A 100,362-nucleotide genomic window follows, 5' to 3' on the forward strand; every position below is an offset into this window, starting at 1 on the left:
ACAAGGGCCGCGATCGTCCTGGTCGATGGTGCGACCCGCTCGTCGTACTTTCGGCTACTGCCGCCGGAGTCCGCTCCGGACGCGCTTGGTCTCGTAGGCCCAGATGGCGATCTCGACCCGGTTCCTGGCACCGATCTTGGCCATCAGGCTGGCGATGTGGCTCTTCACGGTGCTGAGCGCGATGTGGAGGTCCTTGGCGACCTCGCTGTTGGTGCGCCCGCCCGCGACGGCGGCGAGGACCTGCTCCTCCCGTTCGGTGAGCGGGTCGACCGGCTGACCGGCGCGGCCGGCGGGGCCGGTGTCCGCGAAGGCCTCGATCAACCGGGCGGTGACGCTGGGGGCGATCAGGGCGTCGCCGGAGGCCGCGGCGTGGACGGCCTGGGCGAGCAGCGCGGTGCCGGCGTCCTTGAGCAGGAATCCCCTGGCGCCCGCGCGCAGGGCGGCGTAGACGTACTCGTCGAGGTCGAACGTGGTGATCACGACGACGGCGAGCGGGTCGGGGACGCCGGGTCCGGCGAGCAGGCGGGTGGCCTCGATGCCGTCGATTCCGGGCATGCGGATGTCGAAGAGGCACACGTCCGGACGCAGCCGGCGGGCCAGCTCCACGGCCTGCGTCCCGTCCGGTGCCTGGCCGACGACCTCGACGTCCGGCTGGGCGTCGAGGATCATCGAGAGTCCGGTGCGGACGATCTCCTGGTCGTCGGCGACGACGACACGGACGCTCATGCGGCCGGCCGGGTGAGCGGCAGCACCGCGGTCACGGTCCAGCCTCGGCCGGGGTTCGGGCCCGCCTCGCAGCTGCCGCCCAGCAGGCCGGCGCGTTCCGCCATGCCGATCAGCCCGTGCCCCTGGGACGAGGTGCCGCGGAGGTTGCCGGTGTCGCCGTCGTCGCTCACCCGCAGGCGGACCGACGAGTCGCCGACGGAGACGCGCACCTCGATGCGGGTGGCGTGCCGGGCGTGCCGCCGCGCGTTGGTGACCGACTCCTGGGTGAGCCGGTAGATCGCGGTCCCCACCGACTTCGGGAGGTCGTCGACGGCGCCGTCGATCCGCACATCGACCTCAGGTCCTGGCCGGCCTGGGCTCGCGAGCCGTTCGACATCGGCGACGCCGGGGCTGGGCGCCAGGTCCGCGGGGTCGTTGTGGCGCAGGGCCCGCACCATCGTGCGCATCTCGGTGAGCGCCCGCGACGCCTCCGACTCGATCAGGCCGAGCGCCTCGACCGCCGCCTCCGGCCGGGACGCCACCGTCGCGAGCCCCGCCTGGGCGCGGATCGCCATCGCCGACACGTGGTGCGCCACCGTGTCGTGCAGGTCCCGTGCCAGCCGCTCCCGTTCGAGCAGCTTGACCTGGTCGAGCTCCCGTGCCCGCGCACGTGCCCGGTACCGCACCGCGGCACCGAGGGCGCACGCCGCCCCGAGCACGGCGCTTCCGCTCACCGCCTCCCCCACGCCGAGGAAGCCCAGCGCCGCCGACAGCCCGACCTTGCCGAGCATGACCGCCAGCCCGATCACCGCCTCACGCCCGGAACCCCAGCGGAACAACGAGAACGGGAACAGCACCATGAAGACCATCACGGTCAGCTCGGGCTCGCCCCCGAGCACCAGCGAGGCGGCCGCAGCAACACCGAACACGACGGCGACGGCGACCAGCGGCCTGCTGCGGCGCAGTAACAGCAGCGGCAGCAGCCCCACCGCCAGGACCAGCGAACCGGTCCGCGAGCTCAGGTCCGGCCGCAACAACGCCTCGAGCACCGCGACCGGCAGGAGCACGGCGACGAGCGCCCAGTCCCACCACAGCCGCGCCGCCGGACGCACCGGCCGGGGCTCATCCCACACCGACCGCAGAAGGGCGAACACGACCTCATCGTACGAGAGCCGGCACCAGGACAGACCAGTTCGAAGTACGAGACGCCGTGACGTCATCAGCCGCGGCGATCGCCGACCGCCGATCGTTGGCATCGAAGTGGAACAGATCCCCGCTGGCGACCTTCACGCTGTCGGGGAACTCGTCGTGGCCGCGGGTGACCGCGGTGACGGCAGTGCCCTCGCGCAGGAGCAGGTTCAGCACTGGCGTCCCACGACGCCGTTGGCGCCGGTGATCAGCATCATGGCGGTCGTTCCGCTGCGCCCGGCGGGGTCTGGCTGATGTGGACGGTCGTGTCACGCCGCAGTGGTGAGGCGTGCTTCGGCCGGAACTGCGCGGAGGCGGCGGGTCGGGAGCATCATCGTCGGGTGGGCGACGCTCCAGGCCGCGGTCTTGCAGATCAGCTCCTTCAGGCGCGCGGCCGTCTTGCCGGTGACCGCGGCCGGCTTGGGCTGGTCGTCCGGCGTCACCCACTGCACGACGGCGTCGTGGCGGCCGAGGCTGATGCACTGGGCCGAGTAGCCGATCTTGTTCTGGGGCAGCTCGCGGCCGGTCAGGCGGGCGGTGATGGCGTCGGCGGCCAGGTGGGCGGTGGGGACGCCCGAGGCGCACGACATGCGCAGCGGGGTGCCGTTCGCGCCTGGGGCGAGCGCGGCGTCGCCGACGGCGTAGACGTCGGGGTGTGAGACCGAGCGCATGGTGTCGTCGACGACGATCTGGCCCGCGTCCGACACCCGCAGGGTCGTGGCGGCGGCGATGGGGTGGACGGCGAAACCGGTGGTCCAGACGGTCACCTGGGCCGGGATCGTGCGGCCGTCGGTGGTGAGCGCGCCGGTCGGCTCGACGGCGGCGACGTCGGTGTGGTCGTGCACGGTGATGCCGAGGCGGTCGAACGCCTTGCGCAGGTGGCTTTGCGCCTTCTCGCTCAGCCAGTCGCCCAGGCCGCCGCGGGCGGCGAGGGACACGGCGAGGTCGGGGCGGGCCTCGGCGATCTCGGTGACGGCTTCGATGCCAGTCAGGCCGCCGCCGACGACGAGGACGGTGGCGCCCGCGGCGAGCTCGGCCAGGGTCGCCCGCAGTCGCAGTGCGGCCTGCTTGCCGGCGATGTGGTGGGCGTGCTCGGCGACTCCGGGAACGCCGTGGTCGGTGACGGTGCTGCCGAGCGCGTAGACGAGCGTGTCGTAGGCGATCTCGGCGGGACCGTCGGCGTCGGCGATGCGGACGGTCTTGCGTTCGGCGTCGACGGCGGTGACCCGTGCCGTCTTCACCTGCACGCCCGTGCCCGCGAAGACTTCGGTCAGCGCGCGGGGCTTGAGGTCCTGGCCGGTCGCGAGCTGGTGCATGCGGACCCGCTCGACGAACTCGGCGTCGGCGTTGACGAGGGTGATCTCGGTGTCGGCGGGGTGCAGCCGCTTGGCGAGGCGCCCGGCGGCGTTGGCCCCGGCGTACCCGGCCCCGAGAACGACGATGCGGTGCTTCATGGTTTCGCTCCTGTCCGGTTCGGTGTGTGCTCCCTGAACCGGACAGCGCCGCGAAACCTGACAGCAGCCGCGTGTGACCTGCGTCACCAGTCGCCGGAGAGTGCCTCCCGGTGGTCGGACAGGGCCCACCGGCGGCTCGCGCGGTCGAGTTTCGCGGGGTTCGCCTGGGCGTGGACGGCCGCGATGCCGTCGGCGGTCACCTCCAGCGCGACCACGCCGGCCACCCGGTCGCCGACCACCATCACCAGAGCGGGCACGCCGTTGGCGACCGCGGCGTACAGGTCGGGGCGGCCGCCGACCATCTCCCACTTGGCCTCGCTGGGCTTGAACAGCGTGCGGAGGAACCTCGCCACCCGCAGCGCGCCGACGACCGGGTGCGGCGCCGACACGACCACGCCGCCACCGTCGCCGATGCTGATCGCGTCGTCGGTCAGCAGCCGCACGAGCGACTCGGTCTTGCCGCTGAGCGCCGCGGCGAGGAACTCCTCGACGATCTTGCGGGCCGCGGCCGCGTCGACCTCCACCCGCGGCCGGTCGGCGGCGAGGTGCTGCTTGGCACGGCGGTAGATCTGCTGGCAGTTCGGCTCGGTCAGGTCGAGCACCCCGGCGATCTCGGCGTGCGAGTGGCCGAACGCCTCGCGCAGCACGTACACGACGCGTTCCTTGGCCGAGAGCCGTTCCATCAGCGTGAGCATCGCGATCGAGACCGACTCGCGCTGCTCGACGGTGTCGGACGGGCCGAGCATCCGGTCACCGGCGAAGACCGGCTCGGGAAGCCATTGCCCCACATAGGTCTCGCGCCGCGCCCGCGCCGAGGTGAGGCGGTTCAGGCAGAGGTTGGTGAGCACCTTCGTCAGCCACGCCTCGTGCGTCTCGATGGCCGTCCGGTCGGCGGACTGCCAGCGCAGGAACGTGTCCTGCACCGCGTCCTCGGCATCGGTGGCCGACCCCAGCAGGCGGTACGCGATGGCTTCCAACCGCCCCCTGGCCGCCTCGAACACCTCGACCTCATGCGCGCTGACCAGCATGATCCCAGTCAATCACCCACGCTGGTGGTCGTGGGGCGGTTGTGACACTCGCCTTCCGGCGCGGTAACAAGCGAGTCACCGCGCGCGAACGATGGTCGTGCACACCGAGACACGAAGCGTCACCATCGCCACGGCCGTCATCGCGTTGGTCATCGCTGTCGGCGTCAACGCCGTCAGCGCGGCCATCGCCCCGGAGTGGTCGCGGAAGAACGTCCTGTGGCTCGCCGTCGCGGTCTTCGTCTTCGCCGTGGGCACGGCGTTGGTGTTGCGCCGTTGGCGCGCAGGGACGTCGCTGGCCGGGGCACGGGCGGTCGCGGCGGTGGACACCGGCGACGGTGTGCTGGAGGTCCTCCAGGTGTCCAGGTCGGGCTCCATCCTGGTCAGCGGCCACGCCGAGAACGGCGAGTGGTCGGCGTGGAACGACCTGCGAGCGGGCGGAAAGGCGTGGGACGTCGCGGCTGTGGTGCCGGCCAACGATGTCGTCGAGTACTTCGTCGTGGACACCGAGGGTGTGTTGCGGACAGCACGACGGGACCGCGGGCAGTTGTCGGCCTGGCACCCCGTGCCCATCGCCGGGGTGCGTGGCCAGCTCGTGCGGATCGCTGCCACGAGCCTGATGCCGGGACACCGCGAGGTGTTCGCGGTCACCGACGGCGGACGGGTGCTGCACGCGTGGAAGTGGGACGGCACGCCGTGGTCAGCCTGGTCCGACGCCGGGCTGGCCGGGTGCATCGACGTGGCGGCCTGTTCGCAGAGGGACGGCGTGCTCGACCACTTCGCGGTCGACCGGGACGGTGCCGTGTGGCAGCGGTGGTACGCGGACGAGCAGTGGCACGACTGGGAGAACTGGGGCCGGCCCGGGTCTGCGGCGCGAGCGGTCAGCGCGTACCGCAAGGCCGGGGGGTTCCAGGAGGTGGTCGTGGCCGGCAAGTCCGGCGACCTGGGAAACCGGTGGTACAGCGAGGAGGAGGGCTGGTCCAGCTGGGGAGTGCTGGACACGCCGCCCGCCGGGCTGGACGACGTGGCGGGCGGCACGACCAGTGCTCACCACATGCACTGCGTCGGGGTCGGCAAAGGCGGTGACCTCTGGAGCATGTCGTGGTCGGGTTGGTGGTCGTCCTGGCGGGCCGTGCCGAAGGCCTGAGCGTTCCACGATGTGAGCGCCGTGGCGAGGTAGTTGAGATGTCACCTAGCCTGGCGGGCATGCCGTTGCGAAAGCTGGGTTTCCTCACGATCGGGTCGTTCGACGAGCACGACCCGGCCGCCGGGCACGCGTCCACCCTGGACCTCATCGAGCTCGGCGAGGAGCTGGGCTTCGACAGCGCCTGGGTGCGGCACCGGCACCTGCAGCACGGCATCTCCTCCCCGGTCGCGGTGCTCGCGGCGGCCACGCAGCGAACCAGCCGGATCGCGCTGGGCACGGCGGTGATCCCGCTGGCCTGGGAGAACCCGCTGCGGCTGGCGGAGGACCTGGCGACGGTGGACGTGCTGTCGGGCGGGCGGGTGAACCCCGGCGTCAGCGTGGGGCCGCCGATGCACTGGGACGACGTGAAGGGTGCGCTCTACCCGGACACCGCGGAGGTCGAGGACTTCGGCTACGGGCGGCTGGAGCGGTTCCTGCGGTTCGTGCGCGGGGAGAAGGCCGCGTCGTTCAGCGGCAAGGAGGGCATCGAGGTCTGGTCGGACCGGGTGCAGCCGCACTCGCCGGGGCTGAGCGAGCGGCTCTGGTACGGCGGCGGCAGCCTGCGGTCGGCGCGGTGGGCGGGTGAGCACGGCATGAACCTGCTCACCAGCAACGTGGTGCAGGCCGAGGAGTCCGAGGACTTCGCGCTGATCCAGCACGCGCTCGTCCGCGAGTTCCGCGCGCACCACCCCGACGGCGACAAGGCGCGGGTGTCGCAGGGGCTCGTGGTGATCCCGACCGACTCGGCCACGCCCGAACAGCGCGCGAAGTACCAGCGGTACGTGGACGAGCGCACGCCGCGGACGGCGAGCCCGGTCGGGCCGCGCAGGATGATGTTCGCGCGCGACCTCATCGGCACCTCGGAGGAGATCGCGCGGCAGCTCGGCGAGGACCCCGCGTTCCGGGAGGTCGACGAGGTGGCGTTCGCGTTGCCGTTCAGCTTCGAGCACGCGGACTACGTGCAGCTGCTCACCGACATCGCCACGAAGCTGGCTCCCGCGCTGGGCCGGCCAGCTTCGTGACCTCGGTACAGGTCGATGCTGAATCCCCAGCCGGGCGTGTTGATTGGACTCCAAACGGCTGACCGGTCCCCCTAAGCTCCCTGTGGAGCCGCTGACCGCACAGCAGTTGGGGGGCGTGTGACTTCCGACGACGAACCATTGGCCGAACGCCTCGACCAGCAGACGCTGAGCTCCGCAGCTCACGTTGACGGCAACCTCGTCCAGGCCGGATCCATAATGGGTGGCGTCCACCTGCACCGGACCCCGGCTGACCAGGCCTCGCCTGTACCGCGGCAACTCCCGCCACCGAGCCTGCACTTCGTCGCCAGGGTTGATGAGATCAGGCAGCTGAGCGCGTTGGCCACGCGCTCGTCGGCGTCAGCGCCGGTGCTGGTTGTGATCAGTGGTCCTGGCGGTGTCGGCAAGACAACCCTCGCGTTGAACGCCTTGCACCCACTGACCAATGCGTTCAAGGACGGTCATCTCTACGCCGACCTGAGGCCGAGCGGCACTGAGGCGAATGTCGAGGCAGGCGAGGTGCTCGGCCAGTTCCTGCGCGCGCTGGGCGTGCCACCCGAGAAGATCCCGATCGGACTCGCGGAGCAACAGGCACTCTTCCGCACGATCACGGCACAGCGCTCAAGCCTTCTGCTCATCGACAACGCCACGTCCGCGGCGCAGGTCTACCCGCTTCTACCCGCGGGTTCGAGCATGACCGTCGTCACCAGTCGACAACGTCTTGGAGCATTGGTCGCCGCCGGGGGCCATCTCGTCAACCTCTCTCCTCTCGGCCAATCCGAGTCACTCGAGCTGCTGGAAAGAACGATCGGTGCTGATCGAGTGGCTCGCGAACCACATGCTGCGGCCGAACTCGCTGTCCTGTGCCACGGCATGCCCATCGCACTGTGCGGAGCCGCCGCGCGACTTGGAAGCAGGCCTGAGCGATCGCTCGCGAGAGAAGTCGCGGAACTGCGCGACGAGCATCGACGCCTCAGCGTGCTGTCGATCGATGAGACGCTGTCCGTGCAAGCCTCGTTCGACCTCTCTTACCGCGAGCTACCCCCTCAGAGCAGGCGGCTCTACCGCCTGCTGAGCTTGCACCCAGGCCTGAACTTCTCGCTGGCAGTCGCCCAGTCCGCTGCAGGACTTTCAAAGCACACAACTGAATACTTGACAACATCACTGGTCGACTCAAGTCTTCTGGAAGAGACCGGCGACGACCGCTTCCGGTTCAACGACCTCATCAGAATTCATGCACGCGAGTGCTGCCGACGACACTCCAGGAAAAGTGATCAGGTAGCCGCTCGCGGACGTATAGTCGAATGGTACGTGAACACGACACGAAACGCCGATCGCGTGCTCACGCCCTATCGAACACCGCCGGAATATCTCAATCAACACGGTCCGAGCGCTCCTCCCGAATTCCCAGACCGGGCAGCCGCTCTTCGGTGGCTGGACGAAGAACGAGCAAATCTCATGGCCGTCACCCGCAGCGCACACAGCAACGGCATGGCCGAGGCAACCTGGCACCTTTGTGATGCACAGTGGTCGCTTTTCCTGTACCGGCGACACTATCGGGATAGACTGGAGATAGATGAGATCGGTGTAGCGAGCGCACGGTCCTGGGGAAACCGAGCCGCTGAGGCAGACATGCTGAAACGCCAAGGTCGACTCCTCGGGATGATGGGAAAACTCACTCAAGCAGTCGAGTGCCTGACCGAAGCGGCGACCATAAACCGGTCGATCTCGAACCGACGCGGCGAAGCGGATTCCATCGCCGATCTCGCTCGAGTTCATCTCGACCACGGCGACGCCGCTGCCGCAATCCGGCACCTCGACATCGCGCTTCGAATGCATCGACAACGAGGCGACGACAGAGATGTCGCTCTTACCCTCGTCGCCGCTGGTCTCGCACGTCTTGATGCGGGCGATGTGAAGAACGCGTTGTCCGAGCTGAAAGAGGCACACCGCATGCTCGGCGAACATGTGGACGGAGATCCTTACAACTTCGCGAGGGCTTCGATCGCCCTCGGCAAGGTGAACGTGCGTCTCGGAGAGCACGGGAGCGCGCTTCACAACTTGCAGGAAGGCCTCGCCCTCATGGAGAGGTTCGGCTCTGAATACCATCTGGCGGAAGTGTGGGCTCTACTGGGCCAGCTCGCAGAAGCGAGCAAGGAAGACCACCAGGCGACCGAACACTACAACAGGGCACTGCGGATCTACGTGGCGCTCGACGCCAGCGAAGCACGTGAGATCGAGAGCCGGATCCAACGGCTCAACGCCAGCAGAGGACTTCCATGAGACGGCAAGATGAGTGGCTCGAAGTGCCGATCGGGTCTAACGCCGAGCGTTGGCGGACTCGACTTCCCGACCGCACGGCCCTAGTTGTCGCCCACTCCGTCACGGCGCTCCAGCGGCTCTTGGACGTCACCGCCCTGTTCGACGGCGATGAACGGGTGCAAACCTTGTTCACCCAGGGACCTGGCGTTTTCTCAGCCGGCGTGCCTGAGCTCCTCGAGCGACTAGGTGCCGTTGTAGTGCCTTGGCAACAGGCAGTGCACACGACATTCGCCATAGCACTTGCTTCTGGACATTCCGGTCTTTCCGAAATCCAAGCACCCATTGCAATTTTCCCACACGGTGCCGGCTACAACAAGTTCATATCGAGCAATCACGGATCGACTGATCATGTTCTACCGGTTTACGGCGTGAGCAAGACGAATCTCGTTCACGACGGGCGGGTCGTTCCGTCGACAGTCGTGCTAGCGCACGAAGACGAGCTCACCGTTCTGAAAGAACAGTGCGCTCAAGCCCTGCCGGCGGCACTCGTGGCAGGAGATCCGTGCTTTGACCGTCTTCTGCTGACCAAGTATCGGCGTCCGGAGTACCGCACCCGGCTGGGGCTGGCCCCCGGCAGGAAGCTCCTGGTGGTCAGCTCTACCTGGGGGCCTGGTTCTCTGTACAGCACGGACGACATTCTGGATCGAGTTGCTCGCGAGGCAGCGACGGACGAGGTCGCGGTATTGGCGATGCTCCACCCCAACGTGTGGTTCGGCCACGGGCCCTGGCAGATTCGCGCTTGGTTCAAGCGTTACCGCCAAGCCGGAATCCGCCTGTTGGAGCCGCATGCCGACTGGCGATCGTATCTCATGTGCGCTGACTGGTTCATCGGCGATCACGGCTCCGTTTCCCTGTACGCCATGACCGCCGAACCAGCCCAGTTGCGAACGGACTTCCACCTGAGATCAGTCGTTCCGGGATCGGCAATGGCGCTTCTGCACGCTGCTGTGCCGACCGCCGACGCGGCCACGCCACTTTTCGAGCAGTTCAGGCGGACCGATCTCGTGACCGGTGTGCGGGACAACTCTGCTGTGATCAACCGGATTACCTCGGAACCGAACTCATGCGCCCAGAACCTTCGTTCAATGATCTACGCACACATGAAGCTCGATGAGCCCCAGTTCGCGGCGAAGCTCGAAGAAGTGCCGCCGCCGGACAACCTGTTCCGCGATCACTGACACAGCCGCAGAGGTCCGACACGCCGGTCAAGCGGAAGCGGACATCTCTTCCGCTTGACCAAGCACGTGCTGGTTCAGGCGCCCGGCTGGGCGATGCGCACGAGGATCGCGCCGCACTCCTCGCAGCGCACGACCTCGTCCGCCGCGGCGTCCTTGACCTTCGACAACGCGCTGCGGTCGAGCTCGATGCGGCACGCGCCGCAGCTGCGCGACTGGAACACGGTCGCGCCGACGCCGCGCTGCGCGCGCTGGCGGTCGTAGAGCTTCAGCAGGTCGTCGGGGAAGCCCTTGACCATGACCGAGCGGTCGGCGGTGCGCCGGGTCTCGGTCGCCTCCAGGTCGGCCAGTGCGGCGTCACGGCGGCGGGCCGCGTCTTCGAGGCTCTGGCGGGCCTTGTCGAGCTCGACGCGGGCGAAGGAGGCGTCGGCCTCCACGGCCTCGCGGCGTTCCATCAGCTCCAGCAGGTCGTCCTCCAGGATGCCCTGGCGGCGCTGGATCGTGGCCAGCTCGTGTTCGAGGTCGGTGAGCTGCTTGGCGCCGACGGAGCCGGACTGCATCAGCTTGCGGTCGCGCTCCGCACGGGCCCTGACCTGGTCGATCTCGGTTTCCTGGCGCTTGAGGTCGCGGTCGAGGTCGGTGAGCGTCGTCTCGACGGCCACCAGCGCGTCCTGCTTCGTGCGCACCAGCTGCTCGACCTCGGCGATCTCCGCGATCTCCGGCAGCGTGCGGCGCCGGTGGGTGACACGCGCCAGTTCGGCGTCGACCTCGGCCAGGTCGAGCAGCCTGCGCTGCACTGCGGGATCGGCTTTCACGCATGTCCTCCTGTTCGGCTCGTCGCACCGACGGTCCACGGATCGGTCCGGCGCGTGGAGACGAGTACGTCGACGGTACCGCCGAAGGCGCCGCGCAGGATTTCCGCCGCCTGCTCGCACCACGGCCACTCGCTGGCCCAGTGCGCAACGTCCACGAGCGCGGGGCCCCCGGACTCGACGTGCTCGGAGGCCGGGTGGTGGCGCAGGTCGGCGGTCACGTAGGCGTCGACGCCCGCGCGGGTGGCGTTCGCCAGCAGGCTGTCGCCCGCTCCGCCGCAGACCGCGACCCGTTTGACCAGGCGTTCCGGGTCACCGGCGGCGCGCACGCCCTGCACGGTCGGGGGCAGCGCGTCGGCCACGCGCTGGGTGAAGACGCGCAACGGCTCGGCTTCCGGCAGCTCGCCGATGCGGCCCAGCCCGGTGTCGCCGGGCAGGTCCGCGATCTCGTGCACCGCGAAGCCGGGCTCCTCGTAGGGGTGCGCGGCCCGCATCGCCGCCACGACCGCGGCACGCCGGTGCCGGGGCAGGACGGCCTCGACGCGCGTCTCCTCGTGCCGGGTGAGCTCGCCCACCTCGCCGATCGCCGGAGTGGCGCCGTCGAGCGGGCGGAACTGGCCCACGCCACGGGTGAGCCACGCGGCCTCGGCGTAGTCGCCGACCCGGCCCGCGCCGGCGTCGGTCATCGCCTTGAGCGCCCGCTCGGCGTCGCCGACCGGCAGGTAGGTGCTGAGCACGTCCATCGGCGGGCGCGGCGTGGCGTCGAGCGGGCCGGTGACCGTGAGGCCGATGGCCTTCGCCAGCGCGTCGGAGACGCCGTTGAGCGCGCTGTCGGCGTTGGTGTGCGCGCAGTACAACGCGATGCCGTTGCGGATCAGCTTGTGCACCAACGCACCCTTGGGGTCGTCGGCCGGAACCCCGTTGACCCCGCGCAGCAGCAGCGGGTGGTGGGTGACGAGCAGCTGCGCGCCCGCCGCGACCGCCTCGTCCACTGTGGACCGGGTCGGGTCGACGCAGACGAGGACCTTCGTCACCTCCTCGGCCGGGTCACCGCAGACCAGGCCCACCGCGTCCCACTTCTCCGCGGTCTTCGGCGGATACGCGGCTTCCAGCACCGCGATCACGTCGGCGAGCTTCACGCCAGTTCCTCCATCACTACCCGCAGCGCGTCCACGAACACCGCGAACTCCTCCGGCGGCCGGATCGCGACGCGCACGTACGTGTCGTCCAGTCCGGGGAACGTGTCGCAGCGGCGCACCGCGATCCCCTTGTCCCGCAACGCCGCGTGCGTTCCCGGCGGCACCTTGAGCAGCAGGAACGGGGCTTTCGGCGGCACCACGACGAGGTCTCGCAGCTGCTGGACGGCATGCGCGGTGTGCTCGGCGGCCTCGCGCGCCAGCCGTTCGGACTCCTCCAGGGCGGCGGGCTCGCAGCACGCCGTGATCGCTTCGAGCGTGAGGCTGCCGACCGGCCAATGTGGACGGCCGAACGCCAGGCGCTCCAGCGTCTCCGGGTCGCCGAGGAGGTAGCCGGCGCGCAACCCGGCCAGGCCCCAGGTCTTGGTGAGGCTGCGCAGCACCAGCACGCCGGGGTCGCCGGCGAGCGACTCCGGCTCGCCGGGGACGGCGTCCATGAACGCCTCGTCGACCACGAGCCGGCCGGGCAGCCGCTTGACGCGTGCGGCGTCGTGCAGCACCGACGTGGGGTTCGTGGGGTTGCCGACGACGGTCAGGTCGACGTCGGCGGTGACCTCGGGCAGCGTGAAGTCGCCGCTCAGGGTGATCCGTTCCACCGGGACACCGGCGTCGCGGAACGCGACCTCCGGCTCGGTGAAGCCGGGGTGGACGATCGCGACGCGGCGGGGCGCGAGCTTCGGCAGCAGCGCGAAGCCCTCGGCGGCACCGTTGAGCAGCAGCACCTCGTCGGGTGAGCGCCCGTGGCGGCGTGCGACGGCCTCACGGGCGCGTTGCTCCGCTGCTGCGGACGGGTAGCCGCCCAAGTGGTCGAGCGCGGCGGCCAGCCGGTCGCGCAGCCAAGCGGGCGGGTGCGGCACCCGCACGTTGACGGCGAAGTCGGCCAGGCCCGCCGCGGCGTCGACGTCACCGTGGTGGCGCAGGTCTGGGCTGGTCATCGCGGCAGATACTAGGCGACCAGCCCAGGCGCGCGTCTCACTGCATGTAGCGGCGGAGCTCGGTGAGGTGGCTGATCAGCTCGTCCAGCTGGAACGCGTCGAGCTGCGCGGACTCACCGGGCGGGGTGCGGAAGCACACACGCCCCTTCTCGTTGAGGTACACCTCGAACGCACGACGGCGCCCGAGGGCGTCGGTGCACCCGATGATCTCCCGTTGCGGGGGCACGTCAGTACCGGTCTGCATGGGCGGCCTCCATGTCGTTTGTCCGTACATCTTGCGACAAGGGTTGAGCGTTACCGTGTGGCGGTGAAGGTCGCCTTTGTCTGCACCGGCAACATCTGCCGGTCCCCCGTGGCAGCGCTCGTGTTCCGTGAATGGTTGTCGCGCGAAGGATTGTCCTCGCACGTCGAAGTGTCCAGCGCGGGCACCGGCGGCTGGCACGTGGGTGACCCGGCCGACTCCCGGGCGCTGAAATCGTTGGCGGACAACGGGTATCCCACCAACCACGTGGCCGCCCAGGTCGGTCCCGAGCACCTCGACGCCGATCTCCTGGTGGCACTTGACTCCGGTCACGCGCGCGCGTTGCGCCGGATGGTCGACCCCGACCGCGTCCGGTTGCTGCGCTCGTTCGACCCGGACGCGGACGGCGTGGACGTGCCGGACCCCTACTACGGCGACCGCGCCGGGTTCGACGAGGTGCTGGTGATGGTCGAGGCGGCGATGCCGGGGTTGCTGGCGTGGGTCCGCTCCCGGCTCTGAGGCGCAAGGTCCAGTCTCCGCAGGCCACGGCCGCGGAGGCCGCCGGCCTGCGCTGGTTGCGCGTCGACGGCGGCCCGCCGGTGCCACGCGTGCACTCGGCGGACGGCGGCGAGCTGGTGATCGACGAGATCCCGACCGGCCCGCCGAATCTTCAGGCAGCCGTGACCTTCGGCCGCCGCCTGGCCGCACTGCACCTGGCGGGCGCTCCGGCGTTCGGCGCACCCCCGCCGGGCGGGCCGCGGCTCGCCACGATCGGCAACGCGCCGATGGTCAACGAGCCCGCCGACTCGTGGCCGGAGTGGTTCGCGTCACAGCGGATCGAGCCGTACGCGGTGCGGGTGGGACTGGACCTCGGCGAGCTGTACGCGCGGATCGCCGACCTCGCCGGTCCGGCCGAGCCGCCCGCGCGGCTGCACGGGGACCTGTGGAGCGGGAATGTGCTTTGGGGCGCCGACGGGCAGGTGTGGCTGATCGACCCGGCGGCGCACGGCGGGCACCGGGAGAGCGATCTCGCGATGCTGCGGTTGTTCGGGTGCCCGTTCCTCGACCACGTTCTCGGTGCGTATCAGGAGGTTGCTCCTCTGGCTGACGGGTGGCGTGCGCGCGTCGGCCTGCATCAGTTGTTTCCGCTGCTTGTGCACGCTGTTTTGTTCGGGGGTGGGTATCGGGCGCAAGCGTTGGCGGCGGCCCGTGCGGCGCTGCGAGGATGAGGTTGGGAGACCACCCGGCGGGGCGTTGCGTTTATTGCGAATGCTGCGGATACTTCGTTCAGGGAGGTGGCGCAGTTGAGTGCGGCATTGCAACCGGTCCAGCCCGGCCGGGAGGACGTCGTCGCTGCTGACGCGGCGCTGAGCAGGGTGAAGGAGTACCTGCACAGTCACCCGCAGCAGACGGACGTGGTCCGGGTCCGGGTCGAGGAGGACGACACCGTGCTGGTGCTGCCGCGCGCGGCAGTCGAGCTGTTCACGCAGATCCTCGCCTACATGGCGGCCGGTCACGGGGTGTCCGTCGTTCCCGCCGACGCGGAGCTGACGACGCAGCAGGCCGCCGACCTGCTCAACGTCTCGCGGCCGTACGTGATCGGCCTGCTCGAAGCCGGGGCGATCGAGTACCGGAAGGTCGGCAAGCACCGGCGGGTCAAGGCCGCGTCGCTGATGGAGTACATGCGCAACGACGACCAGCGGCGCAGGCAGGCGGCCGACGAGCTGTCCGCGCTCACGCAAGAGATGGGCATGGCCTGAGTGAGCTTCGTCGTCGTCTACGACGCCAACGTCCTCTACCCGAGCACACTGCGCGACCTGTTGATCCCGTCGCTGACGTTGCCCGATCCCCACGACCGGCACGTGCTGGCAGCCGCGATCAGGGCGCGCGCTCAGGTGATCGTCACCGACAACCTCAAGGACTTCCCGGCGGCGTCGTTGCGCCAGTGGGACGTCGATCCCAAGAACGCGGACGACTTCGTCTGCGACCAGATCAGGCTCGACGCGAAGGTGGTGTGGAGCTGCGTCCAGCAGATCGCCCACTCCTGGCGCACCCCGCCCGGCACGATCGGCGACGTGCTCACGTCACTGGAGCGCTGCGGCCTGGTGCAGGCCGTGGCCGAACTCCGCGCACTCTGACCGGTCATCTACCGTGAGGACGTGCGGTTCAAGTTCCTCCTCAAGCCGGGCTGGCTGGCGCTGACCCTGGCCGTCTGGGTGTTCGCGGGTGCCTGCGTCTACTTCCTGGCCCCGTGGCAGTTCGGCCGCAACGACGAGCGCCAGGGGCAGAACTCCGCCATCACCCGGTCGCTGGCCGGCGACCCCGTGCCGTTCGGCACGCAGCACGACGAGTGGCAGAAGGTCGAGCTCAAGGGGCGTTACCTGCCCGACGGGGAGGCGCTGGCCCGGCTGCGCACGGTGCAGGGCGAGGCCGCGTTCCTCGTCATCACGCCGTTCCAGACCGACAGCGGCAAGAAGGTCCTGGTCAACCGCGGGTATGTGCGGCCGGTCAACGGCATCAAGCCGCCCGAGTTCGCCAGGGCACCTACCGACGAGGTCACGATCATCGGGCTCGCGCGGAACAACGAGTCGGACGCGCGGCCGGCGTTCCAGCAGGACGGGCACCGGCAGATCTACTCGATCAACAACGACGCCGTCGGGCCCGGCATCGAGCCCGGCCACTACCAGCTGGTCGAGAAGCAGGCGGGGGCGCTCGACACGATGCCGTTGCCGCGGATCGAGTCCGGGCCGTTCTACTCCTACGCGCTGCAGTGGATCGCGTTCGGTGTCATGGCGGTCGGTGGCTGGCTGTACTTCACCATCCGCGAGGCACGGCCGGGTGGCGTGCTGAGCGAGGAGCGGCCCAAGAAGAAGAAAACGGTCGCCGAGCTACTTGCGGAAGACGGCGAGGAAGGCGCTGACCAGGGCGGCGCCGTGGCCGACGACGCGGGACAGCTCCACGGCACGCGTCACGTGACCTGAGTCCGGGTTGCGGCCGTGGCCCATCACCGGCCGTTCCTCGACGCCGTGCGAGTAGACCGTGCGGCCGCCCAGCCTGATCTCCAGCGCGCCCGCGAAGGCCGCCTCGACCTGGCCCGCGTTCGGCGACGGGTGCGCGGAGGCGTCGCGGCGCCACGTCTCCCACGCCTGCGGGGCCGAGCCGCCGACGACCGGGGCGCCGGCCACGGTCAGCAGTGCCGCCAGCCGGGACGGCAGCAGGTTCAGCACGTCGTCGAACCGGGCGGAGGCCCAGCCGAAGCGCAGGTAGCGCGGCGATTTGTGCCCGACCATGGCGTCGAGCGTGTTGGCGGCGCGGTAGCCCAGCAGGCCGGGCACGCCGAACGCCGCGCCCCACACCAGCGGGCCCACGACGGCGTCGGACGTGTTCTCCGCCACCGATTCCACGGTCGCGCGCGCCAGGCCGAACGTGTCCAGCCGGGCGGCGTCGCGTCCGCACAGGTGCGGTAGCCGGTTCCTGGCGGCCTCGACGTCACCGGAGTCGAGCTCGCGGCCCATCGACGTGCCCTCGTCGGCCAGCGAACGGCCGCCGAGCACGGTCCACGTGGCCAGGCCGGTCGCCAGGGCCTGCGCGAGCCAGTGCTTGCGGGTCAGCCGTTCGACGGCGACGCCACCGGCGACGACGGAGCCGACCAGCACGGTCGTGTAGGCGACGCCGGCGGCCTTGGAATCGGTGTGGAGGCGCTTCTCCACCGCGGAAGCAGCGGTGCCGAATGCCGCTACCGGGTGAAATCGGCGTGGATCGCCGAACACCGCGTCCGCGGCCACGCCCAGCAACAACCCCAACGCGCGACCCGCGCCCACGGCATCCTCCCCAGCTCGTCGAAGGCACGGTAGCGCCGCAGCCCGGACGCACGCGCATTAGGGTGGCCGGTCGTGGAGCACAAGAGGCTGAAGCTGTACGCCTATCTGGACGCGCGCGATCACCAGCGCACGTACCTGGCGATCATGCGGCTGTTCACCTCCACGTTGCTCGCGGACCTCAGCGCCGGCGAGGTCGCGGGAGCGCTGGCCGGCCAGGAACGCGAGGGCCGCGTCGACCAGGGCGAGTCGCGCATCGAGAACGTCATCAACCGGCTCAGGCAGCTGGTCGAGTGGGGCAACCTGGTCCAGGGCCGGCGCGAGGTCGTGGCGACCAGCATCGCCGAGTTCCAGCACGGCAGCGTCCGCTACCAGGTCTCCAAGCTCGCCGTGCGCGTGCAACGCGACGTGGACGAGCTGCTGCGCGTCCCCGAGGGCGCCCGTGAGGTGTCCCGCGAGCTGCTGCCCGCCATCGAACGCGGCCTCAACGAGCTCGGCGGATCGCTGAGCGTCGCCCTGCTCAACGAGGGCGACCGGACCAGGGAGCTGCTCGCCGAACGCGTCACCACGCTGTTCCTGCAGCACGCCGAGCTGGCCGCCACGGTCCGCGACTTCTACGCCTACCTCGGCCAGGTCGTCACGCGGAACCACCTGGCGCCCGACGAGATCGCGGGCTTCCGCAACCTGCTGGTCGAGTACATCCAGCGGGTCGTGGAGGACGTGCTGAAGTACACGCCGCCGATCGCCACGGCACTGGCGGGCATCGCGAGGGCGCGCTCCGAGCTGCTCCGGCTGCTGGGCACCGACCTGGGCACGAACGTCGAACGCGCCCGTGGCCGCACGCCGGAGGACTGGCAGGAGCTGACCGACTGGTTCGTGGACCGGCCCGGGCGCCCGAGCCAGGTCACGGCGTTGCGCGAGGCCACCGCCCGTGCGATCGGCAGCCTGCTCGCGAGCGTGAAGCGGGCGACGTCCGGCGGCGGCCTGGTGCCGGGCCGGCGTGCCGAGCTGCTGAAGCTCGCGAGCTGGTTCGACAACTCCACCCGTGAGCAGGCGCACGAGATCTACGCGGCCGCGTTCGGCCTGTACTCCGCGCGGCACCTCTCCCCCGCGCCCGAGCACGACTCCGACAACGAGCGCACGCCGTGGCGTGACGGCCCGGTCTGCGACGTCACGGTCAGCGTGCGGTCGCGCGGTGACCGGGGCGGGCGCGGGCGTCCGTCGCGCATCCTCGACGACCCGATGACCGAGCAGTCGCTGCTGGCGGAGGCCCGTGAGGCGGAGGAGATCCGCGCGCGGCACGTCGCGGAGCTCACGCAGGCGGCCGGGAAGCTCGACGACACCACGCTGTCGCACGGCGCGCTGGAGGTGTTCTGCGAGCTGCTGACGCTGGCGATGGCCCAGCGCGACTCGCCGCGCGACAGCGGTGCCGCCAGCGATCCCGTGCGCGGCCTGAAGCTGGAGATCACGCCCGGCACGACCACGCGGATCTCCTCCGCCGCCGGGACGCTGACCCTGCACGACGCGACGGTGGCGCTGAAGCGATGAACCACTTCGACACCCTCTCCGAGATCGACGCCGCCAACGTGGTGCGGTGCGCGCGGACGTTGCTGCGCAGGCCGTTGCTGCGCTCCGACGGACCGGACGGCGAGCTGCTCAGCCTCGTCTACCGGCACCGGGCCGTGCTGCAGGACCTGTTCGCGGGCCTGCTCGGGTACCGGCTCGTGGTGGAGCGCCGGTTCGCGCGGCTGTACAAGTCGGGGCCGGGCAACGACGACACCCGCGGTGTGCTCAGCATGTCGCCGCGCGCGTACGCCTACCTGGCGTTGACGCTGGCGGTGCTGACGGGGACCGGCCGGCAGACGCTGCTGTCCCGGCTGGTGGCGGACATCCGTTCGGCCGCGGGGGAAGCGGGCATCGACGCGCCGGACGACGTGAGCGAGCGGCGGGCGCTGACCGCGGCGTTGCGCCACCTCGTGTCCCTCGGCGTGCTGCAGGAGACCGAGGGGTCGGTAGCGCAGGACGTGGTCCCGCAGGAGGCGTTGCTGACGATCGACACGGACCTGCTGGGCCAGCTGGTCACAGGTCCGGTCGGTGAGGCGTCGTCGCCGGAGCGGCTGGTCGAGCTGGCGGCGCGGCCGGGTCCGCGCGGTGTCGAGCACGCGGTGCGGCGCAGGCTGGTCGAGACGCCGCTGGTGCTCTACGCGGACCTGCCCGACGACCAGGCGGAGTGGCTGCGGCGCAACCAGCGCAAGGAGACGGCGTTGCTGGAGCAGGCGTTCGGCCTGTACACCGAATGCCGCGTCGAGGGCGTGCTGGCAGCCGACCCCGAGGACTACCTGACCGACCTGTCGTTCCCCGGTGTCTCGACGGTCGCGCGCCTCGCCTTGCTGGCGTTGCCCGACCTGCTGGACGACCCGGCGGAGGACGCGCCCGCACGGCACGTGGTGTCGGTCGAACGGCTGCGCGAGGTCTGCGCGCGGCTGGTGGAGGACTACCCGGCCGCGTGGTCGAAGCAGTTCACCGACGACCTCGACCGGCTGGTCGCCGAGGTGACGGAACTGTTGCGGCGCATGGGACTCGCGGTCCCGTGTGCCGAAGGCTGGTCGATCAGCGCTGCCGCGCACCGCTGGTTGCCGTCCCCCGACGGCGACCCCGAGCGAGAACAACCGGAACCCGTTGCGGTGCCCCAGGTGCCGAGCTGGTCCCTGTTCGACGAGGAGAACGTCTCATGAGCAGATGGCGGCTGCACCGCGGCGGCGTGGTCAACATCTGGCAGTACACCGAGCAGACGTTCGACTTCTCCGGTGGCCGCGCGATCTTCCAGGGCACCAACGGTTCCGGCAAGTCCCGCACGCTGGAGCTGCTGCTGCCGCTGTGCCTGGACGGCGACCTGCGCCAGCTCGGCTCGAAGGGCTTCGACACGGTCAGCATCCGGCGCCTGATGCTCGACGACTACGACGGCGGCCCGAACCGGATCGGGTACGCGTGGGTCGAGCTGGTCCGCGAGGCCGCCGACCACTCCGGCAACGAGTACCTGACCTGCGGCTTGGGCGTGAAGGCGTCGAAGACCTCGCAGGCGATCACGGACTCGTGGCGGTTCGTGACGCCGCTGCGGGTCGGCACCGAGCTGCAGCTGGCCGGTCCGGAACGCGTGCCGCACGGTCCGGCCCAGCTGCGTGACCTCGTCGGCGCGGACTGCATGTTCGAGGAGCCGGCGTTCCGCGCGAAGGTCGCGGAGACCGTGTACGGCGTGCCGGCGGCGCGTTACGGCGACCTGCTGCACCTGCAGCGGACGCTGCGCAACCCGGACGTCGGCCTGAAGGTGCTGGAGGGCCAGCTCGAACAGATCCTGAGCGACGCGCTGCCGCCGCTGGACCAGGTGATGGTCGAGCAGCTGGCGACGTCGTTCGACGACCTGGAGTCGATCCGGGAGAACATCGTCCGGCTGTCCTCTGCGGACAGTGCGCTGTCGACGTTCCTGAAGACCTACTCCGACTACGCCTTCGGCGGTCTGCGGTCGGCCTCCGAGCGGCTGGACGCGGCGGACCGGTCGCTGACCCGGTTGCAGCGCGAGCAGTCGAAGCTGACCTCGGAACTGGACGTCACGCGCGTCGAGCGCGCGTCGGCCGAGCAGGCACTCGTCGACATGGAGACGGGCGAGCAGCAGGCGGAGGAGACGATCGCGGCGCTGAAGGAGCTGCCCGCGTTCCGCGACCTGCAGGACCTCAAGACGCGCGAGAACCTGGTGGCGGAGAAGCGTTCCTCCGCCGTCGCCGCGCTGGAGACCGCTCACCGGCAGCGCGCCCAGGAGGACGCCGCCGTCGACAACGTCCTGCGGCTGCTGCGCAGGCTGGCCGAGGACCTGTCGGCCGCGGACGCGCTGAGCCCGCCGCTGCGGGAGAACCTCCGCCTGGCCGGCATGGACCCCGACCTCGCGCCCGTGGTGCCGCAGGTCCCGGCCGCCGAGGCCACGGTGACCACCGCGACCGTGCGCGCCAAGCCCGACCCCGAGGCCGCACCGCTGCCGATCGAACGCCGCATCCCCCCGGCCGCCGCCGGCGAGGAGGTGCTCACCGACCTGGCCGCGGTGGTCGACCAGGCCGTCGCCATCGCCTCCCTCGCCCGCCAGCGGGGCGCGCTGGCGTTGTCGCTGCACGAACAGGCCCTGGCCCTGGACGCACAGCAGCGCGAGGTCGAGTCGCTGCGCGGCAAGGCCCGCGACGCCCAGCTCGCCGCCACCGAGTCGACGGCGCTGCGCAACCAGGAGGCCCAGGAGCTCGCCGAGGTCGTACAATCGTGGTTGGCGCAGGTAGAGACGTGGACGACCAGCGGCCCGCTGGTGGACGAGCGTCCCGGATTCACCCGATCGAGTGAGTCTCGATCTGCCGGTTCGTCCGTCTCGCTAATAGGAAACGCGCGGGGCGGCGACCGGGAGGATGCGGACGGGCCGGTGTTCGGCCGTTCGACTTCGGACGGGTCGGGATCCGGTGGGTCTGGATCCGGTGGGTCTGGATCCGGTGGGTCTGGATCCGGCGGGTCGGGGTCCGGGTTGGGATCCGGTGGGTCGGGGTCCGGTGGGCCGGCGTTCGGCCGTCCGGCGTTCGACCAGGACGACCGCCCGGCGTTCCCGCTGCCCGCCACGGTCACCCCCGCCTCGGCGAAGGCGCTGAGCACGGCGGCCCGCGAGTGGGTGGGCCCGCTGGTGCGCGCCGCCCGCGACGCCGCGCACGCCCACGGCCTGCAGCGCACCGAGCTGCGCGCCCGCCTCGACACGCTCGACGAGGAGCTGATCGGCCTGCGCTCGGGCGACGAGCGCGTGCCGGTGCCCGGCCAGTACGTGTCGGCGGACCGCGACCCGGCGACCGGTGCCCCGTTCTACCGCCTTGTGGACTTCGCGCCGTCGCTCACCGACGCCGAACGTGCCGGGCTGGAGGCCGCGTTGCAGGCCAGCGGTCTGCTCGACGCCTGGGTGACGCTCGCGGACACCGAGCTGAACGACGTGCTCGCCGTCGCCAGCCCGCCCGTCGAGGGCCGCACCCTCGCCCACGTGCTGGTGCCCGCGGTGGAGGGGTCGCCGGTGCCGGAGGGGTTCGTCGCGGACCTGCTGCGCGCGGTGTCGCTGGACGACCGCGAAGGCCTGAGCCTCACCACGGACGGCGAGTGGCGGGCCGGGGTGCTGACCGGGCACTGGACCAAGCCCCAGGCCGAGTTCATCGGCGCCGGCGCGCGCGAAGCCGCCCGTGGGCGGCGGATCGCGGCGTTGGAGGAGGAGCTCGCGGAGCTGCGCCAGCGGCTGGGCACCGCGGAGGACGAGCTGGCTCGCGCGCACGAGCACGTTGCGACGTGGGAGGCGCACGTGGCGGCGTTCCCCGGCGAGGGCGAGCTGATCGCGAAGCACAGCCGGGTGCAAGCGGCGGAGGAGTCGGCGGCGCGGGCGGCGCAGCGGACGTTCGAGCTGCGGGAGGCGTTGGAGGACGCCAGCGCGCGGCTGGAGGCGGCGCGCGGCGAGCTGACCCGTCAGGCCGGTGATGCGGGGTTGCCGTCGGACACCGAGGCGTTGCGGCAGGCCCAGGCGGCGGCCGCGGACGCGCGGCGGACCGCGGACCTGCTCGGTGACGCGGTCAGGAGGCGTTGCCAGGGCACGATTTCCGACCTCACCGACGCCTCGCACCGCTACCACGAGGCCGTTGCGGACCGGCAGTCCGCGGAAGCCGACGCCGACGCGCGGTGCGTCGACCACGCGGCGCAGGCGGGCACGCTCGCCGAGCTGACGGACGCGGTCGGCGGCGAGGCCAAGGAGATCAGCGAGCAGCTCACGCAGCTGGAGAGGTCGCGCAAGCGGATGCGCGCGGACCTCAAGGGCGTGCGCGAAAGCATCACGACCGCGCGCGAGCAGGCGGCGAAGCTGGAAGCATTGCTGGAGACCAACTCCACGCAGGTCGGCGAGGCCGCCGAGGCGAGGCAGCGGGCGAGCGCCAACTTCACGGCGACCGTGCGCGCGCCGGGGCTGGTCGCGGCGGCGTTCCCGGACTGGGACGGCGAGACCGACGACGCCGCTGTCCGCCAGGCGATCGCGGCGGCCGGTGACCGGCGCGGTGGCACCGAGGCCACGGTGATCGCCAAGCTCCAGGCCCTGCAGACCTCGCTCGCGGGCAGCCACGACATCGCCGCCGAGCAGCACGCGGGCCTGCTGACCGTCACGGTGACCGGCGAGGAGGGCGCGAAGCCCGTCGCGGTCGCCGCACGGCAGGTCACGACGAAGCTCGGCGAGCAGCGCGGGTTCCTCGACGAGCGGTACCAGGGGATCTTCGCCGACTACCTCATCCGCGACCTGGCGGAGTGGTTGCGCGGGCAGGTCAGCGTGGCCGAGGACCTGACCAAGCGCATGAACGAGGTGCTGTCGCAGGCGCGGTCGAGCCAGGGCGTGCACGTGAAGCTCGCGTGGAAGTCGTCGGCGGCGCTCGACGACCAGACGCGGCAAGCGCTTGCGCTGGTGCGCTTGCCGTTCGGTGAACGCACGCCGGAGCAGGACGCGACGCTGCGCAGGGTGTTCACCGAGCGGATCGAGAACGAGCGCGACACGCACTCCGGCGGGTACGCGGAGATCCTGTCGCGGGCGCTCGACTACCGGACGTGGCACCAGTTCACGGTCACCGTCGCCGACACCGGCCCCGACGGCAACCCGCGTGAACGCCGACTGCGGCAGCTGTCGTCGGGTGAAACCCGGTTGATCTCGTACGTGACGCTGTTCGCGGCGGCGGCGAGCTTCTACGACGCGGTGAGCGACGAGTTCGACCCGCTGCGGCTGGTGCTGCTGGACGAGGCGTTCGAACGGCTCGACGACCCGACGATCGCGCGCATGCTGGGGTTGCTGGTCGACCTCGACATGGACTGGGTGATCACCTGGCCGAGCGGGTGGGGCGTGTCGGACAAGATCCCGCGCATGCACATCTACGACGTGCTGCGGCCCAAGAACGGCCGTGGGGTCGCGTGCACGCAGACGACGTGGGACGGCGCGGTGCTGGACCGGATCGATCCCTAGTCCTCCTCCGAGAAGGCGTGGGTCTCCCTGCGGAACGGCCGGGGCCGCACGGCGGCAAGGCGCTGTGCGGTCCACAGGTCGTCGCGTTCGTTCAGCAGCAGCTGTCCGGCGCGGCGCAGCAGCAGGATCTCCTCGAAGTCGCGGTGCAGCACCGCGTCACCGGCAACGTGGTCGAGCAGGCCGACGGACAGCGCCAGCACGTCGTCGACCTGCGGGTCGAGCGGGCCGTCCTTGCCGAGCCGGAAGGCGAGCCGGGCGGTCGGGGTGAACCCGAGGTCGGCCACCACCGGGTTCCACGGCTGCACCTTGGCCTCGGCGACGAGGACCCACGTGCCGCGCACGAGGTCGGCGCCGTCGAGGAACGCGTCCGGGTTCGAGTGCGCGTCCACCAGCCGCAGCGACCGGGCGGCCTGGTGGGTGGCGTGCGCGACCTGCCGGACGTCCACCGGTGCGGCGACGGCAAGGCTGTACGAGATGGCCATCGGGTCCTTCTACGGGTAGATGTGCGGCGGCGTGCGGCGAATCGGCAAACTAGGCTGAGGGCGTGAACATGGACCAGCCCGCACTGGAGGAGCTCTGGCGCCTCGCCCGCGAGACGCTCGAAGGCGGCGGCCGGTCCGCGTTCAGCATCCGCGTCGAGGACGAGCAGACCGCGCGGGCCTTGTCGGAACTCCTGCGCAAGCCCGTCGCGCACCCCGCACGTCGCCAGATCTCGTTGGCACGCCTCGATGAGCACGTCCGCGCACACGGCAGCACGCTCCCGGAGGTGCTGGAATCGGTGCACGGCAAGCCGATCGGCCTGTCCACCGACGCGGAAGCCTCGACCGCGGACGCCGTGCTGCGGTACGCGCTGCGCGAACACGGCCTGCTGGCGCGACCGTGGGCGGATGAGTGGATCGAGCACGTCCGCAGGTACGGCAAGATCCCGCAGCCCGCGTTGCCGATGATCGCGAACCAGGCCGCCGAGATCCTCGCGCGGCTCGACCCCGACCGGCCGACGACGCGGTTCGCGTTGGCGGGCAACGACCTCGACGACGGACGGCCGCTCACCCGGATCGTGCACAAGGCGCTCCAGCTCGCCGGCACCGACTGGGAGCGCGCCGGGGTGCTGCCCGACGCCTACAGCAACCCCGTCCTCACCTCGCAGGGCTACCTGACGCTCAACGACACCCTGGAAGCACGGGAGATCACGGTCGTCCGCAGCACGCGTCTGCTCGAGTCCGGCGTCGAAGGCCCGTTGATGGTGCTGCCGGACGGCCTCACGCCGCAGGCCAGGCACCACCTCGACGGCAAGACCGTGCGCTGCCACAACGACTTCACGCCCGACGGCATCCGCACCGCCAACGAGGTCCTCGCCTGGACCGGCGGGACGGCATGGCGGATGTCGGCGAACGACTACCGCGCGGCCGTCGCGACGTTGATCGCGCGCGGTGTCGAGCTGCCGACCCTGAACAGCCGCCCGCCGGAGGCGAGCTGGGACGCCGACCTCGCCGAGACCATGGCCACCACCGGGCTGATGGTCACCGAGGAGCACGTCCTGCCCTCACTCCTCTGAGGGAGCGAACCTCTTCACGTCCCACCGGCCGTGTCCCTCCAGCAGCTTGCGCCCGATGCGGCGCAGGTCGGCGAGGTCGCGTTCGTTCAGCAGGCCGGTGAACTCCTCCGCGAGCGACGCCCGGTACACGCGCGCGGTCGTGCCGAGACACGCCTGCTCGCCCTCGGGGGTCAGCACCGCGAACACCAGCCGCCGGTTGTCCGGTGGCTGCTCGCGCGTCACCCAGCCGCGCTTCACGAGCCGTTCGACGAGGCGGGTGACGCCGGACGGGCTGACGTCCAGCAGTTCGGCGAGCTCCAGCATCGTCAGCCGGCCGCCGTTGTGGTGCAGCTGGTAGAGCGTCACGTGCTCCAGCAGCGAGCACCCGGCGTCGGCCTCCATGCGCCGTCCCATCGCGGCCTTCACCGCGTCGACGCCCTGCTGCACGTACAGCCACGAGTAGATCGGCTCCATCGCCCCATCCTAAAACACGTTTGACAGCGGCACGTTTTCACAGTCAAATATTGCTCATGAAAACCTCTGAGGTCACCGTCGTCGGCGCGGGACCGGTCGGTCTGCTGCTCGCCTGCGAGCTGGCGTTCCAGGGCGTGCGCACCACCGTGCTCGAACGCCTCGCCACCCAGGCAGACACCATCAAGGCCCAGATGATCAGCGGCCGCACCTTCCAAATGCTCGCCATGCGCGGCTTCGGACCCGCGATCGAGCAGGCCAGCGCGGCCGAAGTCGCGAAGCTCGCCTGGTACCGGCCGTCCGGCGGGCACTTCGCCGGACTGTTCAAACTGGACGGTCTGCCGCTCGTCATGCTGACGCAACAGGCACTCGAACGCATCCTCGAAGCTCGCGCGCTCGAACTGGGCGTCGAGATCCGCCGCGGTGTCGAGGTCACGGACCTCGACCTCGGCAGCGAGTTCGTCGTCGGCTGCGACGGTGGCCGCAGCACCGTGCGCGGGCTCGCCGGGTTCGACTTCCCCGGCGAGGGGCCGACGCTCTCCGGCTACCAGGCGGTCGTCGACCTCGACGGCGACCTGCCGTTCGGCTGGAACCGCACCCCGGCCGGCGTGTTCGCGTTCGGGCCGCTCAAGGGCCGGATCATGCTGATCGACCACTCCGGGCCGCCCGCGACCAGGGACGTCACGAAGGACGCGCTCGAAGCGGTGCTGCGCCGGGTCAGCGGCCACGACGTGCGCATCACCGCCGTGCACACCGCCACCGTCTGGACCGACAACACCCGCCAGGCGAGCACCTACCGCCGCGGCAACGTGCTGCTCGCGGGCGACGCGGCGCACGTGCACTCGCCGTTCGGCGGGCAGGGCCTCAACCTCGGCCTGCAGGACGCGCTGAACCTCGGCTGGAAGCTCGCCACCGGCGACTCCGCGTTGATCGACACCTACACGACCGAACGCCACCCGGTCGCCGAACGGGTGCTGCGCAACACGATGGCCCAGGTCGCGCTCACCCGGCCCGACCCGCACTCCCGGGAGCTGCACTCGTTCTTCGACGGCCTGCTCGACCTCCCGGAGGTCCGGCAGCGCGTCGCCGCGATGGTGCAGGGCACCGACATCCGCTACGAGACCGGGTGCGACCACCCGCTGGCGGGCACGTTCGTCCCCGGTCTCGACCTGGCCGACGGCAAGGGCACGAGCGTGGTGCTCGACGGCGCGGAGGCCACCGTCCGCCCGGACGGCTACGTCTCCAGGGTCGGCTCGTGAAGATCGCGGTGACCGGCGCGACCGGTGTCCAGGGCGGTGCCGTCGCCCGGCTCCTGGCCGAGCACGGGCACGACGTCCGCCGCGTGACCAGGAACCCCACGCGTCCCGGTGACGTGCGCGGCGACTTCGACGAGCCCGCTTCGCTGGCCGAGGCGTTCTCGGGCGTGGACGGCGTGTTCCTGATGACGCCGCTCAGCGGTCCCGCCGAGCCGGCCCAGGGCATCGCCGCGGTCGAGGCGGCCCGGCACGTTCCGCACGTCGTCTTCACCTCGGCCACCAACGCCGACCGCGGCACCGGCATCCCGCACTTCGACACCAAGGCGGAGATCGAGCGGTACCTCGCCGCTCACCACCCGCACTGGACGGTCCTGGGTCCGGCGGCGTTCATGGGCGCGGAAGGCGATGTGGCCCTGCCGATCCCGCCGGCGCTGAAGCTGCACGTCGTCGCACCGGAGGACATCGCCGCCATGGCGGTGCTGGCGTTCGAGCAACCGGAACGCTTCCGCAACCGCCGCATCGACATCGCCGGTGACCTGCTCACCGGTCCGGAGATGGCGGCCGTCCGGGGCACCGCGTTCGTCGAGGTGCCCATGTCGCAGGCCGAGGTCTACTCCCGCGACCTGGCGGCGATGTTCCGCTACCTCACCGAGGTCGGCCTCGACCTGGACATCGCCGCTCTGCGCGCGGAGTTCCCGGAGGTCGGCTGGCACACCTACGCGGAGTGGTTCCGCGGCAGGGCCCTGCCGAAGCGGACGTGACGGCGCCGGCCAGGTCGAGTCGCGGACCTAGCTCGACGCCCCCGACCAGGACTGCAGCATCCGGAACGCGATCGACGCACCACCGGCGAGCCCGAGGCCCGGCACGCTGCCCGGCTGCTCGATCGCCTTGCGCACGTCCGCGCGCGACACCCACATCGCCTCGGCGATCTCGCCCTCGGCCAGCAGCAACGGGTCCGCGGGGTCGGCGACCGCCTCGAAGCCGACCATCAGCGAGCGCGGGAACGGCCACGGCTGCGAGCCCAGGTAGCGGATGTCCCGCACGGCCACGCCGACCTCTTCGAGGACCTCGCGCGACACGCAGGCCTCCAGCGACTCACCGGCCTCGACGAACCCGGCCAGCACGGAGAACCGGCCCTCCGGCCACTCCGGGCCGCGCGCGAGGAGCACCTGGTCGGCGCCGTCGTGCACCAGGCAGATCACCGCGGCGTCGGTGCGCGGGTACTCCTCGCGCCCGCAGCCGGAACACTCGGTGTGCCAGCCGGACTTCGTCACGACCGTCGGCGAACCGCACTTGGCGCAGAACCTGCCGAGCCGGTGCCACTGGAACAACGCGGCCGCGGTCGTGAACAGGCCCGCCCACATGTCGTCCAGCGTCGCGCCGGCCTGGCGCAGGTCGAGCCACTGCGGCTCGTCGGTCAGCTCCGGCGCCGACCAGCCGCGGGGCGTGACGGGTGCGTCGCCGTCCTCGGCGGGCACCGGCACGGCCCAGAACGCCACGTCGTCCTGGGCGCCGAGCAGCACGGCGTTCAGCGGGGGCTGGTCGCCGAAGTCCGTCGCCGGACGGTCGACGATCCTCGTGCCGCGGCCGGACACCAGGGTGCGACCCCTGGTGTCGACCACGATCACGCGCGACTTCGGCCAGAGCGCGGCGATCTGCTCCTCGTCGCCGCGCAGCGGCTCGTTGCGGTCGACCGTGGCCCGCGACAGCGCGGGCAGGCCGACTAGGTCGAAGCTCACGGAACCTGAACCCCGCCCAGGGCACGGAGCTTCGGCGCCAGCTGCTCGGCGTCACCGACGAGCACGCCGGTGAAGTTGGCGGGAGCGAAGAACTCCAGCGCCGCGGCCGCGACCTGCTCCGGCGTGACGGCCTCCAGCCGCTGCGGGTGCGTGACCAGCCAGTCGATGTCCAGGCCCAGTCCGGCGAGGTTCACCAGGAACGACGCGAGGCCGCCCTGCGACGACGTGCTGGTGAGCAGCGACCCGATCGCGTACCGGCGTGCGACGTCCACTTCGGACTGCGACGGCGGCACCATGCCCAGGCGCGCCAGCTCGTAGCGGGTCTCCAGCAGCGCCGCCGGCGTGACCTCCGAGGCCGTGTCCGCGTCGATCAGCAGCGTGGCGCCGTGGATCGTGAACTCGGGGTGCGAGCGGGCGCCGTAGGTGTAGCCCTTGTCCTCGCGGATGTTCTCGACCAGGCGCGAGGAGAAGAACCCGCCGAAGACCAGGTTCGCGAGCTGCAGCGCGGGGTAGCGCTCGTCGGTGCGCGGGATGGCCTGCGCGGCCAGCCGGATCTGCGACTGCACGGCGCCGGCGCGGTGCACGAGCAGCACGTCGCCGCCCTTGACCGGGGGCAGCGGCGGCAGCTGGACGGCCTCGTCCTCGCCCTGCCACGACTCCAGCGCGGCACCGATCTGCGCGACCGCCTCGGCCGGCTCCACGTCGCCGACGACGACCAGGGTCGAGCCCTTCGGCAGCAACGCCTTGCGGTGCAACGCCAGCACGTCGTCGCGGGACACGGCGGCGACCTCGTCGGCCTCCGGCATCTCCTTGGCGTACGGGTGGTCGCCGTACAGCACGCGCTGCAACGCCTCGCGGGCGATGACGTTGGGCTGCGAGCGGGCGATCGTGATGCGCTCGACCAGGCGGCCGCGCTCGCGTTCGACCTCCTCGGCCGGGTAGGCGGCGTCGGTGAGCACGTCGCGCAGCACGTCGAGCACCGTGCCGAAGCCGGTGGCCAGCGCGTTGCCGGTGAAGCTCAGCCGCTCCGGGTCGACCACGGCGTCGAGCTCGCCGCCGACCAGCGCCAGCTCGGTGTCGATCGCCACGCGGCTGCGGGTGGCGGTGCCGGTCAGCACGGTGTTCGCGAGGATCTCGGCCTGCGCGGCGTGCGTCGAGCCGCTGCCGGGCCGCGCCGGGTCGGCGAACGGCACGCGCAGCCGCACCTCGACCATCGGCACGGTCGCGCGCTGCACGGCGATGACGCGCAGGCCGTTCGGCAGCGTGGTGTCCACGGTGGACAGTTCGGCGGCCACCTTCTGGCTGCCCAGCTCGGGAAGCGGGCGCGGGCCGATCTCGGTGCGCCCGATCTCCTCGGCGGTGCGGTGGGTCTGGGCCGAGGTCACTGGGCTCCTCCGGTGGGCTTGACGAAGAGAAGGGCGCGGGAGTCGGGGCGCAGTGCCTTGGCGGCGGCCGACACCTCGTCCACGGTCACCGAGGCGATCCGCTCCGGCAGTTCGTAGATCAGCTCGGCGCGGCCGAACAGCAGCTCCGCGGAGCCGAGGCCCAGCGTGCGGTTCGTGAGCCGGTCGTGCTCCTTGTGCATGGTCGCGGCCCAGCGGGCGGTGACCTTCGCGAGCTCCTCGGCCGAGGGCGGCTCCTGCGCGAGCTTCTGCAGCTCCTCGTCGATCGCCGCGACGACCTGGGAGGCGTCGACCTCCGGCGTGTGGATCGCGGTGATGCTGAAGGTGTCCGGGTCGCGCGCCTCGAGCGGGCCGAACAGGCCGCAGCCGGCGTTGAGGTCGATCACGATGCCCTCGCGGTGCACCAGGCGCTGCTGCAGGCGCGAGCCGTCGCCGTCGGTCAGCACGCCCGCGAGCACCAGGTAGGCGAGGTAGCCGTCGATGTCGGTGACCGGGTCGGGCACGCGGTAGCCGATCGCGATCGCGGGCAACGGGGCCAGCGCGTCGCCGTGCTCGTGGCGCACCTCGCCCTGCGGGGCGGGCTCGGCGAACGACGGGCGCTCCGGCCTGGGCCGCGCGGGCACGTCACCGAAGTGCTTGTCCACCAACGCCTTCGTGGTCTCGACGTCGAGGTCGCCCGCGATCGTCAGCACCGCGTTCGACGGCGAGTAGTAGGTGTCGAAGAACTCCGCGCAGTCGTCGACCGTCGCGCTCTCCAGGTCGACGAAGTCGCCGTAGCCGTTGTGCGCGTTGGCGAACGTCTTGAACAGCACCGGCGGCAGCAGGATCCACGGGAACCCGCCGTACGGGCGGTTCAGCACGTTGAGCCGGATCTCCTCCTTCACCACGTCGATCTGGTTGCGGAGGTTCTCCTCGGTGAGCTTCGGCGCGCGCATGCGGTCCGCCTCGAGGAACAGCGCGCGCTCCAGCGCCGCCGAGGGCAGCAGCTGGTAGTAGTCCGTGTAGTCCGGGTGCGTCGACCCGTTGAACGTGCCGCCCGACGACTGCACATGCCGGAAGTGCGCGAGCTTCTCCAGGCTTTCGCTGCCCTGGAACATGAGATGTTCGAACAGGTGCGCGAAGCCGGTGCGGCCCTCGGGCTCGGAGCGGAAGCCGACGTCGTAGTGCACGCTGACGCCGACGACCGGTGCGCTGGCGTCGGGGGCGAGCACCACCCGCAGGCCGTTGGGCAACGTGAACCTGTGCAGTTCGGGTGAGGCCATGCCCGCCAGCCTACGGGTTCGGCGTCCGGAGCGATCGCAGGTGGCCCGCCTGGGCGAGCACGCCGTCGAGCGCCCCCAGGAACGCGGGGAAGCTGCGCCGGAAATCCGTTCCGGTGCCCGAGTTGCCGTACCAGTAGAGGTCCTGCTGACCGAACGTGGCGAGCCAGCGCTCGGTCTCGCCGAGCACCACCGCGTACGGCAGCGACCGGGAGAACACCAGCTCGCGGTCCTCCTCCGGCACGTCGTCCGGCCGCACGCCGTGCAGGTAGCCGCGCAGGCCGCGCACGTGTTCGAGCAGCTCGCTGCCCCGCTTGGTGCGGGCGGGCATCGAGCGGGCGCCGAACGCCAGCGCCACCCCGGCGACCGCGACGGCCAGGCCGAACAGGGCGTTGCCGACGGTCAGTGCGAGCACGACCGTGGCGATGACGCCCAGCCCGGCGACCACCACGCCGACCCACCAGAACAGGCTGCGCTCGGCGTCCGGGCGGCGTGCGAACCAGCGCTTCTCCACCACGTCGGCGTAGAGCCGGTCGCGCACCCCGGCCAGGTCGATGCCGCGGCCGCGCAGCTGCGACACGGTCACCGCGTCCACGCCGGCCGGCAGCAGCGCCTCGTAGACCGCCTTCTCGTAGCCGGACAGCGAGTCGTCGGCCGGGTTGCGCCGCACGATCTGCCAGTCGTGGCCGAAGCCGTCCTCCTGCCGCACCTCGGCGATCCACAGGTAGTTGCGCACCGCGAGGTCGATGACCGTGGCGGTCACGTCCACGACGTCCACGTGCTCGTCGACGACCGTGCCGACCTGGCCGGGCAGCACGCCGTCGGGTGAGGCGAAGGCGACCCGGTTGTCCCGGTCGCGCACGAGCACGCTGATCGCGCCCACCTCGCTCGCCAGCGCCGCCGCGTCCCGGCCGCGCAGGAACCACAGCAGCACGACGCCGCCGAGCAGCAGGAGCAGCAGGCCACCGAGCGCGGCACCGCTGACCGGGGTGAGCGCGAAGGCGGCGGCCAGCCCGGAGGCCTCGACCACCACGGCGTTCGCGGGCACGACACCGGCGGACAGCCCGACGGCGACGTCGACCCGTTCACCGGCGGCGAGCTTGATCTCCTGCGCCCGCACGCCCTTGCCGTCGGCGAGGTCCGCGCTCGTGCACGGCTGCGAGGAGCCGACCGGCCCGGCGAGGCAGTTGACCGACGTGGGCGAGTCGGGCGCGGAGAACGTGGCGGAGACCTTGTCCAGCTCGGTGTCCCAGCCGCCGGCGACCTGCCAGCGGACCTCCAGCGCGTCACCGACCGGGGCGACCGCGCCCTCGACGGTGTAGGTGACCGTGGCGTCGCCGCCGTCGAGCCGCAGCGAGAAGTCGTCGTCGCCGACGGTCGCGCTGCCCTTGCCGTCGACCTCGGCATTGGTGATCTTGAACTTGCGTTCGAGGTCGTTGCCGACCGCGAGTCGCAAGGGGACGGTCCGCTTGACGGTCTTGCCGTCCGGCACGTGGACGGTCTCGGTGACGGACAGCCGGGCGTCGCGCTCCAGCTTCATCCGCACCTCGGTGCTGACGGTCCCCGGCAGCGGCTGCGCGAACGCCCCGACCGCCGCGCCGACGGGCACCACAGCGGTCAACGCGATGGCGGCGAACACAGCCACGCCCCAGTTTCTCAACACGGCTGCGGACAATAGCGGAGTCGCCATAAGCTCTGGCGCTGTTTCCAATAGACGCCATCTGGGGGATTTTCGGCGATGACGCAACCACCGCCGCCGGGCGATCGGCCACCACCGCGCCCGGTCGGCCGGCCACCCGTGCCCGCGGCACCGCCGCACGGGCCGCCGATGCCTCCCCGACCGGTCCAGGGCCCGCCCGGAGTGTCTGGAACGCGTCCATCCGCCGGTGCGTCACGGCCGACGCGCCCGATGGGCCAGCCTCCGGTGGGCCAGCCGCCGATGGGCCAGCCGCCGGTGAGTCCGTCCCACGCCGCACCGCCCGTAGGGCCGCCGCCCGTCCGCTCGCCGATGGGCCGCCCGCCGGCCGCGCCACCGCACGCCGCACCGCTGGGTCCGCCGCACGCCGCACCGCCCATGGGTCCGCCGCACGCCGCGCTGCCCGTGGACTCACCGCCCGCTCGCTCGCCGATGGGCCGCCCGCCGACCGCACCACCCCACGGCCCGCCGCTGCCCGCGCTGCCCGTGGGTCCGCCGCCCGCCCGTTCTCCACTGGGCCCGCAGCCGGTCGGCCACGGCCAGGCGGGTTCGAGCCACCCGACCCTGGGCCACGCGGGTGCCCCACCGTTGCCGCCACCCGGCCGTGCCCCGCTCCCGCCACCGCGCCCGGTCATGCCCCCGCCGCACCCCCCGTGGAGCCACCCCGGCGCCCCCGGAGGTTTCCCGCCGTACCCGCCGGCACTCCCCCCGCGCCGCAAGAGCGGCAACGGCCCCGTCCTCGCCCTGGTGCTGGGCGGCGTGGCCGTGCTCGGCATCGCGGCGGTCGGCGGGTTCGCGGCGTCGTTGAACAGCAAGGTCAAGGACGCGGGCTACTCGAACTACACGACCTACAGCCCGACGTACTCCTACACAACAACTACGACCACCACGACGACGACAACGAGCACGACGTCGTCGACCCGCACGCCGACCAGCGCGCCGCCCACCCAGACCGGCCCGAAGGCCGTCTACAAGCTCGCCGACCACCCGATCTTCGACTCGCCCACGTTCGGCGCGTACGACATCGCGGCCTGCCGGTTGCCGGCGATGGACTACTCGCCCGCCGGTGAGGACCGCTTCCTGCAGGCCGCGCTGCCGTGCATCGAGGCGGCGTGGAAGCCGATGTTCACGAAGGCGAACCTGCCGTACCAGCCGGTCGAGCTGCAGACGCACACCGGCACGGTCCAGACGCCGTGCGGCAACCACACCGTGACCGAGACCGCCGTCTTCTGCCGCGGCGTCATCTACTGGCCGGCCGGGTTCTACGCGAACGAGCCGAACGCGGTCCGCCACCCCGGCAAGTACCTGGGGCAGCTCGGCCACGAGTACGGCCACCACATCCAGTGGCTGTCCGGGATGCTGCGCGCCTCGGACCAGGCCCAGTACGACGCGGGCGGCTGGGACACGCCGAAGGGCCTGGAGCTCAACCGGCGGCTGGAGCTGCAGGCCACCTGCTTCGGCGGCATGACGCTGGCGCCTCTCTCGCGCAACAACGTCCTGCCGATGGACGTCATCAACACCGGTCTGCAGGACGCCGGTCAACGCGGCGACTACACCCGCACGCCTGACCACGGCAGCCAGCCCAACAACCAGCGTTGGGTGATGCACGGCCACAAGCAGAACAAGACGAGCGCCTGCAACACGTGGGCGGCGGCCTCGGCGGACGTCGCGTGAACCGGCCGGCCGTCCGGCGCGTCCCAGGGGTGTGGACGGGACGCGTTAGCCCGGTCGGGGGACACGAAGATCTCGTCCGCCTATGCTCGTACCCGACCCAGGCACACCGTTGGGGGGACCTCAGGCGATGACGCAACCACCGCCGCCGGGCAACTGGCCGCCGCCACGCCCGGTCGGCCCGCCGCCGATGCCCGCACCGCTCGGGCAACCGCAGCGTCCGCCTTACGGGCCACCACCCGGCATGCCGCCACAGGGCCCGCCGATGGGCCCGCCGCCCGGTCACTACGGACCGCCGCCAGGGCACTACGGGCCGCCGCCCGGTCAGTTCGGCCCGCCTCCCGGTCAGGTCATGCCGCCACCGCAGCCGTCGTGGGGCGGTTACGGCGCGTATCCGGCGCCGCCACGGAAGAAGAGCAACGGCCCGATCGTGGCGTTGATCCTCGGTGGTGTGGTGATCCTCGGTCTCGGCGCCGTCGGCGTGTTCGCGGCGACCCTGAGCAACAAGGTCAAGGACGCGGGCTACTCGGGTTACACGACCTACAGCCCGACGTACACCTACACCACCACCGAGCAGGCGACCACGACAACGGCCCCGTCGCGCTCGACCACCGCACGCACCCCCTCGGCCCAGTCGACGCCGGTGGGTCCGAAGGCCGTGTACGCGCTGGCGGACCACCCGTTCCTGAAGCCGAACATCGGCGCGAACCGCCTGGCGAGCTGCCCGTTGCCCGCCATGGACTACTCGCCGGCGGGCCAGGAGCGCTACCTGCGCGCGGCGCTGCCGTGCATCGAGGCGATGTGGAAGCCCGCGCTGCAGGCGGCGAACATGCCGTACCAGCCCGTCGAGCTGCACATCGTCACGGAGACCATGCAGTACCCGTGCGGCACGGTGCGCCCGGACTCGACCGCGCGCTACTGCCAGGGCGGCATCTACTGGACGGCGAACGCCTACGCCGCCGAGCGCAACCCGAACAACCCGAACCACCCCGGCAAGTACCTGGGCCAGCTCGCCCACGAGTACGGCCACCACATCCAGTGGCTCACCGGCATGCTCAAAGCCTCGGACCGCGCGCAGTACGACGCGGGCGGGTGGGATACTCCGAAGGGCCTCGACCTGAACCGCCGGATGGAGCTGCAGGCGACCTGCTTCGGCGGCATGACGCTGGCACCGCTGTCCCACGGCGCGGTCCCGATGGACGTGATCCAGACGGGCCTCACCGACGCGGGCAACCGGGGTGACTACGACATCTACCCCACGAAGGACCACGGCACACCGCAGAACAACGCGAACTGGGTGAAGCAGGGCTACTCGTCGAACCAGGCGTCGCTCTGCAACACCTGGGCCTCCGAGGCCCAGTACGTCTCGTAGCGAAAGGCACACCACGTGACCCAACCGGCAGGGAACAACCCGTTCACACTCGCGGGCGTGTTCGCGCTGGTAGTCGCGTTCGTCCTGGGCATCGGCCAACTCAGCGGCCCGCAGGTCGTCTCCGGCCACGCCCTCGCCGAGTCCTCGCGCCCCCTGCCCCCACCGGCCACGGAGCCGTCGACCCCGATCCGCCCGCGCGCCGTCTACCGCCTCGCCGACCACCCGGTGCTCCTCAAGCCCGCCCCGCTGGAGCCGGTGACCTGCGACCTCCCGCGCTTCGGCACCTCCGACCCGGCCCTGGCCGCGTACTACACGGCAGGCGTCGCCTGCCTCGACGCCGCCTGGGCCCCACTGCTCGCCGCGGCGAACATGCCGTTCGAAAAGCCGGCGCTGGACGCCTCCCCGATCCTGAAGGACGGCCCCTGCGGCGCCGCCCCGGAATCCGACCACGCGGTCGCCTACTACTGCGGCCGCAACCGCACGATCTACATGCCCACCTCCCGCCTGCGCTCGAACGGCGGCGGCGACGCCCCGGCCACCCACCTGGCGACCCTGTCCCACGAGTACGGCCACCACGTCCAAGCCCTCACCGGCCTGCTACGCGCCGCCGACCTGAAGATCACGGACGCGGGCGAGAAGTCCCCGGCAGGCCTGGAAATGTCGCGCCGCATCGAACTCCAGGCGAACTGCTTCGCAGGCATGTTCCTGACCGCAGCGGCAGGCCGCGGCTCGGTCACCCCTTCGCTGGCGCAGCTGGCCCAGGAGGACTTCCAGTACGCGGTCGAGGAAACGCCGGAGAACAACGCGCACGGCTCGGCCAACAACCAGGCCGCGTGGGCGTCAACCGGTTTCAAGTCGAACTCGACGGCCGCCTGCAACACGTTCGCCGCGCCTCCCGCGCAGGTCTCGTAGCCGTTCGCTGCGGGGGTGGAGCTGGGAGTTTGGCCGAGCGCGCCACTCGATCGGGTGAAGGTTGTCCGGATCTGGTCCGGTCCTCGTCTATCTGGCATGTCTCAAACACATGTGTCCGCGCGCCCGCAAATATGGAAACGCGGGTGGGAGCGCAATCGAGTTGAGGGCAGCGCTCGCGATCGGCCCGAAGGTGAGCCGTGTGATCGAGCCGAAGGCGAGGCGTTTCAGTCTTTCCTCGGGCGGTTCCGCGGTGGGTGGCTTCCCCGTCTAGCGCTCCGATCGTTTGCCGGGCCTGGGAGGGGATGTCAACCGGGCACGCTTTTCGCCCGGTTGACATCCCCTCCCAGGTCTGGCTCGCTCTGTGAGAGCTAGGCGGGGCAGCCGCCCACCGCAACGCAACCACACAACCCAACCGGCAGCCGCCCAACACAAACAGGCGTGCCATCAACCCGCTCACCGCGCTGGGGGCTTCTTTGGGAGTGTCGGGGTCTGGGGCAGAGCCCCAGGAACGCCCGAGCCGCGTCGAAGATCCTCACCTCAACCAAGCCCGCTCATCCACCAACTTCGTCGGCTCCCCCAGGAACACCCCGACATCACGCACCCCGTAAGCCACGTTCACCGTGACCAACGAGTACCGCCACTGACTCCCACAGGCGCAGCCGGCATACCGGTGGTTGATCTGCCACCGAACCCACTCCCCGGCCCGAATCCGCACCGCCGTCGGCCGCCGACGCCGCCGTGGCGCGTAGTGCTTGTCGTCGTCGACGAACACCCGCAGCCGCCCGTCCTGCTCCTTCAACGACAGGTCGCCCACCGTCCACCGGTTCGCGTCCCAGAAGTCGGCTCGAACCGATCCCCACTCCGGTGCGAACCCGTTCTCCTCCCGCAGCCGCACCTCGGTCACGCCGGGACCGGTGCCGCCCAACGGGAACCCGACCGGAGCCGAGTTCCGCACCGCAGCCTCGTTCCCGCCGCGGGACGACTTCGTCCACGACGTCCGCACGACCTGCACCACCGCGTCCACACCCGTGATGCAAACAAACAACCGCTCAGCCCGGCGACTGGTTTTCCCCCGCCTCCGCCCGCGGCAACACCACGCGGAACACCGCCCCGCCCACCGACGGTTCGCACGTCAACTCCCCGCCATGCGCCCGCACAACCCCCCGAGCGATCGCCAGCCCGAGCCCCGACCCCCCGGACCGCCGGTCCCGCGCGTCGTCCAGCCGCACCAACCGGTCGAAGATCCGCTCCCGCTCCGCCTCCGGCACCCCGGGCCCGTTGTCGGCCACCGTGAACCCGGTCAGGTCGACCCGGATCCGCACCGTCCCCTGTGGACCGGTGGCCTGGCGCGCGTTGTCGACGAGGTTCGCCAGCACCTGCGCGAGCCGCTGCCCGTCGCCGACCACGAGGACCGGTACGCCCTCGGCCGCGATGTCGAAGTCCGGTGCCACGAAACGGGTGCGTGCCACCTCGGCTTCGGCCAGCGCCAGCAGGTCCACCTGCTCGCGTTGCATCTCGTAGCCGGCGTCGAGCTGGGCCAGTGCCAGCAGGTCGTCCACCAGCCGGCCGGCCCGGCGGGCCTCGCGGACCAGCAGGAACGACATCTGGTCGCGGTCGGGTGAGTCGACGGGAGCCTGCACCAGGGCCTCGGCCACCGCCTGCACGCCGGTGATCGGCGTGCGGAGCTCGTGGGCGGCGTCCGCGACGAAGCGGCGGGTGCGCAGTTCGGAGCCTTCCAGCGAGTCGAGCATGCCGTCGAACGCGGCTGCCGTGCGGCCCAGTTCGGTGTCCGTGCGCGACGGGTTCAGGCGGCCGCCGCGGTGGCCGGCGGCGATCGCCTGGGCCAGCGAGGTCATCGCGTCCAACGGCGCCAGGGCGCGGCGCACCACGAAGAACAGCACCGCGCCGACCAGCACCACGGCGCCAAGACCCAGCAGCAGCAACAACTTCCGCAGCCGTCCCTGCGCGGCCGAGATGGCGCCGTAGTCGGCGTCGACGGTCACCCGCACGCCCTGCACGACCTTCTCGCGGCGGCCAGGGGAGGGTTCGTCGGGGGTTTCGCCGAACTCGCGGCCGTCGGGCAGGCGCAGTTTGACGCGCATGTTGTTGCGCGACAGCTCCTTCGCGATCTGCTTGGGCTGGCGGCCGGCGCGGAGCATCTGCACTGCGCGGTTCTCGGTCTCCAGGGCGACCGTGCCGAGGTCCTTCGTGGACTGTTGCGCGAACGTGCGGTCGACCGAGATCACCAGCGCGACCATCACGACGATCAGCACCAGCAGCACCGACACGGCCACGCGGCGGCGCAACGACACCGTGCGGAGGTTCATTCCTCGGCCCGCAGCACGTACCCGAGTCCACGCACGGTGTGCACGAGCCGCGGGCCGTGTTCTTCGAGTTTGCGGCGCACGGCGCTGACGTGCACCTCGACCAGGTTCGGGTCGTAGTCCTCGTAGCCCCACACGGCGGTCAGGATCTGCGTCTTCGACACGACCCGGCCGCGCTGGGCGGCGAGGTAGACGAGCAGGCGGAGCTCGGTCGCGGTCAGCTCGATGGGCTGGTCCGCGCGCATCACGACGCCGGCGTCGGCGTCCACGACGAGGTCGCCGACCTGCACCGTCGACGGGGTCCGGCCCAGCCGCCGCAGCACGGCGGAGACCCGCGCGACCAGCTCGGCCAGCACGAACGGTTTGCCCACGTAGTCGTCGGCGCCGCCGGACAGGCCGCGCAGGCGGTCCGGTACGCCGTCGCGCGCGGTCAGCATCACCACTCCCGCGCCGGACGCGCGCCGGATCACCTCCAGCAGCTGGAAGCCGTCGCGGCCGGGCAGCATCACGTCCAGCACCACGAGGTCGGGGCGGAAGCGGCCTAGGTCCGCCTCCAGCTGACGCCCGTCCAGGCGGTGCTGCACCTCGTAGCCCGACTCGCGCAACGCGGACGAGACAGCGGCGCCGATCGCCTCGGCGTCCTCGATCACCAACACCCTGGCGGACACCTCCCCATTCTGCTGATCAGTCGTGAAGTCGGCGACTCACCTTCAGCTCAGATTCAGGCTCCGGGCGCACGCTGGGGACCATGTCGAAGAAATCAGCGTGGGCCGGCGCCATCGTCGCGGCCGCCGGGCTCACCGTCGGCGGCATCGCGGTCGCCGCGGCGGCCGACAACCCCGACGGCCCGCCCGTGGCAGCGTTCGCGGAGCACCACCCCGGTCCCGGCAAGGGTCCGGGCCGCCCCGACAAGGTGGGCAAGCTCAAGGACAGCACGCTCGTGGTCGGCCGGGTCAAGGCGGTCGAGACGGGCAAGCTCACGATCACCAAGGACGACGGCAGCGAGGTGTCGCTGTCCACCGACGGCAACACGAAGCTGCGCGGCGGCGACCTCGCCGGTCTGAAGACCGACCAGCGGGTCACCGTCCGGGTCAAGGACGGCAAGGCGCTCACCGTGGCGCTCGCCAAGGCCCACGCGCAGGGCACGATCAAGGACGTCAACGGCAACAACGCCACGTTGATCCAGGTGGACGGCCTGCAGACGCCGCTCGACCTGTCCGCGGTCAGCGAGAAGCCGAAGAACGGGGACCTGGTCGCGGTGACCGGTTCGGTGTCGGACGGCAAGACCGTCAAGGTCGACCAGCTGCGTCAGCTGCCGAAGTAAACCTGGGCTCCACGCGGGCCGCCGCGTCTGCGAACATCGCAGTGTGGCGGTTCCGCGAAGCCCGGACAGATGGGTGTTCATCCTGCTGGTCGTCGGACTGGTGGGCATCGGTGTCGCGGTCGCCCTGCTGGTGCCGACGAGGGTCCTGGGCGCCCCCGAGCCACCCAGACGGGTGACCGCGACCGTTGTCGAGAGCGGCTCCTGCGGCCAGGGCACGGACACCGTCGAGTGGGATGCCGACGGTCAGAAGAAGCAGGCCAAGCTCGACGGGTGCGGCCACCGGAAAGGCGAGACGGTCGAGGTCGTGGTGCCGGCGGACGGCAACGGCGACATGGTCCAGTCCGCCGCGTCCGTCCCGGCCGGTCTGCCCGTCTCCGGCCGCCTCACCGCGCTGCTGCTGTGCCTGGCAGCGCTGGCGGGCGGCTTCTACGCGTTCCTCTTCCGCTACGCGCCGCTGCGCGCACCGGCCGTGCTGCCTACTCCCCGGCCGGGGTCACCTTCTTGACGTAGAGCAGCCGGTCGCCCGGCTCGATCGCGTCCGCCTCCGGTGCGTCGACGCGGAACAGCTTCCCGCCTCGCACCACGCCCAGCACTATGTCCGACAGGTGCCGCGGCGACCCGCCCACCTCGCCCGGTTCGACGTCGCGTTCGGCGATCGCGAGGCCCGCGTCCGGCGTGAGCAGGTCCTCGACCATCGCGACCACGGTCGGCGTCGCGGTGGCCATGCCCAGCAGGCGGCCCGCCGTCTCCGACGACACGACGACCGAGTCGGCGCCGGACTGCTTGAGCAGGTGCTCGTTCTCGCGTTCCCGCACGGACGCCACGATCTGCGCCTTGGGGGCCAGCTCACGGGCGGTGAGCGTGATCAGCACCGCCGTGTCGTCCCGGTTCGGGGCAACGACGATCGCGCGCGCACGGGCCGCACCGGCGACCCTCAGCACGTCGTTGCGCGTACCGGAACCATGCACGGTCACGAGCCCGATGGCGGACGCGGCGTCGAGCGACTCCTGAACGGTGTCGACGACGACGATCGAACCGGGCTCGACACCGTCACCGAGCAGCGCCGCGACCGCGGAACGCCCCTTCGTGCCGTAACCGACGACCACGACGTGGTCCCGCACGACCCGCCTCCACTTCTGAATGCGCAACGCCTGACGGGAGCGCTCGGTGAGAACTTCGAGTGTCGTGCCGACCAGCACGATCAGGAACAGCACCCGCAACGGCGTGATCACCAGGACGTTGACCAGCCGCGCCGACGACGACGCGGGCGTGATGTCGCCGTAGCCGGTCGTCGAGAGGGACACCGTCGCGTAGTAGAACGAGTCGAGCAGCGAGACGCCGTCCTCGTTCACGTCACGGTAGCCGTCGCGGTCCAGGTACACGATCAGCACCGCGAGCAGCAGCGCCGCCATCGCGCCGATCACGCGCTTGAGGATCGCCCTGACCGGGCTCTGCACCTGGTCCGGCATCCTGATCACGCCGACGAGCGAGTGCGACGCTTCGTCAGACAGGCTCATCGGGTCAACCTCATCGCTACGTCTTCTCCGGCCAGCATCCGCCACAGGTGAGCCGCCGCTTCCGCGCCTTTGAGGAGCAAAGGCAGGACTACGCGCTCGTTCGGCGCGTGGACGCGATCATCCGGCAAGGTGGCGCCGAGGTACACCAGGGGGACTCCCAGCCACGCCTGCAGCACCGCCGCCGGTCCGGAACCACCGGCTCGCGCGAACCGGACGGGCTGGTCGAAGGCCAGTTCGAACGCCTTGCGGACGGCCTCGTTGGCCGGGTGGTCCGGGCTGATCGCGTACGGCGGCACGCCGGTGCCGCGGAAGCTCACCTCGGCCCTGATGCCCTCCGGCGTGTGCTTCGCGACGAACTCGCGCAGCTGGCCGGCGACGTTCTCCGGCAGCTGGTCGGGCACCAGCCGGAAGCTGAGCTTCGCGGTCGCGGACGCCGGGATGATCGTCTTGAGGCCTGGTCCGGTGTAGCCGCCGGAGATGCCGTTGACCTCGGCGGTCGGGCGCACCCAGAGCCGTTCGAACGTGGTGTAGCCGGGCTCCCCGGCCAGGGCCTGCGCGCCGCCACCGTTGTGCGCCAGCCACTTCCGCTCGTCGAACGGCAGTGCCGCGTAGTCGGCGCGTTCCTGCTCGGACGGTTCACGCACGTCGTCGTAGAAGCCGGGCAGCTGGACGCGGCCGTGCTCGTCGTGCAGCGCCGCGACCAGCCGGGCGAGCGCCGTCGCCGGGTTGGGGATCGCGCCGCCCGCGCGGCCGGAATGGACGTCGTCGGTGCCGCCGAAGAACGTGATCTCGCCGCCGAGAACACCGCGCTGACCGGTGTTCACCGTCGGCGCGTCGCGTTCGTGCAGCGCGGTGTCGGTGAACACCACGAGATCACACCCGAGGTCGTCCCGGTGGTCTTCGAGCAGCTTTCGCAGGTGCGGGGAACCGGATTCCTCCTCGCCCTCGACGAACAGCTTCAGCGTGACGCTCGGCGCGTTCTGCCCGGTGGCGGACAGGTGCGCCTTCACCCCGAGCAGGTGCATCGCGACCTGCCCCTTGTCGTCGCTCGCACCGCGCCCGTACAGCTCGTCGCCGCTGAGCACGGGCTCGAACGGCGGGTGCTGCCAGCGTTCGACGGGATCGACGGGCTGGACGTCGTGGTGGCCGTAGACGAGAACGGCCGGGGCACCGGGGTCCTCGGCGGGCCAGCACGCGTAGACCGCGGGCAACGCGGGCCCGTGGTCCCAGACCTCGACCTCGGGCCAGCCGTCGGCGCGGAGCCGGTCAGCCAGCCACCGGGCGGATCGGTGCACGTCAGCGTGATGTGCCGGGTCGACGCCGATCGACGGGATGGTCAGCCACTCGCGGAGCCCGGAGACGAAGTCGTCGGCCAGCTCGGCGACCGCGGACCGCTCGGGATGATGAGAATCACCTGCCACGCCCGTGGAGAATAGGCCAGGCCGCACTCGCCTACGCGGCGTAGGCATGACAGGGTGACCGCATGGAACCGAACCGTTCCCGAGCGCGATCGGCGTTGGCGCTCGCCGCACTGCTCGGCCTGGCCGGGGCGACCCACTTCACCAGGCCGAAGTACTACGACGCGATCGTTCCGCGTGCGCTGCCCGGCACCCCGCGGCAGTGGACGTACGCGTCGGGTGTGGCCGAGCTCGCCGTCGCGGCCGCTGTCGCCGCCCCGCGCACCCGCCGGTTCGGTGGTCTCGCCGCCGCGGCGCTGTTCGTCGCGGTCTTTCCGGCGAACGTGAAAATGGCTCTCGATTTCCGGGACAAATCACCCAAAGCCAAGGCAATTGCCTATGGGCGCCTGCCTCTGCAGATCCCTCTCGTCGCATGGGCGTGGAAAGTGGCGAAGTCATCGCCGTGACCACACCCCGTGGTGATTAACGAGGTATCCGCAAACGCTGTCATTCACCGCGCGAGGAACTCTAGGATGCGCCCTGTGCAAACGCTTCTACAACGCGCCGCGGCCGCGCTCGGCTGGGACGGGGTCGCCGTTCCGGACGTCGCCGTGCTCGGTCAGCAGGTGTCCGCGGTGGTGCGTTTGCTGCCCGAGGTCCACGAGTGGAGAACCCAGAACGGCTGGCCGCCGCGCGCGGACCCGTCGTGGTTCCGCTCCTGGTTCGAGCCGGCCGCGCACGACCGCCTGCCCGTCGCCGCCGTCGAGCTGGTCGGCGTGCTCGTGAGCGAGTCGACCACGGACCGGGCGCTCCAGTCGTGCGGCACGTTGCTGACCCTCGCGCCGTGTGCGGTCATGTTGCCGCGGACCGGCGAGTCGCAGGCGTGGTCGTTCATCGAGCTCGACTACTACGGCATCGGTGTCGTGGTCGCGGACGAGCACTCCGCCGACCTGATGGTGCCGCCGGAGGACCGGTCGCCGGAGTTCGGGCCGTCGCTGTTCGGCCGGTGGCTCCTCGAAGTGCTCTACGAACGCGTGCTGAAGGCCTCGCACGCTCCCGCGGGGACTAGCCCACAGTCCTGATCAGTTCCTTCAGACCGGCCTCGTCCAGCAGGTCAGCCGGTCGCACCGTGTGGTCGTGCCGGACGTAGTGGAACGCGGCCCGCACCCGGTCCAGCGGCTCCCCCACCAGCGCCGCCCACGCCAGCCGGTACGCGGCGAGCTGCACCGACAACGCCGGCAGCGCCTCCGCGTCGGGCACCGCGCCGGTCTTCCAGTCGACGACCGTCCAGCCGTCCTGGTCCTTGTAGACGGCGTCCATCCGGCCGCGCACCGAGATGCCGTCGAACTCCGCCTCGAACGGCACCTCCACGTCGTGCGGGGTGCGCTCGGCCCACGCACTGGTCAGGAACGCCTCCTTCAGCCGTTCCAGGTCGGTGTCGGGGGCCGCGTCGGCGTCACCCGCACCGGGCAGGTCGTCGATGTCGAGCAGGCGGGTGGCACCGAACCGGTTCTCCAGCCACGTGTGGAAGGCGGTGCCCCGGCGCGCCAGCGGGTTCGGCGGGAACGGCAGCGGCCTGCGCAGCCTGCGGGCCAGCAGGTCCGGGTCCTTGGCCAGCTCCACCAGCTGGCTGACGCTCAGGTGGTCGGGCAGCAGGACCTGTTCGCGCCGGTTCAGCGACGCGGCCCGTTCGGCGAGCAGCACGTCGACGTCCGCCGCCCAGCCCTCGGGGTCGGCGTCCAGCGGCAGCTCGGGGTCGTCGGGGACCACGTCGTCGGGCAGCGGCTCCGGCTCCGGCGGGAAGTCCTCGTCCGGCGGCTCGTCGGGCGGCGGGTAGTCCTCGCCGGACAGCGTCTCGGGCTCCGGCTCCTCCTCGAAGACCAGCGGCAACGGCTCCGGCGGCGCGTTGCGCAGCTCGTCCAGCGCGGCCAGCACCATCTCGGCGCCCTCGACGACGGCGTCACGGCGCTTGCCCAGCGGATCGGCCGGCCACTGCGCGCTCTTCACGTCCTCGGCAAGTGGGTTCGGCGTGCCGGCCTCGGGTTCGTCGGCCCACACGCTGATGTCGCCCGGCGCGTCGTCCCGCAGCAGGACCTCGTGCATCTCGGTGAGGAACACCGACGGGCCCTTGGGCTTGTCACCCGCCTCGCCCCACCAGTGGCCCGACAGCAGCAGGCTGTGCTCGGCACGGGTGACGCCGACGTAGAACAGCCGCCGTTCCTCGACCAGCCTGCGGTCCTCGAACTCCTCGGCGTGGATCGCGAGGGCCTCGTCGACCTCCTTGCGGTTGAAGCCGGCGCTCAGCCTCAGCACCGGCAGGTCCTGCGCGTCGCCGCGCAGGTCGGCGGGCAGCTCGGTGACCGCCTTGAGCCAGCACGACGACTTCTTGCGGCCTGGGAAGACGTCCTTGACCAAGTGCGGCAGCGCGACGATGTGCCACTCCAGGCCCTTCGCCGAGTGCACGGTCAGGATCTGCACCCGGTCCTCGGACACCTCGATCTCGCCCGGCTCCAGCCCGTCCTCGGCGTGCTCGGCCGTGTAGAGGTAGTCGAGCAGGGACGGCAGCGTCGCCGACGGGCTCGCCGCCGCGAAGTCCGTGACCACGTCCGCGAAGGCGTCGAGGTGCGCGCGCCCGACCATGCCCGGCCGGGACATCGCCTCGATGTCGAGCAGCAACGTCCGTTCCACGTCCGCCACCAGCTCCGGCAACGGCTGGTCGAGGCGGCGCCGCAGCAACGCCAGCTCCCCGCCGAGCCTGCGGATGCGGCGGTAGCCGTCCGGTGAGTACGCGTCCGGGTCGCCGGGGTCGTCCAGCGCGTCGGCGAGCCCCGCCTGCTCCGCGTGCTCCCCCGGCAGCGCGTCCGCGATCACGAGCAGCGGATCGTCCACAACGGACTGTCGTGACTGGACACCGGCCAGGTCACGCGCCCTCGTCCACAGCGCGGCCAGGTCCCGTGCCGCGAGACGCCACCGCGAGCCGGTGAGCAGCCGTGCGGCCGCCGTGCCCGCGAGCGGGTCGACCAGGACGCGCAGGGCGGACACCAGGTCCCGCACCTCGGGCTCGTCCAGCAGCCCGCCGAGCCCGACGACCTCGACCGGCAGCCCGCGCTCCCGCAACGCCGCCGCGATCGCCGCCATGTCCGACCTCCTGCGGACCAGCACGGCCGCGGTCGGCGGCGCCCCCTCCGCGTCGAGGTGCGCGACCCACTGCGCGGCGACGTTGTCCGCCAGCCAGTCCAGCTCCTGCCGGATGTCGGCGTGCAACGCGAGCCGCACGTCACCCGGCCCGGCACCCGGCCGCGCCCGCAGCTCCTCGACGTCGAGCCCGGCCTCCCGCAACGGCAGCGACACCGCGTTCGCGAGCTCCAGCACCTCCGGCGGGTTGCGGAAACTGGTCAGCAGCCCGAACTTCCTCGTCGGCGGGAAGTCGTCCGCGAACCGCGGCAGGTTCGCCGCCGACGCGCCCCGCCAGCCGTAGATCGCCTGCGCCGGGTCGCCCACCGACGTGACCGGCATCGGCTCGCCCTCACCGAAGAGGCTGCGCAGCAGCACGCGCTGGGCGTGGCCGGTGTCCTGGTACTCGTCCAGCAGCACCGCGCCGTAGCGGGCCCGCTCGCCCTCGTTCACCTCGGGGAACGCGGCGAGCTGCGCGGCCAGCGACATCTGGTCGGCGAAGTCGAGGGCCGCTTCCTTGCGCTTGCGTTGCTGGTAGGCGTCGAGCAGCGGCAGCAGCGCGACCCGGAGCCGTTGCGCGGCAACGACCTCCTTGAGCTTCTCGGGCAGCGCGTCACGCTGCCGGGGCGCCTTGGGTGCGTTCTCGATGAGCGCGGTGAGCTTCTCGGCGTGGCTGACGAGCTGCTCGGGCGTGACGAGGTGCTCCCCCAGCTCGCCTGCCAGCGACAGCAGGTAGCCGGTGATGGTCGCCGGGACCTTGTCGGTGTCGAGGTCCTTCGCCCACGTCGACACCACCCGGTGCGCGAGCTGCCAGGACGCGGTCTGGGTGAGCAGCCGGACACCGGGCTCGACGGGGAGCCGCAGGCCGTGCTCGGTGACCAGCCGCCCCGCGTAGGCGTGGTAGGTGAGCACGACCGGCTCCCCGGTCAGCACGGCCATCTTGCGCTCGCCGCTGGGGTCGAGGTCGTCGAGGAGGGAGGAGCCGGCGAGCCTCCTGAGCCGCGCCCGGACGCGTTCCGCGAGCTGGCGGGCGGCCTTGCGGGTGAAGGTGAGACCGAGGACGCGGTCGGGCTCCACGAAGCCGTTGGCGACCAGCCACACCACGCGGGCGGCCATGGTCTCGGTCTTGCCGGCACCGGCGCCGGCGATGACCAGGGCGGGCTGGCCGGGGGCGGCGATGACCTCGGCCTGCTCGGGGGTCGGCTTGTTGAGGCCGAGGGCGTCGGCAATCTCGAAGGGGCTGACGGTCATGACCGCTCACCCGCGGTGACGCCCGCCACCCGCGCACGGCAGCGCGGCTCAGCGCACGAGGCGATGAGCTGGTCGCGAGTGCCGGGCAACGTCACCGACACATCTTCCTACCCGGGCCGAACGCCCCCGCACCTGCCAGGCAGAGACGCGCGCCGGACGTGCGGTCGACTGAAAGGCGCAGGTCACCTGCTGTGCTGGCGGTCACAGGGCGCGCGAGCGCACCGGCCACGCGCCACGCCGCAGCGGCCGGGAGCCGCCGTGCCACCGCACCCGCCGACCGCACCGCCACAGCACCCACCACCCACAGGGTCACGCCGGTCGTCACCACGGCAGCGGCCAGCCGCACCGCCACACCGCACACCAGCCACCACACCGCCCGCAGGCCACCGGACCGCAGCGGCCACGCGCCACCGCACGGTCCTTCGCCCACCGGCACTCCACCTGTCACGCGCCGGACCACCTACTCGCTCACCTGGCGTCCCGACGGGTGGACCGGGCACGTGGTCCGCGCAGGGCAGCGGTCGCAGTCCGGGTTCTCGCGTGCGGTGTAGGACGGGCCGAGCACCGACTCGGCCGCGTCCTGCACGACCTCCAGCCACGCGCGCACGCCCTGCTCGTCCAGCGGCGCCTGGGTGCGTTCCACGGCGCCGGTCTTCTTGTCCTCGCGGGCCACGTACAGCAGTTTCGCCCCGCCCGGTTCGGTGCCGAGGCCGATGTGCGTGAAGCCGCCCAGTGAGGTGGCGAGCTGGTAGACGGCCAGCTGCGGGTGTTCCTGGCCCGCGTCCTTCGAGACCGGGTTCTTGCCGGTCTTGATGTCGACCACGATCGGGCGGCCGTCTGCGTCGTGTTCGAGGCGGTCGACGCGGCCGCGGACCTGGAGCCAGGGGCCGCCGTCGCGTTTCGGGACCTCGACGGACATCTCCTCCTCGACGGCGACCTGGGTGAGCTGGCTGCGGGTCGTGGCGAGCCAGGCGAGGAAGGTGTCGAGCATCTTCTCGACGCGCATGCGTTCGCGGCGGGAGAACCAGGGGGCGCCGGCGTCGACGGCGGCCCAGGCCTCGTCGAGCTTCACGCGCAGCTGGGCGGCGTCGGCGCCGGAGGCGGCTGCCTGGGCGAGGGCGTGGACCAGGGTGCCCGTCACCGAGGCGAGCTCGGCCGGGTCCTGGCCGCCGTGGCGTTCCACGACCCAGCGCAGCGGGCACTTCGTGATGACCTCGATGGTCGAGGGGGTCACGCTGACCTTCTGCTCCTCGGTCCACAGTGGAGCTTCCGAGGAGACGTCGGCGACGCCGTACCAGGACTCGGGGTGGGCGCCGGGGACGTTCGCCTCGGCCAGGCGGGCGAGCTGCTGGGCGGCGCGGGAGCGCCGGTCGGGGGTCTCGGCGTCCGAGCACACCACGCGGCGCAGCTCGCCGACCAGCTCGGACAGCACCAGGCCGCGCTGGGGGCGGTGGAGCTTGCGTTCCTCCTCGGCGGACGACTCGATCTCGTCCAGGAAGCGCGACGGCTGCTCGTCCTCGCCGCGCACGGCGCTGATCAGCAGCTTCGACCGGGCCCGTGACGCGGCCACGAGCAGCAGGCGGCGTTCCTCCGCCAGGATCGGGGCCACCGCGGACACCGACGGTTCCAGGCCGGCCAGCACGTCCACCATGCGCTCGACGCCCAGCACCGTGCCGCGCAGCCGCAGGTCGGGCCACGAGCCCTCCTGCACGCCGGGCACGGCGACGACCTCCCACTCGCGGCCGGCGGCGGCGTGCGCGGTCAGCACGGACACCGCCTCGCCGACGGGGGCGGCCGCGGCCAGCGTGTCGCCGACGATCCGTTGCGACTCCAGGTAGTCCGCGAAACCGGCCACGCCAGAACCCGGCAGCCGGTCGACGTACTTCGCGGCCGCCTCGAACAACGCCACGATCGCGTCGAGGTCGCGGTCGGCCTGCATGCCGGTGATGCCGCGGCGGGCGGACTGCGTGACCCACCGCTCCTGCAGCCCGGTCGCCGTCCACAGCTCCCACAGCACCGACTCGACCGAGGCGCCACGCTGGATCGCCTTGCGCGCCAACGACAGCAGGTGCGAGATGCGACGGGCCGGCAACGACTCGACGTCCTCCAGGGCAGCCAGGCGGTCCTCGGTCAGCAGCACCTCGACCAGCAGCTCGCCGCTCGGCCGGTCGCCGCCCGCCGCCATCTCCAGCCGCCGCAGGCCGCGCCGCAACCGCCGCAGCGCCAACGGGTCCGCGCCGCCGTACGAGGAGGACAGCAGCATCGCCGCCGTGTCCTCGTCCAGCGATCCGGGCGTGGCCGCGGCCCGCACCAGGGCCAGCAGTGGACGCACGGAAGGCTGCTGCGCCAGCGGCAGCTCGTCCGACGGCACCGCCACCGGCACGCCCGCCGCGAGCAGGGCGCGTTGCAGCACGGGCAACGCCAGCGTCGCCGACCGCACGATCACGGCCATCCGCGACCACGGCACCTCGTCGGCCAGGTGCGAACGCCGCAGCTGGTCGGCCACCCACGTCGCCTCCTGCGCCGCCGACGCGAGCAGCCGCACCTGCACGGAGCCCTCGCCATCGGCGGGCTCGACGAACCGCGCCGGCGACGCACCCGGCAGCCGGGCGGCCAGCCGGGCCACCGCGTCGCGCACCTCGGGTGTCATCCGGTGCGACCGGGTCAGCACCACCGTCTCGCCGGGCACGTCGCGCAGGATCTCCGGGTCGGCGCCGCGGAACGTGAAGATCGCCTGATCGGGGTCGCCGGCGAGGACGAACCGGGTCGCGCCCGAGCCCAGTGAGCTGATCAGCGAGTACTGCATCGGGTCGAGGTGCTGCGCGTCGTCGACCAGCAGGTACCGCACGCGCTGCCGCTCGGCCCACAGCAGGTCCTCGTCGGTGACGAACGCCGCATAGGCCGCCGACACCAGCTCGGCGGCGTCGAGCGCGGGGGCGAACGCCGTCGCGGAGTCCATTCCCGACAGCAGGTTCACCTCCTCGTACTGCCGGCCGAACCGCCCGGCGGCCACCCACTCGTCACGCCCGTGCTGCTCGCCGAGCTCGATCAGGTCCTCCGGGCCCAGGCCGCGTTCGGCCGCACGCAGCAGCAGGTCGCGCAGCTCGTGGGCGAAGCCGGGCAGCTCCAGCGCCGGGCGCAGCCGCTCCGGCCAGTGCGCGGCGCCCAGCTCGACGTCACCGGCGAGCAGGTCGCGCACCATCGCGTCCTGCTCCGGCCCGGACAGCAGCCGCGGCGGTGGCTCGCCGAGCAGCACCGCCTGGTTGCGCAGCACCGCGAACGCGTAGGAGTGCACGGTCCGCACCAGCGGCTCGCGCACCGTGGAGAACCGCCCGGTCAGCAGCCGCGTGATGTCCGCGCGCAGGGCCACGGACGCACGCCGGTTCGCGGTGAGCACCAGCACGTTCTCCGGGTCGGCTCCGTGCTCCAGCACGACGTGCGCGGCCAGCTCGGCCAGCAGCGTCGTCTTGCCGGTGCCGGGGCCGCCGAGGACGCGCAGGAAGCCCTCCTGCGTGAAGACGCGCTGGGCAGCGGCGTCCCACCGGGGACGCGGGCGCGTCTCCGGCTTCCTGCGGACCAGCTGGGGTGGAAGTGCCACGCCCCGATTTCACCACGCTGCACCGACAAGATCAGTCCCGCCCGCCGATCGGAGCACCCGGCGATTTCGACTACCTTCTTGACAGAAGCAGGTGGTCTAGTCCATTTTTGAAGACGTTGTGAGCCTGCTCACCAAAATCCGCCGCCGTGGATCCGAGCAGTTCTTGGAGGACTGATGAAGCGGTTCCTCGCCGGCGCCCTCGCCGCCGCGTGCGCGGTCGTGCTGCTGCCCGCCGCCGCCCAGGCCGCGGTCAACCCGGTGCTCGCCGCCCCCTACCTCTACCAGTGGGGTGGCCAGCCCAACCCCGCCACCGTGATGCAGCAGACCGGCATCAAGGCGTTCACGCTCGCGTTCATCCTCAGCGACGGCACCTGCAACCCGAAGTGGGACGGCACCCGCTCGCTGACCGGGTCGGACCAGACGCTGATCAACTCGATCCGCTCGGCCGGCGGTGACGCGGTGCCGTCGATCGGCGGCTGGTCGGGCAACAAGCTCGGCCAGTTCTGCAGCACCCCCGCCGCGCTCGCCGGGGCCTACCAGAAGGTGATCGACGCCTACGCGCTCAAGGCGATCGACATCGACATCGAGGCCGCCGAGTTCGAGAACAACGCCACGCAGGACCGCGTGCTCGGCGCGTTGAAGATCGTCAAGCAGAACAACCCCGGCGTGCGGACCGTCATCACCATGCCGACCGACCGCACCGGCCCGAACTCGTGGGGCAAGCGGCTGGTCACCCGCGCCAAGGAGCTCGGGGCGCCGATCGACACGTGGGCGGTCATGCCGTTCGACTGGGGCAGCGGCGGCGACATGCTCGCCCAGACCAAGAGCGCGGTCGACGGCCTGAAGAACCACGTGAAGGCGACGTTCGGGCTGACCGACGACGCCGCGTACCGGCGCAGCGGCCTGTCCTCGATGAACGGCAAGACCGACACCGGCGAGACCGTGACGCCGCAGAACTTCCGCGACATCGTCACGTGGGCGAGCTCGAAGCACCTGTCGCGGGTGTCGTTCTGGGCCGTGAACCGCGACCGCGGCAACTGCGGCGCGATGAGCTCCTCGTGCAGCGGCATCAACCAGCAGACCTACGAGTTCACGAAGGCGCTCGCGAAGTTCACCGGCTAGCCCGGCGAACTCCCTCCCACCGCTCCGGTGGCCGGACGTGACCCCGACCCCGTCCGGTCACCGGGGTTCCCACTCCCGCGGGAACTCCCCCGGCGTGCACGGCACGCCGAAGTGGTCGCCGGTGGCGAAGTCCGCACCCGCGGCATGCCACCACCGCGCCTGCTCCGCGCTGACGATCCCGTCGACGGCGACCGACACGCCCCTCTCCCGCAACAACGGCAGCAGCGCAGCCACGTACGGCGAGCGGGACGTCACAAGCCCGCGGGCCACGCGCACGGCCTGCACCGGCAGGTCGGAGGCGAGCAGGCCGAAGTCCAGCGGCCCCAGCCCGAAGTCGTCGATCCCGGTCAGCACGCCCATGCGGGCCAGCACCGCGACGTTGTCGGCGGCGTCGGCCATCGGCAGCACCCCGCCGGGCACGCTGATCATCAACCGGTCGGCGGGCAGCCCGGTCTGGTCGAGCACCCCCACCACCCGTGAGACCAGGTCGGCGTCGGCCGACTGGTGCGCGGTGAGCCGCACGGCCAGCGCCCGGTCGGACTGCCCGCTCTGCCGCCACCACATCGACTGGCCGGCGGCGACGCGCAGCACCCACTCGCCCAGCGGCAGGATCAGCCCGGTCTGCTCGGCCAGTGCCGCGCACCGGTCGTGGCCCAGCGCGGCGGAGTCCGGCCGCTCCCAGTGCATCGCGGCCTCGACGCCGACGACCGCACCGTCCGCCAGGCCGACCACCGGCCGGTACCGCACGGTGATCTCGCCGTTCTCCCACGCGCTCGGCATCTGCACGGCCAGCGCGTCGTCCTGGCGTTCCTCGGCGTCCTGACCGGCGTGGAACAGCTCCCACTGACCGCGCCGGCCCTGCTTGGCCTTGCGCAACGCCCGTTCCGCGGAACGCAGCACGTCGAGCGGCTCCGCGTCGGCGTCCGGCCGGTGCACGACGCCGGCGCTCACCGACACCGCCAGCCCGTGACCGTCCACATAGGTCGGTTCGAGCAGCAGGTCCTCGTTGATGCTCTTCATGATCGTGTCGATGCCCGGCGTGCTCGCCGTGTTCTCCACCAGGACGCCGAACTCGTCGGTGCCGAACCGGGCGATCATGACCTTCTCGGCCGCCAGCAACACCTTCAGCCGCCCGGTCACGTGCTGCAGCAGCCGGTCGACCACGCGGCCACCGAAGCTGTCGCGCAGCATGCCGAACGCGTCGAGGTCCAGGTGGAAGACCGTGATGCCGTGCTCGGGATCGCCCTTGCGCAGCGCGATCTCCAGCTGCGTGGTGAAGAACTGCCGGTTCGGCAGCCCGGTCAGCACGTCGTGCAGCGCCTGCCGCTGCAGCTCACCCTGCAACAGCGCCAGCTCGGTGCCGTCCTCGACCACCACGACGAAGTGGATCGGCTCGTCGTCGGCGCCGCGCAGCAGCGACGCGGTCAGCGTCACGCGGGCGGTCTCACCGTCGCCGCGCCGCAACCGCTGCGACTGCCGGACGCGTTCGGTGGTCCCGGCTGCCAGCTCGGCCATCGCCTCCCGCAGCATCGCGTCGAAACCGGGCTCGATCAGGTCGAGCAGCGGCACGCCGGTGAGCTCGTCCGGCGTCTTGCCGAGGATGTCGCCGATGGCCGCGTTCACCTGCAGCAACCGGCCGTCCGGGTCGACGATCAGCACGCCGTTGGTGGACGACGTGACCACCTCGTTGAACCGGGCCTCGCTCTCCTTGAGGTTCCAGTTGGCGTCGCGGACCGCCTTGAGCAACGACCTCTGCAGGCTTTCCTGCTGCGCCAGCACGGACTCGGTGTTCGCGGCGGTGAAACCGACGCCGAGCGCGCCGACGGCGAGCGCGATCCGTTCCGCGTACCGCTCGACGGGCTGGAACTCCGGCAGGGCCAGCAGCCCCTTGCCGAGCACCTCCGCGGTGCACCGCAGCCCGATCTTGCCCAGGTGCCCCAGCGCGGCCAGGTCCGCGCCGGCCGCCTCGATCGGGGCGGTGGTGAACGGGTCGGCGTGCAGCAGCGAGCACAGCACGTCGAGCCGGCCGCGCAGCTCCTCGTCGAGGTCGGCGCTGCCCAGCGGAATCGTCACGGAGCTGAGCAGGCGGTACGACCATTTCCGGGCCAGCGTCAACCGCGCCCTGGCGTTGTCCTGAGGCGAGGGCGTGACGCCGGGCATTCGACTCGGGTTGGGCATTCGAGGCCGCCTCGCAATGGCTCTTGAGGACCGGCAGTTTACCCACGCACGGTCAGTCCCACCTCAACCGGCAGCGTGAATCATCACTCTATCGGTGTTCCCTATGGTTTACGACCGACCCCCGCGAACGCGATCCGGTTGACCGCCGGGTCGTCGGAGATGTCACCGGGCCCGGAAGGTCGCCATTCGGCGTACTTGACCAGTCCCGGTTCGACCAGTTCGAAATCACCGAAGAAAGCCTCGATCTCGTTGCGGTCCCGGTAGGCGACGTCACCGCCGCCGGCCTTGCTCATCCGGTCGGTCACGGCCCTGGCCTCGTCGTTGACGTGGTCGCCCGCCATGTGCGAGATCGCGAGGTAGCTGCCGCTGGGAAGGGCCTCGCGGTAGCGCTTGAGCAGGCCCTGCGGGTCCGCCTCGGTCGGCACCCAGTGCACCATGAACAGCAGCAGCAGGCCGATCGGCTGGTCGAAGTCGAGCAGCCGGTTCACCTCGCCGCTGCTCAGGATGCTCTCGGGGTCGCGCATGTCGGCCTGCAACACGCCGACGCGGTCATCACCTGCGACGATCAGCTCGCCGTGCGCGACGGCCACGGGGTCGCGGTCCACGTAGACGACCCGGCAGTCGGGGGCCTGCTGCTGGGCGACCTCGTGCACGTTGGCCACGGTCGGGATGCCGGAGCCGATGTCCAGGAACTGCCGCACGCCCTGGTCGGTCATGAACCGCACGGCGCGGCGCAGGAAGGCCCGGTTGAGCCTGGCGGCGCTGCGGGAGTGCGGCATCATCTCCTCGGCCTTGTCGCCCATCACGCGGTCGACGGCGAAGTTGTGCGCACCCCCGAGCAGGTAGTCGTAGACCCGGGCCGCACTGGGCACGGACACGTCCACGCTCTGTGGAATCCAGCTCTCGTCGGCCACGGCGACCACCTCTTCGGGTTGTGGACGCACTAGCTTAGTCACGCACACGGACGGCACAAGACGACCATCATTAGGCCGCCAGAGTGAACGGATGCCACCCGATCGGGTACTTCACTCTGACCCGAACGACTTCTATGGTTGTCCACCTCTTTCCACGTCGCGAGGAGCGATGATGTCCGTCCCGGTGGCACCGGGCAGGCTGCCATTTCTCGGGCACACTGTGCCCCTGCTGAGGAAAAGATTCGCTTTCACCAGGAATTTACGAGGTCAGGGCGATCTCGTCGAAGTTCGATTAGGACCGATGCGGGCTTATTTCGTCACCAGTCCGCAGCTGACGCACCAGGTGCTGGTCGCCGATGCACCCAAGTTCCACAAAGGCCGGATGTACGACAAGTTCCGCCCGTTCGTCGGCAACGGGCTCGCCCTGTCGAACGGGACGTTCCACCTGCGCCAGCGCCGGATGATGCAGCCGGCGTTCCACCGCGACCGGATAGCGGCCTACGCGGGCACGATGGTCCGCGCGGCGCGTGACCTGGTCGAGGGGTGGCGGCCGGGCGAGGTGCGGCGGATCGAGCAGGACATGCAGGGCCTCGCCGTCACGATCGTCGGCGAAGCGCTCTTCTCCACCGAGATCGGCGCACGCGCCATCGCCGAGGCCCGCCGCTCGGTGTTCGTGATCATCAAGAACGGGATCGTGCGCGCGCTCTCACCGGGGTTCGTCGAGAAGCTGCCCATCCAGGCCAACCGCGAGTTCGACGAGGCCATCGCCCGGATGCGCGCGATCGTGCACGAGGTCATCGCCGCGAGGCGGGCCGACGACACCGACCACGGCGACCTGCTGTCGATGCTGTTGCGCGCCAGGGACGACGAGACCGGCGAACCGATGTCCGACGAGCAGCTCTTCGACGAGGTCATCACCCTGCTGACCGCGGGCATCGAGACCACCGCGCTGGCACTGGCGTGGATCTTCCACGAGATCGCCGCCGACCCGCTGGTGCAGCGGCGGGTGGTCGACGAGCTCGACGAGGTGCTGGCCGGGCGCGCGGTGACGTTCGACGACGTGCCGAAGCTGACCTACCTCGGCCAGGTGGCCAACGAGGTGCTGCGCAAGTACCCGATGTGGCTCGTCATGCGCCGCACCGCCGAGGAGGTGGAGCTCGGCGGCGTCCGCCTGCCACCGGGCACCGAGGTGATCCTCAGCCCGCACACGCTGCACCACGACCCCGAGCACTTCCCCGACCCCGAGCGCTTCGACCCGGACCGCTGGACTCCCGGGACCGCCCGGCAGCTGCCCAGGGGCGCGTTCGTCCCGTTCGGCGGCGGCATCCACCAGTGCATCGGCAACCACTTCGCACTCACCGAGATCGTCACCGTCGTGGCGACGGTCTGTTCCCGCTACCGGCTGGTCCCCGAACGGCCGGTGCGCGTCAAGTTCACCAACGCGGCCTATCCGCACGACCTCATGATGAAGGTCGTCCCCCGCTAGCTGGAAGGTAGTTCCCCCATGCGTTTCCGTCGGCTCAGCGCCGCCGTGCTGCTCGCCGCCCTCCTGCCGGTGCCCGCACCGGCGAGCGCCGCCGCGACCAGCTGCGAGGACGTCACCACGTCCGTCCAGTTCGGACTGACCAGGCAGGTGATGTACGGCAGGCTGTGCGTCCCCCAGGGCGCCACGACCGTCCAGGTGCTCGTCCCCGGCGGCACCTACACCAGCGAGTACTGGGACATCCCGGTGGAGGGCGACACCCGTTCGGTCACCCGCGCGATGAACGGCGCGGGCATCGCGACCATGGCGGTGGACCGGATCGGCACCGGCCGGAGCTCCAAACCGCTCAGCCTCCTGGTCGACGTCCCCAGCCAGGCCCAGGCCGTGCACCAGGTCGTCGAACGCCTGCGTCCGCGGTTCGCGAAGGTGTTACTGGGCGGGCACTCCATCGGCTCGGCCATCGCGATGGCCGAGGCCGGCCGGTACCACGACGTCGACGGCGTGCTGGTCACCGGCATGACACACCAGTGGGACTACGTCAGGGCGGTGCCCGCGCTGACCAACCTCATCCCCGCGACGCTCGACCCGGTGCTCGGCCTGCGCGGGCTCGACGTCGGCTACCTGACCACGGCGCCGGGCACCCGTTACACCATGTTCCACGCGCCCGGACCGAGGATCGCGTCCGTGGTGGCCAGGGACGAGTCCACAAAGGACGTCGTGGCGGCCGGTGAGTTCGTCACCACCGCACTCATGTCCAACCTCGTGCTCCCCGCCAGCGCCGCCATCGACGTGCCGGTGCTGACCGTGCAGACCTCTGCCGACTACTTCTGCGGCACGCCACCGCTGGGCGCCGACTGCTCCTCGTCCCGTGCGCTGGCCGCCTCGGAACGGCCGTTCTACCCCAGGGCGCCGCGCCTCGACGCCTTCGTGGTCAACGGGTACGGGCACTGCTTCAACTTCTCGACCGAGAACGCCAACGCCTACCACGCGGCGGTCATCGGGTGGCAGCGCGGTTTCTAGAGCCGCTGCAGGAACTCGCCCGCGTCGCGCGGGACACCGAAGTGGGCGCCGATCGCGAGGTCGGCGCCCGCTGCCGCCCACCACTGCGCCTGCTGCTCGGTCTCGACGCCGTCCACGCAGATGGTCACGCCGAGCTCGTGCACGGCCGGGATCAGCGTGGTGGAACGCGGGTCCTGGCGGCGCACCAGGTCCTCCGGCACCAGCACGGACACCACCGGCAGCTCCGAGAGCCAGGCCAGGTCCCGCGGGCCGAGGCCGAAGTCGTCCAGCGCGACGCGGATGCCCCTGGCCGCCAGCGTGCCCAGGTTCTCCGCCGCGCCGGCCACACCCAGCACGCCGACCGGCATGCTCAGCGTCAGCCGCTCGTGCGGCAGGCCGGTCTCCTCGACCACCTTCGCCACGCGGGAGACCAGGTCCGCGTCGGTGGCCTGGTGGCGGGTGAGCCGGACGCCGAACTGCGTGTCGAGCTCGCCGCGCTGCCGCCACCACTGGGCCTGGCCGGCCCCGATCCTGATCAGCCACTCGCCCATCGGCAGGATCAGGCCGGTCTGGTCGGCGAGCTTGGCGCAGCGGTCGGAGAGGTCCCAGTGCAGCACGGCTTCCACGCCCGCCAGCTCACCGGTCGCGAGCGCGTGCACCGGCCGGTAGGCGACGCCGATGTCGCCCTGTTCCCACGCTCCCGGCATCACGACGGCCAGTGCGTGGTCGCGCCTGCGTGCGGTGTCCTGGTTGCCGTGGAACAACTCCCACTGGCCGCGCTGGTCCTTCTTGGCCTGCCGCAGCGCCAGGTCGGCCATGCGCAGCAGCTCCGTCGGGTCCACGTCCGGTGACGGCCGGTCGACCACACCCGCGCTCACCGAGACCGCGAGCCCGTGGTCGTCCACGAAGACCGGTTCGGCCAGGTCGGCGTTGATGGCGGCCATCGTCGTCGCGACGTCCGGTGTGGTGGCGGAGTTCTCCACGACGATGCCGAACTCGTCGCCGTCGAAGCGCGCGACCATCGCCTGCTCGCGGGACAGCAACGCCCGCAGCCTGCGGGCCACGTGCTGCAGCAGCTTCTCGCCGACGCGGCCGCCGAGGCTGTTGCACACCAGGCCGAACGCGTCGAGGTCCAGGTGGAACACCGTCACGCCGAGCTCGGGGTCGGCCCTGCGCAGCACGGTCTCCAGGTGCGTGGTGAAGAACTGCCGGTTCGGCAGCCCGGTCAGCACGTCGTGCAGCGACTGCCTGCGCAGTTCTCCTTGCAGCAGCGCGAGTTCCGTGTCGTCGTCGGCGACCACGAGCACGTGGCTGGGCTTGTTGTCGCCGTCGCGCAGCAGCGACGCCGTCAGCGTCACCCTGGCCAGGTCGTCCTCGCCGCGCAGCAGGTGCAGCGGCTCGCGCTCGAACTCGCCGCGTTCGGCCAGCACGCGTTCGACCATCTCGCGGAACACCGCGACCGAGCCCGGCGCGACGAACTCCATGAGCCGGCTGCCCGGTTCGGGCCTGCGGCCGAGGATGCCGGCGATGGCGTCGTTGGCCCACACCACCTTGCCGTCGAGACCGACGATCAGGATGCCGTTCGTCGAGGAGATCGCGATGCCCGCGAACTTGGCCTCGCTCTGCCGCTGGTCCTGCTGCGCGTCGTGGGCGGCCTTGAGCAGCGAGCGCTGCATGCTCTCCTGCTGGTCGAGGATCGAGCGGGCCCGAGCCGCGGTGAAACCGCAGGCCAAAGCGCCGATCCCGCCGACGACGCGGACCGCGTGCCGCGGGTGGGCGCGGAACTCCTCCAGGCCGAGCAGGCCCTTCCCGAGCACGTCGACCGTGCGCTTGAGGCCGGGCTCGTTCACGTAGCCGAGAGCGACGAGGCGCTCGCCGATCGCCTCGAACGGAGCAGGGTCGAACGGCTCGTTGTGCAGTGCGGCGCACAACGTGTCGAGCTGGTCACCGAGTTCGGCGTCCAGCTCGTCCCTGCTCAGCGCGACCATCACAACGCTGCTGAGCAGGTAGCTCCACTTGCGCGCCAAGGCTTCCCGCCCGCGGAGGGCGGCGGCGTCCGCAGCTGGAGCGGCATCGGGCTTTCGGCTCGGATTCGTCATTCCCGTTGCCCTGTATGGGTTGAAGAGTGTCCGGCAGTTTACCCACCACGGGTCGGCGTCCATTGCGCCAACAGTGTGAAACCTCCACCACGGACGGGTGGTTTTAGTCCTTACGACCAACGCCAGCGTACAGGAACATGTTCATCGACGCCTCGGCGGCGATGTCCCCTGGACCGTCCGGGTGCCACTCACCGCACCCGACCAGCCCGGGTTCCACCAGGTCGAACCCGTCGAACAACGCGCTGACCTGCGCGTGCGTGCGCATGTGCATCCGGTCGGCGCTCCTGCTGCGGTTCACCACGTCCGCCGCCCGGTCGACGTTCTCGTCGATCTGGTCCTTGGCGACGTGGGTCATCACCAGGAAGCTGCCGTGCGGCAAGGCGTCGCGGTAGCGGGCGACGAGCTCGCGCGGCCCGTCGTCGTCGGGCACCCAGTGCATCATGAGCAGCATCAACAGGCCGATCGGCTCGTCGAAGCGCAGCAACCGCGCGGTCTCGGCGCTGGACAGCACGGCGTCCGGGTCGCGCATGTCGGCCTGCACGACGGCCGCGTTCTCGTTGCCCCGCAACATCAGCCGGCTGTGCGCGACGGCGACCGGGTCCTTGTCGACGTAGACCACGCGCGCGGCCGGGTCGCGTGCCTGCGCCACCTCGTGCACGTTCGCGACGGTCGGGATGCCGGAACCGACGTCGAGGAACTGCCGGACCCCTTGGCCCAGCAGGAAGTTCACCGCGCGACCGAGGAACCGGCGGTTGAGGCGCGCCACGCTGGGCAGGCCGGGCACCAGCTGCTCGATCTGCGCGCCGACCGCGCGGTCGGCGGCGAAGTTGTGCGCGCCACCGAGGATGTAGTCGTAGACGCGGGCCATGCTCGGCACGGTCGTGTCGATGCCGAGGGGAACCCAGCTCTGGGTCTCTGCCACGGTGGACACCTCTCCGGTTCGTGGCGGGTCCGGGATGACGCACGAGCTTAGTCACCCAGGCACATCCCGCGTTGCGCCATCGGAGTGACGCTGAACCACCCGTTCAGGCACTGTCGTCCTCCTCCAAACGGCTCCTAGGGTGGGCGCCCTCCCATCCGGCTGATCCGTTGGAGTGCCGATGCCCGTCCCGGTGGCACCGCGCCGCTGGCCGTTGCTCGGGCACACCCCCGCGATGCTCCTCCGGCGCGCCAAGTTCACCGACGCGCTGCGCGAGCACGGCGACGTCGTGCGCCTGGACCTCGGTCCCCTGCACGCCTTCTTCGTCACCGATCCATCGCTCACGCACGAAGTTCTGGTCACCCAGGGCGCCAAGTTCCGCAAGGGCGCCCTGTTCGACAAGTTCCAGCCGTACCTGGGGACCGGTCTGCTGCTGTCCAACGGCGAGTTCCACCTGCGGCAGCGGCGGATGGTGCAGCCGGCGTTCCACCGCGACCGGATGGCCGCCTACGCCGCGACGATGACCAGGGCCGCCCGGTCGATGGCCGACTCCTGGCAGCCCGGTGAGGTCCGCGTCGTCGAGAACGACATGCAGGAGCTCGCGGTCACCATCGTCGGCGAGGCGCTCTTCTCGACGGAGCTGGGACAGCGCGCCGTCGCCGAGGTCCGCCGGTCGATCTTCACGGTCATCCAGCAGGGCATGGTCCGCGCGCTGTCGCCGTCGTTCGTGGAGAAGCTGCCGCTGCCGGGCAACCGGGCGTTCGACGCGGCCATCGCGCGGATGAAAGCCGTTGTGCTGCAGGTGATCGAGAGCTGGCGCACGGACGGCGCCGACCACGGCGACGTGCTGTCGATGCTGTTGCTGGCGCAGGACGACGGCACCGGCATGACGGACCAGCAGACCTACGACGAGGTCCTGACGCTGCTGACCGCCGGCATCGAGACCACCGCGATCGCGCTGGCGTGGGCGCTCCACGAGGTCGGCAGCAACCCCGAGGTCGAACGCCGATTACACGCAGAGGTCGACGCGCTACCCGGTCCGGCGACGTTCGCCGACCTCCCGCGGCTGCCGTACGCCGCGCAGATCGTGCGGGAAACCCTGCGCCGGTACCCGATCTGGTTCGTGATGCGCCGAACGCTCACCGAGGTCCGGCTGGGACCGGTGACGCTGCCCGCGGGCGCCGAGGTGATCATCAGCCCGCACGCCCTGCACCACGACCCGCGGTTCTTCCCCGACCCGGACCGCTTCGACCCGTCGCGCTGGACGCCGGAGTTCACGGCGGGTCTGCCGCGCGGCGCGTTCATCCCGTTCGGCGGCGGCAACCGGCAGTGCCTGGGCAACACGTTCGCCCACACCGAGATCGTGCTCACCCTCGCGACCGTCGCCGCGCGCTGGCGGCTGGTCCCGACCCGTCCGGCGCGGGTGAGGTTCACGTCCGCCCCCTACCCCGACGGCCTGCTCATGAAGGCCGTTCCCCGCCACTAGTTGGAGGTCGTTCCCCCATGCGTTTCCGCCGGCTGTGCGCCGCGGCCCTGCTCGCCACCGGAACACTGCTCCTGCCCGCACCCGCCTCCGCCGCCGTGACGTGCCAGGACGTCAGCTTCCCGGTCCGCGTCGGCCTCACCCCGCTGATCCCCTCGCTGGAGACGATGGCCGGCCGCCTCTGCACCCCGCAGGGCGCCACCACCGTGCAGGTCCTGATCCCCGGCGGCACCTACGACCGCACCTACTGGGACGTCGGTTTCGAGCCGGGCACCCACTCGTTCACCAGGGCGCAGAACGCCGCCGGCTTCGCGACCCTCGCCGTCGACCGCCTCGGCACCGGCCGCAGCTCCAAGCCGTTGAGCGCGCTGGTCACCGCCTCGACCCAGGCCGGTGCCGTCCACCAGGTCATCGGGGCGATGAGGTCCCGCTTCGACAAGGTGGTCGTGGGCGGGCACTCCATCGGCTCGGCCATGGCGATCATCGAGGCCGCCACCTACGGCGACGTCGACGGCGTGCTGGTCACCGGCTTCACCCACAAGATGAACTACATCACCGTCGTTCCGGTGCTGGCCAACATGGTTCCGGCCGGGCTCGACGCCGGCTACCTCACCACCCTGCCGGGCACCCGCTACAACGCCTTCCACAAACCGGGGCCGCTGGTCCAGGGCGCGATCGGGTTCGACGAGAGCACCAAGTCGGTCTTCGCCGCCACGGAGGCCGTCGACACGATCCTGCTCAACACCGTGATCATCCCGGTCTCGCGGAACATCCGGGTACCGGTCATGGTCGTCGTCGGCGACGACACGCACTTCTGCAGCTCCGGCCTGCCGCTGATGGGCAGCGACTGCTCGTCGCCCGCCGCGCTGAAGGCCGACGAGGGGCAGTTCTACCCGGCCGTGCCGAGCCTGGACACGTTCATCCTCAACGGCTACGGCCACTCCATCAACTACGCGCCCAACGCCCCCGACTACCACGCGGCAGTCTCCGCCTGGGCCGGCAAGATCTAGACTCCGGGGATGGACGAAGAGATCCACGAGCGGGTCCGCGACCTCATCAGGGCCATCCCCCGCGGCCGCGTCGCCACCTACGGCGACATCGCCGATCTCGCCAAGGCGCCGTCGCCGCGGCTGGTCGGCCGCATCCTCAACGAGGACGGGCACGACCTGCCGTGGCAACGGGTCCTGAAGGCGGACGGCACCTGCGCGCCGCACCTGCGCGACACCCAGCTCCAGCTGCTGCACGAGGAGGGCGTCCCCAACCTCGACGGCAAGGTGAACCTCCGCGAGTACCGCTGGGAGGACGCGCGCAAGGAGGAGGTACCCGGCCTGTGGTGACGTCAGGCTGACTGCCGCAGGACCGCACGAGCCGCGCAGTACTTGCGCACCAGCGCATCGACCACCAGCGGGTGGGCCCCGATCGGCGCGGACACCACGTCCGCACCGCACTCGGCGAGCGAGGAGTGGAACACCCCCGGTGCCAGCAGCCACGAGGCGACGGCGACGCGGCGGCCGCGCAGCCCGGCGACGACGTCGGGCACGCGCGGGGTCGCGGTGGCCACGTACCCGATGGCCTCCGCTCCCAGCAACGCCGCCGCGCGCCGCACGTCGGCCAGTGCCCGCTCGTCCGTCGACCCCGCGGCGGCGAGAACGACGGCGTCACCGCGCCGGATCCCGGCCTCCCGCAACCGGTCCCGCACCGCGGGCACCGCGTCCACGCCCAGCGGCGAGGTCAGCACCACGTCCCGGCGCGCGCCGATCTGCTCGGGGATGTCGACGCGGACGTGGTACCCGGCGGCCAGGAACGCCGGCACGACCACGCACGGCCCGTCCACCACCGACCGGACGTCCGGCTGCCGCACGTCCGCGTAGGCGACCTCGACCGGCACGTCCACCGCGTCCCGCACCAGGGCGGCGATCTCGTCGCACACCACCGCCCCGCGCGGATCGCGCGTGCCGTGGAAGGCCAGGACCAGTTTCATGCGGGCTCCATCGCGAGCCGGTACCCGCGCTTCACCACGGTGCACACCATCTGCGGCGCGCCCAGCGCCGTGCGCAGCCGTCCGATCGCGGTCTCCACGGCGTGTTCCTCGCCGCCGGACGGCAGGGCCGCCAGCAGCTCCTGCCGCGACACGACCCGGCCGCGGGCGGCGACGAGGGTCCGCAGCACCGCCATCGGCGCCGGTGCCACCGGCCGCAGCTCCCCGTCGATCACGACGGCCTGCGCCCGCATCTCCAGGTCCCGCGAGGCGATCCGCAGCCGGGTGGCGCGCGCGGGCAGCTCGACGGCCAGCTCCCGCACCATCGACCCGATCCGCGAACGCGCCGGTTGCACGACCGGGATACCGGCCGCCACCAGCGGTCCCGCGGTGATCGCACCCACACCGACCACGAGCACGTTGCGCCGCAACGCCTCCACCAGCTCGGCCCGCCGTTCGCCCGCCGTGCGCAGCACCGAGGAGGCGGCCGGGGCGCTGGTGAACGTCAGCGCGTCGACCTGGCCGAGCAGCACCGCGTCGATCAGCCGGTGCAACGGCCCGGTGTCTGCGGGCGGTTCCCACCGGTAGACCGGGATCTCGACGACGTCGGCGCCCGCGGCCTGCAACGTGCCGACGAAGTCCGGCAGCGGTTCCCCGTGCAGCTGCACCGCGACCCGCTTGCCGGAGACGCCCATCCGCAGCAGGTACTGCAGCAGCTCGGCGTTCGACTCCGACGACGGCGACCAGGCCTCGGTCAGCCCGGCCGCCCGCACCGCGCCCTTCGCCTTCGGGCCGCGCGGCAGCACCACGGCCGACGACAGCGCGCGGTGCAGCCGCGACGCCAGCCCCCACCCCTCCGCGGCCTCGAACCAGCCGCGGAAGCCGATGGCGGTGGTCGCGACGACGGCGTCGACCGGTGCGGACACCAGCTCCAGCGTCGCCGCGTGCAGCGAGGCGTCGTCGGGCAGCGGCACGATCCGGATGGCCGGGCCGTGCACCGTGGTGGCGCCCTTGCGTTCCAGCAGGGCGATCAGCTCGTCCGCGCGGCGCGCGGCGGTGACGCCGATGGTGAACCCGGCCAGGGGGCCGGTCACGTCAGCTCCACGACGCCGTCGCGCACCCGGACCTCGTGCACGGCGACAGAGACGTCCGGTGAGTCCAGGCACTTGCCGGTGGCGAGCTCGAAGGCCTGCTTGTAGACCGGCGACACGACCACGGGCACGCCGCCGCGGTCGCCGAGGATGCCGCGCGACAGCACGGCGGCGCCGCTGAACGGGTCGACGTTGTCCAGCGCGTGCAGGGAGCCGTCGGCGGTGAGGAACACCGCCACCTGGGAGCCGTCGGGGAGCAGAGCGGCGACCCCCTGCTCCGGCCGCAGCCGGGCGAAGTCACAGACCACGGTCATCGCACGACCTCCGGAATGCCGAGCTGGACGGGGACGCGCTGACCACGTTCAGCGCGGAACGAGATCGAGGGGTCGGGCGTGCCGGGCGCGTTGACGAACGACGTGAAGCGCGCGAGCTTCTCCGGGTCCTCCAGCACACCGCGCCACTCGTCGGCGTAGGAACCGACGTGGGCCTCCATCGCGGCCTCCAGCTCCGCGCAGATGCCGAGCTTGTCGTCCACGACGACCTCGCGCAGGTGGTCGAGACCGCCGTCGAGGGCCTCCAGCCACGCCGACGTGCGCTGCAACCGGTCGGCGGTGCGGATGTAGAACATCAGGAACCGGTCGATCGTGCGGACCAGCGTCTCGGTGTCCACATCGGACACGAGCAGGTCGGCGTGGCGCGGGGTGAAGCCGCCGTTGCCGCCGACGTAGAGGTTCCAGCCGTTCTCCGTCGCGATGATGCCGAAGTCCTTGCTCCTGGCCTCGGCGCACTCGCGCGCGCAGCCGGAGACGGCGGACTTGAGCTTGTGCGGCGAGCGCAGGCCCCGGTAGCGCAGCTCCAGGTCGATGGCCAGCCCGACCGAGTCCTGCACGCCGTAGCGGCACCAGGTCGTGCCCACGCAGGACTTCACCGTGCGCAGCGCCTTGCCGTAGGCGTGCCCGGACTCGAAGCCGGCGTCGACCAGCCGGCGCCAGATCTCCGGCAGCTGGTCGACGGTCGCGCCGAACAGGTCGATGCGCTGACCACCGGTGATCTTGGTGTAGAGACCGAAGTCGCGGGCCACCTCGCCGATGACGATCAGCTTCTCAGGCGTGATCTCGCCGCCGGGGATGCGCGGCACGACCGAGTACGTGCCGTTGCGCTGCATGTTCGCCAGGTACCGGTCGTTGGTGTCCTGCAACGACACCTGCGTCTCGCCGAGGATGTGCCCGTTGTTCAGCGAGGCCAGGATCGAGGCCACGGCGGGCTTGCAGATGTCGCAGCCGCGTCCGGTGCCGTGCTTGGCGACCAGCGCGCTGAACGTCGTGATCCGGGTGGCGCGGACGATCTCGAACAGCTCCGCGCGCGAGTGCGTGAAGTGCTCGCACAACGCCTTGGACTGCTCGACACCGCAGTCGGTCAGCAGCTTCTTCAGCATCGGCACGCACGAGCCGCAGCCCGTGCCCGCCTTGGTGCACGCCTTCAGCTCGGCCACGTCGCACGCCACGCCGGACTGGATGGCGTCGGTGATGGTCTGCTTGGTGACCGCGTGGCACGAGCAGACCTGGGCGTCCGCGGGCATGTCGATGTCGACGGCGCCACCGGGCTGCAGCAGGGCGGCCGGAACCTCCTTGCCCACCAGCGGCCGCAGCGACGGGTAGGACGACGCGTCGCCGACCAGCACGCCACCGAGCAGCGTCCTGGCGTCGTCCGACACCACGAGCTTGCTGTAGGTGCCCGCGACCGCGTTGTTCACCACGACCTCAAGGGCGCCCTCGGTGGTGGCGTGCGCGTCACCGAACGACGCCACGTCCACGCCGAGCAGCTTCAGCTTGGTGGACAGGTCCGCGCCGGGGAACACCCTGCTACCACCGGAGAGCCGGTCCGCGACCACCTCGGCCATCGCGTAGCCGGGTGCCACGAGCCCGTACGCCACGCCCTCGACCGACGCGCACTCACCGATCGCGTACACGTGCGGGTCGGCGGTGCGGCACGCGGCGTCGACCAGGTACCCGCCGCGCGGCCCGAGCTCCAGCCCGAGGTCGAGGTCCGTGCGCGGCCGGATGCCCGCGCTGAACACCACGACGTCGAGGTCGAGCTCGACACCGTTGGCCAGCTTGGCGATCAGCCGCGAGCCGTCGCGTTCGATCGAGGTGGCGGACGTGCCGGTGTGCACGGTCAGGTCGAGCTTCTCGACCAGCCGCTTGAGCAGCCCGGCGCCGCCGTCGTCGACCTGGATGGGCATCAGCCGCGGCGCGAGCTCCACGACGTGCGGCGAGACGCCCATGCCGCGCAACGCGTTCGCCGCCTCCAGCCCGAGCAGGCCGCCGCCGAGCACCATGCCGGAGTGCCGGCCGGGCCGGTTCGCGGCCCGCACCGTCGCCCGGATCTCGTCCAGGTCGTCGATGGTGCGGTAGACGTGGCAGCCGGGCAGGTCCCTGCCGGGCACGGGAGGCACGAACGGCACGGAGCCGGTGGCCAGCACCAGCGCGTCGTAGGAGACCTCGACACCGGAGGCGCCCACGACGACCCGGCGCTCCCGGTCGACGGACACCGCCTTCTCGCCGAGCCGCAGCTCGCAGCCGCTCAGCGGCGGGAGCTCCAGGTCGGCCGGGTCCCAGCTGTCCACATAGGACGAGAGCGCCACGCGGTCGTAGGCGGGGCGGGACTCCTCGCCGAACACCACGATCCGCCAGGACGAGTCACGAAGGATCTCCACGAGCCGGTGGCCCACCATGCCGTTGCCGATCACGACCAGGGTCTGGGTCATCGGGTATCCCCTCCTTCCGCCCGGTTATGCTCACCGGGCGGCGTGTCATCCCAAGGTCCGCGGTATTTCGCGGGTGTTAAAGGAAACTCTCGCCGCAGCTCAGAGCGGTGTGCGTCACACGCCCGCGTAGGCGAGCGAGGGCCGCGTCACGAACACCTTGCGGCGCAGGTAGAACCACCAGGTCGTGCCGAGGCAGAGCGTGTAGAACACCAGGATCGCGGTCAGCGCGGGCGTCAGCGTCTTCGAGCCCTCCAGCGAGAACTTGAAGACCAGGTTCACCAGCACGCCGCCGGCCGCGCCGATCGCTCCGGCGATGCCGACCACAGCGGCGGCCTGGCGCTTGGCCGACTTGTCGTCGTCGGACTGGGTGCGGAAGATCGCGGGGATCATCCGGTACGTCGAGCCGTTGCCGACGCCGGCCAGCACGAACAGCAGGATGAACGAGCCGAAGAACAGCCCGAAGCTCTTCGTGTCGACGCTGACGATGACGCCTACAGTGCCGACACCGAGGCCGATGAACGTGGCCAGCGTCACTTTCGCGCCACCGACTCGGTCCGCCAGCCAGCCACCGGCCGGCCGGGCCACCGACCCGATCAGCGCGCCCAGGAAGGCGAGCGACACCCAGCCCTTGTGGTCCACGAAGCTGAGCTTGATCAGCGACGGGAACGCGAACGAGTAGCCGATGAACGAGCCGAACGTGCCGATGTACAGGAACGACATCACCCACGTGTGCTTGTTCGACAGCGCGCGCTTGTACGACTGGCCGTCGGGCTTGGCCTGGGTGAGGCTGTTCATGAAGAGCCAGGCGCAGATCGTGGCGACCACGATGAACGGCATCCAGATCAGCGCCGCGTAGGCGAGGTGGATCCCGGTGCCGACCGCGATCACGACCGGCACGACCAGCTGCGTGATGGCGACGCCGAGGTTGCCGCCGGCGGCGTTCATGCCGAGCGCCAGGCCCTTCTTGCCCTCCGGGTAGAAGAACGAGATGTTCGCCATCGACGACGAGAAGTTGCCGCCGCCCAGGCCCATCGCGGCCGAGGTGAGCAGGAAGAACCAGTACGGCGTGCCGGGCGTGGACACCGCGTGGGCGAGCATCGTGCACGGGATCAGCAGCAGGCCCGCGCTGATCGTCGTCCAGACCCGGCCGCCGAAGCGCGGCACCGCGAACGTGTACGGCACCCGCAGCACCGCGCCCACCAGGTTCGGCACGATCAGCAGCCAGAACTGCTGACCCACGCTGAAGTCGAACCCGACCGAGCCCAGGCTCACCACCACGATGCTCATCAGCACCCACACGCTGAACCCGAGGTTCTCGGCGAAGATGGACAGCGCCAGGTTCTTGCGTGCGATCCGCTTGCCGGTGGACTCCCAGAACTCGGGCTTCTCCGGCTCCCAGTGGTCGATCCAGCTCATGTACGTCCTCCGCGGGGTCGGCGATTGCCGCAAAACCTAGGAACCACGCATTACCAGGGCGTTCTGCACCGTGACGGCGACGGCAACTCCGCCGCACATCACGCCGTGGCCGGCTGTGAGGCCCCGAGCCAGTCGAGCAGCCCGCACACGGCGTCCTTGCAGCCACCGCAGCCCGTCGTCGCCCTGGTGGCCTCCGCGAGCTGCGGCACCGTCTCCGCGCCCGCGCGCCACGCGGACACGATCTGTCCTTTCGAGACGGTGTTGCAGCGGCAGATCACCGCGCTGGACGGCAGGTCCGCCGGTGACGCGGCCTCCGCGGGCAGCGCACGGCCCAGCAGCAACGCCAGCCGGTCGGTCGGCGCGGGGATGCCGCGGTCGTAGAGCTGCGTGATCGTGGCGGCCGCGTCGGGTGCGCCGAGCACGATCGCGCCGGTCACCCGGTCGTCGCGCAGCACCAGCTTCGCGTAGCGGCCGCGGGAGGGTTCCTGGAAGCACAGGACCTCCGCGTCGGGGCAGTCGACGTCGGTGTGCACGTCGCCCAGCGCCGCCAGGTCCACGTCCCTGGCCTTGAGCCGGGTGACGACGGAGGTGCCGCTGTAGCGGGCGGCCGGGTTCGCGCCGGTCAGCCGGTCGGCGAGCACGGCAGCCTGGTCCCACGCGGGCTGGACCAGGCCGGATACCGTGCCGGGGTGCTGGGCGCAGTCGCCGATCGCGTGGATACGCGGGTCGCTGGTGCGCAGCACGTCGTCCACGACGATGCCGCGGTCGACGGTGAGCCCCGCCTCGACCGCCAGCGACGTCTCGGCCCGCACACCGGCGGAGACGACCACGAGCTCGGCGGGCACGTGCGTGCCGTCGTCGAGGACCAGGCCGTCGCCGGGCAGGTACTTGGCGGCCAGCGCGTTCAGCCGGAACTCGATGCCGAGCTTGCCCAGCGTGCGGGCCAGCACGCCGCCCGCACCGGGGTCGAGCTGGCGTTCCATCAGGTGACCGACCGGGTGCACGACCGTGACCAGGCACCCGCGCCCGGCCAGGCCGCGTGCGGCCTCGATGCCCAGCAGGCCGCCGCCGAGCACCGCGACCGGCATGCCCTTCCGCGCCTTCGCCTCGATCCGCGCGCAGTCGTCGAGCGTGCGGAACGCGACCACGCCCTCCGCGAGCGTGCCGTCCTCGACCAGCCCCTCGGCCGGCGGCACCCACGGCGTACTCCCCGTGGCCAGCACCAACGCGTCGTACGGAACGGTCACGCGGGGGCCTTCCGCACGGTCAGAGCGTGCGGAAGCTCCCCGCGTGGCAGCCAGTTCCACCGTTCGGGTGACGCGGTCGATGGCGACGACCTCGTGGCCGAGGCGGAGGTCGATGTCGTGGGCGGCGGCCCAGCCGTCGTCGTGCAGGCGGGTCGCGGCGGGCGTCATGCTCCCGGCGACCACGGTCGAGAGCAGCACGCGGTTGTACGCGGCGTGCGGCTCGGCTCCGATGACGGTGATGGCGATGTCCGGGTCACGGCGGCGAAGCTCGTCCGCCAGCCGTGCGCCCGCCATGCCGTATCCGACGATCACGACTCGTCGCATGCCCGCTCCAATCGCACCGCGCAGACCTTGAACTCGGGCATCCGGCTCGTGGGGTCGAGCGCGGGGTTGGTGAGCAGGTTCGCCCGCCCGTCACCGGGGAAGTGGAACGGCAGGAACACCGCGTCGACGCGCATGCTCGGCACGCACCGCACGGTCGCCGTCACCCGGCCCCTCCTGGACACGACGTGCGCGGGTGCGTCCGGGGTGAGCCCCGCCCGCGCCGCCGTGTCGGGGTGCACCTCGACGTACATCTCGGGAACGGCCTTCACCAGCTCGCCGATCCGCCGCGTCTGCGCACCCGACTGGTAGTGCTGCAGGACCCGGCCGGTGGTGGCCTGCAACGGGAACTCGGCGTCCGGCGGCTCCGCCGGGCCGGTGTGGTCGACCGGGACGAACCGCGCCAGGCCGTCGGCGTGAGCGAACCGGTCGAGGAAGAGCCGCGGTGTGCCGGGGTGCTCGGTCGAGGGCACCGGCCAGTGCAGCTGTTCGTCGTCGAGCCGGGAGTAGGTGATGCCGGAGTAGTCGGACAGGCCGCCCTGCGACGCCCTGCGCAGCTCCTCGAAGGCCTCCCGCGGCTCGGTCGGGAACCCCGTCGTGACGCCCAGCCGGGAGGCCAGGCCGTTGATCAGTTCCAGGTCGCTGCGGACCCCGGGCGGCGGGTCGAGTGCCTTGCGGCGCCGGATGACCCGCCCTTCGAGGTTGGTCATCGTGCCGTCCTCCTCGGCCCACTGCGTCACCGGGAACACGACGTCGGCCAGCGCGGCGGTCTCCGACATGACGAAGTCCGCGACCACCAGCAGGTCCAGCGCCTTCAACCGGTCCGTGACACCGGACGCGCGCGGCGCCGACACCACCGGGTTGCTGCCGAAGACGAGCATCGCCTTCAGGTCGTCGGCGGTGAGCAGCTCGTAGGCGCTGCGGCCCGGTCCCGGCAGCTCGTCGACGCCCCAGACGTCCATGACGTGCGCGCGAGCGGCCGGGTCGTCGATCTTGCGGTAGCCGGGCAGCTGGTCGGCCTTCTGGCCGTGCTCGCGCCCGCCCTGCCCGTTCCCCTGGCCCGTGAGGCAGCCGTAACCGGACCCGGTCCGGCCCGGCAGGCCCAGCGCGAGCGCCAGGTTGATCCACGCCGACACGGTGTCGGTGCCGGACGCGTGCTGCTCGGTGCCGCGGCCGGTGAGGACGTACGAGCGCCCGGCCAGCATCTGCACGGCGGCGCGCTGGTCGGCGGCGGACACGCCCGTGACGCGTTCGGTCTGCTCAGGCCACCACCGCGCGGCTATCCGCCAGGCGTCGTCGAACCCGGTGGTGCGCTCGGCGATGTACTCCTTGTCGATCAGCCCCTCGATGACCGCCGTGTGCAGCAACCCCAGCGCCAGCGCCAGGTCCGTGCCCGGCGCGGGCTGCAGGTGCAGCGTCGCGCGCTCGGCGGTGGCCGTGCGGCGCGGGTCGATGACGATCAGCCGCGCGCCTTCGAGGTGCCGCAGGAACGGCGGCATGGTCTCGGCCGGGTTGGACCCCGCCAGCAGCACCGTGTCGGCGGTCCGCAGGTCGGTGAGCGGGAACGGCATGCCCCGGTCGAGCCCGAACGCCCGGTTGCCCGCCGCCGCGGCCGACGACATGCAGAACCGGCCGTTGTAGTCGATCTGCGAGGTCTTCAGCGCGACCCTGGCGAACTTGCCCAGCAGGTACGCCTTCTCGTTGGTCAGGCCGCCGCCGCCGAACACGGCGACCTCGTCGGGCTCGTAGGTCCTGATCCTGGTGACGACGTGGTCCAGCGCCTCGTCCCAGGAAGCCGGTTCACCGTGGATCAACGGCGTGGTGAGGCGGGACGGGTGGCGCAGCAGCTCCCCCGCCGTCCAGCCCTTCTGGCACAGCCCACCGGGACCAGGGGCCACCTGGCCGTCGATGACGCTCATGGCGCATTGGAGCGCGCAGTACGGGCAATGGGTCACGCCGCTGACGCTAAGAAGCGCGCGTTAACCCGAAGCTCCGCAATGTTTCCAACCTGGAAAATGGCCCGCTCAGAGCAGCTCGGTCACGTGGTGAGCAGCTCGTTCCAAGCCCGCAAACGACCGTGCCGTTGACAACGGGTGCAGCGCGTGGACAGCCAGCCGGAACAGCGTCGCCCGCACCAGCGCCTGCGGCCACTCGTCGAGGTGGCTCCACCGCTGGAACAACCCCGCGTCCGCCCCGCCCCACGCCACCGCGTCGACCGCCACGACCGCCGCCGCCCACTCCGGCGGCCGCCAGTACGCGGTGAAGTCGATGACCGCGGGCGGCGCGTTGCCCGCGAACAGCACGTTGCCGAACAGGTCGCCGTGCACCACCTGCGCCTGCAGGGTGATCGGCTTCTGCGCGTCCCTGAGCAGCTCGAACAGCCGCCCGCCCAGCTCGGCCTCCAGCGGCACGTCCTCCTCGCCCCACGCCGTGCGGTCCGCGACCGCGAACACGTCCGTGCGGGCGTCGAGGAACCGGGGCCTGGGCAGGCCGGCCGTGGCCTGGTGCAGCCGCTGTGCGATCGCGATGACCTCGTCGTGACGGGCCTCGGCACGGCCGGAGAGGAACTTCGTGGCCGACCAGCCGCCCACGACGTACCGGCCGTCGGTCGACCGCAGCGGGCGGCCGATCCGCAGGTTCGGCACGTCCAGGCCGTCGAGGGTCTTGGCGATCCAGGTCGCCTCCGCGGGCCTGGGCGCGGGCCTGATCGTGGCATCGCCACAACGCCACGCCGGGCCGCCGTCGATGAGCTCTGGTTCGGCGTCACGAGCCCCGAACGCCGCACGCACGTGCGCTGGGGGCGGTTCGGGGGACCGGGTCACGATCCGGCACGCTACCTGGCCAGACGCTCTGAGTGGCGGAAGACGAGCTGTGTCTTGTTTGACCGGGTGAAGGCTGCCGGGTAGCGCGAACCCCGCCAGGCCGGTGCCCGGCGGGGTTCGCTGTGCTCGCTGCGGGTGCCTCGTGGTCAGTAGGTCGGGAGGCTGGGGTCCACCTCGCGGGCCCAGGCCAGCACACCGCCGCCGACGTGCACGGCGTCCTTGAAGCCCGCCTTGTGCAGCGCCGCGAGGGCCTCCGCCGAACGGGCGCCGGACTTGCAGTGCAGCACCAGCGGCTTGTCCTGCGGCAACTGCGAGAACGCCTCACCCGAGAGGATCTTGTCCTTCGGGATGAGCACCGAGCCCGGGATCTTCACGATCTCGTACTCGTGCGGCTCGCGGACGTCCACCAGCAGGAAGTCCTCGCCGGACTCCTGCTTGTGCTTGAGCTCCAGCGGCGTGATCGTGTTGCCCGCGGCCGCCTGCTGCGCGTCCGTGGACACGACACCGCAGAACGCCTCGTAGTCGATCAGCTCGGTGATCTTCGGCGACTCCGGATCCTTGCGGATCTTGATGGTCCGGTACGACATCTCCAGCGCGTCGTAGACCATCAGGCGGCCCAGCAGCGGGTCGCCGATGCCGGTGAGCAGCTTGATCGCCTCGGTGACCATGATCGAGCCGATCGACGCGCACAGCACGCCCAGCACGCCGCCCTCGGCGCACGACGGGACCATGCCGGGAGGCGGCGGCTCGGGGTAGAGGTCGCGGTAGTTGAGGCCCTGGCCGTTCGGCGCGTCCTCCCAGAAGACGCTCACCTGGCCCTCGAACCGGAAGATCGAGCCCCACACGTACGGCTTGCCCAGCAGCACCGCGGCGTCGTTCACCAGGTAGCGCGTGGCGAAGTTGTCGGTGCCGTCGAGGATCAGGTCGTAGTCGCGGAAGATCTCCAGCGCGTTCTCGGAGTTCAGGTGCGTCTGGTGCAGGATGACCTTGACGAACGGGTTGATCTCGGCGACCGAGTCCCTGGCGGACTCCGCCTTGGGACGGCCGACGTCGGACTGGCCGTGGATGACCTGGCGCTGCAGGTTCGACTCGTCCACGACGTCGAAGTCGACGACGCCGAGCGTGCCGACCCCGGCCGCGGCCAGGTACAGCAGTGCCGGGCTGCCGAGGCCACCCGCGCCGACGACGAGCACCTTCGCGTTCTTCAGCCGCTTCTGACCGTCCACCCCGACGTCCGGGATGATCAGGTGCCGGCTGTACCGCGCGACTTCTTCCTTGGTCAGCTCCGCGGCTGGCTCAACGAGCGGCGGAAGCGCCATGCTGCTCCTCCTCGACGAATGTCTCCGTGTCAGAGACAACGTCTACCCTGCCTGGACTCTTCCCCGTTGGAAAGCCGTCTCACCCAGCGGGAAACGCGTTCGTCGTGCAGACCTTGCCGTCCGCGGGCACGACGTCCAGCCCCGCGTTGAGCTTCGCGACGAAGTCGTTCGCGACGCCGAACGTCTGCTGCATCATCACGGGGGCGGGCGCGCCGTTCTCCGGGCAGGCCGCGTGGCCGTTGCCGAGTGCGTGGCCGACCTCGTGGTTGATCACGTAGTTGCGGTATCCGGCCAGGTCACGACCGTAGGCCTGGGCGCCGCGCACCCACCGGGCGACGTTGATGATCACGCGCCGGGTGTCCTTGTCCCAGCACGAGGTCTCGAACGGGATCTCCTTGCCGCAGATCGCGTGCGTCGTCTTCGTGGTGGTCAGGATGATCGTGAAGTCCGGGTTCTGGTTCGCCTCGACCCGCTGCAACGCGACCGTCTTCGTGCCGATCCAGCTGCGCGGGTCGGACAGGAACCCCTCGACCGTGCGCCCGAACGCGGCCGCGTCGTCGTTGTAGTCGACCGGCCGGACGCCGTCCTCGATGGCGATCGAGTACTTGCGGAACTTCGGCGCGTTGGCCTCGCCGACCCGCGCGCTGCTGCCCGCGACGGCCTTGAACGTGCCGACGCCGTCCTGCGAGAAGTCCGGGCCGGGCGGCAGCTCGGCGGTGGGCAGGTTGAGCTGCGGCTTCTGGCCCTGCACCTCGGTCGCGGGCGGCTCCGGCGGCTTCACCGGCGTCTCGGCGGCGCTGTCGGTGCCCCCGGCCGGCGTCTTGGGCTGGACCGTGTCGAGCACGACCAGGGCGGTGAGCACGACCAGCACCGGGATCGCGTAGATCCGCCAGCCGTAGTGGGAGACGAGCCGCTTCACGCCACCGGGGCCGCGCGGCCGCTGCGGTCGCCCGGTGCCCTCCGGCTCCCACGCGGCGGCGAGCGGTTCCGCGCTGGTCCGCCGCGCGCCACGGCGGTAGCGGTCTGCGGGCGGAGCACTTCGTCCTCGCTCGGGGGCGCGATTCACGTTGCCCAGGGTCCCACATCACCCGTGTGGCCGTCGTTCATCACCACGCGTCCCGCTCGACCGCCTCCCACATGCCCAGCACGGCCCTGGCCACGGTCGCGGGCCGCTCCATCTGGGCGACGTGCCCGGTGTTCGCCAGCACGAGCAGCCGCCCCCTGGGCAGCGACCGCGCCGTGCGGGGCCCCTTGCGCACGCTGACCAGCCGGTCGCGGTCGCCCCACAGCACCAGCGTCGGCGCCTGGACCTGCGGCAGCAACCGCCACAGCGACCTCGCGCCGGGGGTGAGCCAGTGCGTCATCAACCCGACGGTGCTCCGGTTGAGCGCCTGCCCCGCCCACTTCTGCCGGGCGCGCTCCTCGTTCTCCGCGATCGACTCCTCGATGCGGTTGCCGGGCACCACGCCGGGGTCGGCGAAGCACAGCTCCAGCATCTGCCTGGTGCGGTCGTGCGGGGTCAGCTTCGCGAGTTCGCGGCGCACCCTCGCCCCGATGACCGGCAGGTAGGCGAGCGCCATCCGCGGGTCGGACATGCGGTCCAGCCGGGGCCTGAGGTCGGGCACCGCCGGCGAGACCAGGGTGAGCGTCCTGACCAGGTCCGGCCTGGTCGCGGCGACGATCACCGAGATCGCGCCACCCATCGAGTTGCCGAACAGGTGCACGGGCTCGCCGAAGGTCTCGACGTACCTGACCACCGTGCGGGCGTGCGTGGCGAGGCTGAAGTCGTAGCCGGGGATCGGCTCGGAGCGCCCGAACCCCGGCAGGTCGATCGCGTGGCCGCTGACGTGCCCCCGCAGCTGGGCGGCGAGGTCCGTCCAGTTCGTGGCGCTGCCGCCCAGCCCGTGCACGTAGACCGCGGGAGGTCCGTCTCCCGGTGTGACCCTGATGTGCACCTCGTGGTCGTCCACCTGGCGGAACTCACCCGGCCACGGCGGCTGGCCGGTGTCCAGCGGCGGTAGCTCTGCCGTGGACAGCGGGGCGGGAATGAACGTGCTCATCCACCCAGGATGCGGGAAATGGCCGGGAGATGGTTCACGGAAGTGGGCTACCAGCGAGTAAGGTTGCGGTCAGCCTCGGTCGGCCCGCGTCGTCCGGAGGCAGGCTGAACAGTGCTGGAGGCACCATGACGGAGACGGCGCAGAGCGCACCCGCGGGAAGGGGCGTTCGACTGCCGCGCACCGCCCGCCGTGCGCAACTGCTGGCAGCGGCGCAGGACGTGTTCGTCACCAACGGCTACCACGCCGCGGCGATGGACGAGATCGCGGAACGCGCGGGCGTGTCGAAGCCGGTGCTGTACCAGCACTTCCCCGGCAAACTCGAGCTGTACATGGCCCTGCTGGAGTCCCATGTGGACGAGCTGGTCGGTCGCGTGCGCACCGCCATCGGCTCCACGACGGACAACAAGCTGCGCGTCCGCGCCGCCGTCGCCGCGTTCTACGACTTCGTGGACGGCGAGGGCCAGGCGTTCCGGATGGTCTTCGAGTCGGACCTGCGCTCCGAGCCCGCCGTGCAGCAGGCCGTCGAACGCGCGACCACGGACTCGGTCGACGCCATCACCGACACCATCACCGCCGACGCCGGGCTCGACCCGGAACGCGCGCGGCTGCTGGCCGTCGGGCTCGTGGGGTTGTCGCAGGTCACGGCCCGGTCGTGGCTGGCGGACAACCGGCGGGTGCCGAAGGAGGACGCGGTGGCGCTGATCTCGAACCTGGCGTGGCGCGGCATCGGTGGCGGTTTCCCGCTCCAGCACTGACGTTTGCCGCCAAACGCGACCGCCGTTACGCTGAACAGCCCAGTCCGGGCTGTTCCAGCGGGGGGATCGCGCGTGTCCGACGACAACTGGCACAACAGGGCTGAGAAGTCCGGCCAGACCATCCAGGGCCGTGACATCCACGGCGGTGTCACGGTCAACGCCAACCGCACGGTCAACACCAACCGGAACGTCGCCAGGCTGGTGGTCGTGGGCGGGGTGCTCGTCCTCGTCGGTGTCGCGGTGACCGCGTTCGTGCTGAAGCCGCACGACTCGCACGGCCCGCAGGCGGCGGCGCCGTCCTCATCGGCCCCACCGGCCGCGCTCCGGCTCGCCGGCGCGGTCCAGCTCGACCGCTCGCCCTTCGACAAGGTCATCCCGTCCACCGACCTGGCGTACCAGGAGGTCGTGGACAACTTCAGTGACTCCGAGTGGCTCGCCGCGCACGGTGCGGTCGGCGTGGACGAGGCGCGCTGGAGCTTCGGACTGGACGGCATGCTGGACCACACCGTCCAGCTCACCGACGCGCGGCCGGTCGACGTCGAGTGCGGCGAGCCGCTGGGCGGCACCTACCTCAGCGATCCGAGCGCCGGCACGGCCCCCGAGCGCCTGGAGGTCGACTTCGACGACCGGAACCCCCGGTTCCTCCTCAGCCTCCCCGACCGCAACCAGCCGCCGGTGCCGTTGTTCGAACGGAAGGTCGACCTCCACAGGGACAGCACGACGCCGTTCCTGCTGACCGCCCGGTCGACCAGGCAACACTGCAGGTTCAAGGTCCGGTTCGACTACACGGCCGACGGCGAGCAGAGGCAGTTCGTGCTCGACAACGCCGGTCGGCCGTTCGAGGTGACCGGCAAGGCGAGCCCGGAGAAGTACGACGCCGCGTACCTCTCCGGACTCGCCCGGTGCGAGGTCTCCTACAAGGTCCCGTACTCGCAGATCGGAACCGGCAAACCGTGCTAGCTCACATCAGCGCGGCTATGCGCCTCGCGACGTCCTCCGACCGTTCCAGCGGCAGCATGTGCCCGGTCTTCGGGTAGATCACGAACTCGGCCGACGGCAACGCCTCGGCGATCGCCCGCGAATGCCGCATGGGCGTCAGGACGTCCCAGGACCCGGCCATCACCACGGTGGGGACGTCCGACAGCACCGCGAGCGCTTCCCTGCGCTGGTGCAGCGTCAACTGCTCGCGGATGCCGACGAACGCCTCACCGGCCGTGTTGCCCGCCATCGCCGCGGCCGCCCGCACGTCCGCCCAGCGGGGCCGGCGCCCGAACGTCACCCGCAGCCCCGGCGCGAGCACCCGGCCGAACCCGACCTTGGGCCGCTTGCCCAGCCAGCGCCCGGCGAGCTTCTCCACCGCGCTCTGCGCGGGCAGGTCACCGCAGGAGGTGGCGATCAACGCCACACCCGAGACGCGGTCGAACAGCTCCGGCCGCTGCTCGGCCAGGGCCATGATCGTCATGCCGCCCAGCGAGTGCCCGGCCAGCACGATCCGCCCGGTGGGCACGCACTCGTCGAGCACGGCGGCCAGGTCGTCGGCGAGTTCGGCGATGGTTCCGGTACCACCGGGTGAGCGGCCGTGCCCACGCACGTCGTAGCGGACCACGCGCCCCGGCAACGCCGCGGCCACGCGGTCCCACGTCGTGAGGTCCATGGTCCAGCCGTGCAGCAGGACGGCGGTCACGTCGGAGGGCGAAGTCCCCGACGTGACGACGTTCAGCCGATCAAGAACGAGCGGCGCCACGAGCGCATCCCCGGCTTTCCGACGAGGCCGGCCTCGTCCAGGAACGACATGATCCGTTCTCCCGACCAGCGGATGGTCTCCTGGAAGCGCGGGTTGGCCAGCGCCTGGCGGCGGGCCTCGCGCACGTCCAGGCCGACCGCGGCGTAGACGGCCGGGTTGACGATGGCGCGGGTGATCATCATCGACACGTAGCCGATGAGCCACTTCTGGTACGGCTTCTCGTAGCCCTTCAGCTCCGCCATGCCGCGCTGCAGCTCCTCGCGCGCGAACCGCACGTGGCGGGCCTCCTCCAGCACGTGGATGCGGTTCACCATCCGCACGATCGGCTGGACGGTGTCGTCGTTCATCGCCTCGCGCTGCAGGCGGTCGAGGATCTCCTCGGCGACCAGGATCGAGCCGTACATCGCCGGGCCGTAGCCGATGACCGGCAGCAGCTTGCCCAGGCGGTGGGTGTGGCGGGTGGGCCCGTAGGCCGGGCAGCCGATGCGTTCGACCAGGCGCGCGAACATCGTCGAGTGGCGGCACTCGTCGGCGACCTCGGTCAGCGCGTACTGGGCGTGCCTGGTCGTGGGGTCGGTGTTGTAGACGACCTTGACCAGCATCTGCATCAGCAGCAGCTCGAACCACAGGCCGACGGACGCGATCGAGGCCAGCTCGTGCTTCGAGAGCTCGATGCGCTGCTCGTGCGTCAGCGCGTCGTACATGGGCGTGCCGTAGAGCGAAATGCGCTGTTCAGGGATGTAGAACAGTCCGTCGACCAGCGGAGCGGACCAGTCGATGTCCACTTCCGGGTCGTAGAACTTCTCCGCGGACGACTTCAGCAGCCGCTCCGCTGTCTTCTCCCGATCGGCGACCCTCATCGGTAGCCCTCCCCGGTAAGTGTTACTTGAGGTAACGGTTACTTCTGGTAGCGTGCGTCACATGGCACGCACTGTCAAGGGGCCGGACGCGCGACGTGAGCGGTGGAAGGGCCATCGCGAGCAGCGCAGGGCGGAGTTCGTCGAGGCCACGATCGCCGTCGTGGCCAAGAAGGGCCCCGATGTCGGCATGGACGACGTCGCCGCGGAGGCGGGCGTCAGCAAACCCGTGCTGTACCGGCACTTCACCGACAAGTCGGACCTGTACCTCGCGGTCGGCCAGAAGGCCACCGAGGTGCTGATGGAACGGATGGGCCCCGCTCTCGCCGCCGACGGCCCGATCCGGGCCCGCATCGAACGGATCGTCGACGCCTACCTGTCGGTGATCGAGGAGAACCCCAACCTCTACCGGTTCGTCGTCAAGGGGTCCTTCGTGGACCGGCCGGTGGAGAAGGACGTCGTGGCGGAGGACAAGAACTTCATCGCCACCGTGCTCGCCCGCATCCTGGGCGACTACCTGCGGGCGTTCGACATGGACTCCGGCGGCGCGGAGCCGTGGGCGCACGCGCTCGTCGGCATGGTGCAGAACGCGGGCGACTGGTGGCTCGACCGGCAGACGATGTCCCGCGCGAACCTCAGCGACTACCTCGCCACGATCATCTGGCACGCCATCGACGGGCTGTTGCGCTCGGCCGGCGTCCAGGCCGACCCGGCGAAGCCACTCACCCCCCTGCGATTGGTGGACTGATGAGCGAGCACGAGCACGACGAAGAGGGCTACACCGGTGCCGCCACCCTCGTCTTCGGCGAGGAGGAGGTCGCGGTCGAGGTCGACCTGCGCGGGTACTTCCAGCCGATCGACGGCCGCTACCACTGGTACGGGCGCGTGAAGGCCAGCGACGAGGTCACGAGCCGGGTCGAGGGCGGCGCGCGGACCGCGGTGCTGCGCACCCCGACGGGACAGGCCGAGGGGACGCTCACCGACCAGGACCCGTGGGGCCGCTACCGGGTGGCCGGCACCTCCACACCGCCGTACCGGATCGACGAACCCGTCGACCACTAGCAAAAAGCCCCGGTCAGGACGACCGGGGCTTTTTCGTTCGAGAACCTCAGGCGCCGAACCCGACCTTGCGCGAGTCCTGCGGGCCGATCTCCACGTACGCGACGCGGCCAGCGGGCACGACGAACCGCGCACCCTTGGCGTCCACCAGCGACAGCACGCTGGACTTGCCGGACACCGCGTCCGCCACCAGAGCCTCGACCTCGGACGGGTTGAGCTCACTGGTCACGACGAGTTCCCGCGGGCTGTCCGCGACGCCGATCCTGACCTCCACGCTGACCTCCGTGCTCAAGAGAAAAATCTACGGCCGAGCCTACCTAGCCCAGGCCCAGCTGCGTCATGCGCCGCGCGTGACTCTGCTGCAACCGCCGGAACAGCTGACCGATCCCCGCGAGGTCGCCGGAGCCCCTGACGATGAGCTCGGAGAGCCCGTCCCGCTCCGCCACCACGTACTGGGCCTGCGTCAACGCCTCGCCGAGCAGCCGGCGGCCCCACAGCGCGAGCCGGTCGCGGACCCGCGGATCCGACTCGACGGCGGCCAGGACTTCGCGCTCAGCGAACGCCGAGTGGCCCGTGTCCGCGAGGACGGTGAGCACCAGCTCGCGGGTCGGCTCGTCGTCGAGCCAGGCCGCCACCTCGCGGTAGAAGTCCGCCGCCAGCCCGTCACCCACGTACGCCTTCACCAGTGACTCGAGCCACGACTTGGGGCTCGTCGACTCGTGGAACGCGTCGAACCCGGTGACGAACGGCGCCATCGCGTCCTCGACCTTGACGTCCTGCTCGGCCAGGTGCTTCTGCAGCAACGTGAAGTGGCCGATCTCCGCAGCGGCCATCTGCGCGAGCGCCGCGCGTCCCGCGAGCGTCGGCGCCGTGCGCGAGTCCTCGGTCATCCGGTCGAAGGCGGAGAGCTCGCCGTAGGCAAGCGCCCCAAGAAGATCAACAACGCCTTCCGCAACACCCATGGGATCGAACTCTAGTGGTCAAATGCTTCCTTCCAGGTAGAATGTCCTCAGGCGCCCGGCGTGACGAGTGTGACGACCACGCTGTGACCCCTGTCGTTTCCTGGGCAGGCGCCGCGAATGGGTGCGTGCACACCTTTCCCGCAGCTCCACTGCAGAGCGCGGTCGAGAGGCCCGGCCAGGGCTGAGTGCGCGCTGGTACGAGAGAGGCTGATCACCCTGACCGCTGAAGTAGAAGCACATCTGGACCCGGTTCTCCTGGAGCACAGCGAGACCGGTGCCGTCGAAGAAGACACGCCGCGCCCGTTGGAGGCCAACGCCCCGGTGCGCACCGACTCCCCCACGTTCGCCGAGCTCGGCGTCCGCGACACGATCGTCAAGGCGCTCGGCGAAGCCGGCATCGAGCGCACGTTCGCCATCCAGGAGCTGACGCTCCCCATCGCTCTCGCCGGCGACGACGTCATCGGCCAGGCACGCACCGGCACCGGCAAGACCCTCGGGTTCGGCGTGCCGCTGCTGCACCGCCTCGCCACGCCCGGCGACGGCACCCCGCAGGCGCTTGTGGTCGTCCCCACCCGTGAGCTGTGCCTCCAGGTGACGCACGACCTCACCGCTGCCTCGAAGCACATGGGCGTGAAGGTCGCCGCGATCTACGGCGGCATCCCCTACGAGCGGCAGATCGCGCAGCTGCGCAAGGGCGTCGACGTGGTCATCGGCACGCCGGGCCGCCTGCTCGACCTGGCCGAACAGCGCCACCTGGTGCTCGGCAAGGTCCGCATGCTGGTGCTCGACGAGGCCGACGAGATGCTCGACCTGGGGTTCCTCCCCGACATCGAGCGCATCCTCACCATGGTCCCCGACCAGCGGCAGACGATGCTGTTCAGCGCGACCATGCCGGGCCCGATCATCACGCTGGCCCGCACGTTCCTGAACCAGCCGACGCACATCCGCGCCGAGGAGAACGACGCCGGCCAGACGCACGAGCGCACCGAGCAGTTCGCCTACCGGGCGCACTCGCTGGACAAGCCGGAGATGCTGGCCCGCGTGCTGCAGGCACGCGGCCGGGGCCTGTCGATGATCTTCGCGCGGACCAAGCGGACCGCGCAGAAGGTGGCCGACGACCTGACCGAGCGCGGGTTCGCCGCGGCGGCCGTGCACGGCGACCTGGGCCAGGGCGCGCGCGAGAAGGCGCTGCGGGCGTTCCGCAGCGGCAAGGTCGACGTGCTGGTGGCCACCGACGTGGCGGCCCGCGGCATCGACATCGACGACGTGACGCACGTCATCAACTACCAGTGCCCCGAGGACGAGAAGACCTACGTGCACCGCATCGGCCGCACGGGCCGGGCCGGGCGCACGGGTGTCGCCGTCACGTTCGTGGACTGGGACGAGACGGCGCGCTGGCAGTCGGTCAACGAGCTGCTGAACCTCGGCATACCGGAGCCGGTGGAGACCTACTCGACCTCCGAGCACCTGTTCTCCGACCTCGGCATCCCGTCCGGTTCCACCGGCCGGCTGCCGCTGAGCCACCGCACGCGGGCCGGTCTGGACGCCGAGGAGGAGGAGAAGCTCGACAACGGCAAGACCAAGCGCCGTCGCCGCAGCGGCTCCAAGGGCCCCGCCGAGCAGTCCGCGCCCGAGGCCGCCGCGAGCGAGGAGACCAGGCCGAAGCGGTCCCGGTCGCGCACGCGCAGCCGCGCAGGCGTGCCCGTTCCCGGCGAGCAGGCCGAGGCACCGGCCTCCGCCGAGTCCACCGAGAGCCCCGCGTCGGACAAGCCGCGCCGGCGCCGTCGTCGTCGAACCTCTGCCGAACAGGCCGCTCCTTCGGCAGACTGATCACATGTCCACCCCCGGTTCCGACGTCACCGACATCGAGGACGTCCTCGACGAGCCCGAGCACGAGGCGGCGCCCGTCGAGGAACGTCCGCGCGCCAGGTCGTGGCGCACCCGCGCCGACTTCGTCGCGGTCGCGCTGATCGCGGTCACCGCGGTCACCGCGTCCGTGCTGACCTGGGCGTTCAGCGATGCACGGGCCACGACGTCGGTCACCGGGCCGTCCAGCTGGCCGCCGCTGCCCGAGGTGACCGCGCTGCCGCCGTCCCTCGGCGAGGTCTGGCGCGCCAAGAGCGGGGCCACCCAGTGGCCGGTGGTCGTGCAGACCCAGTCGAAGGAGACCGGCGAGGAGAAGCCGTCGACGGTCGTGACCGGCGACGGCGGCGAGGTCACCGGCCGCGACCCGCTGACCGGCGACGCGCGCTGGAGCTACACCCGCGACCTGCCGCTGTGCGTGGTGGGCACCGGCTGGGGCCGCGCGATGGCCCTGTACTCCAAGGGCACCAACTGCTCGGAGCTCACCTCCCTCGACGGCGTGACCGGCGAGCGGCGGGCGCAGCGCAACGGTGACGCGGAAGGGGGCAGCGCGCTGCTCAACGAGGGCTCGCACCTCATCACGACAGGCGAGAAGTTCTTCGAGGTCTACCGGCGCGACGACCTCGTCCGCTCGCTGGAGTACGGCGCGCTGCGGGCGATCGTCAACCCCGGCAAGCAGCCGCGGATGGGCTGCACGTACGGCTCGGTGGCGGTGACGTCCGGCCGGTTCGCCGTGATCGAGCGCTGCCCCGACGACGGCTCCGACCGGGTCACGGTCCTCAAGCCCAACCCGGACAAGTCCGACGAGCCCAAGGTGTTCGCGAGCGTGCTGACCGGCGGCAAGAACGCCCAGGTCGTGGCGGTCACCGACCGGCACGTCGCGGTGGCGCTGCCCGACCCCGGCCGCATCGTCGTCTTCGACGCCGAGACCGGTTCACAGGTCTCCGAGGCGCCGGTCGACATCCCGTCCGCCGACCTCACCGACCCGCCGCACCACGTGGCGCGCTCGTTCACGACGGCCACGAACGTGTTCTGGTTCAGCGGTTCGAAGACGGTCGCGCTGGCGCACGACACGCTCACTCCACTGTGGACCGCCGATGCCACTTTGGGGGCAGGCACGACCCTCGCGGGCCGCGCGCTGGTTCCGGTGCGTGAGGGCATCCGGGTCTACGAGCAGGCCACCGGGGCATTGGTGGGCACTATCCGGGTGAACCGCGACGGCTACACCGGTCCGGTGCAACTGGCCACCGCCGGTCCGGTGGTGCTGGAGCAGCGTGGCGAAACCCTGGTCGCGCTGCGATAGTGCGAGGCGTGTACTCGCAGATCAGCCCCCACCGGGCAGCACACGTCGACCTCCCGGGCCGCTACGGCACGATCGCGGCGTTGCGCGCGCCCGCCGTCGACGACGCGCTGCGGGCGACGGCTCTGCTGGTGCCGGGGTACACCGGTTCCAAAGAGGACTTCGCGCCGATGGTCGACCCGATCGCGGACGCGGGGTTCGAGGTCGTCGCGATCGACCTGCCCGGCCAGCAGGACTCCGCGGGCCCCGACGACGAGGCCCTCTACCGGCCCGGCCCGCTGGGCTCGGTCGTGGCCGAGCTGATCGAGAAGATCACCGCGGAGGGCCGCAGGGTACTGCTGCTGGGCCACTCCTACGGTGGTCTGGTGGCGCGTGCGGCGGTGTTCGCGGGCGCGCCGATCGTGGGTCTCACGCTGATGTCGTCCGGTCCCGCCGAGCTGCCCGTCGGTGAACGCCGCTCGGTGCTGGAGGTCGGCGAGCACGTGCTGGCCGAGAAGGGCGTCGAGGGCACGCAGCAGCTCAACGAGCTGCGGTCGTCGCAGAACCCCGCGTGGGTCGCGCTGCCGCAGGAGCTCAAGGACTTCTACCGCGAGCGCTTCCTGCGGTCACCGGCCGCCGCGTTGCTCGGCATGGGCAACGGCCTGCGCCACGAACCCGATCAGGTGGCCAAGCTGGCCCGCGTGCTGCGGACCTCGGGAGTGCCGGCGCTGGTGGTGTGCGGCGACGCCGACGACGCGTGGAGCCCGGCCGCCCAGCGGGACATGGCCGAACGGCTCGACGCGGACTTCGCGGTGCTGCCCGGCGTGATGCACTCGCCGAACACCGAGGCACCGCACGAGCTCATCGCCACGCTGCTGCCGACCTGGCGGGCCTGGCTGGCCCCGTGAGGCCAGCCAGGCACCGGCTCACAGGCCGATCGTGACGTTCCGCTCGTCCTTCGCCGAGCTGCCGCTCGAGTAGCCGCGCAGCTCGGCCTTGGCGAACGCGGTGCCCAGCCGGAACGCGCGGTCCGTCGCCGTCACGTTGATCGTGACGGTCTCGAACCCACCGGTGCACGGCAGCGGGTCGCGGTAGGCGTTACCGCTCGCGATGCCGCCGAGCACGGCCTGCGTGAGCTGCACGTTCAGGTACGCCTGCACGCCGGCCTGGCACGAGTAGGAGACCTGGACCTCGGCGACCGCGCCCCACGTCTTCCACTTCGCGTTCGTCTCGACCCGCACCGCGGAGGTCGACGGCGACTGCGCGCTCACGTCCGCGAGCACCGGCGCGACCGACGCGGCGAGCGCGCCACCCGCCACGGCGACGACGGCGAACGTCTTGCCCCCACTCAGCTTCTTCACACTGCCCCCTTACCACTTCCGTCCCGTGTGGACGGAAATCCCAGACCGGCGCACAGGCCGGCGATGATGAGCACGACGGGCACGTGCCACAGGAAGTCGAACGCGCTGTGCACGAGCACGACGACGACCGCGGCCGCCGCCCCCGCCCACAGCGCCGTGCCGCGCCCACGCCACACCGCGGCGAGCACGGCCACGACAACCGCCAGCACCAGCAGCAGCCCCACCGCGCCCAGCTCGACGAGCACCTGCAGGTACTCGTTGTGCACGAAACGCATCACGCGCAGGTCCTCGTTGCCCGCGCTGAAGAAAAAAGATCCCTTCCCCGGCCCGACGCCCAGCAGCGGTGACCGCGCGACGAGCTCCAGCGCGGCACCGGTGGCCCCGCTGCGGTCCGGCGAGCTGAACGACAGCCGCGTCGCCAGCCCGTCGGCCAGCCGGAACGCGGCCACCCCGCCGGCGGCGAGGAGCACCGCCGCCACGGGCGCCAGCCACCGCCCCAGCCTGGGCAGGCCGACCGCGACCACGGCTCCGGCGAGCAGCCCGGCGACCGCGACGACCGGCCGCGGTTCCCGCGCCACGTGCAGCGACGGCAGCAACGCGGCCACGGCCACGACCGCTCCCAGCAGCGGTGGCGCGGCGGCCACGAGAGTCTTCTTCACCCCGGAGCACGCGCACAGCACCAGCAGACCGGCGACCAGGGCGATCACCCCGGCGCGGCTCATCGTGGCACCGACGCCCGTGCACACCAGGAAGGTCGCGACCGCCAGCGGCGGCGTCGGCCGCAGGGCCAGCGCCAGCACCGCCGTCGTGGCCAGCACGGCGGCCATCGCGTTCGGGTAGGTCAGCGTCGAGGACGCCCGCAGCAGCCCTTCGGCGACGGTCGTCCAGAAGGGCAGCCGGAACGCCACGGCCACCCAGCCACTCGCCCCGAGCAGCGCGCCGACCCCGACGACCACGGCGGCGAGCTGCGCCCGTTGCGACTCATCGGCCCGCGCCACGACCAGTGCCGCCCCGACGAACACCCCCACCGCGGCCACGGCCGGTACCCCGCTGACCGGGTCACCTCCGAGCAACCCGCGCACGAGCGCCCACACGGCGAACGCGCCGCCCAGCCAGACGAGCGGGTTCGGCCGTGGTCGCGCGAGCACGACCGCCGCGCCGACGAGCACCGCCGACAGCACCCGGCCGTACGTGTAGAACCCGCCCTGCGCCACCACGGCCGCGGCATATCCCGCGACCACCAGCAGCACCGGCCCGGGCAACGCGACCGATTCCCGGCGCGCGCCAACGACTTCCCCCACCACGACAGCCCCCATGTCAGATCCGCTCCCCAACGGATCGTGAGCACTCTAAGGGGACGGGAGCACGTGGCGGAAGGGCAACTTCCGGTCAGCCCAGCGGCGCGGAGGTAAACGCACCGAGCACATGAACGGCAGCGTGCTCCGCCGCGGCAGCAACAACACCGCCGAGAGGACGAACGAGAGCGCGGCGGTGGTCAGCTCACGGCAGCGTCGCGTCGCTCAGGCCCACCAGAACGTCCACAGCGTCGCCCCCGACACCGCCAGCACCGCGAGCGAGGCCACCGGCGCACGCCAGTCGGCGTAGCGGTCGGCCACGATCTGCCCGGCGATGACGAGCACCGCGGCCACCACGTGCCCGGTGACGGACAGCCCGCCGGGCCCCGGCAGGTCGCGGGAGTTCGCGTAGAACTGGACGCCGATGTTCCCCAGGGCGAGCAACACCATGCCCACCGCGAGCACCCCGCTCACGGCGCGCAGGAATCCATGGGTCCGCGACGGCCGCTTTGCTTCCACTTCCACCTCAGCCACCCTACGGGTCCGCGGTTCGACGGCCGCAGCACCTCACGGCGCCAGCAACGACCACGGCTCGATCGCCGGGGCCGCCGCCTGCCCCTCCGGGCAGCTGCGCCGGAAGTCGCACCACTGGCACTGCCGCCCGGTCTGCGCCGGGAACAGGACCTCCCGGTCACCCCCGGCCTTCAACGTCTCCGCCGCCAGGTCGATCTCGTCCGCCGCCTCCTCGGCCCGCCGCACGTGCCGGGCCAGCGACTCCTCCGTGTGCTCCCACACCGCCACCGACCCCGACGGCAGGTGGTGCAGCTCCACCCGCCGGCACGGCTTGCGCAGCGTCCGCCGGGCAGCCAGGGCGTAGAGCGCGAGCGCCTGCGAACCGCGGGCGTCGTCGGTGCCCAGGACGTGCCGCCCGGTCTTGTAGTCGACGATCACCAGCTCACCGTCGCGGTAGTCGATGCGGTCGACCCGCCCCTCGGCCACGATGCGCTCGGTCGGCGACGACACCCAGCGCTCCACCCCGAGCGGCTCGAAGTCCACGTCCAGCCCCGCCACGTAGTCGTGCACCCAGCCACAGGCACGCGACCGGTACTCGGCGGCCTGGTCGACGTCGCGGAACCCCTCCGACTTCCACTGCCGGTTCACCAGCGCCACCGCCTGGTCCGGCGTGCGCTTCTCGACGGGCAGGTCGAAGAACGCCTTCAGCGCGTTGTGCACGACCGCACCCAGCGTGTTGTGCGCCCACGCCCCACCCCGCGGCGGGCTGGGCCGGTCCAGGTACGTCATCCGGTACCGGCGCGGGCAGTCGGTCCACGTCGCGAGCTTCGCGGGCGTGACGCGCACGAGCCGACGCGGTGCCGCGGTGCCGAAGTCGAAGCCGAGTTGTTCCACCCGAGCAACGCTACCGAGCACCACCGACAGTGTTGATGGCCCCTGCTCCGCAGGGGCGGCGAACTCGCCGACACGAACGCGCGAAACGTCGCCACCACCCCGGGGCGGCTCCGCGGGTCGACGCGTCCCGTACGACAATCGGCGGCATGGAGATCTGGCACAACCCGCGCTGTTCCAAGAGCCGCGCCGCCAAGCAGCGCCTCGACGACGAGGGCGTCGCCTACACCGAGCGCCGCTACCTCGACGACGCCCCGACGGCGGAGGAGCTCGACCACGTCCTCACGTTGCTCGGCAAGGAGCCGTGGGAGATCGCGCGCACCAAGGAGCCCGCGTACCCGAAGCTGCTCGAACACGACCGCGCGCAGTGGATCGCCCACATGGTCGCGAACCCGAGCCTCATCGAGCGTCCCATCCTCATCGACGGCGACAAGGCGCACATCGAGCGTTAGCCACCCGAGGTGATGAAGCCCTGCACCGACGACGCGACCAGCTGCACGGCGATCGCGGCCAGGAGCAGACCGGCGATCTTGGCCATCAGCAGGATGCCGCTCTCCTTGAACACCTTGATCAGCAGCCCGGCCGACCGCAGCGTCCCGAGCAGCACCAGGTGCACGGCCACGATCGCCGCCGCCAGCGCCAGGTAGGAGCCGAGCGCCCCGTCGGCCTGCCGCACGAACACGATCGTCGCCGCGATCGCGCCGGGGCCGGCCAGCAGCGGCGTGCCCAGCGGCACCAGCGCGATGTTGACGTCCTCGACCTCGGGGTGGTTGGTCGCGCCCTTGCCGGTCAGCAGGTCCAGCGCGATCAGCAGCAACAGCAGCCCGCCCGCGCCCTGCAGGGCGGGGATGCCGATGTGCATGTAGGCCAGGATCGAGTTGCCGGCGACGGCGAACAGCGTGATCACCAGGAACGACACGAGCACGCCCTGCCGCGCCGCCTGCTTGCGCGCGTCCCGCGACTTGCGGCCCACCAGCCCGAGGAACACGGGCACGGTGCCGGGCGGGTCCATGATCACCAGCAGCGTGATCGACGCCTCGATGAAGAGCCGCAGGTTGAACACGTCAGGCACCGCCCTGTCCCACGAGGATCTTGCCGCCCGTCGCGCGCTCGGCCAGAGCGTCCAGCATTTCCGGCGCCGTCGTCTCCGCGCCGAGCCGGACCGTCTTGTTCGTGCCGTGGTAGTCGCTCGACCCGGTGACGACCAGGCCCAGCTCGCCGGCCAGCGACCGCAGCGCGGCGCGGGTCTGCGGGTCGTGGTCGGGGTGGTCGACCTCGACGCCGGCCAGGCCGACCTCGGCGAGGTGCCGCACGACGTCGGGTGACACGACCGGGCCGCGGGAACGGGCGAAGGGGTGGGCCAGCACCGTCACGCCGCCGGCCTCGGTGATCATCTCGATGGCGCGCTCGACGGGGGTGTCCGTGCGGCCCACGTAGTAGGCGCCGCCGGTCAGGAACGTCGCGAACGCCTCGTCCACCGACGACACGACCCCGGCGCGGATCAGCGCCTGCGCGAGGTGCGGGCGACCGGCCGGCGCGTCGAAGGGCAGCCGCTGCATCAGGTCGACCGGGTCGATCGGGAAGCCGTCGGCCTGCATCATCTCGGCCATCTTCTGCAGCCGGTGCCGCCGCTCCTGCCGCAGCCGCGACTGCTCGACCATCAACGCCGCGTGCGTCGGGTCGTACAGGTAGGCCAGCAGGTGAACGGTGATCGTGCGGCCGTAGCCGTCAGGGCACTCGCACGACAGCTCGGCACCGCGCACCAGGCGCAGGCCGGGCGGCAGTGCCGCGACCGCCTCCGCCCACCCCGCCGACGTGTCGTGGTCGGTGAGCGCCACCGCGTCGAGTCCCGCTCGGGCCGCCGCCCTCACCAGCTCGGCGGGGCTGTCGGTGCCGTCGGACTCGGACGAATGGGTGTGCAGATCGATGACCACGTCGTCCAGTGTGGACGACGTGGGGCACGGCCCGCCTTACGGGACCATCTTCTTCCCGCGTGCCGCCCGCTGCGCCTTGATCATCGAGAACCGCTCGGCCTGGGCCTTCTTGTCGCCGAAGGTCAGCTCCGAGATGGCGTCGTAGACCTCTTCCGGGTCGGGCAGGAACTCCAGGCGGTTGAGCGCCTGGATCTGACCGGCCGACTCGACGATCAGCGTGCCGTAGCCGAACATGCGGCCACCCACGGTGCGTTCGTAGGTGAGGTCGGTGACCTTGCTGATGGGCATCATCGCGACCTTGGTCTCGAAGACGCCCGACGTCAGCATGAACCGCTTGTCGGTCACGACGATGCGCTCGACCCACCACTCGATGATGAAGTAGGCGCACCGCAGCAGGACCAGCAGCGCGCCGTACCACAGCACGTTCTGGATCACGCCCGCGTTGGCCGGGAGCAGGTACGAGATCATCATGAAGCCGGCGAGCAGCGCCGCCGCTTCGAGCACGTCCCAGATCAGGTACGACCAGTGCCTGCGCACCCGGATGACCCGACGCTCACTCGACAGCAGGTAGTCGTCTGGATCACGTGGTGCGAACATGCGCTACCAGCCCTTCCCGGTACCAGCCAGTGCCCTGTCTGCCCTGCTCCTGGCCTCCCAGCGGGAGCCGGGAACCTAGAACAATTGTCGCACGAAGGTGATCAGGGCCTCAGCCGCAGTTCGCAGCGAGTTGAGGATGTTCTGCACCAGTTGCGCTGCCTGCTGCGGCTCAGCGATGAGGAAGAACAGCAGCAAGGCAATACCGGCGAAAGTGAGGATCTTCTTCAAGTTCACGGTGTCCACCCCGTCCGCGTTCGCACCCGTTTGGCGCCGTTCGTGACCGTTGTACAGCACGAGTCGGCGCCTTGGGAGATTTGTACCGCAGCTGGGGTAGTCGACTGCACCGCCGTTCCGGTGTGACTACGCTTCGTGATCGTGACAGCGAGCAGCGAGCGGGTGATCCGTTGTGTCGGCGGCGTCGTTCATGACTCGAACGGACGACTACTGCTCGTGCGACGGGCCAACGCACCAGGTGAGGGCCTGTGGTCGATACCGGGTGGCCGCGTGGAGCCGGGTGAGACGGATGAGGCTGCTGTGACCAGGGAACTGCTGGAGGAGACCGGACTCGTGGTCACGGCCGGTCACCTCGTCGGCAGCGTCGAGCGCCCGGCTCCGGACGGGGTTTTCGTGATCTACGACTACGAGTGCCAGGTCAGGTCGGGTGTGCTCCGCGCGGGCGACGACGCGGCGGATGCCGCCTGGGTGGACAGTGCGACGTTGGCCACACTGCGGACCGCCGAAGGGCTCGTGGAAACGCTCTCCGGCTGGAACTGCCTGCCCAGGACCTGATCAGGGTTCACGCGATCGGGGAACCGGGCCTACTGCCAAACGAGACGCTGCCCGTGGGCCTCCGTCGTCGCTAAAGTCGTGCTCGAGACCTCGCCGTCACGCACTCGGATGAGCCGCACCTCACGCTCCTCATGCGCCGCCCACCAGGAGTCCCTGTCCAAAGCGGACAATGCGGGCACCAGGTCGAGCCCCGATCCGCTGGTGACCACCACGAGGGGGACGTCGATCGGGTCGGCGGCCTTCGCGAGGTCGGCCACCGGGTCACCGGCGACCAGGCGTGGCGGGTTCTTGCGCAGCACGCCCGAAGCGACGCCGAACAGGCGCAGCCGCTCCGGCTGGTCGGCCCACACACAGGCCTCCAGCCACGCGTACGCGTCCTCGTCGGCCAGATCGGCGGGCGCCACCCCGATACCCGCCTTCGCGGCCACCTTGACCGTCTTGGGCAGCTTCGGCAGCACCGCGCCCGGTGCGAGCTCCAGCGCGCAGTGCAGCCCCAGCGCGGCCTTGGCGGGCCCGGCGACGACCTGGCCGGCCTCCGCGGTCTGGTAGCGGTAGGAGTACTGGTCGAGCCCGAGCAGCAGGCCCGCGGTCGTGGCGGCCTCGACGAGCCCGATCGGCCCGCCCGCCTGCTTGGCCGCGGCGGCGACCGCCGGGTAGAGCAACGCGGCCCGGCGCACCTCGTTCGCCTGGACCACCTGCGTGGCGACCAACGCGCGCACGCGTTCGGACCGCTCCAGCAGGAAGTCTCGGAACAGCGGCCACGTGTTCTCGTCCGCGCCGTAGGTGCCGCCCAGCGACGGGTAGTAGTTCGAGAGCCGGTGGAACGGTTCGGCCTGCACGAGCCGATGTGCCGCCGCCAGCAGGAGCTCGCCCGTGGCGCGCTCCTCACCGGCGGCGGTCAGCAGATCGGCGACCTCCGGATCCTCCGCCGCGCGCGACGCGAGGTGCTCGTAGAGGGGCGAGATGCCGGAAGCCTCCCGCGCGAACACCCGCAGCCGCTGCTGAGCGAGATCCAGAGAAGTCACGTCACTACCCCCACGATCAGTCGGATGCAGGTTCGGGGCGCCCCGGCTGCTCGCCGCCACGAGCGTCACCGTAGGACTTCTTCGGCACCATGACCTTGCGGCGGAAGATGCACACGACCGTGCCGTCCTGCTTGTACCCGCGAGTCTCCACGTACACGACGCCCCTGTCGTCCTTGGACTTCGACGGCGTCTTGTCGAGCACCTCGGTCTCGCCGTAGATCGTGTCACCGTGGAACGTGGGCTTCACGTGCCGCAGCGACTCGATCTCCAGGTTGGCGATCGCCTTGCCGGAGACGTCGGGCACGGACATGCCCAGCAGCAACGAGTAGACGTAGTTGCCCACGACGACGTTCTTGCCGAAGTCCGTGGTCTTCTCCGCGTAGTTCGCGTCCAGGTGGAGCGGGTGGTGGTTCATGGTGAGCAGGCAGAACAGGTGGTCGTCGTACTCGGTGACCGTCTTCCCCGGCCAGTGCTTGTAGACCGCGCCGACCTCGAACTCCTCGTAGTACCGACCGAACTGCACCGCGCCTCCAGCTACGTGTGATCGAGATCTGTCCCAGGTGGGGAGACAGTCTGAACAGAGAGGGAGTACCCTCGGCAACCGGTGTGTGAGGATTTCCACCACCAGCGACCTTCGCCCCGAGGAGGTGAGGACCCCTAAATGAGCAAGGACCCCCACCCTGCCAGTACCAAGCGCGTCCTCACCGAGGTGGCCCGCTAGATCGTTCCAGTTCTAGTTCGCCGAGTTTCGCCCCGGTCTGGACGCCCGTCGTGCTTTTCGTGCACTCGAACGACGTGTGGCCCTGGAGGAACTCACCATGCCCAGCCTGCCCTCGATCCGCGGCCGTGGCGCGCAGCAGCGCCCGACGCCGCACATCTCCGTGCCGTTGTCGCACTACGTGGTCGACTGCGCGGTCTACGTCGACGGCAAGCGTTTGCCCGGCCGCTGGACGCACACCGACGCCGTCAAAGAGGTGCGCAAGCGCAAGGACGGGTTCGTCTGGATCGGCCTGCACGAGCCGGACGAGGAGCAGATCCAGGGCATCGCCGAGACGTTCGGGCTGCACGAGCTCGCCGTCGAGGACGCGGTGCACGCCCACCAGCGGCCGAAGCTGGAGCGGTACGACAACACGCTGTTCATGGTCTTCAAGACCGTGCGCTACGTGACGAACGAGTCACCCGACACCGCCAACGAGATCGTCGAGTCCGGCGAGATCATGGTGTTCCTGGGCAAGGACTTCGTCATCACCGTGCGGCACGGCAACCACTCCGGGCTCTCCAGGCTGCGCCACGTGCTGGAGGACGACCCGGAACGGCTGGAGATCGGCCCCGCCGCGGTGATGCACGCGATCGCCGACCAGGTGGTCGACAACTACCTCGAGGTCACCGACCACATCGAGGACGACATCGACCGCATGGAGGAACGGGTCTTCGCGCCGCGCACCGAGGTGAGCGCGGAGCAGATCTACATGTTCAAGCGCGAGGTCGTGGAGCTGCGCCGCGCGGTGATGCCGCTCGCGAACCCGTTGCGCCGCTTGGCCGAGGGCTACACGCCGCTGATCCCCGAGCAGGTGCGCGCGTTCTTCCGCGACGTCGACGACCACCTCACCGAGGTCTCCGAGCGCGTCACCGCGTTCGACGAGCTGCTGACCACGCTGGTCGACGCGACGCTCGCGAAGATCACGTTGCAGCAGAACACCGACATGCGCAAGATCACCTCGTGGGTCGCGATCATCTCGGTGCCCACCATGGTCGTCGGTGTGTACGGCATGAACTTCGACTACATGCCCGAGCTGAAGTGGAAGTTCGGTTATCCCCTGGTGATGAGCCTGGTCCTCATCGCCTGTCTGACGCTCTACCGAATATTGCGCCGAAATCGCTGGCTCTGAGTCCGGGTTTCGCACGCTTTCTTCGTCGTAGAAGGGCTTCGTCATGACCAGGCTGCTGACCAACATCCGGTTCTGGATGCTCGCGTTCCTGCTCTGCTGGATCACCACCGTGTTCGTGCTGATCTCCGGAACGCCCTGACGTGCACCGCCGGCTGCGCAACCTGCGCTTCTGGATCCTGGTGTTCGCCGTCGGCTGGCTCACGATGGTCGTCATCGCCATCGCGAGCTGGCCGCACCCCGGTGAGGACACCCCGGAGGAACTGGCCGCCGAGGTGACGTCCGCCTTGCGCGCCAACGACTTCCACAAGCTGCAGCCGTTGCTCGCCGTCGGCGGTGAGGACGTCGCCAGGTCGACGGTCGAGCACTTCTCGACCGCGCGCGTCGACGACGGCTTCTACCGCGACGGCACCATCGTCGTGCAGTTCAGCCGGGACGGCACGCGCTCGGAGTTCAAGGCGCCGGTCGAGGAGCGCGACGGCCGGTACGTGGTGAACCTGGTGGTCACTCCCACGGGGTGACGTTCCAGGTGAAGGGGGTGCCGTGGCCCTCGCCGACGCCCAGCGACAGCGAGATCCCGGCCGGCCACAGCTTGAGCATCAGCGCGAACCTGTGGTCGACCTCCCGGCGCGGCTCGAACACCAGCAGCGCCAACGGTGCCGTGGGCGTGGCCTTCGCCGCGGCGTCGGCGAGCACGGCGCGGCCCATCGCCCGGTCGGCCGGCGAGACGTACTGCCACACCACGGAGTGCCACACGACCGTGAGCACGTCGCGTTCGGCACGCGCGAGCTGCCGGGCCAGCCACTCCGGCCCCGCCGACCGGTCCACCGGCACCGGATCGGCCGCCGCCAGCTCCAGCGCGGCGCGCAACCGCTTCCACCGGTCGAGCTGGTCGGCCCAGACGAACGAGCTGAGGTGCAGCCGGCCGTCCGCTGTGGACACGTCGACCGGGTCGAGGTCGCAGCCGGCCCGGCCGACGACGCGCAGCCGGTGCGTGAGGTCGGCCGGCGGCAGTCCGGTCCACCGCGGGTCGAGCACGAGGGGGCTGCCGGGGTCGCCGAGCACCGTGCCGTCGCCGAGCCGGTAGCCGACGCGGTGCGGCCGCAGGTTGAGCCCGCCGCTCGCGCCGACCTCCAGCAGCCGCACGCAGAACGGCACCTGCCGGCCCGCCGCCCTCGCCGCCTCCTGCGCGGCGACCAGCAGGCCGCCGTAGAGGGGCGCGCTGCGGCCCGGTTCGTTCGTCTGCACGACCGTGGCGCCGACGCGGTGCCGCAGGACGTCGGCGTGCTCGGTGAGGGCCGGCAGCGCGTCCTCCCACAGCCGCGGCAGGTCCGGCCGGCCGCCGACGGACGGGTAGTGCTTCGCGAGCGCGGGCGCACGCCCTTCGAGCACGAGGCGGTGCACGGCGCCCGCGAACCGCAGGCCGGGCACGGTGCCCTCGCGGTCGCGTTCGGCGCCCGCCATGATCCGGGCCGTGACACCGCCCGCGGCGAGGTCGGCGGCGGCGTCGGTGAGGAGTCGCTGGGTCAGCGGACTGCGGTCGCGGCAGATGTCGGCGGCCGCGGCGAACAGCTCGGCAAGCACGGCGTCGACGCTAGTGGCAGCGCTGTCCCGCGTCATCCGGACCGGACGTCATTACGCTGCTGGAATGCCTCGAATCCTGGCGGTGGCCGACGAAGTGGTCGAACAGCTGTGGACCGATCAGGTGCACCAGCACTCCGGCGTCGACCTCGTCGTGGCCGCCGGCGACCTCCCGTTCGACTACCTGGAGTTCCTGGCCAACGCCCTGGACAAGCCGCTGGTGTTCGTCCCCGGCAACCACGACGCCGACCTGTCCGGCTACTCGAACGTGCGCGGCCTGTGGACCAAGGCGGGCGTCCCGGTCCGCTGGCCAGGTCCACCCGGTGCGGTGAACGCGGACGAACGCGTGGTCGACGTCGCCGGCCTGCGCATCGCCGGTCTCGGTGGTTCGATCCGCTACAACAAGGGCCCCAACCAGTGGACGGAACGGCAGCAGGCCCGCCGCGCCCGCCGGGTCTCCCGGCTGGCGGGCTGGCGCAGGCTGCGGGACGGACGTGGCGTGGACGTGCTGCTGACCCACTCACCACCGCGCGACTGCGGCGACGAGCCCGACGCACCCCACCGCGGCTTCTCCTGCCTGCACGGCCTGGTCTCGCGCCTGCAGCCGGCGTTCCTGCTGCACGGCCACATCCACCCGCACGGCGTCCCGCGCCCGGACCGCCACCTCGGCGGCACGCGCGTGGTCAACGTCGTCGGGCACAAGGTGCTGACGATCCCCGGAGCTCGCGATGAGACGTGACACCGGCTTCCCCCTCGCCGACGCCGAGAACGACTTCGTCCGCGCCCGCCGCCGCCAGGTGATGTCCCGGCTGGCCGCCTGGCTGCGCCGCGAGCCGGACGACGTGAACATCATGCTGCCGTTCCACGAGGTGGTGGACGCCCTCGGCATGGTGTCCGAGAAACGCCTCGGCCTGCAGAACATCCGCCTGGACTCGATCGTCGGCAGCGTCGACCGCGGCCGCGACTTCGACCGCCGCTTCCGCCCCACCTCCGGCCGCGTGCGCGAACGCTGGCAACGCCTCGCCCTGGCCGCCCGCCGCGGCGAGAACATCCCGCCGATCGAGGTGTACCGCATCGGCGAGCTGCACTTCATCATCGACGGCCACCACCGGGTGTCCGTCGCCCACGCCATGGGTCTGTCGACGATCGACGCCTACGTGACGCAGGTGATCACGCGCATCAACTCGGCCGGCATCCGCTACCGCGGCGACCTGATCGTGAAGGACTACCGCCGCCTGTTCCTGGAGCGCGTCCCGCTGACCGGCGAGGCCCGCGCGGCCGTGATCCTCTCCGACCCGTGGGACTACGCCGAGCTCGGCGAACACGTCGAGGCCTGGGGCTTCCGCCTCTCGCAGGACGAGGGCGAGTTCCTCGACCGCGGCGTCGTCGCCCGCCGGTGGTACCAGGAGGAGTACCGGCCGGTCGTGGCGATGCTGCGGCAGGCGGACATGATCGGAGACCGGACCGAGACCGAGGCCTACATGTGGGTGGCGGCGGAACGGTACCGGCTGATCAGGACGCACCGCTGGGACGCGGATGTGATCAACGCGGTACGGGCGGAGACGCGCTCGCAGGGCCGCACTCGCTGACGCGCGACTGCCGGGCGGGCACCGCTCGGTGGCCGACGTGCCGCCTGGGACCGGCATGCGCCGCTGCCAGGCGCGCACCACCCGGTGGCCGACGCACGGCCCGGGACCGGCATGCGCCGCTGCCAGGCGCGCACCACCCGGTGGC

Annotated in this window: 95 protein-coding genes; 41 read left to right on the forward strand and 54 right to left on the reverse strand. The window is 71.2% G+C overall.

The window, feature by feature from the left end:
* Positions 1-54 precede the first annotated feature (54 nt).
* From ADL03_RS42140 to ADL03_RS42160, 5 genes are all read right to left on the reverse strand, one after another.
* Positions 55-726, reverse strand: coding sequence for a response regulator transcription factor (locus tag ADL03_RS42140; RefSeq protein ID WP_053739262.1), 672 nt, complete (start codon positions 724-726; stop codon positions 55-57).
* Positions 723-1,859 (reverse strand): sensor histidine kinase, encoded by a 1,137-nt coding sequence (locus tag ADL03_RS42145; protein WP_053739263.1) that lies wholly within the window; start codon positions 1,857-1,859, stop codon positions 723-725. The genes ADL03_RS42140 and ADL03_RS42145 overlap by 4 nt, the downstream gene beginning before the upstream one ends.
* A 4-nt stretch (positions 1,860-1,863) precedes the next feature.
* Entirely contained in the window at positions 1,864-2,070 is a 207-nt protein-coding gene (locus tag ADL03_RS47855; RefSeq protein WP_053739264.1) for a hypothetical protein, read from the reverse strand.
* A gap of 92 nt (positions 2,071-2,162) precedes the next feature.
* Positions 2,163-3,347 (reverse strand): NAD(P)/FAD-dependent oxidoreductase, encoded by a 1,185-nt coding sequence (locus ADL03_RS42155; protein ID WP_053739265.1) that lies wholly within the window; start codon positions 3,345-3,347, stop codon positions 2,163-2,165.
* An 83-nt stretch (positions 3,348-3,430) separates the two neighbouring features.
* Positions 3,431-4,375: an RNA polymerase sigma-70 factor gene (locus tag ADL03_RS42160; RefSeq protein ID WP_053739266.1), complete on the reverse strand. Its 945-nt coding sequence runs from the start codon at positions 4,373-4,375 to the stop codon at positions 3,431-3,433.
* A gap of 97 nt (positions 4,376-4,472) precedes the next feature.
* On the opposite strand from ADL03_RS42160, the gene ADL03_RS42165 reads away from it, so the two are divergent.
* From ADL03_RS42165 to ADL03_RS47860, 4 genes are all read left to right on the forward strand, one after another.
* Positions 4,473-5,519 (forward strand): hypothetical protein, encoded by a 1,047-nt coding sequence (locus ADL03_RS42165; RefSeq protein ID WP_157529754.1) that lies wholly within the window; start codon positions 4,473-4,475, stop codon positions 5,517-5,519.
* A 59-nt stretch (positions 5,520-5,578) separates the two neighbouring features.
* Positions 5,579-6,580, forward strand: a complete 1,002-nt coding sequence (locus tag ADL03_RS42170; RefSeq protein WP_157529755.1) for an LLM class flavin-dependent oxidoreductase — start codon at positions 5,579-5,581, stop codon at positions 6,578-6,580.
* A 117-nt stretch (positions 6,581-6,697) separates the two neighbouring features.
* Entirely contained in the window at positions 6,698-8,860 is a 2,163-nt protein-coding gene (locus ADL03_RS46335; protein WP_082373995.1) for an NB-ARC domain-containing protein, read from the forward strand.
* Positions 8,857-10,077: a hypothetical protein gene (locus ADL03_RS47860; RefSeq protein WP_157529756.1), complete on the forward strand. Its 1,221-nt coding sequence runs from the start codon at positions 8,857-8,859 to the stop codon at positions 10,075-10,077. The genes ADL03_RS46335 and ADL03_RS47860 overlap by 4 nt, the downstream gene beginning before the upstream one ends.
* A 74-nt stretch (positions 10,078-10,151) precedes the next feature.
* Here ADL03_RS47860 and ADL03_RS42200 read toward each other — a convergent pair whose 3' ends face one another.
* The 4 genes from ADL03_RS42200 to ADL03_RS42215 are packed head-to-tail and all read right to left on the reverse strand — an operon-like array spanning position 10,152 to position 13,261.
* Positions 10,152-10,889, reverse strand: coding sequence for a zinc ribbon domain-containing protein (locus ADL03_RS42200; RefSeq protein WP_053739274.1), 738 nt, complete (start codon positions 10,887-10,889; stop codon positions 10,152-10,154).
* Entirely contained in the window at positions 10,886-12,025 is a 1,140-nt protein-coding gene (locus ADL03_RS42205; protein WP_053739275.1) for a Nif3-like dinuclear metal center hexameric protein, read from the reverse strand. Before ADL03_RS42205 ends, ADL03_RS42200 begins: the two co-directional genes overlap by 4 nt.
* A complete protein-coding gene (gene cobC, locus ADL03_RS42210; protein WP_053739276.1) occupies positions 12,022-13,017 on the reverse strand; it encodes an Rv2231c family pyridoxal phosphate-dependent protein CobC in 996 nt (331 codons plus the stop codon). Before cobC ends, ADL03_RS42205 begins: the two co-directional genes overlap by 4 nt.
* Before the next feature lie 37 nt (positions 13,018-13,054).
* Positions 13,055-13,261: a hypothetical protein gene (locus ADL03_RS42215; protein WP_030472678.1), complete on the reverse strand. Its 207-nt coding sequence runs from the start codon at positions 13,259-13,261 to the stop codon at positions 13,055-13,057.
* A 63-nt stretch (positions 13,262-13,324) separates the two neighbouring features.
* Between ADL03_RS42215 and ADL03_RS42220 the strand changes: the two genes are divergently transcribed.
* The 5 genes from ADL03_RS42220 (at position 13,325) to ADL03_RS42240 (ending at position 16,239) form a co-directional block, all read left to right on the forward strand.
* Positions 13,325-13,777: a low molecular weight protein-tyrosine-phosphatase gene (locus tag ADL03_RS42220; protein ID WP_053739352.1), complete on the forward strand. Its 453-nt coding sequence runs from the start codon at positions 13,325-13,327 to the stop codon at positions 13,775-13,777.
* Positions 13,756-14,487 (forward strand): fructosamine kinase family protein, encoded by a 732-nt coding sequence (locus ADL03_RS42225; RefSeq protein WP_053739277.1) that lies wholly within the window; start codon positions 13,756-13,758, stop codon positions 14,485-14,487. Before ADL03_RS42220 ends, ADL03_RS42225 begins: the two co-directional genes overlap by 22 nt.
* 66 nt (positions 14,488-14,553) lie before the next feature.
* Positions 14,554-15,018: a helix-turn-helix domain-containing protein gene (locus ADL03_RS50075; protein ID WP_369809086.1), complete on the forward strand. Its 465-nt coding sequence runs from the start codon at positions 14,554-14,556 to the stop codon at positions 15,016-15,018.
* The gene (locus ADL03_RS42235; RefSeq protein ID WP_053739278.1) at positions 15,019-15,396 is read left to right on the forward strand and encodes a PIN domain-containing protein; all 378 of its coding nucleotides are present in this window, start codon (positions 15,019-15,021) and stop codon (positions 15,394-15,396) included.
* A gap of 21 nt (positions 15,397-15,417) precedes the next feature.
* Positions 15,418-16,239 carry an SURF1 family protein gene (locus tag ADL03_RS42240; protein ID WP_053739279.1) on the forward strand — a complete coding sequence of 274 codons (822 nt, stop codon included), beginning with the start codon at positions 15,418-15,420 and terminating at the stop codon, positions 16,237-16,239.
* Here ADL03_RS42240 and ADL03_RS46340 read toward each other — a convergent pair.
* Positions 16,147-17,079 carry a cobalamin biosynthesis protein gene (locus ADL03_RS46340; RefSeq protein ID WP_082373996.1) on the reverse strand — a complete coding sequence of 311 codons (933 nt, stop codon included), beginning with the start codon at positions 17,077-17,079 and terminating at the stop codon, positions 16,147-16,149. The genes ADL03_RS42240 and ADL03_RS46340 overlap by 93 nt on opposite strands.
* Positions 17,080-17,151: 72 nt before the next feature.
* On the opposite strand from ADL03_RS46340, the gene ADL03_RS42255 reads away from it, so the two are divergent.
* From ADL03_RS42255 to ADL03_RS49160, 3 genes are read left to right on the forward strand one after another with little or no spacing between them, the layout of a single operon-like run.
* A complete protein-coding gene (locus ADL03_RS42255; RefSeq protein ID WP_053739282.1) occupies positions 17,152-18,624 on the forward strand; it encodes a DUF2397 domain-containing protein in 1,473 nt (490 codons plus the stop codon).
* Positions 18,621-19,811, forward strand: a complete 1,191-nt coding sequence (locus ADL03_RS42260) for a TIGR02678 family protein (protein WP_053739283.1) — start codon at positions 18,621-18,623, stop codon at positions 19,809-19,811. The genes ADL03_RS42255 and ADL03_RS42260 overlap by 4 nt, the downstream gene beginning before the upstream one ends.
* Complete coding sequence (locus tag ADL03_RS49160; protein WP_053739284.1) at positions 19,808-24,121, forward strand: SbcC/MukB-like Walker B domain-containing protein; 4,314 nt, start codon at positions 19,808-19,810, stop codon at positions 24,119-24,121. Before ADL03_RS42260 ends, ADL03_RS49160 begins: the two co-directional genes overlap by 4 nt.
* On the opposite strand, the gene ADL03_RS42270 is transcribed toward ADL03_RS49160, so the two are convergent.
* Positions 24,118-24,603 (reverse strand): SitI3 family protein, encoded by a 486-nt coding sequence (locus ADL03_RS42270; RefSeq protein ID WP_053739285.1) that lies wholly within the window; start codon positions 24,601-24,603, stop codon positions 24,118-24,120. The genes ADL03_RS49160 and ADL03_RS42270 overlap by 4 nt on opposite strands.
* Positions 24,604-24,671: 68 nt before the next feature.
* Between ADL03_RS42270 and ADL03_RS42275 the strand changes: the two genes are divergently transcribed.
* Entirely contained in the window at positions 24,672-25,676 is a 1,005-nt protein-coding gene (locus ADL03_RS42275; protein ID WP_231642841.1) for a DUF2399 domain-containing protein, read from the forward strand.
* Here the strand turns inward: ADL03_RS42275 and ADL03_RS42280 are convergent.
* Positions 25,665-26,129, reverse strand: coding sequence for a MarR family winged helix-turn-helix transcriptional regulator (locus ADL03_RS42280; protein ID WP_053739287.1), 465 nt, complete (start codon positions 26,127-26,129; stop codon positions 25,665-25,667). The two genes, ADL03_RS42275 and ADL03_RS42280, sit on opposite strands and share 12 nt — an antisense overlap.
* 56 nt (positions 26,130-26,185) lie before the next feature.
* Here ADL03_RS42280 and ADL03_RS42285 point away from each other — a divergent pair, with 56 nt between their 5' ends.
* The gene (locus ADL03_RS42285; RefSeq protein ID WP_053739288.1) at positions 26,186-27,385 is read left to right on the forward strand and encodes an FAD-dependent monooxygenase; all 1,200 of its coding nucleotides are present in this window, start codon (positions 26,186-26,188) and stop codon (positions 27,383-27,385) included.
* Positions 27,382-28,143 carry an NmrA family NAD(P)-binding protein gene (locus tag ADL03_RS42290; RefSeq protein ID WP_053739289.1) on the forward strand — a complete coding sequence of 254 codons (762 nt, stop codon included), beginning with the start codon at positions 27,382-27,384 and terminating at the stop codon, positions 28,141-28,143. Before ADL03_RS42285 ends, ADL03_RS42290 begins: the two co-directional genes overlap by 4 nt.
* A 27-nt stretch (positions 28,144-28,170) precedes the next feature.
* Here ADL03_RS42290 and nudC read toward each other — a convergent pair whose 3' ends face one another.
* Genes nudC through ADL03_RS42310 form a run of 4 tightly spaced genes read right to left on the reverse strand, consistent with a single transcriptional unit; the run spans position 28,171 to position 33,446 of the window.
* On the reverse strand, positions 28,171-29,121 hold the full coding sequence (gene nudC, locus ADL03_RS42295; RefSeq protein ID WP_053739290.1) for an NAD(+) diphosphatase: 951 nt from the start codon (positions 29,119-29,121) through the stop codon (positions 28,171-28,173).
* Complete coding sequence (locus ADL03_RS42300; protein ID WP_053739291.1) at positions 29,118-30,506, reverse strand: pitrilysin family protein; 1,389 nt, start codon at positions 30,504-30,506, stop codon at positions 29,118-29,120. The genes nudC and ADL03_RS42300 overlap by 4 nt, the downstream gene beginning before the upstream one ends.
* Positions 30,503-31,786, reverse strand: a complete 1,284-nt coding sequence (locus tag ADL03_RS42305) for a pitrilysin family protein (RefSeq protein WP_053739292.1) — start codon at positions 31,784-31,786, stop codon at positions 30,503-30,505. The genes ADL03_RS42300 and ADL03_RS42305 overlap by 4 nt, the downstream gene beginning before the upstream one ends.
* 10 nt (positions 31,787-31,796) lie before the next feature.
* On the reverse strand, positions 31,797-33,446 hold the full coding sequence (locus ADL03_RS42310) for a DUF2207 domain-containing protein (RefSeq protein ID WP_053739293.1): 1,650 nt from the start codon (positions 33,444-33,446) through the stop codon (positions 31,797-31,799).
* A 291-nt stretch (positions 33,447-33,737) separates the two neighbouring features.
* Here ADL03_RS42310 and ADL03_RS42315 point away from each other — a divergent pair, with 291 nt between their 5' ends.
* The 3 genes from ADL03_RS42315 (at position 33,738) to ADL03_RS42325 (ending at position 37,434) form a co-directional block, all read left to right on the forward strand.
* Positions 33,738-35,153, forward strand: a complete 1,416-nt coding sequence (locus ADL03_RS42315) for a neutral zinc metallopeptidase (RefSeq protein WP_197289133.1) — start codon at positions 33,738-33,740, stop codon at positions 35,151-35,153.
* Between the two features lie 127 nt (positions 35,154-35,280).
* Positions 35,281-36,522 carry a neutral zinc metallopeptidase gene (locus ADL03_RS42320; RefSeq protein ID WP_197289134.1) on the forward strand — a complete coding sequence of 414 codons (1,242 nt, stop codon included), beginning with the start codon at positions 35,281-35,283 and terminating at the stop codon, positions 36,520-36,522.
* Positions 36,523-36,579: 57 nt separating this feature from the next.
* Positions 36,580-37,434, forward strand: coding sequence for a neutral zinc metallopeptidase (locus tag ADL03_RS42325; protein WP_197289135.1), 855 nt, complete (start codon positions 36,580-36,582; stop codon positions 37,432-37,434).
* A gap of 532 nt (positions 37,435-37,966) precedes the next feature.
* On the opposite strand, the gene ADL03_RS42330 is transcribed toward ADL03_RS42325, so the two are convergent.
* Genes ADL03_RS42330 through ADL03_RS42340 form a run of 3 tightly spaced genes read right to left on the reverse strand, consistent with a single transcriptional unit; the run spans position 37,967 to position 40,426 of the window.
* The gene (locus tag ADL03_RS42330; RefSeq protein ID WP_063798897.1) at positions 37,967-38,458 is read right to left on the reverse strand and encodes a hypothetical protein; all 492 of its coding nucleotides are present in this window, start codon (positions 38,456-38,458) and stop codon (positions 37,967-37,969) included.
* Between the two features lie 25 nt (positions 38,459-38,483).
* A complete protein-coding gene (locus tag ADL03_RS42335) occupies positions 38,484-39,761 on the reverse strand; it encodes a cell wall metabolism sensor histidine kinase WalK (RefSeq protein WP_053739296.1) in 1,278 nt (425 codons plus the stop codon).
* On the reverse strand, positions 39,758-40,426 hold the full coding sequence (locus ADL03_RS42340; protein ID WP_053739297.1) for a response regulator transcription factor: 669 nt from the start codon (positions 40,424-40,426) through the stop codon (positions 39,758-39,760). The genes ADL03_RS42335 and ADL03_RS42340 overlap by 4 nt, the downstream gene beginning before the upstream one ends.
* 80 nt (positions 40,427-40,506) lie before the next feature.
* Here ADL03_RS42340 and ADL03_RS42345 point away from each other — a divergent pair, with 80 nt between their 5' ends.
* Together ADL03_RS42345 and ADL03_RS42350 are read left to right on the forward strand one after the other, a co-directional pair.
* Positions 40,507-41,082 (forward strand): hypothetical protein, encoded by a 576-nt coding sequence (locus ADL03_RS42345; RefSeq protein WP_053739298.1) that lies wholly within the window; start codon positions 40,507-40,509, stop codon positions 41,080-41,082.
* A gap of 73 nt (positions 41,083-41,155) precedes the next feature.
* A complete protein-coding gene (locus tag ADL03_RS42350) occupies positions 41,156-41,587 on the forward strand; it encodes a hypothetical protein (protein WP_053739299.1) in 432 nt (143 codons plus the stop codon).
* On the opposite strand, the gene ADL03_RS42355 is transcribed toward ADL03_RS42350, so the two are convergent.
* Positions 41,559-42,599, reverse strand: a complete 1,041-nt coding sequence (locus ADL03_RS42355; protein WP_053739300.1) for a TrkA family potassium uptake protein — start codon at positions 42,597-42,599, stop codon at positions 41,559-41,561. The genes ADL03_RS42350 and ADL03_RS42355 overlap by 29 nt on opposite strands.
* A complete protein-coding gene (locus tag ADL03_RS42360; protein WP_197289136.1) occupies positions 42,596-44,020 on the reverse strand; it encodes a M20/M25/M40 family metallo-hydrolase in 1,425 nt (474 codons plus the stop codon). Before ADL03_RS42360 ends, ADL03_RS42355 begins: the two co-directional genes overlap by 4 nt.
* 62 nt (positions 44,021-44,082) lie before the next feature.
* Here ADL03_RS42360 and ADL03_RS42365 point away from each other — a divergent pair, with 62 nt between their 5' ends.
* Together ADL03_RS42365 and ADL03_RS42370 are read left to right on the forward strand one after the other, a co-directional pair.
* Complete coding sequence (locus tag ADL03_RS42365) at positions 44,083-44,463, forward strand: hypothetical protein (protein WP_053739301.1); 381 nt, start codon at positions 44,083-44,085, stop codon at positions 44,461-44,463.
* Positions 44,464-44,538: 75 nt separating this feature from the next.
* Complete coding sequence (locus ADL03_RS42370) at positions 44,539-45,078, forward strand: hypothetical protein (protein ID WP_197289137.1); 540 nt, start codon at positions 44,539-44,541, stop codon at positions 45,076-45,078.
* Here ADL03_RS42370 and ADL03_RS42375 read toward each other — a convergent pair.
* The 3 genes from ADL03_RS42375 to ADL03_RS42385 all read right to left on the reverse strand — a co-directional run bounded on the left by ADL03_RS42375 (position 45,062) and on the right by ADL03_RS42385 (position 52,019).
* Positions 45,062-48,421 carry a UvrD-helicase domain-containing protein gene (locus ADL03_RS42375; protein ID WP_053739303.1) on the reverse strand — a complete coding sequence of 1,120 codons (3,360 nt, stop codon included), beginning with the start codon at positions 48,419-48,421 and terminating at the stop codon, positions 45,062-45,064. The genes ADL03_RS42370 and ADL03_RS42375 overlap by 17 nt on opposite strands.
* 91 nt (positions 48,422-48,512) lie before the next feature.
* Positions 48,513-48,851, reverse strand: coding sequence for a hypothetical protein (locus ADL03_RS42380; protein ID WP_053739304.1), 339 nt, complete (start codon positions 48,849-48,851; stop codon positions 48,513-48,515).
* A 30-nt stretch (positions 48,852-48,881) separates the two neighbouring features.
* Positions 48,882-52,019, reverse strand: a complete 3,138-nt coding sequence (locus ADL03_RS42385; RefSeq protein WP_157529757.1) for an ATP-dependent DNA helicase — start codon at positions 52,017-52,019, stop codon at positions 48,882-48,884.
* A gap of 174 nt (positions 52,020-52,193) precedes the next feature.
* Between ADL03_RS42385 and ADL03_RS42390 the strand changes: the two genes are divergently transcribed.
* Positions 52,194-53,141, forward strand: a complete 948-nt coding sequence (locus ADL03_RS42390; RefSeq protein ID WP_053739305.1) for a chitinase — start codon at positions 52,194-52,196, stop codon at positions 53,139-53,141.
* Between the two features lie 57 nt (positions 53,142-53,198).
* Here ADL03_RS42390 and ADL03_RS42395 read toward each other — a convergent pair whose 3' ends face one another.
* Positions 53,199-55,214, reverse strand: a complete 2,016-nt coding sequence (locus ADL03_RS42395; protein ID WP_197289138.1) for a bifunctional diguanylate cyclase/phosphodiesterase — start codon at positions 55,212-55,214, stop codon at positions 53,199-53,201.
* Between the two features lie 206 nt (positions 55,215-55,420).
* Positions 55,421-56,233 carry an SAM-dependent methyltransferase gene (locus ADL03_RS42400; protein WP_157529762.1) on the reverse strand — a complete coding sequence of 271 codons (813 nt, stop codon included), beginning with the start codon at positions 56,231-56,233 and terminating at the stop codon, positions 55,421-55,423.
* 172 nt (positions 56,234-56,405) lie between these two features.
* On the opposite strand from ADL03_RS42400, the gene ADL03_RS42405 reads away from it, so the two are divergent.
* Positions 56,406-57,719, forward strand: a complete 1,314-nt coding sequence (locus ADL03_RS42405; protein ID WP_053739357.1) for a cytochrome P450 — start codon at positions 56,406-56,408, stop codon at positions 57,717-57,719.
* Positions 57,720-57,737: 18 nt separating this feature from the next.
* Complete coding sequence (locus ADL03_RS42410; protein WP_053739308.1) at positions 57,738-58,736, forward strand: alpha/beta fold hydrolase; 999 nt, start codon at positions 57,738-57,740, stop codon at positions 58,734-58,736.
* On the opposite strand, the gene ADL03_RS42415 is transcribed toward ADL03_RS42410, so the two are convergent.
* Positions 58,733-60,814: a bifunctional diguanylate cyclase/phosphodiesterase gene (locus tag ADL03_RS42415; RefSeq protein WP_053739309.1), complete on the reverse strand. Its 2,082-nt coding sequence runs from the start codon at positions 60,812-60,814 to the stop codon at positions 58,733-58,735. The two genes, ADL03_RS42410 and ADL03_RS42415, sit on opposite strands and share 4 nt — an antisense overlap.
* Before the next feature lie 103 nt (positions 60,815-60,917).
* Positions 60,918-61,736, reverse strand: coding sequence for an SAM-dependent methyltransferase (locus tag ADL03_RS42420; protein WP_082374007.1), 819 nt, complete (start codon positions 61,734-61,736; stop codon positions 60,918-60,920).
* Positions 61,737-61,914: 178 nt separating this feature from the next.
* Between ADL03_RS42420 and ADL03_RS42425 the strand changes: the two genes are divergently transcribed.
* The 3 genes from ADL03_RS42425 to ADL03_RS42435 are packed head-to-tail and all read left to right on the forward strand — an operon-like array spanning position 61,915 to position 64,553.
* Positions 61,915-63,219, forward strand: coding sequence for a cytochrome P450 (locus ADL03_RS42425; protein WP_053739359.1), 1,305 nt, complete (start codon positions 61,915-61,917; stop codon positions 63,217-63,219).
* Between the two features lie 17 nt (positions 63,220-63,236).
* Complete coding sequence (locus ADL03_RS42430) at positions 63,237-64,226, forward strand: alpha/beta hydrolase (protein ID WP_053739310.1); 990 nt, start codon at positions 63,237-63,239, stop codon at positions 64,224-64,226.
* A 9-nt stretch (positions 64,227-64,235) separates the two neighbouring features.
* Complete coding sequence (locus tag ADL03_RS42435) at positions 64,236-64,553, forward strand: MGMT family protein (RefSeq protein ID WP_053739311.1); 318 nt, start codon at positions 64,236-64,238, stop codon at positions 64,551-64,553.
* Positions 64,554-64,555: 2 nt separating this feature from the next.
* Here the strand turns inward: ADL03_RS42435 and ADL03_RS42440 are convergent, their stop codons facing one another.
* The 11 genes from ADL03_RS42440 to ADL03_RS42490 all read right to left on the reverse strand — a co-directional run bounded on the left by ADL03_RS42440 (position 64,556) and on the right by ADL03_RS42490 (position 78,237).
* On the reverse strand, positions 64,556-65,197 hold the full coding sequence (locus tag ADL03_RS42440; protein ID WP_053739312.1) for a sirohydrochlorin chelatase: 642 nt from the start codon (positions 65,195-65,197) through the stop codon (positions 64,556-64,558).
* Positions 65,194-66,288, reverse strand: a complete 1,095-nt coding sequence (locus ADL03_RS42445; RefSeq protein WP_053739313.1) for a uroporphyrinogen-III synthase — start codon at positions 66,286-66,288, stop codon at positions 65,194-65,196. The genes ADL03_RS42440 and ADL03_RS42445 overlap by 4 nt, the downstream gene beginning before the upstream one ends.
* Positions 66,285-66,599 (reverse strand): nitrite reductase small subunit NirD, encoded by a 315-nt coding sequence (nirD, locus tag ADL03_RS42450; RefSeq protein ID WP_053739314.1) that lies wholly within the window; start codon positions 66,597-66,599, stop codon positions 66,285-66,287. The genes ADL03_RS42445 and nirD overlap by 4 nt, the downstream gene beginning before the upstream one ends.
* The gene (nirB, locus tag ADL03_RS42455; protein ID WP_053739315.1) at positions 66,596-69,052 is read right to left on the reverse strand and encodes a nitrite reductase large subunit NirB; all 2,457 of its coding nucleotides are present in this window, start codon (positions 69,050-69,052) and stop codon (positions 66,596-66,598) included. Before nirB ends, nirD begins: the two co-directional genes overlap by 4 nt.
* 114 nt (positions 69,053-69,166) lie before the next feature.
* On the reverse strand, positions 69,167-70,468 hold the full coding sequence (locus ADL03_RS42460; RefSeq protein WP_053739316.1) for an MFS transporter: 1,302 nt from the start codon (positions 70,466-70,468) through the stop codon (positions 69,167-69,169).
* A 98-nt stretch (positions 70,469-70,566) separates the two neighbouring features.
* Positions 70,567-72,039, reverse strand: a complete 1,473-nt coding sequence (locus ADL03_RS42465) for an FAD-dependent oxidoreductase (protein ID WP_053739317.1) — start codon at positions 72,037-72,039, stop codon at positions 70,567-70,569.
* On the reverse strand, positions 72,024-73,955 hold the full coding sequence (locus ADL03_RS42470; RefSeq protein WP_053739318.1) for a molybdopterin oxidoreductase family protein: 1,932 nt from the start codon (positions 73,953-73,955) through the stop codon (positions 72,024-72,026). The genes ADL03_RS42465 and ADL03_RS42470 overlap by 16 nt, the downstream gene beginning before the upstream one ends.
* A gap of 105 nt (positions 73,956-74,060) precedes the next feature.
* The gene (locus ADL03_RS42475) at positions 74,061-74,858 is read right to left on the reverse strand and encodes a TIGR02569 family protein (RefSeq protein WP_082373999.1); all 798 of its coding nucleotides are present in this window, start codon (positions 74,856-74,858) and stop codon (positions 74,061-74,063) included.
* Between the two features lie 146 nt (positions 74,859-75,004).
* On the reverse strand, positions 75,005-76,177 hold the full coding sequence (moeZ, locus tag ADL03_RS42480) for an adenylyltransferase/sulfurtransferase MoeZ (protein ID WP_053739320.1): 1,173 nt from the start codon (positions 76,175-76,177) through the stop codon (positions 75,005-75,007).
* Between the two features lie 79 nt (positions 76,178-76,256).
* Positions 76,257-77,243, reverse strand: coding sequence for a DUF3152 domain-containing protein (locus ADL03_RS42485; protein ID WP_197289139.1), 987 nt, complete (start codon positions 77,241-77,243; stop codon positions 76,257-76,259).
* A gap of 40 nt (positions 77,244-77,283) precedes the next feature.
* Positions 77,284-78,237: an alpha/beta fold hydrolase gene (locus tag ADL03_RS42490; protein ID WP_053739322.1), complete on the reverse strand. Its 954-nt coding sequence runs from the start codon at positions 78,235-78,237 to the stop codon at positions 77,284-77,286.
* Between the two features lie 125 nt (positions 78,238-78,362).
* Here ADL03_RS42490 and ADL03_RS42495 point away from each other — a divergent pair, with 125 nt between their 5' ends.
* On the forward strand, positions 78,363-78,992 hold the full coding sequence (locus ADL03_RS42495) for a TetR/AcrR family transcriptional regulator (RefSeq protein ID WP_053739323.1): 630 nt from the start codon (positions 78,363-78,365) through the stop codon (positions 78,990-78,992).
* A 72-nt stretch (positions 78,993-79,064) separates the two neighbouring features.
* Positions 79,065-79,952, forward strand: coding sequence for a hypothetical protein (locus tag ADL03_RS42500; protein WP_053739324.1), 888 nt, complete (start codon positions 79,065-79,067; stop codon positions 79,950-79,952).
* Position 79,953: 1 nt separating this feature from the next.
* Here the strand turns inward: ADL03_RS42500 and ADL03_RS42505 are convergent, their stop codons facing one another.
* Positions 79,954-80,736 (reverse strand): alpha/beta fold hydrolase, encoded by a 783-nt coding sequence (locus ADL03_RS42505; protein WP_053739325.1) that lies wholly within the window; start codon positions 80,734-80,736, stop codon positions 79,954-79,956.
* Entirely contained in the window at positions 80,709-81,596 is an 888-nt protein-coding gene (locus tag ADL03_RS42510) for a diiron oxygenase (RefSeq protein WP_053739326.1), read from the reverse strand. The genes ADL03_RS42505 and ADL03_RS42510 overlap by 28 nt, the downstream gene beginning before the upstream one ends.
* Before the next feature lie 61 nt (positions 81,597-81,657).
* Between ADL03_RS42510 and ADL03_RS42515 the strand changes: the two genes are divergently transcribed.
* Positions 81,658-82,341, forward strand: coding sequence for a TetR/AcrR family transcriptional regulator (locus tag ADL03_RS42515; protein WP_157529759.1), 684 nt, complete (start codon positions 81,658-81,660; stop codon positions 82,339-82,341).
* Positions 82,341-82,655 carry a DUF4873 domain-containing protein gene (locus ADL03_RS42520; RefSeq protein WP_053739328.1) on the forward strand — a complete coding sequence of 105 codons (315 nt, stop codon included), beginning with the start codon at positions 82,341-82,343 and terminating at the stop codon, positions 82,653-82,655. Before ADL03_RS42515 ends, ADL03_RS42520 begins: the two co-directional genes overlap by 1 nt.
* Before the next feature lie 46 nt (positions 82,656-82,701).
* Here the strand turns inward: ADL03_RS42520 and ADL03_RS42525 are convergent, their stop codons facing one another.
* Positions 82,702-82,926: a DUF3107 domain-containing protein gene (locus tag ADL03_RS42525; RefSeq protein ID WP_053739329.1), complete on the reverse strand. Its 225-nt coding sequence runs from the start codon at positions 82,924-82,926 to the stop codon at positions 82,702-82,704.
* A 43-nt stretch (positions 82,927-82,969) separates the two neighbouring features.
* Positions 82,970-83,614 carry a ferritin-like fold-containing protein gene (locus ADL03_RS42530; protein ID WP_053739330.1) on the reverse strand — a complete coding sequence of 215 codons (645 nt, stop codon included), beginning with the start codon at positions 83,612-83,614 and terminating at the stop codon, positions 82,970-82,972.
* Between the two features lie 303 nt (positions 83,615-83,917).
* Here ADL03_RS42530 and ADL03_RS42535 point away from each other — a divergent pair, with 303 nt between their 5' ends.
* Genes ADL03_RS42535 through ADL03_RS42545 form a run of 3 tightly spaced genes read left to right on the forward strand, consistent with a single transcriptional unit; the run spans position 83,918 to position 87,664 of the window.
* The gene (locus tag ADL03_RS42535; RefSeq protein ID WP_053739331.1) at positions 83,918-85,444 is read left to right on the forward strand and encodes a DEAD/DEAH box helicase; all 1,527 of its coding nucleotides are present in this window, start codon (positions 83,918-83,920) and stop codon (positions 85,442-85,444) included.
* A gap of 4 nt (positions 85,445-85,448) precedes the next feature.
* Positions 85,449-86,780, forward strand: a complete 1,332-nt coding sequence (locus ADL03_RS42540; RefSeq protein ID WP_053739332.1) for a hypothetical protein — start codon at positions 85,449-85,451, stop codon at positions 86,778-86,780.
* A gap of 8 nt (positions 86,781-86,788) precedes the next feature.
* Positions 86,789-87,664: an alpha/beta fold hydrolase gene (locus ADL03_RS42545; RefSeq protein WP_053739360.1), complete on the forward strand. Its 876-nt coding sequence runs from the start codon at positions 86,789-86,791 to the stop codon at positions 87,662-87,664.
* A gap of 18 nt (positions 87,665-87,682) precedes the next feature.
* On the opposite strand, the gene ADL03_RS42550 is transcribed toward ADL03_RS42545, so the two are convergent.
* From ADL03_RS42550 to ADL03_RS42565, 4 genes are all read right to left on the reverse strand, one after another.
* The gene (locus ADL03_RS42550; RefSeq protein WP_053739333.1) at positions 87,683-88,117 is read right to left on the reverse strand and encodes a hypothetical protein; all 435 of its coding nucleotides are present in this window, start codon (positions 88,115-88,117) and stop codon (positions 87,683-87,685) included.
* Positions 88,114-89,418 (reverse strand): O-antigen ligase family protein, encoded by a 1,305-nt coding sequence (locus tag ADL03_RS42555; protein ID WP_197289140.1) that lies wholly within the window; start codon positions 89,416-89,418, stop codon positions 88,114-88,116. The genes ADL03_RS42550 and ADL03_RS42555 overlap by 4 nt, the downstream gene beginning before the upstream one ends.
* A 219-nt stretch (positions 89,419-89,637) precedes the next feature.
* Positions 89,638-89,937: a hypothetical protein gene (locus ADL03_RS42560; protein WP_157529761.1), complete on the reverse strand. Its 300-nt coding sequence runs from the start codon at positions 89,935-89,937 to the stop codon at positions 89,638-89,640.
* 42 nt (positions 89,938-89,979) lie between these two features.
* Positions 89,980-90,819, reverse strand: coding sequence for a PD-(D/E)XK nuclease family protein (locus tag ADL03_RS42565; RefSeq protein WP_053739336.1), 840 nt, complete (start codon positions 90,817-90,819; stop codon positions 89,980-89,982).
* Between the two features lie 146 nt (positions 90,820-90,965).
* Between ADL03_RS42565 and ADL03_RS42570 the strand changes: the two genes are divergently transcribed.
* The gene (locus ADL03_RS42570; protein ID WP_053739337.1) at positions 90,966-91,268 is read left to right on the forward strand and encodes an ArsC/Spx/MgsR family protein; all 303 of its coding nucleotides are present in this window, start codon (positions 90,966-90,968) and stop codon (positions 91,266-91,268) included.
* Here ADL03_RS42570 and ADL03_RS42575 read toward each other — a convergent pair.
* From ADL03_RS42575 to ADL03_RS47865, 4 genes are all read right to left on the reverse strand, one after another.
* Positions 91,265-91,828: a MarC family protein gene (locus ADL03_RS42575; RefSeq protein ID WP_369809088.1), complete on the reverse strand. Its 564-nt coding sequence runs from the start codon at positions 91,826-91,828 to the stop codon at positions 91,265-91,267. The genes ADL03_RS42570 and ADL03_RS42575 overlap by 4 nt on opposite strands.
* A 52-nt stretch (positions 91,829-91,880) precedes the next feature.
* Positions 91,881-92,750 carry a PHP domain-containing protein gene (locus tag ADL03_RS42580; RefSeq protein ID WP_082374002.1) on the reverse strand — a complete coding sequence of 290 codons (870 nt, stop codon included), beginning with the start codon at positions 92,748-92,750 and terminating at the stop codon, positions 91,881-91,883.
* A 36-nt stretch (positions 92,751-92,786) separates the two neighbouring features.
* Complete coding sequence (locus ADL03_RS42585) at positions 92,787-93,347, reverse strand: PH domain-containing protein (protein WP_053739340.1); 561 nt, start codon at positions 93,345-93,347, stop codon at positions 92,787-92,789.
* A gap of 75 nt (positions 93,348-93,422) precedes the next feature.
* Positions 93,423-93,641 (reverse strand): hypothetical protein, encoded by a 219-nt coding sequence (locus tag ADL03_RS47865; RefSeq protein ID WP_090053152.1) that lies wholly within the window; start codon positions 93,639-93,641, stop codon positions 93,423-93,425.
* Between the two features lie 102 nt (positions 93,642-93,743).
* Between ADL03_RS47865 and ADL03_RS42590 the strand changes: the two genes are divergently transcribed.
* On the forward strand, positions 93,744-94,136 hold the full coding sequence (locus ADL03_RS42590) for an NUDIX domain-containing protein (protein WP_082374010.1): 393 nt from the start codon (positions 93,744-93,746) through the stop codon (positions 94,134-94,136).
* Between the two features lie 29 nt (positions 94,137-94,165).
* Here the strand turns inward: ADL03_RS42590 and ADL03_RS42595 are convergent, their stop codons facing one another.
* Together ADL03_RS42595 and ADL03_RS42600 are read right to left on the reverse strand one after the other, a co-directional pair.
* Complete coding sequence (locus tag ADL03_RS42595) at positions 94,166-95,161, reverse strand: DUF2332 domain-containing protein (RefSeq protein WP_053739341.1); 996 nt, start codon at positions 95,159-95,161, stop codon at positions 94,166-94,168.
* A gap of 16 nt (positions 95,162-95,177) precedes the next feature.
* Complete coding sequence (locus ADL03_RS42600; RefSeq protein WP_053739342.1) at positions 95,178-95,684, reverse strand: MaoC family dehydratase; 507 nt, start codon at positions 95,682-95,684, stop codon at positions 95,178-95,180.
* A 295-nt stretch (positions 95,685-95,979) separates the two neighbouring features.
* Here ADL03_RS42600 and corA point away from each other — a divergent pair, with 295 nt between their 5' ends.
* Together corA and ADL03_RS42610 are read left to right on the forward strand one after the other, a co-directional pair.
* On the forward strand, positions 95,980-97,050 hold the full coding sequence (corA, locus tag ADL03_RS42605) for a magnesium/cobalt transporter CorA (RefSeq protein WP_053739362.1): 1,071 nt from the start codon (positions 95,980-95,982) through the stop codon (positions 97,048-97,050).
* Positions 97,051-97,190: 140 nt separating this feature from the next.
* Positions 97,191-97,568, forward strand: coding sequence for a hypothetical protein (locus ADL03_RS42610; protein WP_053739343.1), 378 nt, complete (start codon positions 97,191-97,193; stop codon positions 97,566-97,568).
* Here the strand turns inward: ADL03_RS42610 and ADL03_RS42615 are convergent.
* Entirely contained in the window at positions 97,552-98,631 is a 1,080-nt protein-coding gene (locus ADL03_RS42615; RefSeq protein WP_053739344.1) for a DUF2332 domain-containing protein, read from the reverse strand. The genes ADL03_RS42610 and ADL03_RS42615 overlap by 17 nt on opposite strands.
* 64 nt (positions 98,632-98,695) lie before the next feature.
* Between ADL03_RS42615 and ADL03_RS42620 the strand changes: the two genes are divergently transcribed.
* Positions 98,696-99,367 carry a metallophosphoesterase gene (locus ADL03_RS42620; RefSeq protein ID WP_053739345.1) on the forward strand — a complete coding sequence of 224 codons (672 nt, stop codon included), beginning with the start codon at positions 98,696-98,698 and terminating at the stop codon, positions 99,365-99,367.
* Positions 99,357-100,217, forward strand: a complete 861-nt coding sequence (locus tag ADL03_RS42625; protein WP_053739346.1) for a ParB N-terminal domain-containing protein — start codon at positions 99,357-99,359, stop codon at positions 100,215-100,217. Before ADL03_RS42620 ends, ADL03_RS42625 begins: the two co-directional genes overlap by 11 nt.
* Positions 100,218-100,362 lie beyond the last annotated feature (145 nt).

Origin of the sequence: Nocardia sp. NRRL S-836, assembly GCF_001279525.1 — a bacterium.
Lineage (GTDB): Bacteria > Actinomycetota > Actinomycetes > Mycobacteriales > Pseudonocardiaceae > Lentzea.

Coding starts and splice junctions, on each gene's coding strand:
- ADL03_RS42405 (WP_053739357.1), top strand. CDS start 56,406: ATGTCCGTCCCGGTGGCACCGGGCAGGCTGCCATTTCTCGGGCACACT.
- ADL03_RS42575 (WP_369809088.1), bottom strand. CDS start 91,828: ATGGACCCGCCCGGCACCGTGCCCGTGTTCCTCGGGCTGGTGGGCCGC.
- ADL03_RS42570 (WP_053739337.1), top strand. CDS start 90,966: ATGGAGATCTGGCACAACCCGCGCTGTTCCAAGAGCCGCGCCGCCAAG.
- ADL03_RS42465 (WP_053739317.1), bottom strand. CDS start 72,039: ATGCGACGAGTCGTGATCGTCGGATACGGCATGGCGGGCGCACGGCTG.
- ADL03_RS42425 (WP_053739359.1), top strand. CDS start 61,915: ATGCCCGTCCCGGTGGCACCGCGCCGCTGGCCGTTGCTCGGGCACACC.
- ADL03_RS42625 (WP_053739346.1), top strand. CDS start 99,357: ATGAGACGTGACACCGGCTTCCCCCTCGCCGACGCCGAGAACGACTTC.
- ADL03_RS42390 (WP_053739305.1), top strand. CDS start 52,194: ATGAAGCGGTTCCTCGCCGGCGCCCTCGCCGCCGCGTGCGCGGTCGTG.
- ADL03_RS42170 (WP_157529755.1), top strand. CDS start 5,579: ATGCCGTTGCGAAAGCTGGGTTTCCTCACGATCGGGTCGTTCGACGAG.
- ADL03_RS42155 (WP_053739265.1), bottom strand. CDS start 3,347: ATGAAGCACCGCATCGTCGTTCTCGGGGCCGGGTACGCCGGGGCCAAC.
- ADL03_RS42270 (WP_053739285.1), bottom strand. CDS start 24,603: ATGGCCATCTCGTACAGCCTTGCCGTCGCCGCACCGGTGGACGTCCGG.
- ADL03_RS42430 (WP_053739310.1), top strand. CDS start 63,237: ATGCGTTTCCGCCGGCTGTGCGCCGCGGCCCTGCTCGCCACCGGAACA.
- ADL03_RS42510 (WP_053739326.1), bottom strand. CDS start 81,596: ATGAGGGTCGCCGATCGGGAGAAGACAGCGGAGCGGCTGCTGAAGTCG.
- ADL03_RS42520 (WP_053739328.1), top strand. CDS start 82,341: ATGAGCGAGCACGAGCACGACGAAGAGGGCTACACCGGTGCCGCCACC.
- ADL03_RS42495 (WP_053739323.1), top strand. CDS start 78,363: ATGACGGAGACGGCGCAGAGCGCACCCGCGGGAAGGGGCGTTCGACTG.
- ADL03_RS42375 (WP_053739303.1), bottom strand. CDS start 48,421: ATGACCGTCAGCCCCTTCGAGATTGCCGACGCCCTCGGCCTCAACAAG.
- ADL03_RS42355 (WP_053739300.1), bottom strand. CDS start 42,599: ATGAGCCTGTCTGACGAAGCGTCGCACTCGCTCGTCGGCGTGATCAGG.
- ADL03_RS42345 (WP_053739298.1), top strand. CDS start 40,507: ATGTCGAAGAAATCAGCGTGGGCCGGCGCCATCGTCGCGGCCGCCGGG.
- ADL03_RS47860 (WP_157529756.1), top strand. CDS start 8,857: ATGAGACGGCAAGATGAGTGGCTCGAAGTGCCGATCGGGTCTAACGCC.
- ADL03_RS42275 (WP_231642841.1), top strand. CDS start 24,672: ATGGACCAGCCCGCACTGGAGGAGCTCTGGCGCCTCGCCCGCGAGACG.
- ADL03_RS42410 (WP_053739308.1), top strand. CDS start 57,738: ATGCGTTTCCGTCGGCTCAGCGCCGCCGTGCTGCTCGCCGCCCTCCTG.
- moeZ (WP_053739320.1), bottom strand. CDS start 76,177: ATGGCGCTTCCGCCGCTCGTTGAGCCAGCCGCGGAGCTGACCAAGGAA.
- ADL03_RS42280 (WP_053739287.1), bottom strand. CDS start 26,129: ATGGAGCCGATCTACTCGTGGCTGTACGTGCAGCAGGGCGTCGACGCG.
- ADL03_RS42215 (WP_030472678.1), bottom strand. CDS start 13,261: ATGCAGACCGGTACTGACGTGCCCCCGCAACGGGAGATCATCGGGTGC.
- ADL03_RS42460 (WP_053739316.1), bottom strand. CDS start 70,468: ATGAGCTGGATCGACCACTGGGAGCCGGAGAAGCCCGAGTTCTGGGAG.
- ADL03_RS42540 (WP_053739332.1), top strand. CDS start 85,449: ATGTCCACCCCCGGTTCCGACGTCACCGACATCGAGGACGTCCTCGAC.
- ADL03_RS42530 (WP_053739330.1), bottom strand. CDS start 83,614: ATGGGTGTTGCGGAAGGCGTTGTTGATCTTCTTGGGGCGCTTGCCTAC.
- ADL03_RS42470 (WP_053739318.1), bottom strand. CDS start 73,955: ATGAGCGTCATCGACGGCCAGGTGGCCCCTGGTCCCGGTGGGCTGTGC.
- ADL03_RS42305 (WP_053739292.1), bottom strand. CDS start 31,786: ATGGCCTCACCCGAACTGCACAGGTTCACGTTGCCCAACGGCCTGCGG.
- ADL03_RS42320 (WP_197289134.1), top strand. CDS start 35,281: ATGACGCAACCACCGCCGCCGGGCAACTGGCCGCCGCCACGCCCGGTC.
- ADL03_RS42435 (WP_053739311.1), top strand. CDS start 64,236: ATGGACGAAGAGATCCACGAGCGGGTCCGCGACCTCATCAGGGCCATC.
- nirB (WP_053739315.1), bottom strand. CDS start 69,052: ATGACCCAGACCCTGGTCGTGATCGGCAACGGCATGGTGGGCCACCGG.
- ADL03_RS42440 (WP_053739312.1), bottom strand. CDS start 65,197: ATGAAACTGGTCCTGGCCTTCCACGGCACGCGCGATCCGCGCGGGGCG.
- ADL03_RS42490 (WP_053739322.1), bottom strand. CDS start 78,237: ATGAGCACGTTCATTCCCGCCCCGCTGTCCACGGCAGAGCTACCGCCG.
- ADL03_RS42335 (WP_053739296.1), bottom strand. CDS start 39,761: ATGAACCTCCGCACGGTGTCGTTGCGCCGCCGCGTGGCCGTGTCGGTG.
- ADL03_RS42260 (WP_053739283.1), top strand. CDS start 18,621: ATGAACCACTTCGACACCCTCTCCGAGATCGACGCCGCCAACGTGGTG.
- ADL03_RS42160 (WP_053739266.1), bottom strand. CDS start 4,375: ATGCTGGTCAGCGCGCATGAGGTCGAGGTGTTCGAGGCGGCCAGGGGG.
- ADL03_RS42365 (WP_053739301.1), top strand. CDS start 44,083: ATGGAACCGAACCGTTCCCGAGCGCGATCGGCGTTGGCGCTCGCCGCA.
- ADL03_RS42515 (WP_157529759.1), top strand. CDS start 81,658: ATGGCACGCACTGTCAAGGGGCCGGACGCGCGACGTGAGCGGTGGAAG.
- ADL03_RS42140 (WP_053739262.1), bottom strand. CDS start 726: ATGAGCGTCCGTGTCGTCGTCGCCGACGACCAGGAGATCGTCCGCACC.
- cobC (WP_053739276.1), bottom strand. CDS start 13,017: ATGACCAGCCCAGACCTGCGCCACCACGGTGACGTCGACGCCGCGGCG.
- ADL03_RS42585 (WP_053739340.1), bottom strand. CDS start 93,347: ATGTTCGCACCACGTGATCCAGACGACTACCTGCTGTCGAGTGAGCGT.
- corA (WP_053739362.1), top strand. CDS start 95,980: ATGCCCAGCCTGCCCTCGATCCGCGGCCGTGGCGCGCAGCAGCGCCCG.
- ADL03_RS42285 (WP_053739288.1), top strand. CDS start 26,186: ATGAAAACCTCTGAGGTCACCGTCGTCGGCGCGGGACCGGTCGGTCTG.
- ADL03_RS49160 (WP_053739284.1), top strand. CDS start 19,808: ATGAGCAGATGGCGGCTGCACCGCGGCGGCGTGGTCAACATCTGGCAG.
- nirD (WP_053739314.1), bottom strand. CDS start 66,599: ATGACCGTGGTCTGTGACTTCGCCCGGCTGCGGCCGGAGCAGGGGGTC.
- ADL03_RS42620 (WP_053739345.1), top strand. CDS start 98,696: ATGCCTCGAATCCTGGCGGTGGCCGACGAAGTGGTCGAACAGCTGTGG.
- ADL03_RS42415 (WP_053739309.1), bottom strand. CDS start 60,814: ATGACGAATCCGAGCCGAAAGCCCGATGCCGCTCCAGCTGCGGACGCC.